Source organism: Streptomyces sp. NPDC001502 (assembly GCF_042894785.1).
Lineage (GTDB): Bacteria > Actinomycetota > Actinomycetes > Streptomycetales > Streptomycetaceae > Streptomyces > Streptomyces kutzneri.
Map to the genome: position 1 here is coordinate 56523 of NZ_JBIAVW010000004.1, position 113615 is coordinate 170137.

At 72.5% G+C, this 113615-nt stretch carries 108 protein-coding genes and 2 tRNA genes (2 of these 110 cut by a window edge); 74 read left to right on the forward strand and 36 right to left on the reverse strand.

Annotation, left to right across the window (positions count from 1 at the left end; translation table 11 throughout):
• The 13 genes from ACFY0D_RS07475 to ACFY0D_RS07535 all read left to right on the forward strand — a co-directional run.
• On the forward strand, positions 1–1152 hold the 3' portion of the coding sequence (locus ACFY0D_RS07475; RefSeq protein WP_390797465.1) for an ABC transporter substrate-binding protein. 477 nt of this gene lie to the left of the window's left edge; 1152 of the gene's 1629 nt are visible here — the last part of the coding sequence; the start codon falls outside the window, past its left edge; the stop codon is at positions 1150–1152.
• Between the two features lie 31 nt (positions 1153–1183).
• Positions 1184–2107 (forward strand): ABC transporter permease, encoded by a 924-nt coding sequence (locus ACFY0D_RS07480; protein ID WP_390797466.1) that lies wholly within the window; start codon positions 1184–1186, stop codon positions 2105–2107.
• Positions 2100–3122 (forward strand): ABC transporter permease, encoded by a 1023-nt coding sequence (locus tag ACFY0D_RS07485; protein WP_390797467.1) that lies wholly within the window; start codon positions 2100–2102, stop codon positions 3120–3122. Before ACFY0D_RS07480 ends, ACFY0D_RS07485 begins: the two co-directional genes overlap by 8 nt.
• Before the next feature lie 12 nt (positions 3123–3134).
• Positions 3135–4118 (forward strand): ABC transporter ATP-binding protein, encoded by a 984-nt coding sequence (locus tag ACFY0D_RS07490; RefSeq protein WP_390797468.1) that lies wholly within the window; start codon positions 3135–3137, stop codon positions 4116–4118.
• Positions 4111–5181 carry an ABC transporter ATP-binding protein gene (locus tag ACFY0D_RS07495; RefSeq protein WP_390797469.1) on the forward strand — a complete coding sequence of 357 codons (1071 nt, stop codon included), beginning with the start codon at positions 4111–4113 and terminating at the stop codon, positions 5179–5181. The genes ACFY0D_RS07490 and ACFY0D_RS07495 overlap by 8 nt, the downstream gene beginning before the upstream one ends.
• 351 nt (positions 5182–5532) lie before the next feature.
• Positions 5533–5727: a hypothetical protein gene (locus ACFY0D_RS07500; protein ID WP_030012369.1), complete on the forward strand. Its 195-nt coding sequence runs from the start codon at positions 5533–5535 to the stop codon at positions 5725–5727.
• A gap of 24 nt (positions 5728–5751) precedes the next feature.
• Complete coding sequence (gene mshB, locus ACFY0D_RS07505) at positions 5752–6648, forward strand: N-acetyl-1-D-myo-inositol-2-amino-2-deoxy-alpha-D-glucopyranoside deacetylase (RefSeq protein WP_390797470.1); 897 nt, start codon at positions 5752–5754, stop codon at positions 6646–6648.
• Positions 6645–7028, forward strand: a complete 384-nt coding sequence (locus ACFY0D_RS07510; RefSeq protein WP_301366869.1) for a DUF6113 family protein — start codon at positions 6645–6647, stop codon at positions 7026–7028. Before mshB ends, ACFY0D_RS07510 begins: the two co-directional genes overlap by 4 nt.
• 343 nt (positions 7029–7371) lie before the next feature.
• Entirely contained in the window at positions 7372–9240 is a 1869-nt protein-coding gene (locus ACFY0D_RS07515; RefSeq protein ID WP_390797471.1) for a hypothetical protein, read from the forward strand.
• A gap of 159 nt (positions 9241–9399) precedes the next feature.
• The gene (locus tag ACFY0D_RS07520; RefSeq protein ID WP_390797472.1) at positions 9400–10344 is read left to right on the forward strand and encodes an ABC transporter ATP-binding protein; all 945 of its coding nucleotides are present in this window, start codon (positions 9400–9402) and stop codon (positions 10342–10344) included.
• Entirely contained in the window at positions 10341–11081 is a 741-nt protein-coding gene (locus ACFY0D_RS07525) for an ABC transporter permease (RefSeq protein WP_382595658.1), read from the forward strand. The genes ACFY0D_RS07520 and ACFY0D_RS07525 overlap by 4 nt, the downstream gene beginning before the upstream one ends.
• A gap of 88 nt (positions 11082–11169) precedes the next feature.
• Entirely contained in the window at positions 11170–12255 is a 1086-nt protein-coding gene (locus tag ACFY0D_RS07530) for a sensor histidine kinase (RefSeq protein WP_390797754.1), read from the forward strand.
• Positions 12252–12869, forward strand: a complete 618-nt coding sequence (locus tag ACFY0D_RS07535; protein ID WP_390797473.1) for a DNA-binding response regulator — start codon at positions 12252–12254, stop codon at positions 12867–12869. Before ACFY0D_RS07530 ends, ACFY0D_RS07535 begins: the two co-directional genes overlap by 4 nt.
• A gap of 444 nt (positions 12870–13313) precedes the next feature.
• On the opposite strand, the gene ACFY0D_RS07540 is transcribed toward ACFY0D_RS07535, so the two are convergent.
• Both ACFY0D_RS07540 and ACFY0D_RS07545 read right to left on the reverse strand, forming a co-directional pair.
• On the reverse strand, positions 13314–14108 hold the full coding sequence (locus ACFY0D_RS07540) for a tetratricopeptide repeat protein (protein ID WP_390170339.1): 795 nt from the start codon (positions 14106–14108) through the stop codon (positions 13314–13316).
• A complete protein-coding gene (locus ACFY0D_RS07545) occupies positions 14105–15091 on the reverse strand; it encodes a GNAT family N-acetyltransferase (RefSeq protein WP_390797474.1) in 987 nt (328 codons plus the stop codon). The genes ACFY0D_RS07540 and ACFY0D_RS07545 overlap by 4 nt, the downstream gene beginning before the upstream one ends.
• Positions 15092–15208: 117 nt before the next feature.
• Between ACFY0D_RS07545 and fdxA the strand changes: the two genes are divergently transcribed.
• Both fdxA and dapC read left to right on the forward strand, forming a co-directional pair.
• On the forward strand, positions 15209–15538 hold the full coding sequence (gene fdxA, locus ACFY0D_RS07550) for a ferredoxin (RefSeq protein WP_030011906.1): 330 nt from the start codon (positions 15209–15211) through the stop codon (positions 15536–15538).
• 108 nt (positions 15539–15646) lie between these two features.
• Positions 15647–16741: a succinyldiaminopimelate transaminase gene (dapC, locus tag ACFY0D_RS07555; protein ID WP_390797475.1), complete on the forward strand. Its 1095-nt coding sequence runs from the start codon at positions 15647–15649 to the stop codon at positions 16739–16741.
• Between the two features lie 77 nt (positions 16742–16818).
• Here dapC and ACFY0D_RS07560 read toward each other — a convergent pair whose 3' ends face one another.
• Positions 16819–17172 (reverse strand): ATP-binding protein, encoded by a 354-nt coding sequence (locus tag ACFY0D_RS07560; protein ID WP_390797476.1) that lies wholly within the window; start codon positions 17170–17172, stop codon positions 16819–16821.
• A 253-nt stretch (positions 17173–17425) separates the two neighbouring features.
• The gene (locus tag ACFY0D_RS07565) at positions 17426–18403 is read right to left on the reverse strand and encodes a hypothetical protein (RefSeq protein ID WP_390797477.1); all 978 of its coding nucleotides are present in this window, start codon (positions 18401–18403) and stop codon (positions 17426–17428) included.
• A gap of 87 nt (positions 18404–18490) precedes the next feature.
• On the opposite strand from ACFY0D_RS07565, the gene dapE reads away from it, so the two are divergent.
• Positions 18491–19570 carry a succinyl-diaminopimelate desuccinylase gene (gene dapE / locus ACFY0D_RS07570; RefSeq protein WP_390797478.1) on the forward strand — a complete coding sequence of 360 codons (1080 nt, stop codon included), beginning with the start codon at positions 18491–18493 and terminating at the stop codon, positions 19568–19570.
• A 64-nt stretch (positions 19571–19634) separates the two neighbouring features.
• Entirely contained in the window at positions 19635–20402 is a 768-nt protein-coding gene (locus tag ACFY0D_RS07575) for a TIGR00730 family Rossman fold protein (protein WP_030012114.1), read from the forward strand.
• A gap of 222 nt (positions 20403–20624) precedes the next feature.
• Here ACFY0D_RS07575 and folP read toward each other — a convergent pair whose 3' ends face one another.
• Positions 20625–21485: a dihydropteroate synthase gene (gene folP, locus ACFY0D_RS07580; RefSeq protein WP_390797479.1), complete on the reverse strand. Its 861-nt coding sequence runs from the start codon at positions 21483–21485 to the stop codon at positions 20625–20627.
• A 76-nt stretch (positions 21486–21561) separates the two neighbouring features.
• Here folP and ACFY0D_RS07585 point away from each other — a divergent pair, with 76 nt between their 5' ends.
• Together ACFY0D_RS07585 and ACFY0D_RS07590 are read left to right on the forward strand one after the other, a co-directional pair.
• Positions 21562–21915 carry a DivIVA domain-containing protein gene (locus ACFY0D_RS07585; RefSeq protein WP_109781240.1) on the forward strand — a complete coding sequence of 118 codons (354 nt, stop codon included), beginning with the start codon at positions 21562–21564 and terminating at the stop codon, positions 21913–21915.
• On the forward strand, positions 21912–22490 hold the full coding sequence (locus tag ACFY0D_RS07590) for a DNA-3-methyladenine glycosylase I (RefSeq protein WP_390797480.1): 579 nt from the start codon (positions 21912–21914) through the stop codon (positions 22488–22490). The genes ACFY0D_RS07585 and ACFY0D_RS07590 overlap by 4 nt, the downstream gene beginning before the upstream one ends.
• Positions 22491–22515: 25 nt before the next feature.
• Here the strand turns inward: ACFY0D_RS07590 and ACFY0D_RS07595 are convergent, their stop codons facing one another.
• Entirely contained in the window at positions 22516–23319 is an 804-nt protein-coding gene (locus tag ACFY0D_RS07595) for an enoyl-CoA hydratase/isomerase family protein (RefSeq protein ID WP_390797481.1), read from the reverse strand.
• Positions 23320–23652: 333 nt separating this feature from the next.
• On the opposite strand from ACFY0D_RS07595, the gene ACFY0D_RS07600 reads away from it, so the two are divergent.
• On the forward strand, positions 23653–23820 hold the full coding sequence (locus ACFY0D_RS07600) for a DUF3117 domain-containing protein (protein WP_003966491.1): 168 nt from the start codon (positions 23653–23655) through the stop codon (positions 23818–23820).
• A 131-nt stretch (positions 23821–23951) separates the two neighbouring features.
• A complete protein-coding gene (locus ACFY0D_RS07605; RefSeq protein ID WP_390797482.1) occupies positions 23952–24569 on the forward strand; it encodes a hypothetical protein in 618 nt (205 codons plus the stop codon).
• 50 nt (positions 24570–24619) lie between these two features.
• On the opposite strand, the gene ACFY0D_RS07610 is transcribed toward ACFY0D_RS07605, so the two are convergent.
• A complete protein-coding gene (locus ACFY0D_RS07610) occupies positions 24620–25282 on the reverse strand; it encodes an O-methyltransferase (RefSeq protein ID WP_030385883.1) in 663 nt (220 codons plus the stop codon).
• Between the two features lie 178 nt (positions 25283–25460).
• On the opposite strand from ACFY0D_RS07610, the gene sigE reads away from it, so the two are divergent.
• The 5 genes from sigE (at position 25461) to ACFY0D_RS07635 (ending at position 29835) form a co-directional block, all read left to right on the forward strand.
• Complete coding sequence (gene sigE, locus ACFY0D_RS07615) at positions 25461–26240, forward strand: RNA polymerase sigma factor SigE (RefSeq protein ID WP_390797483.1); 780 nt, start codon at positions 25461–25463, stop codon at positions 26238–26240.
• Positions 26237–26929, forward strand: coding sequence for a zf-HC2 domain-containing protein (locus ACFY0D_RS07620; RefSeq protein ID WP_390797484.1), 693 nt, complete (start codon positions 26237–26239; stop codon positions 26927–26929). Before sigE ends, ACFY0D_RS07620 begins: the two co-directional genes overlap by 4 nt.
• 54 nt (positions 26930–26983) lie before the next feature.
• Positions 26984–28399, forward strand: coding sequence for a trypsin-like peptidase domain-containing protein (locus tag ACFY0D_RS07625; RefSeq protein ID WP_390797485.1), 1416 nt, complete (start codon positions 26984–26986; stop codon positions 28397–28399).
• Positions 28400–28517: 118 nt separating this feature from the next.
• Positions 28518–28964, forward strand: coding sequence for a sec-independent translocase (locus tag ACFY0D_RS07630; RefSeq protein ID WP_390797486.1), 447 nt, complete (start codon positions 28518–28520; stop codon positions 28962–28964).
• A 139-nt stretch (positions 28965–29103) separates the two neighbouring features.
• Positions 29104–29835 (forward strand): hypothetical protein, encoded by a 732-nt coding sequence (locus tag ACFY0D_RS07635; RefSeq protein WP_390797487.1) that lies wholly within the window; start codon positions 29104–29106, stop codon positions 29833–29835.
• A gap of 84 nt (positions 29836–29919) precedes the next feature.
• Here ACFY0D_RS07635 and ACFY0D_RS07640 read toward each other — a convergent pair whose 3' ends face one another.
• The 3 genes from ACFY0D_RS07640 to ACFY0D_RS07650 form a co-directional block, all read right to left on the reverse strand.
• Complete coding sequence (locus ACFY0D_RS07640) at positions 29920–31035, reverse strand: P-loop NTPase (protein ID WP_314244527.1); 1116 nt, start codon at positions 31033–31035, stop codon at positions 29920–29922.
• Between the two features lie 87 nt (positions 31036–31122).
• The gene (locus ACFY0D_RS07645; RefSeq protein WP_390797755.1) at positions 31123–31698 is read right to left on the reverse strand and encodes a DUF1003 domain-containing protein; all 576 of its coding nucleotides are present in this window, start codon (positions 31696–31698) and stop codon (positions 31123–31125) included.
• A gap of 106 nt (positions 31699–31804) precedes the next feature.
• Positions 31805–33076, reverse strand: coding sequence for a magnesium transporter (locus ACFY0D_RS07650; RefSeq protein ID WP_052873873.1), 1272 nt, complete (start codon positions 33074–33076; stop codon positions 31805–31807).
• A 187-nt stretch (positions 33077–33263) separates the two neighbouring features.
• On the opposite strand from ACFY0D_RS07650, the gene ACFY0D_RS07655 reads away from it, so the two are divergent.
• Entirely contained in the window at positions 33264–34055 is a 792-nt protein-coding gene (locus ACFY0D_RS07655; RefSeq protein WP_390797488.1) for a hypothetical protein, read from the forward strand.
• Between the two features lie 75 nt (positions 34056–34130).
• On the opposite strand, the gene ACFY0D_RS07660 is transcribed toward ACFY0D_RS07655, so the two are convergent.
• Positions 34131–34646 (reverse strand): hypothetical protein, encoded by a 516-nt coding sequence (locus tag ACFY0D_RS07660; RefSeq protein WP_390797489.1) that lies wholly within the window; start codon positions 34644–34646, stop codon positions 34131–34133.
• A 91-nt stretch (positions 34647–34737) separates the two neighbouring features.
• Positions 34738–35853 carry a magnesium and cobalt transport protein CorA gene (locus ACFY0D_RS07665; protein WP_390797490.1) on the reverse strand — a complete coding sequence of 372 codons (1116 nt, stop codon included), beginning with the start codon at positions 35851–35853 and terminating at the stop codon, positions 34738–34740.
• A gap of 394 nt (positions 35854–36247) precedes the next feature.
• On the opposite strand from ACFY0D_RS07665, the gene ACFY0D_RS07670 reads away from it, so the two are divergent.
• The 4 genes from ACFY0D_RS07670 (at position 36248) to ACFY0D_RS07685 (ending at position 39214) form a co-directional block, all read left to right on the forward strand.
• Positions 36248–36832: a suppressor of fused domain protein gene (locus ACFY0D_RS07670; RefSeq protein ID WP_030711795.1), complete on the forward strand. Its 585-nt coding sequence runs from the start codon at positions 36248–36250 to the stop codon at positions 36830–36832.
• Positions 36833–36943: 111 nt separating this feature from the next.
• Positions 36944–37588 (forward strand): DUF6758 family protein, encoded by a 645-nt coding sequence (locus ACFY0D_RS07675; RefSeq protein WP_351155595.1) that lies wholly within the window; start codon positions 36944–36946, stop codon positions 37586–37588.
• An 81-nt stretch (positions 37589–37669) separates the two neighbouring features.
• Positions 37670–38533 (forward strand): PHP domain-containing protein, encoded by an 864-nt coding sequence (locus ACFY0D_RS07680; RefSeq protein ID WP_390797491.1) that lies wholly within the window; start codon positions 37670–37672, stop codon positions 38531–38533.
• Positions 38534–38608: 75 nt separating this feature from the next.
• Entirely contained in the window at positions 38609–39214 is a 606-nt protein-coding gene (locus ACFY0D_RS07685; RefSeq protein WP_351155592.1) for a MarC family protein, read from the forward strand.
• 93 nt (positions 39215–39307) lie between these two features.
• Here ACFY0D_RS07685 and ACFY0D_RS07690 read toward each other — a convergent pair whose 3' ends face one another.
• The 3 genes from ACFY0D_RS07690 to ACFY0D_RS07700 all read right to left on the reverse strand — a co-directional run bounded on the left by ACFY0D_RS07690 (position 39308) and on the right by ACFY0D_RS07700 (position 42493).
• Complete coding sequence (locus tag ACFY0D_RS07690; RefSeq protein ID WP_167745535.1) at positions 39308–39460, reverse strand: hypothetical protein; 153 nt, start codon at positions 39458–39460, stop codon at positions 39308–39310.
• 97 nt (positions 39461–39557) lie between these two features.
• Positions 39558–40415, reverse strand: a complete 858-nt coding sequence (locus ACFY0D_RS07695; protein WP_390797492.1) for an alpha/beta fold hydrolase — start codon at positions 40413–40415, stop codon at positions 39558–39560.
• Between the two features lie 107 nt (positions 40416–40522).
• Positions 40523–42493: a DEAD/DEAH box helicase gene (locus tag ACFY0D_RS07700; protein WP_390797493.1), complete on the reverse strand. Its 1971-nt coding sequence runs from the start codon at positions 42491–42493 to the stop codon at positions 40523–40525.
• A 471-nt stretch (positions 42494–42964) separates the two neighbouring features.
• On the opposite strand from ACFY0D_RS07700, the gene ACFY0D_RS07705 reads away from it, so the two are divergent.
• Positions 42965–43723 (forward strand): ferritin-like fold-containing protein, encoded by a 759-nt coding sequence (locus tag ACFY0D_RS07705; RefSeq protein WP_390797494.1) that lies wholly within the window; start codon positions 42965–42967, stop codon positions 43721–43723.
• Between the two features lie 142 nt (positions 43724–43865).
• Here the strand turns inward: ACFY0D_RS07705 and ACFY0D_RS07710 are convergent, their stop codons facing one another.
• From ACFY0D_RS07710 to ACFY0D_RS07725, 4 genes are all read right to left on the reverse strand, one after another.
• The gene (locus tag ACFY0D_RS07710) at positions 43866–44168 is read right to left on the reverse strand and encodes a hypothetical protein (protein WP_314243722.1); all 303 of its coding nucleotides are present in this window, start codon (positions 44166–44168) and stop codon (positions 43866–43868) included.
• A gap of 109 nt (positions 44169–44277) precedes the next feature.
• Positions 44278–44505 carry a DUF3107 domain-containing protein gene (locus ACFY0D_RS07715; protein ID WP_030011334.1) on the reverse strand — a complete coding sequence of 76 codons (228 nt, stop codon included), beginning with the start codon at positions 44503–44505 and terminating at the stop codon, positions 44278–44280.
• Between the two features lie 144 nt (positions 44506–44649).
• Positions 44650–45288 (reverse strand): TetR/AcrR family transcriptional regulator, encoded by a 639-nt coding sequence (locus ACFY0D_RS07720; protein ID WP_390797495.1) that lies wholly within the window; start codon positions 45286–45288, stop codon positions 44650–44652.
• Between the two features lie 172 nt (positions 45289–45460).
• Complete coding sequence (locus ACFY0D_RS07725) at positions 45461–45676, reverse strand: hypothetical protein (protein ID WP_390797496.1); 216 nt, start codon at positions 45674–45676, stop codon at positions 45461–45463.
• Positions 45677–45809: 133 nt separating this feature from the next.
• Here ACFY0D_RS07725 and ACFY0D_RS07730 point away from each other — a divergent pair, with 133 nt between their 5' ends.
• The 12 genes from ACFY0D_RS07730 (at position 45810) to moeZ (ending at position 60108) form a co-directional block, all read left to right on the forward strand.
• Positions 45810–46805, forward strand: coding sequence for an alpha/beta fold hydrolase (locus ACFY0D_RS07730; RefSeq protein WP_390797497.1), 996 nt, complete (start codon positions 45810–45812; stop codon positions 46803–46805).
• 5 nt (positions 46806–46810) lie between these two features.
• Positions 46811–48199, forward strand: a complete 1389-nt coding sequence (locus ACFY0D_RS07735; protein ID WP_390797498.1) for a DUF3152 domain-containing protein — start codon at positions 46811–46813, stop codon at positions 48197–48199.
• A gap of 82 nt (positions 48200–48281) precedes the next feature.
• Positions 48282–48377 carry an Ms4533A family Cys-rich leader peptide gene (locus tag ACFY0D_RS07740; RefSeq protein WP_314243733.1) on the forward strand — a complete coding sequence of 32 codons (96 nt, stop codon included), beginning with the start codon at positions 48282–48284 and terminating at the stop codon, positions 48375–48377.
• Positions 48378–48549: 172 nt separating this feature from the next.
• Entirely contained in the window at positions 48550–50298 is a 1749-nt protein-coding gene (locus tag ACFY0D_RS07745; protein ID WP_390797499.1) for an ABC transporter substrate-binding protein, read from the forward strand.
• Positions 50295–51275, forward strand: a complete 981-nt coding sequence (locus ACFY0D_RS07750; RefSeq protein WP_390797500.1) for an ABC transporter permease — start codon at positions 50295–50297, stop codon at positions 51273–51275. Before ACFY0D_RS07745 ends, ACFY0D_RS07750 begins: the two co-directional genes overlap by 4 nt.
• Positions 51276–51289: 14 nt before the next feature.
• Positions 51290–52282: an ABC transporter permease gene (locus tag ACFY0D_RS07755; protein ID WP_390797501.1), complete on the forward strand. Its 993-nt coding sequence runs from the start codon at positions 51290–51292 to the stop codon at positions 52280–52282.
• Positions 52279–53982, forward strand: a complete 1704-nt coding sequence (locus ACFY0D_RS07760; protein WP_390797502.1) for a dipeptide ABC transporter ATP-binding protein — start codon at positions 52279–52281, stop codon at positions 53980–53982. The genes ACFY0D_RS07755 and ACFY0D_RS07760 overlap by 4 nt, the downstream gene beginning before the upstream one ends.
• 230 nt (positions 53983–54212) lie before the next feature.
• Positions 54213–55832, forward strand: coding sequence for a GT4 family glycosyltransferase PelF (pelF, locus tag ACFY0D_RS07765; RefSeq protein ID WP_390797503.1), 1620 nt, complete (start codon positions 54213–54215; stop codon positions 55830–55832).
• Positions 55833–55993: 161 nt separating this feature from the next.
• The gene (locus tag ACFY0D_RS07770; protein WP_390797504.1) at positions 55994–56956 is read left to right on the forward strand and encodes a hypothetical protein; all 963 of its coding nucleotides are present in this window, start codon (positions 55994–55996) and stop codon (positions 56954–56956) included.
• 135 nt (positions 56957–57091) lie between these two features.
• Positions 57092–58102 carry an NAD-dependent epimerase/dehydratase gene (locus tag ACFY0D_RS07775; RefSeq protein WP_390797505.1) on the forward strand — a complete coding sequence of 337 codons (1011 nt, stop codon included), beginning with the start codon at positions 57092–57094 and terminating at the stop codon, positions 58100–58102.
• Positions 58090–58845: a spherulation-specific family 4 protein gene (locus ACFY0D_RS07780; protein ID WP_390797506.1), complete on the forward strand. Its 756-nt coding sequence runs from the start codon at positions 58090–58092 to the stop codon at positions 58843–58845. The genes ACFY0D_RS07775 and ACFY0D_RS07780 overlap by 13 nt, the downstream gene beginning before the upstream one ends.
• Positions 58846–58929: 84 nt before the next feature.
• Positions 58930–60108 carry an adenylyltransferase/sulfurtransferase MoeZ gene (moeZ, locus tag ACFY0D_RS07785; RefSeq protein WP_301366610.1) on the forward strand — a complete coding sequence of 393 codons (1179 nt, stop codon included), beginning with the start codon at positions 58930–58932 and terminating at the stop codon, positions 60106–60108.
• A gap of 109 nt (positions 60109–60217) precedes the next feature.
• Here moeZ and ACFY0D_RS07790 read toward each other — a convergent pair whose 3' ends face one another.
• From ACFY0D_RS07790 to ACFY0D_RS07800, 3 genes are all read right to left on the reverse strand, one after another.
• Entirely contained in the window at positions 60218–61810 is a 1593-nt protein-coding gene (locus ACFY0D_RS07790) for an alpha/beta hydrolase (RefSeq protein WP_390797507.1), read from the reverse strand.
• A gap of 73 nt (positions 61811–61883) precedes the next feature.
• Positions 61884–63143, reverse strand: coding sequence for an SUKH-4 family immunity protein (locus ACFY0D_RS07795; RefSeq protein WP_390797508.1), 1260 nt, complete (start codon positions 63141–63143; stop codon positions 61884–61886).
• Positions 63144–63326: 183 nt separating this feature from the next.
• Complete coding sequence (locus ACFY0D_RS07800) at positions 63327–66200, reverse strand: YbhN family protein (RefSeq protein WP_390797509.1); 2874 nt, start codon at positions 66198–66200, stop codon at positions 63327–63329.
• A gap of 167 nt (positions 66201–66367) precedes the next feature.
• Between ACFY0D_RS07800 and ACFY0D_RS07805 the strand changes: the two genes are divergently transcribed.
• The 5 genes from ACFY0D_RS07805 (at position 66368) to nudC (ending at position 77257) form a co-directional block, all read left to right on the forward strand.
• Positions 66368–66718 (forward strand): MGMT family protein, encoded by a 351-nt coding sequence (locus ACFY0D_RS07805; RefSeq protein ID WP_351153763.1) that lies wholly within the window; start codon positions 66368–66370, stop codon positions 66716–66718.
• Positions 66719–66892: 174 nt separating this feature from the next.
• Positions 66893–70666 carry a UvrD-helicase domain-containing protein gene (locus tag ACFY0D_RS07810; protein ID WP_390797756.1) on the forward strand — a complete coding sequence of 1258 codons (3774 nt, stop codon included), beginning with the start codon at positions 66893–66895 and terminating at the stop codon, positions 70664–70666.
• A gap of 71 nt (positions 70667–70737) precedes the next feature.
• Positions 70738–74829 carry a UvrD-helicase domain-containing protein gene (locus ACFY0D_RS07815; protein ID WP_390797510.1) on the forward strand — a complete coding sequence of 1364 codons (4092 nt, stop codon included), beginning with the start codon at positions 70738–70740 and terminating at the stop codon, positions 74827–74829.
• A 10-nt stretch (positions 74830–74839) separates the two neighbouring features.
• A complete protein-coding gene (locus ACFY0D_RS07820) occupies positions 74840–76246 on the forward strand; it encodes a dipeptidase (protein WP_390797511.1) in 1407 nt (468 codons plus the stop codon).
• A 54-nt stretch (positions 76247–76300) separates the two neighbouring features.
• Positions 76301–77257, forward strand: coding sequence for an NAD(+) diphosphatase (nudC, locus tag ACFY0D_RS07825; RefSeq protein WP_390797512.1), 957 nt, complete (start codon positions 76301–76303; stop codon positions 77255–77257).
• Between the two features lie 133 nt (positions 77258–77390).
• Here the strand turns inward: nudC and ACFY0D_RS07830 are convergent, their stop codons facing one another.
• Positions 77391–77651, reverse strand: a complete 261-nt coding sequence (locus ACFY0D_RS07830) for a mycoredoxin (RefSeq protein WP_079406045.1) — start codon at positions 77649–77651, stop codon at positions 77391–77393.
• A 110-nt stretch (positions 77652–77761) separates the two neighbouring features.
• Here ACFY0D_RS07830 and ACFY0D_RS07835 point away from each other — a divergent pair, with 110 nt between their 5' ends.
• From ACFY0D_RS07835 to ACFY0D_RS07855, 5 genes are all read left to right on the forward strand, one after another.
• On the forward strand, positions 77762–79996 hold the full coding sequence (locus ACFY0D_RS07835) for an ATP-dependent DNA helicase UvrD2 (protein ID WP_390797757.1): 2235 nt from the start codon (positions 77762–77764) through the stop codon (positions 79994–79996).
• A gap of 179 nt (positions 79997–80175) precedes the next feature.
• Positions 80176–80487 (forward strand): hypothetical protein, encoded by a 312-nt coding sequence (locus tag ACFY0D_RS07840; protein WP_301374495.1) that lies wholly within the window; start codon positions 80176–80178, stop codon positions 80485–80487.
• Positions 80488–80667: 180 nt separating this feature from the next.
• A complete protein-coding gene (locus ACFY0D_RS07845; protein ID WP_202199827.1) occupies positions 80668–81039 on the forward strand; it encodes a WhiB family transcriptional regulator in 372 nt (123 codons plus the stop codon).
• Positions 81036–81365 (forward strand): hypothetical protein, encoded by a 330-nt coding sequence (locus ACFY0D_RS07850; RefSeq protein ID WP_390797513.1) that lies wholly within the window; start codon positions 81036–81038, stop codon positions 81363–81365. Before ACFY0D_RS07845 ends, ACFY0D_RS07850 begins: the two co-directional genes overlap by 4 nt.
• Positions 81366–81464: 99 nt before the next feature.
• On the forward strand, positions 81465–81671 hold the full coding sequence (locus ACFY0D_RS07855) for a hypothetical protein (RefSeq protein ID WP_390797514.1): 207 nt from the start codon (positions 81465–81467) through the stop codon (positions 81669–81671).
• A gap of 13 nt (positions 81672–81684) precedes the next feature.
• On the opposite strand, the gene ACFY0D_RS07860 is transcribed toward ACFY0D_RS07855, so the two are convergent.
• Positions 81685–83013: an ABC1 kinase family protein gene (locus tag ACFY0D_RS07860; protein WP_390797515.1), complete on the reverse strand. Its 1329-nt coding sequence runs from the start codon at positions 83011–83013 to the stop codon at positions 81685–81687.
• Between the two features lie 71 nt (positions 83014–83084).
• Positions 83085–84218, reverse strand: a complete 1134-nt coding sequence (locus tag ACFY0D_RS07865; RefSeq protein ID WP_390797516.1) for a ThiF family adenylyltransferase — start codon at positions 84216–84218, stop codon at positions 83085–83087.
• Positions 84219–84343: 125 nt separating this feature from the next.
• On the opposite strand from ACFY0D_RS07865, the gene ACFY0D_RS07870 reads away from it, so the two are divergent.
• The 4 genes from ACFY0D_RS07870 (at position 84344) to ACFY0D_RS07885 (ending at position 88274) form a co-directional block, all read left to right on the forward strand.
• The gene (locus ACFY0D_RS07870) at positions 84344–84982 is read left to right on the forward strand and encodes a M48 family metallopeptidase (protein WP_390797517.1); all 639 of its coding nucleotides are present in this window, start codon (positions 84344–84346) and stop codon (positions 84980–84982) included.
• A 162-nt stretch (positions 84983–85144) separates the two neighbouring features.
• A complete protein-coding gene (locus tag ACFY0D_RS07875) occupies positions 85145–86800 on the forward strand; it encodes a TerD family protein (RefSeq protein WP_390797518.1) in 1656 nt (551 codons plus the stop codon).
• Between the two features lie 20 nt (positions 86801–86820).
• On the forward strand, positions 86821–87501 hold the full coding sequence (locus ACFY0D_RS07880; protein WP_030011152.1) for an AIM24 family protein: 681 nt from the start codon (positions 86821–86823) through the stop codon (positions 87499–87501).
• 17 nt (positions 87502–87518) lie between these two features.
• Complete coding sequence (locus ACFY0D_RS07885) at positions 87519–88274, forward strand: AIM24 family protein (protein ID WP_390797519.1); 756 nt, start codon at positions 87519–87521, stop codon at positions 88272–88274.
• Between the two features lie 76 nt (positions 88275–88350).
• On the opposite strand, the gene ACFY0D_RS07890 is transcribed toward ACFY0D_RS07885, so the two are convergent.
• The gene (locus tag ACFY0D_RS07890; RefSeq protein WP_390797520.1) at positions 88351–88881 is read right to left on the reverse strand and encodes an NUDIX hydrolase; all 531 of its coding nucleotides are present in this window, start codon (positions 88879–88881) and stop codon (positions 88351–88353) included.
• On the reverse strand, positions 88878–90284 hold the full coding sequence (locus tag ACFY0D_RS07895; protein ID WP_390797521.1) for a zinc-dependent metalloprotease: 1407 nt from the start codon (positions 90282–90284) through the stop codon (positions 88878–88880). Before ACFY0D_RS07895 ends, ACFY0D_RS07890 begins: the two co-directional genes overlap by 4 nt.
• Before the next feature lie 222 nt (positions 90285–90506).
• On the opposite strand from ACFY0D_RS07895, the gene ACFY0D_RS07900 reads away from it, so the two are divergent.
• The 4 genes from ACFY0D_RS07900 to ACFY0D_RS07915 all read left to right on the forward strand — a co-directional run bounded on the left by ACFY0D_RS07900 (position 90507) and on the right by ACFY0D_RS07915 (position 93985).
• Positions 90507–91643 carry an SDR family oxidoreductase gene (locus tag ACFY0D_RS07900; RefSeq protein WP_390797522.1) on the forward strand — a complete coding sequence of 379 codons (1137 nt, stop codon included), beginning with the start codon at positions 90507–90509 and terminating at the stop codon, positions 91641–91643.
• A 199-nt stretch (positions 91644–91842) separates the two neighbouring features.
• Complete coding sequence (locus ACFY0D_RS07905) at positions 91843–92304, forward strand: molybdenum cofactor biosynthesis protein MoaE (RefSeq protein ID WP_030010759.1); 462 nt, start codon at positions 91843–91845, stop codon at positions 92302–92304.
• Between the two features lie 234 nt (positions 92305–92538).
• Complete coding sequence (locus ACFY0D_RS07910; protein WP_390797523.1) at positions 92539–92754, forward strand: hypothetical protein; 216 nt, start codon at positions 92539–92541, stop codon at positions 92752–92754.
• Between the two features lie 145 nt (positions 92755–92899).
• Positions 92900–93985, forward strand: coding sequence for a PDZ domain-containing protein (locus tag ACFY0D_RS07915; protein WP_390797524.1), 1086 nt, complete (start codon positions 92900–92902; stop codon positions 93983–93985).
• Positions 93986–94021: 36 nt separating this feature from the next.
• On the opposite strand, the gene ACFY0D_RS07920 is transcribed toward ACFY0D_RS07915, so the two are convergent.
• Positions 94022–94591 carry a PPA1309 family protein gene (locus tag ACFY0D_RS07920; RefSeq protein WP_390797525.1) on the reverse strand — a complete coding sequence of 190 codons (570 nt, stop codon included), beginning with the start codon at positions 94589–94591 and terminating at the stop codon, positions 94022–94024.
• Between the two features lie 130 nt (positions 94592–94721).
• Between ACFY0D_RS07920 and ACFY0D_RS07925 the strand changes: the two genes are divergently transcribed.
• From ACFY0D_RS07925 to ACFY0D_RS07935, 3 genes are all read left to right on the forward strand, one after another.
• The gene (locus ACFY0D_RS07925; RefSeq protein ID WP_390797758.1) at positions 94722–97601 is read left to right on the forward strand and encodes a UPF0182 family protein; all 2880 of its coding nucleotides are present in this window, start codon (positions 94722–94724) and stop codon (positions 97599–97601) included.
• Between the two features lie 49 nt (positions 97602–97650).
• Positions 97651–97724 (forward strand) — tRNA-Met (locus tag ACFY0D_RS07930).
• 192 nt (positions 97725–97916) lie between these two features.
• Positions 97917–99773, forward strand: a complete 1857-nt coding sequence (locus ACFY0D_RS07935; protein ID WP_390797526.1) for a tetratricopeptide repeat protein — start codon at positions 97917–97919, stop codon at positions 99771–99773.
• 77 nt (positions 99774–99850) lie between these two features.
• Here the strand turns inward: ACFY0D_RS07935 and ACFY0D_RS07940 are convergent, their stop codons facing one another.
• Positions 99851–100927 (reverse strand): FAD-dependent oxidoreductase, encoded by a 1077-nt coding sequence (locus ACFY0D_RS07940; protein ID WP_390797527.1) that lies wholly within the window; start codon positions 100925–100927, stop codon positions 99851–99853.
• Positions 100928–101016: 89 nt separating this feature from the next.
• Here ACFY0D_RS07940 and ACFY0D_RS07945 point away from each other — a divergent pair, with 89 nt between their 5' ends.
• Complete coding sequence (locus tag ACFY0D_RS07945; protein ID WP_390797528.1) at positions 101017–101655, forward strand: TetR/AcrR family transcriptional regulator; 639 nt, start codon at positions 101017–101019, stop codon at positions 101653–101655.
• A 47-nt stretch (positions 101656–101702) separates the two neighbouring features.
• Positions 101703–101776: transfer RNA gene (locus ACFY0D_RS07950), tRNA-Met, on the forward strand.
• Positions 101777–101906: 130 nt separating this feature from the next.
• Here the strand turns inward: ACFY0D_RS07950 and ACFY0D_RS07955 are convergent.
• Positions 101907–102323, reverse strand: coding sequence for a Fur family transcriptional regulator (locus ACFY0D_RS07955; RefSeq protein WP_266380203.1), 417 nt, complete (start codon positions 102321–102323; stop codon positions 101907–101909).
• A gap of 130 nt (positions 102324–102453) precedes the next feature.
• Here ACFY0D_RS07955 and ACFY0D_RS07960 point away from each other — a divergent pair, with 130 nt between their 5' ends.
• On the forward strand, positions 102454–103923 hold the full coding sequence (locus tag ACFY0D_RS07960) for a catalase (RefSeq protein WP_390797529.1): 1470 nt from the start codon (positions 102454–102456) through the stop codon (positions 103921–103923).
• Between the two features lie 69 nt (positions 103924–103992).
• Here the strand turns inward: ACFY0D_RS07960 and ACFY0D_RS07965 are convergent, their stop codons facing one another.
• Both ACFY0D_RS07965 and hisN read right to left on the reverse strand, forming a co-directional pair.
• On the reverse strand, positions 103993–104385 hold the full coding sequence (locus tag ACFY0D_RS07965) for a cyclic nucleotide-binding/CBS domain-containing protein (protein WP_030385946.1): 393 nt from the start codon (positions 104383–104385) through the stop codon (positions 103993–103995).
• Positions 104386–104555: 170 nt separating this feature from the next.
• Positions 104556–105359, reverse strand: coding sequence for a histidinol-phosphatase (gene hisN / locus ACFY0D_RS07970; protein WP_390797530.1), 804 nt, complete (start codon positions 105357–105359; stop codon positions 104556–104558).
• A 125-nt stretch (positions 105360–105484) separates the two neighbouring features.
• Between hisN and ACFY0D_RS07975 the strand changes: the two genes are divergently transcribed.
• A complete protein-coding gene (locus ACFY0D_RS07975) occupies positions 105485–106027 on the forward strand; it encodes a TetR/AcrR family transcriptional regulator (RefSeq protein WP_390797531.1) in 543 nt (180 codons plus the stop codon).
• Here the strand turns inward: ACFY0D_RS07975 and ACFY0D_RS07980 are convergent.
• From ACFY0D_RS07980 to ACFY0D_RS07995, 4 genes are all read right to left on the reverse strand, one after another.
• Positions 105993–106316, reverse strand: coding sequence for a multidrug efflux SMR transporter (locus ACFY0D_RS07980; RefSeq protein ID WP_150517955.1), 324 nt, complete (start codon positions 106314–106316; stop codon positions 105993–105995). The two genes, ACFY0D_RS07975 and ACFY0D_RS07980, sit on opposite strands and share 35 nt — an antisense overlap.
• 103 nt (positions 106317–106419) lie before the next feature.
• The gene (rsgA, locus tag ACFY0D_RS07985; protein ID WP_390797532.1) at positions 106420–107430 is read right to left on the reverse strand and encodes a ribosome small subunit-dependent GTPase A; all 1011 of its coding nucleotides are present in this window, start codon (positions 107428–107430) and stop codon (positions 106420–106422) included.
• 8 nt (positions 107431–107438) lie between these two features.
• Positions 107439–108821, reverse strand: a complete 1383-nt coding sequence (aroA, locus tag ACFY0D_RS07990) for a 3-phosphoshikimate 1-carboxyvinyltransferase (protein WP_390797533.1) — start codon at positions 108819–108821, stop codon at positions 107439–107441.
• A gap of 64 nt (positions 108822–108885) precedes the next feature.
• Positions 108886–109599 (reverse strand): M50 family metallopeptidase, encoded by a 714-nt coding sequence (locus ACFY0D_RS07995; RefSeq protein ID WP_390797534.1) that lies wholly within the window; start codon positions 109597–109599, stop codon positions 108886–108888.
• A gap of 79 nt (positions 109600–109678) precedes the next feature.
• On the opposite strand from ACFY0D_RS07995, the gene ACFY0D_RS08000 reads away from it, so the two are divergent.
• From ACFY0D_RS08000 to ACFY0D_RS08020, 5 genes are all read left to right on the forward strand, one after another.
• Positions 109679–110497, forward strand: a complete 819-nt coding sequence (locus ACFY0D_RS08000) for an SOS response-associated peptidase (protein ID WP_390797535.1) — start codon at positions 109679–109681, stop codon at positions 110495–110497.
• A gap of 19 nt (positions 110498–110516) precedes the next feature.
• Positions 110517–111167 (forward strand): alpha/beta family hydrolase, encoded by a 651-nt coding sequence (locus ACFY0D_RS08005; protein WP_390797536.1) that lies wholly within the window; start codon positions 110517–110519, stop codon positions 111165–111167.
• 288 nt (positions 111168–111455) lie between these two features.
• On the forward strand, positions 111456–112100 hold the full coding sequence (locus ACFY0D_RS08010) for a sigma-70 family RNA polymerase sigma factor (protein WP_030012983.1): 645 nt from the start codon (positions 111456–111458) through the stop codon (positions 112098–112100).
• Complete coding sequence (gene rsrA, locus ACFY0D_RS08015) at positions 112097–112402, forward strand: mycothiol system anti-sigma-R factor (RefSeq protein ID WP_030012982.1); 306 nt, start codon at positions 112097–112099, stop codon at positions 112400–112402. The genes ACFY0D_RS08010 and rsrA overlap by 4 nt, the downstream gene beginning before the upstream one ends.
• Before the next feature lie 200 nt (positions 112403–112602).
• On the forward strand, positions 112603–113615 hold the 5' portion of the coding sequence (locus tag ACFY0D_RS08020; protein ID WP_390797537.1) for an HD-GYP domain-containing protein. It continues 496 nt past the right edge of the window; the window shows 1013 of its 1509 coding nt (coding positions 1–1013); its start codon is at positions 112603–112605; the stop codon falls past the right edge of the window.

A 113615-nucleotide genomic window follows, 5' to 3' on the forward strand; every position in this document is an offset into this window, starting at 1 on the left:
GGACTGGTCGTCAAGGACGACAAGACCTTCACGGTCGCCCTGAAGAACAAGTTCTCCACCTGGCCCGAGACCCTCGGCTACCAGGCCTTCTCCCCCCTGCCCAAGGCCTTCTTCACCGACCACGCCGGCTGGCTGAACAAGCCCGTCGGCAACGGCCCGTACACGGTGGACTCGTACACCAAGGGCACCGGCATGAAGCTGCGCAAGTGGGACACCTACCCCGGTCCGGACAAGGCGCAGAACGGAGGTGTGGACCTGAAGGTCTACACCGACAACAACACCGCCTACACCGACCTGATCTCCGGCAACCTCGACCTCGTCGACGACATCCCGGCGCAGCAGCTGAAGAACGTCAAGAACGACCTGGGCGACCGGTACATCAACCAGCCGGCCCTCATCATCCAGACCCTCACCTTCCCGCTGTACGACCCGCAGTGGAGCAAGGAGGGGATGGAGAACGTCCGCCGCGGGATCTCGATGGCGATCAACCGCGACGAGATCACCAAGCAGATCTTCCGCGAGACCCGCACCCCGGCCAAGGACTGGACCTCCCCGGCCCTCGGCGAGGCGGGCGGCTTCTCCTCCACGGTCTGCGGCGACGCCTGCGTCTACGACCCGGCGGCGGCCAAGAAGCTCATCACGGACGCCGGCGGGCTCCCCGGCGGCAAGGTCACGCTGACCTCCAACGTGGACACCGGCTCGCACCGCGACTGGATGGACGCCGTCTGCAACAGCATCAACAACGCGCTGGGCGAGGGCCCGGTCTGCACGGTCAACCCGATCGGCACCTTCGCGGACTTCCGCAACCAGCAGAGCAGCTTCAAGCTGACCGGCCCCTTCCGCTCCGGCTGGCAGGCCGACTACCCCCTGATCCAGAACTTCCTCCAGCCCCTCTACTACACCGGGGCCTCCTCCAACTACGGGAAGTTCAGCAACGCGGACTTCGACAAGCTCGTCGACGAGGCCAACCAGGAGAGCGACCAGGCCAAGGCCGTCGCGAAGTTCCAGGACTCCGAGAAGATCCTCGCCGCGCAGATGCCGGCCATCCCACTCTGGTACCAGAACGGCAGCGCGGGCTACGCCGAGCGGCTCTCGGACGTGGCGCTCAACCAGTTCAGCGTCCCCGTGTACGACCAGATCAAGGTCAGCTGACCCGCGTTTCGGATCGATCCTGGAGCAGTCCATGGGACGTTATGTGATCCGGCGGCTGCTCCAGATGATCCCGGTGTTCATCGGCAGCACGTTCCTGATCTTCTTCATGGTGTACGCGCTCGGTGACCCGGTCGCGGCCCTCTTCGGCGACAAGGCGCCCGACCCCGCCACCGCCGCGCGCATCCGCAAGGACCTCTACCTCGACCGCCCCCTGTGGGAGCAGTACCTCCACTACATGGGCCAGATCTTCAAAGGCGACTTCGGCACGGCCTTCAACGGCCAGCCGGTCACCGAGCTGATGGCCAGCGCCTTTCCCGTCACCCTGCGCCTGACCATCGTCGCGATCTTCTTCGAGATCGTCATCGGCATCACCCTCGGCGTGGTCAGCGGCCTGCGCCGCGGCAAGTCCGTCGACACCACCGTGCTGGTGCTCACCCTCGTCGTCATCTCCGTACCGACGTTCGTGACGGGCTATCTGCTCCAGTACCTCTTCGGCGTCAAATGGGGCTGGGTGCGGCCGACCGTCTCCCCGGACGCCCCCTTCAACGAGCTGATCCTGCCCGGCATCGTGCTCGCGCTGGTCTCCCTCGCCTACGTCACCCGGCTCTCGCGCACCTCCATCGCCGAGAACGTCAAGGCCGACTACGTGCGCACCGCCGTCGCCAAGGGCCTGCCGCGCCGCCGGGTCGTCACCCGCCACCTGCTGCGCAACTCGCTCATCCCCGTCGTCACCTTCATCGGCACCGACATCGGCGCCCTGATGGGCGGCGCCATCGTCACCGAGCGGATCTTCAACATCCACGGCGTCGGCTACCAGCTCTACCAGGGCATCCTGCGAAACAACTCGCCCACGGTCGTCGGCTTCGTGACCATCCTCGTCATCGTCTTCCTGCTGGCGAACCTGCTCGTCGACCTGCTCTACGCGGTCCTGGACCCGAGGATCCGTTATGCCTGACCCCGAGCGTCCCGAAGGGCCCGGCGGCTACGATCCCGTCGGTCCCCGTCCGCACGAGGCGGTCTCCCCGACCGGCCAGGGGGGACCCATGGATCTGGCCCTGGAGGAGGCCGAGAGCGTCGAGGGCATCGAGAAGGACGGCCCGCCGGGCGGGACCGGCCCCGGTGAGAAGCCCCGCTCCCTGTGGTCCGACGCCTGGCATCAGCTGCGCCGCAACCCCGTCTTCATCATCTCCTCGCTGATGATCCTCTTCCTCGTGATCATCTCGATCTGGCCGCAGCTCATCGCGAGCGGCGACCCGCTGCAGTGCGACCTGTCCAAGTCGCAGCAGGGCTCCTCCCCAGGCCATCCCTTCGGCTACGACACCCAGGGCTGCGACGTGTACACCCGTACCGTCTACGGGGCCCGCGCCTCCATCACCGTGGGCGTCTGCGCCACCTTCGGCGCCGCCCTGCTCGGCTCGCTGCTCGGCGGGCTCGCCGGGTTCTTCGGCGGCTGGGGCGACGCGCTGCTCTCCCGGGTCGCCGACATCTTCTTCGGCATCCCCGTCGTCCTCGGCGGCCTGGTGTTCCTGTCCGTGGTCACCAGCACCACCGTCTGGCCGGTGGTCGGCTTCATCGTGCTCCTCGGCTGGCCGCAGATCGCCCGCATCGGCCGCGGCTCCGTCATCACCGCCAAACAGAACGACTACGTCCAGGCGGCCCGGGCCCTCGGCGCCGGCAACGGCCGGATGATGCTCCGGCACGTGGCGCCCAACGCCATCGCCCCGGTCATCGTGGTCGCCACCATCGCGCTCGGCACCTACATCGCCCTGGAGGCCACCCTGTCCTTCCTCGGCGTCGGCCTGCGCCCGCCCACCGTCTCCTGGGGCATCGACATCTCCAACGCGGCCTCGCAGATCCGCAACGCCCCGCACATGCTGCTCTGGCCGGCCGGCGCGCTGAGCCTGACCGTGCTCGCCTTCATCATGCTCGGCGACGCGGTGCGCGACGCCCTCGACCCCAAGCTGCGCTGAGGAGCCCCGCACATGCTGCTCGAAGTCCGCGACCTGCACGTGGAATTCAAGACGCGCGACGGAGTCGCCAAGGCCGTCAACGGCGTCAACTACTCGGTGGCCGAGGGCGAGACGCTCGCCGTGCTCGGCGAGTCGGGCTCCGGCAAGTCGGTCACCGCCCAGGCCGTGATGGGCATCCTCGACGTGCCGCCGGGCCGGATCGCGGGCGGCGAGATCCTCTTCAAGGGCAAGGACCTCCTCAAGATGAAGGAGGAGGAGCGGCGCAAGATCCGCGGCGCCGAGATGGCGATGATCTTCCAGGACGCGCTCTCCTCCCTCAACCCGGTCCTGAGCGTGGGCGCGCAGCTCGCCGAGATGTACGAGGTGCACCGCGGGATGTCCCGCAAGGACGCCAAGGGCAAGGCCGTCGAGCTGATGGACCGGGTCAGGATCCCGGCGGCGAAGGAGCGGGTGGGGGACTACCCGCACCAGTTCTCGGGCGGCATGCGCCAGCGCATCATGATCGCGATGGCGCTGGCCCTGGAGCCCTCGCTGATCATCGCGGACGAGCCGACGACCGCCCTGGACGTCACCGTCCAGGCCCAGGTGATGGATCTGCTCGCCGAGCTCCAGCGTGAGCTGAACATGGGCCTCATCCTGATCACCCACGACCTGGGCGTGGTCGCGGACGTGGCCGACAAGATCGCGGTCATGTACGCGGGCCGGATCGTCGAGGCGGCTCCGGTCCACGAGATCTACAAGGCGCCCGCGCACCCGTACACGCGCGGCCTGCTGGACTCCATCCCGCGCCTGGACCAGAAGGGCCAGGAGCTGTACGCCATCAAGGGCCTGCCGCCGAACCTGGTGGCCATCCCGCCCGGCTGCGCCTTCAACCCGCGCTGCCCGATGGCGCAGGCGGTGTGCCGCACCGACGTCCCGCCGCTGTACCGGGTGACCGAGTCCCCGGTGGAGCGCACCAGCGCCTGCCACTTCTGGAAGGAGTGCCTCCATGGCTGAGTCCCTGCTGGAAGTGAAGGACCTGGTCAAGTACTACCCGCTGACCCGGGGCATCGTCTTCCGCAAGCAGGTCGGCGCGGTCAAGGCGGTCGACGGGGTCTCCTTCGGCCTGCGCGCCGGTGAGACGCTCGGCATCGTCGGCGAGTCCGGCTGCGGGAAGTCCACCGTGGCCAAGATGCTGGTCAATCTGGAGCGGCCGACGGCGGGCTCGATCTCGTACAAGGGCGAGGACATCACCAAGCTGTCGGGGCGCGCGCTGAAGGCCGTGCGCCGCAACATCCAGATGGTCTTCCAGGACCCGTACACGTCGCTGAACCCGCGCATGACGGTCGGCGACATCATCGGGGAGCCTTTCGAGATCCACCCCGAGGTGGCTCCCAAGGGCTCGCGCCGGCAGAAGGTGCAGGAGCTGCTCGATGTCGTCGGTCTGAACCCGGAGTACATCAACCGGTACCCGCACCAATTCTCCGGCGGCCAGCGCCAGCGCATCGGCATCGCCCGGGGCCTGGCCCTGCAGCCCGAGATCATCGTCGCCGACGAGCCCGTCTCGGCGCTGGACGTCTCCGTCCAGGCCCAGGTGATCAACCTGCTGGACCGGCTGCAGAGCGACTTCGACCTGTCCTACGTCTTCATCGCGCACGACCTCTCGATCGTCCGGCACATCTCCGACCGGGTCGGCGTCATGTACCTGGGCCGGATCGTCGAGATCGGCACCGACAGCCAGATCTACGACCATCCGACCCACCCGTACACCCAGGCGCTGCTCTCGGCCGTCCCGGTCCCGGACCCGGAGGCCCGCGCCCACCGCGAGCGGATCATCCTCAGCGGTGACGTCCCGTCCCCGGCCAACCCGCCCTCGGGCTGCCCCTTCCGCACCCGCTGCTGGAAGGCCGAGCCCCGCTGCACGGCGGAGGTCCCGCTGCTCGCGGTCCCGCAGGTCTTCCCCTCCGGCCCGGCGGCCCACCCGTCGGCCTGCCACTTCGCGGCGGAGAAGCAGGTGGTCCCGCCGTCGGACCAGCCGCCGCCGTCCCCGCCGCCGGCGGATCCGCTGACGAAGGAGTAGCCGCCGACCGATCATTTCCGGCCACCGCTGCGCGCCGGGTGGGGAAACGGCAAACGCCCCGGCAACTCCGTTTACGTGGGGGCAACTTGACCGTTTCTGCCCCGAGATCTGGGGCATGCAACCTGGATGTCGTGCGGCCGTGCGGGTGCCGACAGCCGGCCGGGGAGGCGTACAGCCTCGCCGGCCGGCCTCCCCGTGACCCCACTCATGCGCGGCATGCGCCCCTCGTGCTGCCGGATTTCGATCGATGCGCTGGTACGGATAGTTATGATCCGTAGCGCACGGTGGGTATGACTCCTGCCGAGCACGAATACGCGTACCGATGTCCGCTCGACGTGGAGGTGAAACGCCGTGGCACTCTCGATCTCCGCCGTGGTGCTGCTGGCGATCATCGTCTTCCTGCTGGTCCGAAGGGCGGGCCTGAAGGCGGGACATGCGGTGGTCTGCGTACTGCTCGGCTTCTACCTGGCGAGTTCCACCATCGCCCCGACCCTCAGCCAGCTCACCTCGAACGTGGCGAGCATGATCAGTGGCCTCAAGTTCTAGGCCTCGCCTCGTAGGCTAGGCCCCATGAACGGTCTTCCCGCCCGTCGTCTGCTCCTCGTGCACGCGCACCCCGACGACGAGTCGATCAACAACGGCGTCACCATGGCCAAGTACGCGGCCGAGGGCGCCCACGTCGCGTTGGTGACCTGCACCCTGGGCGAGGAGGGCGAGGTCATCCCGCCCGGGCTCGCCCACCTGGCGGCCGACCGCGACGACACCCTCGGCGCCCACCGCGTCGGCGAGCTCGCCTCGGCCATGGCGGAACTGGGCGTCCACGACCACCGGTTCCTCGGCGGCCCCGGCCGCTTCCGGGACTCCGGGATGATGGGCGCCCCGCAGAACCACCGGCCGGGGGCCTTCTGGTCCGCCGACGTGGACGAGGCCGCCGCCTACCTCGTGGAGATCATCCGGGAGCTGCGGCCGCAGGTGCTCGTCACCTACGACCCGGACGGCGGATACGGGCACCCGGACCACATCCAGGCCCACCGGGTCGCCATGCGCGCCGCCGAACTGGCCGCGGAGACCGCGTACCGGCGCGACCTCGGCGCGCCCCACACGGTCGGGAAGATCTACTGGAACCGCGTCCCGCGCTCGGTGGTCGAGGAGGGCTTCGCCCGGCTGCGCGCCGCCGGGGGTGAGATGCCCTTCCCCGCGGTGGGCTCGCCCGGGGACGTGCCGGGGGTCGTCGCCGATGAGCGGATCACCACCGAGATCGACGCCAAGGACACCTTCGTGGCGGCGAAGGCGGCCGCCATGCGGGCCCACGCCACCCAGATCGCCGTGGACGGGTCCTTCTTCGCCCTCTCCAACGACCTGGCGCAGCCGCTGTTCACCCGCGAGTACTACGAACTGGTCGAGGGCCGGCCGGGCGCCCCGGCGGGCGAGCGCGAACACGACCTCTTCGCGGGGGTGGAGGCATGAGCGGCACGGCCACGGCCGGGCGGATCGCCGGCTGTCTGGGCATGCTGGTCGCGGGTGCGCTGACCGGCGCGGCCGGCTGGCTGGTGGTCGGCCTCTGGTTCCCCGGCGGTCTGCTGCTCGCGCTGCTGGCCGTCTTCGGGCTGTTCCTCGGCGGCCGGATCGCCCTCGGGACCGGCTTCGGCGTGGGCGGCGCCGCAGTCGGCTGGTTCCTCTCGTACGTGATGCTCAGCGTTCCGCGCCCCGAGGGGGACTTCCTCCTCGGTTCGTCCGGAATCGGTGTGTACGTCTACCTTTTGGGTGGAACCGTTCTCGCTGTGATGTGTGCCACGATGCGCGGTCCGCTGGATCGGCCGGTTTCCGTCTCCCGGCCTGCCAAGTGACGTGGTGTCGGACCTCGTAGGGAGGTTCGCCGAGAGGTGCGCGCGGGGGCCCGCCGGGCGCTTCAGGGGGGTTTGACGGGCGCTATCAGGAACGCCTGATTCCCGCCAGTCAGTTGCCTGCGGGCGGCGGCCAGTATGGTGGACGGGCCGCCGAGCTGCCCGCGCACGGTATGACGGGCGGCGGAGCCAACCGGGAGAACCTGCCTTGAGTCGTGAAACCGACAGTTCGTCCTCCGGGCCCAAGGGGCACGGTGGAGCCGCTTACCCCTCGGGTACACCGCCGTACGGAACCGGCCAGTACCCGTCCACGGACGCTGCGGCGACCGCTCCGGAGGAGAACGCTGTGACCTCGAAGCCGTCCACGCCCGATTCCGACGGGCCCAAGACCGAGACCACCCTGACGACCCGGATCCGGATCAACATCCCCGGTTCGCGGCCGATCCCGCCGGTGGTCGTGCGCAAGGCGATGGGCACCAACTCCGGCTCGGCCGGTACCGCCGAGCGGAGCGGGCCGGAGCAGGCGCCCGAGCAGGCCGCCCCGCCGCTCGCGCAGCGGCGCGGGCCGCAGCCGACCCGCATCGAGGCCGCCCCGGAGCCGGATGGCGCCCCGACGCCGGCGCCCGCCCCGGCCGCCGAACCCGAGGAGGCGGCCAGCAACTGGTTCGCCCCGCGCAAGCCGGCCCCCCAGGCCCCGGCCCCCGCCGCGGACCGGATGCCGCCGGCCGCGGCCGCCCCGCCGCTCGCGCAGCGGCCGCTGCCCACCCGGACGCCGTCCCCGACGCCGACTCCGACGCCCACGCCGCCGCCGGCCGGGCCCGGCGCGGGCTACCCCCCGCCGCAGCGCACCCAGGCCCCGCAGGTGCCCGGACCGGACGCCGCCTTCGCGCCGCCGCGCACCCCGCCGCCGCCCGTTTCGGACTACAGCCAGGGCTACGCCCAGGCCTCCCCGCCCGCGCCCACGGCCCCGATGCCCGGCGGCCCGGGTGTCGGGACGACCCAGGGCTTCCCCGCCTACGGGGGCGACCAGGGCGACGGCGGCCCGGTCACCGAGGCGTTCCCGGCCTACGGCGGCGGCCCCGCCGGACCCACCGGCGGCCCCGGCTTCGGCACCGGCCCCGCCGGCGGCCCGGCCGGCGCGGCCGCCTTCGACGAGGCTCCGCAGTGGCCCGGCCCCGACCTGGACGGCCCGCTGCCGACCCCGGTACCGGTCCCCACGCCGGCCGCCCCCCGCCCCGCGGCCGCGCAGCCCAAGGCCACCGGCAAGCCCGCCAAGAAGGGCCGCTCCAAGCTGGTCCTGCTCGGCGGCGGTCTCATCGCCCTCCTCGGCGTGGCCTACGGCGCCGGGCTGCTCCTGAACCACTCCGACGTCCCCAAGGGCACCACCGTCCTCGGCGTCGACATCAGCGGCAGCCGCGACGAGGCCGTCTCCAAGCTCCAGACGGCCTTCGGCACCCGCGCCGCCGCCCCGATCCAGCTGAGCGTCGGCGGCAAGCCGGTCGAGCTGAAGCCCGAGAAGGCCGGCCTGACCCTGGACGCCCAGACCACCGTCCGCAACGCGGCCGGCAGCGACTACAACCCGATCACGGTCATCGGCTCGCTCCTCGGCAACCAGCGGGTCGCCGACCCCGTGATGCCGACCGACGAGGAGAAGCTCCAGGTCGCGCTGCAGGAGCTCGCGGGCACCTCCGGTACGGCCACCGAGGGCACGATCAAGTTCGACACCGGCAAGGCCGTCGCCGTCCCCGGCACCCCCGGCACCACCCTCGACGTCGACGCCTCCGTCCAGCTGGTCGCCAAGACCTTCAAGGACCAGGTCGCCACCGGCAAGGCGGCCGTGGCCGAACTGCCGACCACCACCAAGGCGCCGGCCATCGGCCAGGCCGAACTGGACCGGGCCATGAAGGAGTTCGCCGAGCCCGCCATGTCCGCGAACGCCACGGTCAAGGTGGGCACCAAGTCCATCGCCTTCGGCGCCCGGTCCCTGCCCAAGATCCTGAGCATGCAGCCCGTCGACGGCCGCCTGATCGAGAAGTTCGACCTGGAGGCGCTCAAGGCGACCTACGGGAACACCTTCGACGGGATCCTGATCACCCGCGGCACCGGCGAGAAGACGGCCGTCACCCCGCAGGACATCGCCGGCGCCCTCGGCAAGGCGCTCCGCGGCAAGACCACCGCCGAGCGCACCGCGGTCGTCGACACCAACCCGAACTAGGACGGCCCGGCCCGTCCTGCCCTTCGGGACCGGCCGACCGGTGCCCCCGCCCGCACCCCGGGCGGGGGCACCGTCATGTCCGCCGCATGACATCTGTCATCCGGCACACACGACGCCCGACACTGCCGCGCGGGACCCCGTACGGGCGAATCTCTATCCATGACGACGACCACCGCGACACGCACCGCGAAGCCCGCCACCGACAGCGTGGTCAGCTTCGAGAACGTGACCAAGAGCTACGGCACGGTCCGGGCGGTCGACGGCCTCTCCCTCACGCTCCACCCGGGCGAGACCGTCGCGCTCCTCGGCCCCAACGGCGCCGGCAAGTCCTCCACCCTCGACCTCCTCCTCGGCCTGCGCCCCGCCGACTCCGGCTCCGTCCGGATCTTCGGCACCACCCCGCGCGAGGCCGTCGCCGCCGGCCGGGTCGGCGCGATGCTGCAGAGCGGCGGCCTGATGGAGGAGGTGACCGTACGGGAGATCGTCGCCCTCGGCTGCGCCCTGCACCCGAGGCCGCACCCGGTCGGCCAGGTGCTCTCCCGGGCCGGCATCGACAAGATCGCCGACCGCCGGGTCGACAAGCTCTCCGGCGGCCAGGAGCAGCGCGTGCGCTTCGCGCTCGCCACGGCCGGCGACAACGACCTGATCGTGCTCGACGAGCCGACCACCGGCATGGACGTCACCGCCCGCCAGTCCTTCTGGGCCACCATGCGGGAACAGGCCGACCAGGGCCGCACGGTCCTCTTCGCCACCCACTACCTGGAAGAGGCCGACGCGATCGCCGACCGCGTCCTGGTGCTCGGCAAGGGCCGGCTGCTCGCCGACGGCACCGCCGCCGAGATCAAGGCCAAGGCCGGAGCCCGGAAGATCTCCTTCGACCTGAGCGACCCCGCCGACGGCGCGATCGGGCGACTGCGCGCGCTGCCCTTCCTGACTGCCTTCGAGCACCACGGCGACACCGTCCGCATCCAGTCCCGCGACGCCGACGCCACCGTCCACGCCGTGTACGCGCTCGGGCTGTACCCCCGCAATCTGGAGGTCGCGGGCCTCGGCCTGGAACAGGCCTTCATCGCCCTCACCGAGGCCGAGGAGGCCACCCCGTGAACGCCCTCGTCAAACTGGAGATCGTCCGCGCCCTGCGGAACAAGAAGTACCTCTTCTTCACGATCATGTACCCGGCCGCGCTGTTCCTGATGCTCGGCGGAACCCTCGACGGCACCACCAAGGTCATGGGCACCGAACTGACCATGCCCGCCTTCTACATGGTCGCCATGGCCTCCTTCGGCGCCCTGACCGCCGTCCTGATGGGCAACAGCGAACGCATCGCCAAGGAACGGGAGAAGGGCTGGGTCCGCCAGCTCCGCCTCACCGCCCTCCCCGGCCGCGGCTACGTCCTCGCGAAGACGGCGGGCGCCGGAGTGCTCTCGCTCCCCGCCATCCTGGTCGTCTTCGCGGTGGCGGCCGCAGTGAAGGGCGTACGGTTCGACGCCTGGCAGTGGCTCGCCCTCACCGGCTCGATCTGGGCCGGCAGCCTGGTCTTCGCGGCCCTCGGCGTCGCCCTCGGCTACCTGGCGAGCGGGGACAACGTCCGCCCCATCACGATGCTCGTCTACTTCGCCCTGTCGATCCTCGGCGGCCTGTGGATGCCCACCGCGAACTTCCCGCAGTGGCTCCAGAACATCTGCGAGTGGCTCCCCACCCACGCCTACGCGGGCCTGGGCCAGGCCATCGAGCTCGGCGGCGCGCCCCGGGCCGGGGACGTCGCGCTCCTCGCGGTGTACTTCGTACTGTTCACCGGTGCGGCCGCCTGGCTGTACCGCAAGGACTCACTGAAGGCATGAACCCGTGGCGCTGACGAAGGAACGCGAGGACCGGGACCACCTCGAAATCGCCGAACAGCCGGAGAACCGTCACCAGAAGACGGTGCGGATGCTCTGGATCAGCATCTGGCTCTTCTACCTGAGCGCCCCCGTCGCCGACCTGGCCGGCGGCGGGCACAGCCCCGGAGCCAGGGTGCTCGGCGGCCTGGGCCTCGCGGTCTTCGTCGCCTGGTACCTGGTGCTGGTCTTCCGCACCGCCCGCCCGATGCCGGTCCGCACGGTGCTGTTCTCGCTGGCGGTGCTCTCCGCCGAGGCCATGGTCCTGTCGCTGGCGCTGGGCCGGGAATGGCTCGTGCTCTTCGTCTACGTGGCCATCTCCTCCGGCGCCGCGCTGCCGGCCCGGTACGCCCGCTGGACCGTGCTGGGCACCACCGCCCTGCTGGCGGTCATGGCGAACGCGGTCCCGGACGGCACCGCCTACCTGGCGGGCCTGCTGATCCCGGCCCTCATGGGCGGCTTCGCGATGGTCGGGGTCCGGGCGATGATCCGCACCACGATGGAGCTGCGCGAGGCCCGGGCCACGGTGGCCCAGCTCGCGGCCAACGAGGAACGGCTGCGGATGGCCCGGGACCTGCACGACCTGCTGGGGCACTCGCTGTCGCTGATCACGCTGAAGAGCGAGCTGGCGGGCCGGATGCTGCCCGGGCAGCCGGAGGCGGCCGCCCAGCAGGTCGCCGACATCGAGCAGGTCAGCCGGCAGGCGCTGGTCGACGTACGCGAAGCGGTGAGCGGCTACCGGCGGCCCACCCTCCCCGGCGAACTCGCGGGCGCGCGTACGGCCCTGGCCGCGGCGGGCGTACTGGCCGAGCTCCCGGCGCCCCCGGCCGACGACCTCCCCGAGGCGGCGGAATCGGCCCTGGCCTGGTCCCTGCGCGAAGCCGTGACGAACGTGGTGCGGCACAGCGGCGCGAAGCGCTGCCGGGTCACGCTGGAGACCAGCCAGACCCTCGACGGGCCGGTACTGGAACTGACCGTCACGGACGACGGCGCGAGCGTCGGCCAGAGCAGCCCCGGCAACGGTCTGACCGGCCTGACGGAACGTCTGGAGGCCCTCGGCGGCACCCTGTCGGCGGGCCCCGCCGGCCGGACCGGCTTCGCCCTCACCGCCCGAGTCCCCCTAGGATCGAGATCATGACCTCACGTCCCATCCGCATCCTCCTGGCGGAGGACCAGTCGATGGTCCGCGAGGCCCTCGCCGCGCTGCTCGGCCTGGAACCCGACATCGAGGTACGGGTCCAGGTGGCCCGCGGCGACGAGGTGCTGGCGGCGGCCCGCGCGCACGACGTGAACGTGGCCCTGCTGGACATCGAGATGCCGGGCATGACGGGCATCGAGGCGGCGGCCGCCCTGCACGCCGAACTCCCCGCCCTGCGGATCGTCATCCTGACCACCTTCGGCCGCCCCGGCTATCTCCGCGGCGCGATGGAGGCGGGCGCCTCCGCCTTCCTGGTCAAGGACGCCCCGGCCGCGCAGCTGGCGGCCGCCGTACGCAAAGTCCTCCAGGGGGAGCGCGTCATCGACCCCACCCTGGCCGCGGCCGCCCTCGCGGAGGGCGCGAACCCGCTGACGGACCGCGAACGGGAGGTCCTGCGGGAGGCGGAGAGCGGCGCGACCAACGCGGAACTCGCGGCGCGGCTCCACCTGTCCCAGGGCACGGTCCGCAATTACCTCTCGACGGCGATCCAGAAACTGGCGGCCCGCAACCGCGCCGAAGCCGTCCGCACGGCCCGCGAAAAAGGCTGGCTCTAGCCACTCCAGCCCGGCCGGGCCATCCCCGCCTCGCCGGCCGCCCCCGCCTCATCGGGGCCATTCCCGCCTCGCCGGCCGCCCCCGCCTCGTCGGGGCCACTTCCAGCCTCGGCGGCCGCCCCCAGCCTCGGGGCCGCATTCCAGCTTCGCCGGGCCCCCAACCAGCCTCGGCCCGGCCGAATTCAGCCTCGCCGGCGTTTGAGGCGCGGGGTCTGGGGCGGAGCCCCAGGAAACCCGGCTCCGCCGGGCACCGGGCTCCGCCCGGACCCTCCCCCGGCTACCGCTGGGAGGTGCCCCCGGCTCAAACGCCGGCGGGGCTCGGATGTGGCCCAGGCGGGCCTGAAAGTGTCAGCGAGGCCGGATTGGCCCCGGCGAGGCCGGGTTGGGCCGGCGGGGCCGGAGTGGGCCCGGCGGTCGAGGGGCGGGGTGCGGGGCGGAGCCCCGGTCAGTTCAGGAGGGCGCGGGCCGAGACGGCTTCCGCGTGGATGCGGGCCGCCGCGTCGGCGTCCACCGCGGAGACCACCCCGGCGTACGCGTCGAGCTCGGCCGCCCCCTCCTGGAAGGAGCCCCGCTCCACCAGCAGCCGCGCCCGCTCGTACCGCAGCGCCGCCGGATGCGACGGCAGCAGCAGCGACAGTTCCACCGCCCACAGGGCCACCCCCGACTGCTCCGGGCGGGCCGCGGCCCAGGCCCGGATGTTCGCCAGGATCCGCTGCACGATGTCCAGCGTCCGGGCCGGCTCGCGCGGCCCCGACGCCAGCTCCGCCGGCCCGGTGCCCAGGGAGGCGCCGCCCGCGAACGGGTCCACCACCACGCCCTCCTCCGGGTCGCCGAAGCCCACCACGAAGTGTCCCGGCAGTCCCAGCCCGTACACCGGCGCCCCGGCCCGCCGGGCGACCTCCAGCCACACCACCGACAGCAGGATCGGCAGCCCGCGCCTGCGCCTCAGTACCTCGTGCAGCAGCGAGGACGACAGCCGGTCGTAGTCCGCCGGCGTGCCGTGGAACCCGAGGCGCCCGCCCAGTAGTTCCGTCACCGCGGACGCCCACGCCCGCCCGCCGCGCAGCCCGTACGGCAGCATCCCGGCCAGCCGGTCCAGCTCGATCTGCGCCCGGTCCATGGCGCGTTCGTCCAGCTCCGGGTCGCCCTCGGTGGCCAGCAGCAGGCACAGCAGCGCCAGGTCGGGCCGCTCCGCCCGGGCCTCGGCCGCGAACTGCTCCCGCCAGGCCGCCGCGCTCACGAAACCGCCCGGTAGTGGTGGTACGTGTGGTGCGTGGCGAAGCCCAGCCCGTCGTACAGCGCCAGTGCCCCCGGATTGTCCGTCTCGACCTGCAGCCACGCCGCCGACGCGCCCTCCTCCAGCGCCCGCCGGGCCAGCGCCGCCATCACCGCCGTCGCCAGGCCCTCCCGCCGGTGCGCGGGATCCACGGTCACCGCCGCGAAGCCGGCCCACCGCCCGTCCACCACGCAGCGCCCGATGGCCCGGCCCCCCGGCAGCGCCGCGAACCACACCGACGGCCCTTCCACCAGCATCCGCCGGGCCAGGTCCGGGTCGCCGACCTTCCCGTAGCGCCCGAGCCACTCCTCGTCCGGGACCCGGGTCAGGCGTACGGCCCCGGCCGCGGGCGCGTCCACGTCGCCCACCGGCGCCAGCGCCCCGATCCGTACCTCCGCCGACACCTCGTTCACCCAGCCGCGCCGCTCCAGCTCCGCGCCGAGCATCTCCTGGGTGCCGGCGGCCCCCGTCGCGACCTGCACATAGGTCGGAAGCGACCGCTCCGCGTACCAGGAGGTCACTCGCGCGAGTGCTTCGTCCAGCGGTATCCCCGGATCGCCGAGCGGAAGCACGGAATTGGCCCGCCGGGTGAATCCGGCGGCCGCCCGCAGCGTCCAGTCGCCCAGCCGCTCGCTCTCCAGCGGCTGCCAGGCCCGCGCGGCGACCCGCGAGAGCTCCTCGAAGGAGGCCGCGGGACCCCGGCGCCGGGCCGGTGCCGGAGGCACGATCTTGCCCGCCACCAGCGAGGATTCCGAGATGCGGACGGATTGCCCGTCCTTCTTTGTGATCAGCAGCACACCCTGGTCCCAGGATGTGAGAACCCCGACCGTGTCCGTGAACTCGGGTGATCCGCTCACTACGGCCTCCACCCGTCGTACAGAGACTCGTTTACCCACGTCAGCCGGGGTAATACGGACCTCCAGCAGTCCACCGGCAGTGATTTCCACAGCTCTGTCCGCCCCTCCTGTTCGGATCGTGCCCGGGAACGGAGATACTAGGTGCGGGCATCGACGACGCCGCGCTCCCGCGCGATATGGAAAGCCCTACCGAGGAGGAACGAGAGCGTGACCTACGTCATCGCGGAGCCTTGTGTCGACGTCAAGGACAAGGCATGCATCGAAGAGTGCCCCGTCGACTGCATCTACGAGGGCCAGCGGTCCTTGTACATCCACCCGGACGAGTGCGTCGACTGTGGTGCGTGTGAGCCGGTCTGCCCGGTCGAGGCCATCTTCTACGAGGACGACACTCCGGAGGAGTGGAAGGACTACTACAAGGCGAACGTCGAGTTCTTCGACGAGCTCGGTTCGCCCGGTGGTGCCTCGAAGCTGGGCCTGATCGAGCGCGACCACCCCTTCGTCGCGGCGCTGCCCGCCGGTATCAACGGCGAGCACTGACCTTTCAGGCAGACGCGCCCCTCGGTCCCGTACGGCCTTCCCGCCGCACGGGACCGACGTGTTTCCGGCACCCGTACACACCAGCACTCAGAGAGAGCAGAGACCACCGTGGCCGCAGTATCCGACCGTCTTCCCGCCTTCCCCTGGGACAAGCTGGAGCCGTACAAGGCCACGGCGGCGGCCCACGCGGACGGCATCGTCGACCTGTCGGTCGGCACGCCCGTGGACCCGGTCCCGCAGCTGATCCGGCGCGCCCTGATCGAGGCCGCCGACTCCCCGGGCTACCCGACCGTGTGGGGCACCGTCGCCCTGCGCGACGCGATCACGGGCTGGGTGCGCGGCCGCCTCGGCGCGAGCGCCGCCGGACACCGCAACGTCCTGCCGGTCGTCGGCTCCAAGGAGCTGGTGGCCTGGCTGCCGACCCAGCTGGGCCTGGGCGCCGGGGACAAGGTCGCCTACCCCCGGCTCGCCTACCCCACGTACGAGGTCGGCGCGCGGCTGTGCGGCGCCGAGGCCGTCGTCTACGACGACCCCACCGAGCTCGACCCGGCCGGTGTGAAGCTGCTGTGGCTCAACTCCCCGTCCAACCCGACCGGCAAGGTCCTCGCCAAGGAGGACCTCGTCCGGATCGTGGCCTGGGCGCGCGAGCACGGGATCCTGCTCTTCAGCGACGAGTGCTACCTGGAGCTGGGCTGGGAGGCCGAGCCCGTCTCCGTCCTCCACGACGACGTCTGCGGCGGCTCGTACGAGGGCATCGTGGCCGTCCACTCCCTCTCCAAGCGCTCCAACCTGGCCGGCTACCGGGCGGCCTTCGTCGCCGGTGACGCGGACGTGCTCGGCGAGCTGCTGGAGATCCGCAAGCACGGCGGCATGATGACCCCCGCCCCGGTGCAGGCGGCCACCGTCGCGGCCCTCGGCGACGACGCCCACGTCGAGGAGCAGCGCGAGCGCTACGCGGCCCGCCGCGCGGCGCTGCGTACGGCCCTGGAGGCGCACGGCTTCCGGGTCGAGCACAGCGAGGCGAGCCTGTACCTGTGGGTGACCCGCGACGAGCCCTGCTGGGACACCGTCGCCCACCTCGCGGGCCTGGGCATCCTGGTCGCGCCGGGCGACTTCTACGGCGAGGCGGGCGCGCGGTTCGTGCGCGTCGCCTTCACCGCCACCGACGAGCGGGTCGAGGCGGCGGTCAAGCGCCTCGGCTGACCGCCGGGTTCCACGACGAAAACGCCCGAGGGGGCCGGGAGTTCGCACTCCCGGCCCCCTCGGCGGTTCCTGCGGCGTCAGCCGCCCAGCGGCAGGCCACCAGGCAGGCCTCCCGGCAGGACACCGGACGTCGGCAGCGAGGACACCGGCAGCTCCTGCGTCGTGGGGAGCCCGCCGAGCAGGCCCTGCGCGGTGCCGGCCACGTCGGAGGCGGGAGCCGGCAGGGTCTTGGTGGCGCTGCCGGCGGTGTCGACGGCGCCCGTGGCCGCGTCCGCCGTCGCGGCGGTGTCGGGGGCGCCGAGCTGGCCCAGCGGCGGCACGGACTCCAGGCCGGCGGCGCTGGCCGCTCCGGCCGCACCGACCACGGGCGCTGCCCCGGCTGCGATCAGCAGCGCGGCACGGGCGATCCGACGGGTCAGGGGGAGAGACATGTTGCTCCTAAGCGGTAGCGGCTGAGTACGCCGTGCTAACCGCTCCCGGGGCGGGTGGAGTTGCGGTGCCGGTGGGTAAAGGATCGGTAACGCATCGTTTAATCGGCTTCCGCGAAAAGCGCATCGGATGCTTGCCGACCAGGGCTTCCGTCCATTTCGGGGATCCATGGCCCGCTACACGGATCCCCCCGCAGGAGTGATCACTCGCACGTGAGCCCGGGCGCCCCCGCCGTGTGCCCCGCCGCGGAGCGGATCAGCGGGCCATGAAGATCCGTACCACGCCCGGGCCCGCGTAGTGGAGGTCCTTGGCGCCGTCCTTGGTCCCCGCGCCGCCCTTGTCCTGCCACCGTCCCCGGTCCTTGCCCGCGATCCAGCCGTGCCGGTCGTAGGACACCCGGGAGATGCCCATCGCCTTCGCATTGGCCACCGCCCAGTGGGCCATGGCCCGGCTGCGGCGGACCGCGGCCTCGTCGCCGGCCTTCTTCTCCGTCAGGGTGACCTCGGCCTCCGGGGCCGTCCGGCCCCCGCCGGCGTTCCGGCCGGCCTGGCCGCCCTGCGGGGACATGGTGTGCATCCCGTCCTTGCCGAAGATCCGGACCAGGTCGGCCCGTACCTTCTCCGGGTCGCCCGGCCCGGTGGGCGCGGGCCCGCCGCAGTTCAGGGTGCCGCCGCCGGCGAAGGCCGCCGTCAGCACGGTCGCGTCGGGCTCGTGCTTCGCGTACGCCTGCGGGAACCCGCTGCGCTGCACCTTCTGCGCGGCCACCGTCAGCGGCAGCCGTGAGTACCCCGGCACGTCGACGAGGTGGTCGTAGAAGATCCCGGCCGAGTAGACCGGGTCCCTGATCTCCTCCGGAGTGCCCCAGCCCATCGACGGCCGCTGCTGGAAGAGGCCCAGCGAGTCCCGGTCGCCGTGATCGAGGTTGCGCAGCGCGGACTCCTGCATGGCGGTCGCCAGCGCGATGGTCACCGCGCGGTCGGGAAGACCCTTGGCGACGCCGACGGCGGCTATCGTCGCCGCGTTCGCCGCCTGCTCGGGCGACATTTCGTACGTTTCAGAGGTTTCGTCCTCCCCGACCGGATCCGCGCTGGCCACGCAGAACGGGGCACCGCCGCCACCGTTCGAATCGTGCTGCACGGCGAAGTACCCGATCACCGCGAGGAGAACGAGCAGGCCGACGACCGCCCGGAGCAGCCGGCGGCGACGAGGACGGGGATCACGGGTCTCGGGCACGCGGCCCACCGTACTTGAGGCATATGACGCGTCCACCGGCCGGACGTACGAGGCTTCGTCGCATCCCGGGGCGTTAGGGTCAGTTCCATGTCCGAATCCGAGCTGGACCTCACCCTGGACGCCGCCGAGCTGACCGCCCGGCTCGTCGACATTCCGTCCGTGAGCGGCGACGAAAAGGTCCTCGCCGACCTCGTGGAACACGCGTTGCGCGGCCTGGCGCACCTCACCGTGGACCGCTTCGGCAACAACGTCGTCGCCCGCACGGCCCTGGGCCGCGCCGAGCGCGTCGTACTGGCCGGCCACCTCGACACCGTGCCGATCGCCGACAACGTCCCCTCCCGCCTCGACGAGAACGACGTGCTGTGGGGCTGCGGCACCACCGACATGAAGTCCGGTGTCGCCGTGCAGCTGCGCATCGCCGCGACCGTGCCCGAACCGAACCGGGACCTCACCTTCGTCTTCTACGACCAGGAGGAGGTCGCCGCCGACCTCAACGGCCTCGGCAAGGTCGCAGGCGCCCACCCCGACTGGCTGACCGGCGACTTCGCGGTCCTGCTGGAACCCTCGGACGCCGAGGTCGAGGGCGGCTGCCAGGGCACCCTGCGCGTCCTGCTCCGCACCGCCGGCGAGCGCGCCCACTCCGCCCGCAGCTGGATGGGCTCCAACGCCATCCACTCGGCGAGCCCGATCCTCGCCCGCCTCGCGGCCTACGAGCCCCGCAAGCCGGTCATCGACGGCCTGGAGTACCACGAGGGGCTCAACGCGGTCCGCATCGAGGGCGGCGTCGCCAACAACGTCATCCCCGACGCGTGCACGGTGACCGTCAACTTCCGCTACGCCCCGGACCGCACCGAGGCCGAGGCGCTGGCCCACGTACGGGAGGTGTTCGCGGACTGCGACATCGCCGAGTTCGTGGTCGACGACTCCTCGCCCGGCGCCCTCCCCGGCCTCTCCCACCCGGCCGCCAAGGCCTTCATGGAGGCGGTCGGCGGCCGCGCCATGCCCAAGTTCGGCTGGACGGACGTCTCCCGCTTCAGCGCCCTCGGAGTCCCGGCGGTCAACTACGGCCCGGGCGACGCCCTGCTGGCGCACAAGGTCGACGAACGCGTCGAGACGAAGGCGATCCTGCACTGCGAGGAACGACTCCGCGCCTGGCTGACCTCCTGAATTCCGCTTCTCGTCACCTTTGTGCGCCTACCCTGATCCAACGATCAGCAGGAGGGAGCACAGCATGGGCAACCACGGCAGTCCCGAGGGTTCCGCTCGTCGTCGGCCCGAGGAGCAGCAGCTCGGGCCGGTGCTGAGGAGGCGGAGCCAGGTGCAGGCGGGCAGTACGACGGACCAGCGGCTGCTGGATTCGGCGGGGCCCTCCGAGTGGGTGCACACCGATCCCTGGCGGGTCCTGCGCATCCAGTCGGAGTTCATCGAGGGCTTCGGCACGCTCGCCGAGCTGCCGCCCGCGATCAGTGTGTTCGGATCGGCCCGGACGCCGGAGGGCTCGCCCGAGTACGACGCGGGCGTGCGGATCGGCAGCGCGCTGGTCGACGCCGGCTTCGCGGTGATCACCGGCGGTGGTCCGGGTGCGATGGAGGCGGCCAACAAGGGCGCCCGCGAGGCGAACGGCGTCTCGGTCGGCCTCGGCATCGAGCTGCCCTTCGAGCAGGGGCTCAACCAGCACGTCGATCTCGGCCTGAACTTCCGGTACTTCTTCGTCCGCAAGACGATGTTCGTGAAGTACAGCCAGGGCTTCGTCGTCCTGCCGGGCGGCCTGGGCACGCTGGACGAGCTGTTCGAAGCGCTGACCCTGGTCCAGACCCAGAAGATCACCCGCTTCCCGATCGTGCTGTTCGGCACGGAGTACTGGAGCGGCCTGATCGACTGGCTGCGGGGCACCGTGATCGCCCAGGGCAAGGCCTCGGAGAAGGACCTCTACCTGTTCCACGTCACCGACGACGTGGACGAGGCGATCGCGCTGGTGACGAAGGAAGTCGGCAAGTAGGCGAAGGGCCCGGGCCGGATCCGGCCCGGGCCCTGAACGCCTCAGGCTGCGCCGGCCTCCGGCCGTCGGGGTCTCAGGCGAGGCCGCGGCGGGCGACCGCGGGAGGGCGGTGGCCCTGGATCGAGCGCACCATGCTCCTTTTCGACGCCGTTCTCGCGCGGCTCGGCGCCGGGGCGCCTCTCCGGCTTCGGGCGGCTGCGCCGGCCTCCGGCCGTCGGGGTCTCAGGCGAGGCCGCGGCGGGCGACCGCGGGAGGGCGGTGGCCCTGGATCGAGCGCACCATGTCCAGGATCTGGCGGGTCTCCGCGACCTCGTGGACACGGTAGACCTGCGCGCCCAGCCAGGCCGAGACGGCCGTCGTGGCCAAGGTGCCCAGCAGGCGTTCCTTGACCGGCATGTCGAGCGTCTCGCCGACGAAGTCCTTGTTGGACAGGGAGACCAGGACCGGCCAGCCCGTCGCCGTCATCTCGTCCAGCCGGCGCGTGGCCTCCAGCGAGTGCCGGGTGTTCTTCCCGAAGTCGTGTCCGGGGTCGATCATGATCGCGTCCCGGCGGACGCCCAGCGCCGCCGCCCGCTCCGCCAGCCCGACCGTCACGCGCAGCACGTCCTCCATGACGTCCCCGTACGCGATCCGGTGCGGCCGGGTGCGCGGTTCCACCCCGCCCGCGTGGGTGCAGACCAGGCCCACGCCGTACCGCGCGGCGACCTCGGCGAGCTTGGGGTCGACCCCGCCCCAGGCGTCGTTGAGGACATCGGCCCCGGCCTCGCACACCGCCTCGCCGACCTCGTGCCGCCAGGTGTCCACGCTGATCACCACGTCCGGGTGCCGCCGCCGGACCTCGGCCACGAAGCCGACCGTGCGCCGTGCCTCCTCGGCCGCGTCCACGTGCTCGCCCGGGCCCGCCTTGACCCCGCCGATGTCGATGATCGCGGCGCCCTCGGCGATCGCGTGCTCGACCCGGTCCAGCGCCGGCTCGTCGCGGAACGTCGCGCCCTGGTCGTAGAAGGAGTCCGGCGTCCGGTTCACGATGGCCATGATCACCGGCTCGTGGGTGTCGAACTCGCGCCTGCCCAGTCGCAGCATCCTGCTCTTTCCTCCTTCGGCGGCCCTTGCGCCTCGCCTGCGACCTTAACCTGGTGGCCGGAGTCTCTCAGGGGAGTTGATCGTGTTCTTCTTCTTGATGATCGCGCTGGTCGTGGTCGTGGCAGCGGTCACCCTGGCGGTGATCGGCGGCGGCTCGGAGGCCGTCCTGCCGGAAGCGGAGCCGGACCGGGTCGCGGACGGACTGCCGGAGACCCGGCCCGTCGTACGGGCCGACATCGACGCGCTGCGGCTGCCGGTCGCCCCGCGCGGGTACCGGATGGCCGAGGTGGACGACGTACTGGAGCGGCTCGCGGCCGAACTGGCCGAGCGGGACGCGCGGATCGCGCAGCTGACGGCCGCGGCGGCGCCCGCCGCCGCCCCGTCGGACGCGCCCGGGCACGTCGACCTCAGCAAGGGCGGTGAGCGGTGAGCGGTTCGGTGGCGGGTGCGGACGGGCTGCTGCGCTGTCCGTGGGGGCTGTCCACGCCGGACTACGTCGCCTACCACGACACCGAGTGGGGCCGTCCGGTGCACGGGGACGACGCCCTCTACGAGCGGCTGTGCCTGGAGGCGTTCCAGTCGGGGCTGTCCTGGATCACGATCCTGCGGCGCCGCGAGGGATTCCGTAAGGCCTTCGCGGACTTCTCGATCGCGGCGGTCGCGGAGTTCGACGACCGTGACGCGGAGCGGCTGCTGGCCGACGAGGGGATCATCCGCAACCGGGCCAAGATCGAGGCGACCCTGGCCAACGCGAAGGTCCTCGCCGGGTGGGAGCCGGGCGAGCTGGACACCCTGATCTGGTCCCACGCCCCCGGGGAACCGGGACCGGCCCCGCTGACGGTCACCGAGGTCCCGGCGGTCACGCCCGGGTCCACCGCCCTCGCCAAGGCCCTGAAGAAGGCCGGCATCCGCTTCGTCGGCCCCACGACGGCCTACGCCCTGATGCAGGCCTGCGGGCTGGTCAACGACCACCTGGCCGACTGCGTCTCCCGCGACCCGGCCTGAGCCCGGCCGGGTCGCGGCACGCGCGTCAGCGGCCGAGGTACTTCGGCGGCTGCTTCGCGAGGAAGGCCTGGACGGCGATGGAGTGGTCCTCGGAGGCCCCCGCACGGGTCTGGAGGGTGTCCTCGTGGGCCAGGGCCTCGGAGAGCGTGTGGGAGGCCCCGTAGGCCAGCGACTCCTTCAGCGCGGCGTACGCGACCGTCGGGCCCGCGGCCAGCGTGCGGGCCAGGGCCTCCGCCTCGGCGTGCAGGGAGTCCGCGGGCACGAGACGGTTGACGATGCCGAGCTCGAACGCCTCCTGGGCCTTGACCGAGCGCGGGAACAGCAGCAGGTCCGAGGCGCGGGAGGCGCCGATCAGGCGGGGGAGCGTCCACGAGACCCCGGAGTCGGCGGTCAGCGCCACCCCGGCGAACGAGGTGTTGAAGGAGGCGGTGTCGGCGACGACCCGGAAGTCCGCCGCCAGCGCGAAGCCGAAGCCCGCCCCGGCCGCGACGCCGTTCACGCCGGCCACCACGGGCTTCGGCATCTCGGTGAGCGCCCGCACGATGGGGTTGTAGTGGTCGGCCACCGTGGTCATCGTCAGCGAGGTGCCGCTCTCGCGGTCCGAGGCGAGGTTCCCGATGTGCTCCTTGAGGTCCTGGCCCACGCAGAAGGCCCGGTTCCCGGCCGCGGTGAGCAGCACGGCCCGTACGGCGGTGTCGGCGGCCGCCGCCTGGACCGCGTCGCGCAGGGCGACCTTGGCCTCGGTGTTCATCGCGTTCATCGCGTCCGGGCGGTTGATCGTGATGGTGGCGAGTCCGTCGGTCACTTCGTAGAGCACGCTGTCGGCCATGGCAGGGGGTCCCCCTTCGTCGCGGGCTTGGCTACCGGTCGGTACTGTCCGGTACAAAGGTCAGCATGGCGGACCGGACGTGGCGCGCACATGTGATGTGCGTCAAAGAAAGCCGGTGCCGCTTCCCGGGTGCGGCGGCGAAGTATCGCAGGCGGATCCCCGAAATGAGTGGTTTTGGTCGAGCGCGTTGCCCAAGCGTTCCCATGCGATGTTGGTCATCGGGTCCTGACATGCGGGATAATGGCTGGGAAGCAATGTGTTCGATGCCGGGTATTAGGCGCCTGAACGGGGCCGTCGGCTGACGATGAGCTGGTTTCAGGAAGGGGAACGAGCATGGCGGCCATGAAGCCGCGGACGGGCGACGGCCCGCTCGAGGTCACCAAGGAGGGGCGGGGCATCGTCATGCGCGTACCGCTCGAGGGCGGCGGTCGGCTTGTCGTCGAGCTGACCCCTGATGAGGCGGACGCCCTGGGTGACGCCCTGAAGAAGGTCGTCGGCTGACCCCACGGGGGACACCGACAGCACTTCCACCTTCTGATTTTCCGCATTCTCTGCGCTGCCCCGACCGCGAACCCGCGGCCGGGGCAGCGTTGTGTCGCCTTCCCTGGACCCGAGCCTTCCGGAGCCGCGCCGTGCCCTACACCCCGCCCGCGCCGCCCGCCTTCGCCGACTGCACGGCCCGGCAGAAGGCCGCCCGGATCCTCTCCGACGTGCTGGCACCGGCCCCTCTGGTGGTCGCGCTGCTGCTGCTCGTCGGATGGCGGAGCACCATGTCGTGGGCCGGGCTCGGCTGGGGCCTGTTCGCCGCCCTGTTCTGCGGGTTGGTCCCGATCGGGATCATCGCCCTCGGCGTCCGCCGGGGCGCGCTGACCGACCAGCACATCCGGGTACGGCGTCAGCGGGTCGTCCCGATGGCCCTGAGCCTGGTCTCCGTCGTCGCCGGGGTCACGCTCCTGCACGTCCTGGGCGCCCCCCGGGAGGTGTTCGCGCTCGTCGTCGCGATGCTGGTGGGCCTCGTGTCCTCGCTGCTGGTCACGGTGGTCTGGCAGATATCGATCCACATGTCGGTGGCCGGCGGCACCGTGATGATCCTGCTGCTCGTCCTCGGGCTCCCGGTGCTCCCCGCGGTGCTGATCGCCGCCGCCGCGGGCTGGTCCCGGCTGGTGCTGAAGGCGCACACCCCGGCCCAGCTCCTCGCCGGCACCGCGCTGGGCGGTACGGCGGCCCTCACCTTCGCGCTCCTGAACTGATCCGAAGGCGGCGGACGCCCCCTACGCGGCCCGCCGGCGACCCCGGGGGCTCAGCGGCGCACGGCGCACAGCAGCCCGTCGCCCACCGGGAGCAGCGCGGCCTCCAGCGCGGGGCTCTCGCGGACGCTGCGCAGCAGCTCGCGGACGCGCAGCACCTCCACCGGCTGGGCCGCGGAGTCGACCGTGCGGCCGTCGGAGAAGACCCCCTCGAAGCACACCAGTCCGCCGGGGCGCAGCAGCCGCAACGATTCGGCGAGGTAGTCGAGGGATTCGGAGGGGTCCCCGTCGCAGAAGACGAGGTCGTATCCGCCGTCGGCGAGTCGCGGGAGCACGTCGAGGGCGCGGCCGGGGATGAAGCGGGCGCGGTTGCCCGCGAAGCCCGCGGCGCGGAAGGCCTGGCGGGCGAAAGCCTGCCGGTCGGCTTCGGGATCCACCGTGGTCAGCACCCCGTCGGGGCGCATTCCGTGCAGCAGGTGGATGCCGGAGACGCCGGTTCCGGTGCCGATCTCGGCGACCGCCTTGGCGTCCGCGGTGGCGGCCAGCAGGCGCAGCGCGGCCCCGGTGCCGGGGGAGACGGACCTCAGGCCCGCTTCCCTGGACCGGTCGCGGGCCCACCGCAGAGCGTCGTCCTCGGCGACAAACGCGTCGGCGAACGCCCAGCTCGTCTGCCGGTTGCCGGTAATGACCCTCTCCTGTCCCCATAGTTGGCGCAACGGTGACTGTATCCGTTGACGTCGGGAACCCGCAGATGGGACCGGGCGTTGTGAAGGGTGGAGGCGGGATAAGAAGGGACGGTGCCGGGCAGATCGACGGCCAGGACCGCTCCAGGGCTTAAGTCTCGCGTAAAGATACTGCAAAAACGCTTATCCGGAGCTGACAGAGGGGGTGGCTATGGTAGGGACTCCACTGGACACCACCAGAGCCGACAGGGGAGGTGCGGCTGCGCCTGTGGATCGTGGGGGCGTACTGAGACGCCTCTTCTGGTCGGCGGGTGAGCCGAAATCCGTGACCTACATTGCTGACCGCTTCCACACCGCCGACGCCGCAACCACCGCGACCTTTGCCGCCGATGCGGGCTCCCAGGCGTGGACCCCTCCTTCCTGGGAGGAGATCGTCAGCACGCACAGCGCGCGGGTCTACCGCCTTGCCTACCGTCTGACGGGTAACCAGCACGACGCCGAGGACCTGACGCAGGAAGTCTTCGTCCGCGTCTTCCGTTCGCTGTCCACGTACACCCCCGGCACCTTCGAGGGCTGGCTGCACCGCATCACGACGAACCTGTTCCTGGACATGGTGCGCCGCAAGCAGCGGATCCGCTTCGACGCGCTCGGCGACGACGCCGCCGACCGGCTGCCGAGCCGTGAGCCGTCCCCGCAGCAGGTCCTGCACGACACCCACTTCGACGCGGATGTGCAGCAGGCGCTGGACACCCTCGCCCCCGAGTTCCGCGCGGCCGTGGTGCTGTGTGACATCGAGGGCCTGTCGTACGAGGAGATCGCCGCGACGCTCGGCGTGAAACTCGGCACCGTGCGCAGCCGTATCCACCGGGGCCGTTCGCACCTGCGCAAGGCGCTCAGGCACCGGTCCCCCGAGGCCCGTGCCGAGCAGCGCGCGCTGGCGGGAGTGGCGATGGGCGCCCCCGGCGCCGGGGGAGAGGGCGGAGCCGAGTGAGCGACGTCAGTCCGTCACCCGCCGAACAGCACCTGGGCGACCGGCTTGCCGCCCTGGTGGACGGCGAGCTGAAACACGACGCCCGCGATCGGGTCCTGGCCCATCTGGCGACCTGCGCCAGGTGCAAGGCCGAGGCCGATGCCCAGCGGCGTCTGAAGACCATGTTCGTGGAGAGCGCGCCGCCGCCGCTGTCCGCGGGGCTGCTGGCGCGGTTGCAGGGGCTGCCGGGCGGCGGCCTCGACGATCCTGCCGGTCCTGCCGGTCCTGCCGGTCCTGCCCGTCCCGGCTTTCCCGCCGACCCGGCCCGTGCTGCGGGGGCCGACCCCTTCGACGCGTTCGCATACGGGCTGCCCGTCGCCGCCCGGCCGCGGCCGCAGGAGGGCTTCCGCATCCACGAGGTGGGCCGTCCGCGCCGCAGGTTCGCCTTCGTCGCCGCCGGGGCCGTCTCGCTGGCCGCTCTCGCGCTCGGCGGCGCCCTGCCGCTGGAGGTGGACCCGAACCTGCGGGGTGATTCCCCTGCCCCGGCCTCCAGGCCCGGTCCTGCCCTGCCCGTGGCCGATCAGGGGGCCCGTGACCGGCTGCCCAGCCCCGAGGCCGTCCCGACCCTCCTGTCGGCCGTGGCGACCCCGCTGCCGCCGCTCCAGCCCTCCCCGCAGCACCCGGCGCGACCGGTCTCCCTGCTGCGCTGACGCGGGACCTGGTTGAATCTGCGGCACATGCGCATAGGTACGCGGGGAGCGCCCATGGCCGACAGGCAGCAGACCGACCCGGCTCCGCAGTGGTGGAGCCGGCCCGAGGGGACGACCGAGGAGGGCCGCCGCGAAGCGGTTCCCGCGCCGCGGCCCGGAACCGGGGGCGAGGACCACGTGCGGGACGCGGCCCCGGCCCCCGACGTGTCCGCCCCGGACGCGCCGAGCTCGGACGTGTCTGCCCCGGACGCGCCGTTCCCGGCCTCGGACGCGCCGGCGCAGGCCCCGGACGAGCCGGCCGCGGTCCCCGCGGTGCGGTACGACCCCTGGGGCGCCGAGCCGTTGCAGGTCGTGGACCGCGGCCGGACGCCGCGCGGGATCCGGCTGTGGCAGGTGGTGGCCATCAGCCTCGGAACGGCCCTGCTCGCCGGCGGGACCGGCGGCTATCTCGGCGTGCTCGCCGAGCGGCAGAGCGGCACCCGGCTGGAGCTCCCCCAGGCGGCCGGCGCCACCGACCGGGGCCGGGCCCCCGAGAGCGTGGCCGGGATCGCGGCCACCGCACTGCCCGGCGTGGTGACCCTGCACGTGCGGGGCACGAAGGGCAGCGGTACGGGTACGGGCTTCGTGCTCGACCAGCAGGGACACATCCTGACCAACAACCACGTGGTGGCCGACTCCCAGGAGATAACGGTCACCTTCAGCACCGGCGAGAGCGTCACCGCCGAGCTGGTCGGCCGCGACTCCGGCTACGACCTGGCCGTGGTCAAGGTCAGCGGGGTGCGCGGACTCCGGCCGCTGAGCCTGGGGAACTCCGACAACGTGGAGGTCGGCGACCCGGTGGTGGCCATCGGCGCCCCCTTCGACCTGTCGAACACCGTCACCGCCGGCATCGTCAGCGCCACCGGCCGGCCCGTCACCGCGGGCGGCGACAAGGGCGACGGCAGCGACATCAGCTACGTCGACGCGCTGCAGACCGACGCCCCCATCAACCCGGGGAACTCCGGCGGCCCGCTCCTCGACGCGAAGGCCCATGTGGTCGGCATCAACAGCGCGATCCGCGGGGCCGACAAGGAGGATCCCACCCGGCAGGGCGGCTCCATCGGGCTCGGCTTCGCCATCCCCGTCAACCAGGGCAAGCGCGTCGCCGAGGAGATCATCCGCACCGGCCGCGCCACGCACCCGGTCATCGGGGTCACCCTCGACATGGACTACTCGGGCGACGGGGCCCGGGTCGGCGACAAGGGCGAGGACGGCAAGCCGTCCGTCGTCGCCGACGGACCGGGCGCGCGCGCCGGGATCCGGGCCGGGGACGTGATCACCAAGGTGGACGGCCAGCGGGTCCGCGGCGGCGACGAGCTGATCATCAAGATCCGCGCCCACCGCCCGGGCGACCCGCTGACCCTCACCGTGCTCCGCGACGGCCGCGAAAGCACACTGAAGGTGGTCCTCGGATCGGCGAACGGCTCATGAGCGCGGGATGACAGCCGGGTGAAACCGGCGCGGAGGCGGTACGCAGGTATGGGCCCGTGGACAACGCCGGGTACCGTGTGTCGGGGCCCGAAGTGATACAGAGCCGAGGAGCGGCAAGGTGTTCAACGACATAGGCGCACTCGAACTTGTCACGATCGTGGTGCTCGGCATCCTCGTCTTCGGACCGGACAAGCTGCCCAAGGTCATTCAGGACGTCACGGGCTTCATCCGGAAGATCCGGGCGTTCTCGGACAGCGCGAAGAACGACATCCGCTCCGAACTCGGCCCCGAATTCAAGGATTTCGAGTTCGAGGACCTGAACCCGAAGACCTTCATCCGCAAGCAGCTGACCGAGAACGAGGACCTCAAGGAGATCCGCACCAGCTTCGATCTCCGCAAGGAGCTCAGCGACGTCTCCGATGCCGTGAAGAGCTCGGAGGCCGGCGCCGCCCCGGCCGCCCCGGCCGCGGCCGCCACGCCCGCCGTGACCGGCCCGGACCTGCTGAAGAAGCCCGCCGCCGCCGCCCCGGACGAGCGCTCGCGCTTCGACGCCGACGCCACCTGACGCGCGGCCTGCCCGGCGATCCGCGGTCGGATGGCTATCCTCCATCTGTCCGGATCGCAGGACGCCCGAGGGAGGGGGTCCCCCCAGCACAGCGAGGGGGAGGGCCGTTCCGGACCCCACGGAACGAGAGGCCGCCCAGATGGAGACGACGAGCAGCAGCCGGGTAGGAGCGCAGACCGCGGAGGCCCCCGCCCCCGCAGGCGCACCCGCCCAGGAGCCGGATACCGGCCCACACAGCGATACGCAGCCACAGGAAGCCCCTGCGCCCGTACCGGCGGCCCGCCGGACGGCCGAGGGGTTCCTGGCGGCCGACTTCCCCTGGTACGGGCTGGACGGGGCCTTCACCGGCCCCCGCTGGCTCATGCAGGTCGCCGTGGCCGCCGACGGCACGGTGGAGCACGGCTCCACCGGCCACGGCGACGAGCCCTCCGCCCGGGGCGAGATCGCCACCGGTGAGAAGGAGCGCTTCGCGGTGGTCATCACCGTGGCCAGCAACCCGCTGCGCCGCAGCGGCGACGGCACCGGCGTCCTGGAGGCCACCTCGGTCGCCTCGGCGGCCTGGCTGGCCGGCTCCGGACTGCTGGCGTACAGCTGGCCCGGACAGATGGACCACTCGCTGCGCGACGACTGGCTGGACCAGCAGACCGAGGCCGCGTGGGAGCTGGCGGACGACCTGGCCGGTGAGGACTGGTCCACGCTGTCGCTGCCGGTGGACGGGGAGCCTACGCCGTTCCACTACCGCGAGTCGGAGTTCGGGTGGGTGCTGGCCGGCTCCACCGGGAGCGGGGTCCACCTGGGCGCGTACGGCCGCGGGATGAGCGCGTACGGCCTCGGCTTCTCCGCGATCGCGGACCTCGGCACGTACCAGTAGCGCGTCACGGGTCACCGGTCACGGGGACCGGTACGGGGAAGGGCGCCGCTCGGCGAGCGGCGCCCTTCCCCGTGGTACGGACGGTCAGAACTTGTTGCGCGGGGTGATGCCCAGCGACATGCCCGACAGGCCGCGCGCCCGGCCGCCCAGCTTGCCCGCGATCGAGCGCAGGGCCGCGCCGGCCGGGGAGTCAGGGTCGGACAGGACGACGGGCTTGCCCTCGTCGCCGCCCTCGCGCAGCCGGACGTCGATCGGGATCGAGCCCAGCACCGGCACCGTCGCGCCGACCGTCTTGGTCAGGCCGTCGGCGACCTTCTGGCCGCCGCCCGAGCCGAAGACGTCCACCATCTCGTCGCAGTGCGGGCACGGCAGGCCCGACATGTTCTCGACCACGCCGACGATCTTCTGGTGGGTCTGCACGGCGATGGAGCCGGCCCGCTCCGCGACCTCGGCCGCGGCCTGCTGCGGGGTGGTGACGACGAGGATCTCCGCGTTCGGCACCAGCTGGGCCACGGAGATCGCGATGTCACCCGTACCCGGCGGCAGGTCCAGCAGCAGCACGTCCAGGTCGCCCCAGAACACGTCGGCCAGGAACTGCTGGAGCGCGCGGTGCAGCATGGGACCGCGCCACACCACCGGGGCGTTGCCCGGGGTGAACATCCCGATGGAGATGACCTTCACGCCGTGCGCCGACGGCGGCATGATCATGTTCTCGACCTGGGTCGGACGGCCGTCCACACCCAGCATGCGTGGCACGCTGTGGCCGTAGATGTCCGCGTCGACCACGCCGACCTTCAGGCCGTCCGCCGCCATCGCCGCGGCCAGGTTCACCGTGACGGAGGACTTGCCGACACCGCCCTTGCCGGACGCGACCGCGTACACACGGGTCAGCGAGCCCGGCTTGGCGAAGGGCACCTCGCGCTCGGCGGTGCCGCCGCGCAGCGTGGCCGCCAGGTCCTTGCGCTGCTCGTCGCTCATCACGTCGAGGGAGACGGCGACGGAGGTGACGCCCGCGACCTTCTCGACGGCTTCGGTGACGTTCTTCGTGATGGTCTCGCGCATGGGACAGCCGGACACCGTGAGGTAGACCGTGACGGCGACCTCGCCGCCCTCACCGATCTCCACCGATTTGACCATGCCGAGCTCGGTGATCGGCCGGTGGATCTCGGGGTCGTTCACCGTCGCCAGCGCGTCCAGGATCGCGTCCTGCTCAGGCACGGCGGCGGAGCTTGTGTCGGTAGCCATGCCCCGATGGTACGGCTCGGTAGCAGGCCGCAGGTAAGCCCGTCAGCGGTCGCCTTCATCACGTTCGGCGGGGAATAGACGCCGCTCGTCCATCTCCTTGATCAGGTCCTGGAACTCGGACCTGATCCAGTCGCGGGTGGCGACCTCGCCCAGGCCCATCCGCAGGGCGGCGATTTCCCGGGTCAGGTACTCGGTGTCGGCGATGGACCGCTCGTTCTGCTTGCGGTCCTGCTCGTGGGTGACCCGGTCGCGGTCGTCCTGCCGGTTCTGCGCGAGCAGGATCAGCGGAGCCGCGTAGGAGGCCTGCAGCGACAGCATCAGCGTCAGGAAGATGAAGGGGTACTTGTCGAACCGCAGGTCGTCCGGCGCGAAGATGTTCCACAGCACCCAGACGATGATGACCAGGGTCATCCAGACGATGAACCGGCCGGTGCCCAGGAAGCGCGCCACCCGCTCCGACAGCCGTCCGAAGGCCTCCGGGTCGTACTCGGGCAGCAGCGACCGGCGCGGCGCACGCGGCAGGTCCAGGCGCACCCGCGAGCGCGTCAGCGCGCTCGACCCGGTGCCCGACGACCGTCCCGAGCGCTCGCCGGATCGTTCCGCCGCGTCCGCCGCCAGCCCGTGCTCACGCGCCTGTACCCGTGCCTGCTCGCGCCGCTCCCGGATCTGCTCCCGGCGGCGCTCGCGCGCCTGCTCGCCCCGCCCCCGGTCGAAGCGTCCTCGCTCAGCGGCCACCCACGGCCTCCTCGGAATGGAAGTCCGTCTCCCGCCAGTCGTCCGGCAGCAGGTGGTCCAGCACGTCGTCCACGGTCACCGCGCCCAGCAGCGAGCCGCTCTCGTCGACCACCGGCACCGCCACCATGTTGTAGGCGGCGAGGTGCGTGGTCACCGCGGGCAGCGAGGCGTTCGGGCGCAGCGGCGGCAGGTCCGTGTCCACGATCGAGCTGACCAGCGTGAACGGAGGGTCCCGCAGCAACCGCTGGAAGTGCACCGTGCCCAGGTACTTGCCCGTCGGCGTCTCGTCCGGCGGCCGGCACACGTACACCTGCGCCGCCAGCGCCGGCGACAGGTCCGCCTGCCGTACGCGGGCCAGCGCGTCCGCGACCGTCGCGTCCGGCCGCAGCACGATCGGCTCGGTGGTCATCAGACCGCCCGCGGTGTTCTCCTCGTAGGACAGCAGGCGGCGCACATCGGCCGCGTCGTCCGGCTGCATCAGCGTCAGCAGCCGCTCCTTGTCGTCCTCCGGCAGCTCGGAGAGCAGGTCGGCCGCGTCGTCCGGGTCCATCGCCTCCAGGACGTCGGCGGCGCGCTCCTCCTTCAGCTTGCCGAGGATCTCCACCTGCTCGTCCTCGGGCAGCTCCTCCAGCACGTCCGCGAGCCGGTCGTCGTCGAGGGCGTTGGCCACCTCGGCGCGCCGCTTGGGCGTCAGGTGGTGCAGCACGTTCGCCACGTCGGCCGGGCGCATCTGCTCGAAGGTGGCGACGAGGTTCTCGGCGCCCTGCCCGTGCTCCTCCAGCGAGAAGCCCGTCACCGCCGACCACTCCACCGTCAGGGCCTCGCCGCGCCGGCGCAGCGCACCCGACTTGCCCTTCCGTACGAAGATCCGGTCGATCTCCCAGTCCCGGCGGGCCGGCAGCTGCTGGATGGCCACGTCCAGGACCGTGACCTCTTCGCCGCTCGCGACCAGCGTCACCCGCCGGTCCAGCAGCTCGCCCAGGACCAGGCGCTCGGTCGGGCGCTGCTCGAACCGCCGCATGTTGACCACACCGGTGGTGATGACCTGCCCGGACTCCACACCGGTGACCCGGGTCATCGGCAGGAAGATCCGCCGCCGGCTGACGACCTCGACCACCAAACCCAGCAGCCGTGGCGGGCGGCCGCCGACCCGGAGCATCGCGACGAGGTCGCGGACCCGGCCGACCTGGTCGCCGTTGGGATCGAAGACGGGCACACCCGACAGATGCGAGACGAAGATCCGCGGGGCGCCTGCAACCATCCGAGCGCCTCCTAGTGCGTCGATCAAGAGTCGTGCCGCCCCTCAGGCTAGCCCGTGCCGCCCGAAAGCGTCCTGGTGGGGCGGTCCGCCCGGGGGCGGGCGAACACCGGGGCGCGGTCGCGGGGCGCGAGGTACGGGCGGGTACGCTGCCTGCTGCTCGCAGACGACCGACGAGAGGCACCCGCCCGTGACCGCCTACTTCCCTGCCGCGCGGCTGCGCCGGGCCGCCTTCATCGGCGTGCTGTGCGCGGGCCTCGCCGTCACCGGTACGGGCTGCGGGGAGGACCCCGACGAGGGCACGAACGGGGTCGGCAAGCTGTCCGCCGACAAGATCGAGGCGAAGGCGAAGGCGGCCGCGACGGAGTCCGACTCGGTGCACCTGTCCGGCACGCTGGTGAGCGGCGGCAAGTCCTTCACCCTCGACATGCGGCTGAAGGCGGAGGGGGGCTCCGGCGAGGTGAAGTCCAACGAGGACACCTTCCAGCTGCTGCGCGTGGGGGAGCAGCTGTACCTGAAGGCGAGCGCGGCGTTCTGGGGCCAGTCCGACTCGGCCGGCAAGCTCGGCGACAAGTTCGTGAAGGTGCCCGAGGGCGACCCCTCGTACAAGCAGTTCCGCGGCTTCACCGACATGGACGTGCTGCTGGACGGGCTGCTCGGACTGGACGGCAAGCTCACCAAGGGCTCGTACACCAAGGTCGGGCACACCCGCGCCGTCCAGGTCGCGGCGGACGCGGGCAAGGGCGGCAAGCTCTCGGTATCGCTGGAGGGGACCCCGTACCCGCTGCTCATGGAGCGCGCCGGCGGCGCCGGCCGGGTCGAACTCGCGGAGTGGGGCAAGCCGTTCCAGCTGGACCCGCCCGCGCAGGACCAGACGGTCGACTACGGCACCCAGCTGCCGACGACGAAGGACCAGAGCGGCGGGACCGCCCCGGCCCCCTCCAAGAGCTCCGGCCAGGGCGCGAACCCCACCAAGCCGTAACGTTCCGCGGGTCGGGCGGGTCGGCGGCGCCGCAGGCGGATCCGGTCGTGCCGGGGCCGTGCGCGTGCCGGGACGTCAGCCCCGGGCGGCCTTCCTGCGCTTCAGCAGGAGCTTCGGCAGGGCCGCGGGGACCGGCCTGCGGGTCGTCGCCGGGGAGCCCAGCGGGGCCGCGGCCAGCGAGCTGTCCGGCAGTTCGGCCCGCACCGATTCCGGCTCCAGCCGCAGCAGCCGGCACTCCCGCGCCCACCGCTCGGTCATGTCCTCCGAGTCGGGCGCGTTCAGCCGCTTGCCCTTGAGCTCGGCGACCGCCGCCGCCCATTCCTCGCCGCGGGGCGGGAGTTCCCGTACCGTCGCCGTCCAGGCCACCAGCCGGCCGCCCTTGTCCTTGCTCCGCACGGTCACCTCGGCACTCGCGCCGTCCGCCAGCCCCGGGAACGGCTGCTCGCCGGGCCCGTCGCCCAGCACATGGGCCGCGCCGTCCACCCAGGCGTGCCACAGGGCGCGGTCGGCCCCGTCGCCGCGCACCCAGATCAGGCCGGACTTCTTGGTGGCCTCCTCGACGAGGGCCAGGTCGAGTGTGCTGAGAGTCATGCCGACAGGGTAGGGGGTCGCTCCCCGCGCGCGAGCGGGCGTCCCGGCCCGCAAGACCCGGCCCGCAAGACCCGGCGCGGGCGGGCCCGCCTCAGAGCCAGCCGTTGCGGCGCAGCGCGCGGTGGATGGTGAAGCAGGAGGCGGCGATCGCGGCCATCACCATCGGATAGCCGTAGCGCCAGTGGAGCTCCGGCATGTGGTCGAAGTTCATCCCGTACACGCCGCAGATCATCGTCGGCACGGCGATGATCGCCGCCCAGGAGGTGATCTTGCGCATGTCCTCGTTCTGGGCGACCGTCGCCTGCGCGAGATTGGCCTGGAGGATCGAGTTCAGCAGCTCGTCGAAGCCCACCACCTGCTCGTGCACCCGCGCCAGGTGGTCGGCGACATCGCGGAAGTACTTCTGGATGTCCGGGTCCACCAGCCGCATCGGCCGTTCGCTCAGCAGCTCCATCGGACGCAGCAGCGGCGAGACCGCCCGCTTGAACTCCAGCACCTCGCGCTTGAGCTGGTAGATGCGGCCCGCGTCGGCGCCGCGCGCACTGCCCTTGGCGGGGGCCGCGAAGACCTCGCTCTCCACCTCGTCGATGTCGTCCTGCACCGCCGCCGCGACCGCGATGTAGCCGTCGACCACGTGGTCGGCGATGGAGTGCAGGACCGACGAGGGACCCTTGGCGAGCAGGTCCGGGTCGTCCTGGAGGCGGTGGCGCAGCCCCTTGAGGGACCCCTGCCCGCCGTGCCGGACGGTGATGACGAAGTCGGGGCCGGTGAAGCACATCACCTCACCGGTCTCCACCACCTCGCTGGTGGCGGTCAGTTCGGCGTGGTCGACGTAGTGGATCGTCTTGAAGACGGTGAAGAGGGTGTCGTCGTAGCGCTCCAGCTTCGGCCGCTGGTGCGCGTGCACCGCGTCCTCCACGGCCAGCGGGTGCAGCCCGAAGGTCGCGGCGATCCCCGCGAACTCGGCCTCCGTCGGCTCGTGCAGGCCGATCCAGGCGAAACCGCCGTCCTCGCGGACCCGGCGGATCGCCTCACGGGGCGTCAGGCACGCCGGGCCCAGCACCCGCCGCCCGTCGCGGTACACGGCGCAGTCGACCACCGCGCTGCTCGCCGACGGGTCGCGGGTGGTGTCGTAGCCGGGCTGTACGGGGGTGGCCCTGCGCAGGGCCGGGCGAACGGCGGCACGCAGGTAGGGCAGCATCGACATGGCAGGCTCCTTCTCGCGCACGGCTGCGGACCGTACGGGTGGGAGACCCTCCACCGCAGGCGGGCGGGCAGGCCCGGGCAGGGGGAGGGAACAGGACGGGAGGACAACGTTCTGCCGTCGCTCTTCTACTGATCAGCGCATCAGACGGATCGAGCAGATCAAAGGGGGCGGGATGCGCCCGTCACAGAAGTGGAAGAGCGATTGGTACTGCACGATCGACTTCGGTCCACCGCAGCCCCACCTCCTCCGGCCGGTCCCCCGTGAGGGACGTCCTGTTGCCGGGGCACTGAAACACCGCTTCTGCGTGCGGCCCCGAACAGCTGTCAACACTATCAGCCGACGGATGGTCAAGACCCGCCCTTTACCCGCCTGATACGAGTTCTATGCTCGCTTCATGGCAGAAATTCTGGCCCTCGTGGAGGCCCGGCTGCGCACGGCGTTCGGTGAACCCGACGCACGCGCCGCCGTCACCTTCCTGGGCACCGACCGCATCGAGGTACTCCGTTTCGCCGAGGGCGACCTCGTGCGGTACGCGACCCTCGGGATGTCCGCGCACCCGATGACCGATCCGACCGCCGTGGTCGCCGACCCCGTACGGGGCCCGCGCGCCGAGCTCGTGCTGACCGTACGGGCAGGACTGGCGGCCACCGACAAACTCCTGCGGCCGCTCGCGGTGCTGGCCGCGTCCCCCCAGGTCGAGGGGCTGATCGTGGCCCCGGGGGCCTCGCTGGACGTGGGTGAACCGCTTTGGGACGGGGCCCCCTTCAGCTCGGTCCTCGTGGCGGAACCGGGCGGTCTCGTCGAGGACCTGGAGCTCGACGAGCCCATGGACCCGGTGCACTTCCTGCCCCTGCTGCCGATGACGGCGAACGAGGCCGCCTGGAAGCGCGTGCACGGAGCGGCCGCCCTCCAGGAACGCTGGCTCGCGCGCGGAACGGACCTGCGGGACCCTTTGCGTAGCGCTGTTGCACTGGACTAGGGCGTCTCTTTCGGATCTTGCCGGCCCGGCAAGATCCGAAAGAGAGGCCTGGGGCCCGGACGGGTGAGCGTGCCTTGACTGGGGGCCGGGCGGGGAGGAGCGTGGCTTCTTATGAGGGGTGAACCAAGTTGCCCGAAGTGCGGCGGCCGGGTCAGGGCGCCCGGACTCTTCTCCGACTCCTGGCAGTGCGCGGTGCACGGCGCTGTCCACCCCCTGCAACCCGTCATCCCGCCGAGCGTCGAAGGCCTGAGCGTGGTGGCGCACCGGGCGCGGGTGCCGGTGTGGATGCCGTGGCCGCTGCCGGTGGGGTGGCTGTTCACGGGGGTCGCGTCCGCCGGTGACGACCGCAGCGGTGGCCGGGCGACGGCGGTGGCCTGTTCCGGCCCCGGCCCGCTGGGCGGGATCGGCGAGCTGCTGCTGATCGCGGAGGAACTGGGTGTGGGCCTCGGCGCGCGGTACGCGGGCATCGACGGTGTCGACCCCGGCTCGTCCATCAACGTATCGGCGCCGCCCCATGCCAAGGTGGTCGCGGCGGGCCGCCCGACACCGTTGTGGCACGTGGGCGGCGGCCCCGACGACCGGGCCGTCTTCGCCGGCGAGGCGCGCGGCCTGTGGCTCTGGGCGATCGTCTGGCCGGAGCAGTCCGGCCTGCTGATGTACGACGAGCTCGTCCTCACCGACCTGCGCGACGCGGGAGCCGAGGTCGAGCTCCTTCCGTGCGGGGCCCTGAGCCCGCGCATCCTGGGCCCCGCCTGAGGTGCCCGCGGGGGCCTGAGGGGGTCCGCGGCCCGGTTATCCTGGAGTGTCCCCCGTACGTACGACCCATGGAGCCAGGCTGTGCGCATCGACCTGCACGCCCACTCCACGGCCTCCGACGGTACGGACACCCCCGCCGAGCTGATGCGCAATGCCGCCGGCGCCGGGCTGGACGTGGTCGCGCTGACCGACCACGACACCGTGCGCGGATACGGCGAGGCCCTCGCGGCCCTGCCCGCCGGACTGACGCTGGTGACCGGGGCCGAACTGTCCTGCCGGCTCGACAGTGTCGGCGTGCACATGCTCGCGTACCTCTTCGACCCCGAGGAGCCCGAGCTGGCCCGCGAGCGGGAGCTCGTCCGTGACGACCGCACCCCGCGCGCCCGGACCATGATCGGCAAGCTCCAGGACCTCGGCGTCGGCGTCACCTGGGAGCAGGTGGCCCGGATCGCCGGTGACGGATCGGTCGGGCGGCCGCACATCGCCACCGCCCTCGTCGAGCTGGGCGTCGTACCCACCGTCTCGGACGCGTTCACGCCCGACTGGCTCGCCGACGGCGGCCGCGCATACGCCGAGAAGCACGAGCTCGACCCGTTCGAGGCCGTGCGCCTGGTCAAGGCGGCCGGCGGGGTCACCGTCCTCGCGCACCCCGCCGCCGTCAAGCGCGGCCGGTGCGTCTCCGAGTCCGCGATAGCCGAACTGGCGAGCGCGGGCCTGGACGGCATCGAGGTGGACCACATGGACCACGACGCCGACACCCGCACGCGGATGCGCGGCCTGGCGGCCGACCTCGGCCTGCTGACCACCGGGTCCAGCGACTACCACGGCAGCCGCAAGACCTGCCGTCTCGGGGAGTTCACGACCGACCCCGAGATCTACGGCGAGATCACGCGCCGCGCGACGGGGGCCTTCCCGGTGCCGGGCGCCGGCGGACGCGAGCGCTGACCGGCCGGATCCGGCCCGCTCCACCCGTCCCACACTTCTTCTTCGCGACACCCCTCTCTTCTGCAAGGCATCACTGTGTTTGATTTCGCCGTCTTCGGATCCCTTTTTCTCACCCTTTTTGTGATTATGGACCCCCCGGGGATCACGCCGATCTTCCTCGCCCTGACCTCCGGCCGCCCCGTCAAGGTGCAGCGCCGCATGGCCTGGCAGGCCGTCTGCGTGGCCTTCGGTGTCATCGCGGTCTTCGGTATCTGCGGCCAGCAGATCCTGGACTACCTGCACGTCTCCGTCCCGGCGCTGATGATCGCCGGTGGTCTTCTGCTCCTGCTCATCGCGCTGGACCTGCTCACCGGCAAGAACGACGAGCCGAAGCAGACCAAGGACGTGAACGTGGCCCTGGTCCCGCTGGGCATGCCGCTGCTGGCCGGGCCCGGCGCGATCGTGTCCGTGATCCTGGCCGTCCAGAAGGCCGACGGCGCCGCCGGGCAGGTCTCGGTCTGGGCCGCGATCGTGGCCATGCACGTCGTGCTGTGGATCACCATGCGCTACTCCCTGGTGATCATCCGGGTCATCAAGGACGGCGGCGTCGTCCTCGTCACCCGGCTCGCCGGCATGATGCTCTCGGCGATCGCCGTCCAGCAGATCATCAACGGCGTGCTCCAGGTGATCGACGGAGCCTGAGGCCCCGCCTCCTGGCCGCCGCGCGCGGCCGCTCATGCGAACGCCCCCGCACCGGAACCGGTGCGGGGGCGCGAACGTATTTCGTGCGATGCGTCAGCAGGACGCACTCTCGGCCGGTCGGATCAGGATGCGCTGGCCGACGGCTGCGGCCTGCTGCACGATCCGGTTGACGGAGGCCGCGTCCACGACGGTGCTGTCCACGGCGGACCCGTCGACGTCGTCCAGGCGCAGAATCTCGAAGCGCATGGGGCTTCTCCCTTCGTCAGTGTTTCTCCTTGCACTGGTTCAACGAAGTGTAGGCCGCAATCATTCCCTACGCTAAGGAAATTTTTTCACTGGCTAACTACACGCCGGTGCAGGAGTCCCAGAACGCGGCCAGCTCGCGCGCCGTCGTGGCCGGGTCCTCGGCGTTCGGGGAGTGATCCGTCCCCGGCACGATCACCCGCCGTGCGCCCAGGCGCCGGGCCGTCTCGTCCAGCAGCGGCACCGGCCAGGCCTGGTCCACGGCCCCGGACAGGACCAGCTTCGGCAGGTCGACGCGGCTCAGCTCCGCCACCCGGTCCGGCTCGCAGATCAGCGTCCGGCCGGTGACGATCAGCTGCTCGGGGACGGTGGCCAGCCACCGCTCGCGCAGGAAGTGCGCGAGCTCCGGGGAGTCGGCGGCCGCGTCCTCGGGATCGTGGGCCCGCATCGCCGCCCAGATCCCGGGCATGTCGTCGCCCATCGCCTCCAGCGCGGCGACCAGCAGCTTCGTCCGGGCCTGCTGGTCCTCGGAGATCGCGCCCGGCCCGCTGCTCATCAGGGTGAGGGAGGCGAAGAGCGCGGGGTCGCGCAGCACGGCGGCGCGGGAGATCAGCCCGCCGAGCGAATGGCCGACCAGGTGCACGCGGTCCTCGCCCAGCGCGCGGACCTGCGCGAGGACGTCCCGCGCCAGCTCCTCCAGGGCGTACGGGGCCTCCTCGCGCGGGCCCGGGGTCTCGTGCTGGCCGCGGCCGTCCACGGCGACGACCCGGTACCCGGCGGCCGCCAGCGGCTCCAGCAGGCCGACGAAGTCCTCCTTGCTGCCCGTGAAGCCCGGGACCAGCAGGGCGGTGCCGCGTACGGGCTCACCGGCCTCGTGCACGGCGAAGGAGCCGCGCTCGGTGGTGAGGAGGTACGCGCGGGCGGCGGAGGGCAGCGTGAGACGCGGAGGCTTGCTCATGGCCCGAGGTTACCGGCCCGTACGGTGCCCGGCACGGCCCGGGCAGGCCGATGGCCCCGGCCCCCTCGGAAGGGGATCGGGGCCATCGGCGGGGTGCTGCGCAAGGCTTACGCCTCCGGCGCGGCCACGGCCTTGCGGGTGCGGGTGCGCTTCGGCTTGACCGGGGCCTCCTCGGCCACGGCGGCGGCCTCGGCGGCGACCGGGGCGGCCTCCGCGACCTTGCGGGTACGGGTGCGCTTCGGCTTGACCGGAGCCTCCTCCGCCACCGCGACGGCCTCGGCGGCGACCGGAGCGGCCTCCGCGACCTTGCGGGTACGGGTCCGCTTCGGCTTGACCGGGGCCTCCTCGGCGGGAGCCTCGGCGACCGGGGTCACTGCGGCGACCGGGGTCACCGCGGCGGCCGGGGCGGCCTTGCGGGTGGTGCGCCGGGCCCGGACGGGCTCGACCAGCGGCGCCATCTGGAAGTCCGGCTCCGGCTCGGCCGCGACGACCTTGCGGGTACGGACGCGCTTCGGCCTGGCCGGAGCCTCCTCGGCGACCGGGGTCACCAGGGCGGCCGGAGCGGCGGCGACCGGAGCCTCGACGGCCGGAGCCTCGACGGCCGGAGCCTCGACGACCGGCGCGGCCACGGGGGCCTGGACCGGTACCGCGGCCACACGGGTGCGGCGGCGGCGCGGACGGCGCGGCTCGTCGGCGGCCGGGGCCGCGGGGGCCTCGGGAGCCTGGGCCGGGGTCACCGCGGCGGTGGCCTCGGCGCCCTCGGCGAGCTCCGTCCCGCCCCGGGTACGGCGGCGCTGGCGCGGCGTACGGGTACGGGCCGGACGCTCCTCGGTCACCACGGCGGCGGCCGCCGGACCGGAGCGGCCGCCACGGCCACCGCGGCCGCCGGTCTCGCCCAGGTCCTCCAGGTTCTCGGCCTTCAGGCCGGCCCGCGTGCGCTCGGCGCGCGGCAGGATGCCCTTGGTGCCGGCCGGGATGTTCAGCTGCTCGAACAGGTGCGGGGACGTGGAGTACGTCTCGACCGGCTCGTGGAAGTCCAGCTCCAGCGCCTTGTTGATCAGCTGCCAGCGCGGGATGTCGTCCCAGTCGACCAGGGTGACGGCGATGCCCTTGTTGCCCGCGCGGCCGGTGCGGCCCACACGGTGCAGGAAGGTCTTCTCGTCCTCCGGCGTCTGGTAGTTGATGACGTGGGTCACACCCTCGACATCGATGCCGCGCGCGGCGACGTCGGTGCACACCAGCACGTCGACCTTGCCGTTGCGGAACGCGCGCAGCGCCTGCTCGCGCGCACCCTGGCCCAGGTCGCCGTGGACGGCGCCGGACGCGAAGCCGCGCTTCTCCAGCTGCTCGGCGATGTCGGCCGCCGTGCGCTTGGTACGGCAGAAGATCATGGCCAGGCCGCGGCCCTCGGCCTGCAGGATGCGGGAGACGAGCTCCGGCTTGTCCATGTTGTGCGCACGGAAGACGTGCTGCGTGATGTTGGCGACGGTCGCGCCCTCGCCGTCCTCGGAGACGGCGCGGATGTGGGTCGGCTGCGTCATGTAGCGGCGGGCCAGGCCGATGACCGCGCCCGGCATGGTCGCCGAGAACAGCATCGTCTGACGCTTCGCGGGCAGGTACGCCATGATCTTCTCGACGTCGGGCAGGAAGCCCAGGTCGAGCATCTCGTCGGCCTCGTCCAGGACGAGGGCCTTGACGCGTGAGAGGTCGAGCTTCTTCTGCCCGGCCAGGTCGAGCAGGCGGCCCGGGGTGCCGACGATCACGTCGACGCCCTTCTTGAGCGCCTCGACCTGGGGCTCGTACGCGCGACCGCCGTATATGGCGAGGACGCGGACGTTGCGGACCTTGCCCGCGGTCAGGAGGTCGTTGGTGACCTGGGTGCACAGCTCGCGGGTCGGAACCACCACGAGGGCCTGCGGGGCGTCGGTCAGCTGCGCGGGGGTGGCGCGGCCGGCCTCGACGTCCGCGGGGACGACGACCCGCTCCAGCAGGGGAAGGCCGAAACCGAGCGTCTTGCCGGTTCCGGTCTTGGCCTGGCCGATGACGTCCGTGCCGGAAAGGGCGACGGGGAGGGTCATCTCCTGGATCGGGAAGGGGGACACGATGCCGACGGCCTCAAGGGCCTCGGCCGTCTCGGGGAAAATCCCGAGGTCTCGGAACGTAGTCAGGGTGCTGCCTCTTCTGTGAGACGCGGCGCGAGGCGGCGAGGGGGGTCGTACCGTGCCGTGCTTGCAGTACTGCTACGTACGAAGCTGCGCGGGACCACTAGCCTTCGCTCAGGCGCATCTGCCGCTGAGGGGGCCCCTCGTGGCTGGCGGTACGCATGAACGTACGCGCCGCACCGAGGGCGGTCGGTTGGAGCCGATCGGGCCACCGACCGGGCATCCTCATTCGGATGGCCCGCCGAGTATTCGGCAGGCGCATTACCACTGTACCCCGGAATCGCGCAGGTGTGTCGGGTGAATTCACCGGGTAGGCGCGTTTAGCTGGACAGGGAAGCAACCGCCGTGGTGACTTGAAGGGCCATTCGGCGGGCTATTGTGCGGAGCATGCCGACCGTAGAAAACGCCTCGCCCGCCGACGACAGCGCCCCCACCGAAGCCGTGGGCATCGCCTCCCAGGACTGGGCCGCCGCCTCTGCCTCGCCGCAGTACCGGGCCGCCGTCGTGGACCTGCTCGGCGCGCTCGCCTACGGAGAGCTCGCGGCCTTCGAGCGCCTGGCGGAGGACGCGAAGCTCGCGCCCACCCTGGACGACAAGGCCGAGCTCGCCGCGATGGCCTCCGCCGAGTTCCACCACTTCGAGCGGCTGCGGGACCGGCTCGCGGCGATCGAGGTCGAGCCGACCGCCGCCATGGAGCCCTTCGCGAAGGGCGTCGACGACTTCCACCGTCAGACCGCGCCGTCGGACTGGCTGGAGGGCCTGGTCAAGGCCTACGTCGGCGACTCCATCGCCAGTGACTTCTACCGTGAGGTCGCCTCCCACCTGGACACCGACACCCGTGCCCTCGTGCTCGGCGTGCTCGACGACACCGGCCACGGCAACTTCGCCGTCGAGAAGGTCCGCGCGGCGATCGAGGCGGACCCGCGCTGCGGCGGCCGGCTCGCGCTGTGGGCCCGCCGGCTGATGGGCGAGGCCCTCTCGCAGGCCCAGCGCGTGGTCGCGGAGCGCGACGCGCTCTCGACCATGCTGGTCGGCGGCGTCGACGGAATGGCGGCCGGCTTCGACCTGGCGGCCGTCGGCGAGATGTTCACCCGCATCACCAAGGCGCACACCAAGCGGATGGCGGCCCTCGGCCTCGCCGCCTGACCGCACGGCGGCCGCACGGCAGCCGCGAGGCGGCAGCCAGGCTCCCTACCGCTCCACGTACGTCGGCCCCGGCGCGCACACCGCGCGCCGGGGCCGACGTACGTGGTTCAGTGGTTCAGAGGTCAGGACTCAGGGGTCGGGGTCAGCCCCGCGACGGGAGCGAAAACGGAGTCCTGTGGGACGGCCTGCGGGGCCCTGAGGCCGGACGGAGCAGCAGGGACAGGACCACGGCCGACACCAGCACCGCACCGATGAGCGTCGCGGTCAGCGTGTTGTGCCCGGGCCCCAGCGCGAAGTGCGTGAGATACGCCCCGAACAGCGCCCCGAGCACCCCGCTGACCAGGACCACTGTGCGGGAAGGCAACCGGCGCGTGAGCACCCGGGCGGCTGTCGCGGACAAGGCGAGGCCCAGGAGTGCGGAGCCGAGCACTTCCATCAGCAGCATGAGGTCTCTCCCATACGTCAGGGCAAACCGGGTCACTGCGGTCCTACCCGAAGCGGAAGAAACAGAAACGGCCCGGTGGGATCAACCACCGGGCCGTTTCCAACAGTTCTCAGAGCGCGCCGAAACCGACCTTGCGCACGCTCGGCTCACCCAGGTCGACATACGACAGGCGGTCGGACGGCACCAGGACCTTGCGGCCCTTGTTGTCGGTGAGGCTCAGCAGCGGCGCGGTGCCGGACAGAGCGGCGGTGACGATGCTCTCCAGCTCCTCGGCGCTCAGGTCGCTCTCCAGCACGATCTCCCGGGGTGCGTGCTGCACGCCGATCTTGACCTCCACGGCTTTGTCCCTCCGACGATCCGGTTCGCGCGATCAGCCGCGCCGTACGCGGTCCACATTAGCCCGGTGAGGGGACGCGGACCGCGCAGAGCGGACACGCTCGCAGCGAACAGCGGCCGGCAAGAGCCCGCGCAGGCCCGTCCCTCAGGACTCCGTGCCGTGCAGCGGGAAGCCGGCGATACCGCGCCAGGCGAGCGAGGTGAGCAGGCCGACCGCCGTGTCGCGGGCGACCGGGCTCTCGCTGGAGAGCCAGTAGCGGGCCACGACCTGCGAGACCCCGCCCAGGCCCACGGCCAGCAGCATCGACTCGTCCTTCGACAGGCCGGTGTCCTCGGCGATGACGTCGGAGATGGCCTCGGCGCACTGCATCGAGACGCGGTCGACGCGCTCGCGCACCGCCGGCTCGTTCGTCAGGTCGGACTCGAAGACCAGCCGGAAGGCGCCGCCCTCCTCCTCCACGTACGCGAAGTAGGCGTCCATCGTGGCCGCCACGCGCAGCTTGTTGTCCGTCGTCGACGCGAGTGCGGTACGCACGGCCAGCAGCAGGGCCTCGCAGTGCTGGTCCAGCAGGGCCAGGTACAGGTCGAGCTTGCCGGGGAAGTGCTGGTACAGCACCGGCTTGCTCACGCCGGCCCGCTCGGCGATGTCGTCCATGGCCGCCGCGTGATACCCCTGCGCGACGAAAACCTCCTGGGCCGCGCCCAGCAGCTGGTTGCGCCGGGCTCGGCGCGGCAGTCGCGTGCCCCGCGGACGCGCTGCCTCGGTCTGCTCGATGGCTGTCACGCCGCCTCCCACTTTCTCTAAGAACACAGTGCGCTCTGCGCCGCGCCGCCATCGTACTTTTCGGTAACCGAATCTGGAGGGTTCAAGCCGAGTTTTCTCGCGGTACGGACGGCCCGGAGGCGCTGGTCAGCGGTTTGATCAGCGGTTTGGTCGGTGCTCGGTCGGCTGCGGGTCAGCGGTAGTCGTCCTCGTCCAGCGGCACCACCCGCGCCTGCTCGACGGCATCGCCGTCCGTGACCCCGTCCCCCGAGCGCTCGGTGATCGGGTCGTCCTCGTCCGGCCGGAGATCGGCCAGCTGCTCCGCCACATCCGCCTCGGGCGCCTCAGGATCGAGGGATTCCGGAAACTGCTCCCGGAAGGTGTCCGGCTCCGCAGGGTCGACAGTCATGCCGCTCCCCTCGCTTCCTTGTGCTCACTTACGAGCCTAGGAGGATCGCGGATGCACCGCTATACGGATCCGGCCCGTGTCTGTGACGGCGAACACAAGAAGAGGAACGTGATCGTCTCGTAACATTGCCCGCATGTCTTCGACCGAGCTGCCGGGCGTATGGTCCACCGCCGAGCTGTCCTCCCAGACGGGAGCCGCTCGGGTGGCCGAAGGGGAGCAGCTGCGCACCGCCGTGCTGCCCGGCCTGGAACTGGCCGTCCGGGTCCGCCCGCCCCTGCGCACCGGGCTGCCACCCGCCCTGTTCGTGCACGGACTCGGCGGTTCCTCGCAGAACTGGTCGGAGCTGATGGCGCAGCTGGCCGACACCGTCGACGGCGAGGCCCTCGACCTGCCGGGCTTCGGCTGGTCCCCACCACCCGCCGACCGGGACTACTCCGTCACCGCCTTCGCCCGCGCCGTCATCCGGCACCTCGACGCCGCCGGGCGCGGCCCGGTCCACCTGGTCGGGAACTCCCTCGGCGGAGCCGTCTCCACCCGCGTCGCGGCCGTCCGGCCCGACCTGGTGCGCACCCTGACCCTGGTCTCGCCCGCCCTGCCCGAACTGCGGGTGCAGAAGTCGGCCGTGCCGACCGCGCTGCTCGCCGTGCCCGGGGTCGCCGCGCTCTTCAACCGGCTGACGCAGGGGCTCACCGCCGAGCAGCGCACCCGCGGGGTGACGGAGCTCTGTTACGGAGACCCCTCCCGGGTGACACCCGAGGGATTCCGCAACGCCGTGGAGGAAATGGAGCGGCGGATGGCCCTGCCGTACTTCTGGGAGGCGATGACGCGCTCCTCGCGCGGCATCGTCGACGCCTACACCCTCGGCGGCCAGCACGGACTGTGGCGGCAGGCGCAGCGGGTTCTCGCGCCCTCGCTGCTGGTCTACGGTGGCCGGGACCAACTGGTCTCGTACCGTATGGCGCACAGGGCGGCCGCGGCCTTCCGCGGTTCGCGGCTGCTGTGCATGCCCGAGGCAGGACACGTGGCGATGATGGAGTACCCCGAGGCGGTGGCCGCCGCGTTCCGGGAGCTGCTGAGCGACACCGGAACGGGCGAGGGTGACCGATATACCGAAGACGGCAGAGGCTGAGGACCGTGGGACGACATAGCCGCAAGGGCCCTGCCCCGGCTCCGGCTCCGGCCGCCGCTCCGGCACCCGTCCGGCCGCAGCCGGAGCCCCTGCCGTACGAGGAACCGCCCGCCGCGTCCTGGCCCGAACCGACCGTCACCCACCAGGGATACGTGTCCCAGGACCGGTCCTTCGACGACGCGCGGACCGGGAGCCACCCCCAGCAGTACGAGTCCGGCGGCGCCTGGGGGGCCCGCCCCGACTCCGTGTACGGGGACTGGCACGGGGTGCGGCGGCCGTACCACGACGCCGCCACCGCGCCGGCGCCCGCCGCCCTGCTGGACTGCGACACCCCGGCCTTCGGCACGCCCGCGGTCGGCTTCCCGCAGGTCACCCTGGTGCCGCCGGCCGCTTTCGACTTCGGTCCCGACGCCGGTCCCGCCCCCGACCCCGTCACCTCCACCGGCTCGCACCGCCTGGTGCCCGGGCCGCGCAAACCGGTCGACCCGGTCGGTCCCGCCGGTCCCGTGGATCCGGCCGATCCGGTGGATTGCGCCCCGGAGCCGCCCGGTTCCGGCAGCGGCCTGAAGGTCCGTACGTACACCGGCTTGGCCGCCGTGGCCGTCACCACCGTCCTCGCCGTCGTCGTCGCCGGCCAGGTCACCTCCGACGGGGACGGCGCCAAGACGGGCGCGGCGGCCGCCTCTGACGGCAGCCGGACCGACGCGGCGGCCTCCCGCTCGGACGGCCGCGCGACGCCTCCGGCGGCGGCCGCGCCCGCGGCGCCGTCCGCCGCCGCGCCCGCGCCGGAGCTGACCTACGAACAGAAGATGGCCCAGCAGCTGCCGATCGACCCGAAACTCGCCGGACCCGGGACCTTCGACACCGTGCCCGGGGTGGCCAAGGCCCCCGGCAAGGGCAAGCTCGTGCGCTACCGGGTCGACGTCGAGCAGGGCCTCGGCATGGACCCGCAGCTCTTCGCCGAGGCCGTCCACCGCACCCTCAACGACGACCGCAGCTGGGCCCACAAGGGCGAGAAGACCTTCGAGCGGGTACCGGGCGGCGAGGCGGACTTCGTGATCACCCTGGCCAGTCCCGGGACCACCGGGGTCTGGTGCGACAAGTCCGACCTGGACATCACCGTCGACAACGTCTCCTGCGACTCCGCGCGCACCGAGCGGGTGATGATCAACGCGTTCCGCTGGGCGCAGGGCTCCGCGACGTACGGACCGGACCAGATGTTCATCTACCGGCAGATGCTCATCAACCACGAGGTCGGACACCGGCTCGGACACGACCACGTGAACTGCCGCACACCCGGTGCGCTCGCGCCGATCATGCAGCAGCAGACCAAGTCCCTCAACATCAACGGCATCGAGTGCAAGCCCAACCCCTGGGTGTTCCCCGGAGGTTGACCGCTGGGCCGGATCCCCGCCCGGCGGCCGGGCGGGGGATCCGCGTTGACAATCCGTCCGATCATCGGCAATCGTTCTCCGCATGTCGCACCACCACACCATGACCGCGAGCGCCGCCATAGAGCTGGCGCTGCTTGGTGTGACCGCGCACAGCGTGGCCGACATCTTCTGTCGCTGACGCCGACCCGCAAGCGCCGCGACCCTTTTCGAGTTCCTTCGCCGCGCCCGGGTGCACGTACGCCCGCAGGCGCGGCTTCCTCATGCTCCGGCACCCCGTCGGTACCGCTGTCGACCGCTGCCCCTCGCGTGGCCCTTCCTCCCTTCCTTCACGCCGAGAGGTCTTCACACCCATGTCTTCCGCCGGACCCGACCGTCATCTCATAGCGCGCCGTGTGGCCGCCGTCACCGTCAGCCTCGTCCTGGCCGGGGGCGCCGTGGCCTGCGGCCCCAAGGACGGTGCGGACAAGGCCGGTTCGGGCGACAAGCCGGGCGCCGCGGGCGCGCCGCAGAACGGCGGCACCCTGACCGTCCTCAACTCCGAGCCGCAGAGCGACTTCGACCCGGCCCGGCTCTACACCTCGGGCGGCGGAAACGTTCCCTCGCTGGTCTTCCGCACGCTGACCACCCGCAACCGCGAGGACGGCGCCGCCGGCGCCAAGGTCGTGCCCGACCTGGCCACCGACACCGGAAAGCCCAACGCCGACGCCACCGAGTGGACGTACACGCTCAAGGACGGGCTGAAGTACGAGGACGGCACCCCGATCACCACCGCCGACATCAAGTACGGCATCGAGCGGTCCTTCGCCGCCGAGCTGTCGGGCGGCGCCCCCTACCTGCGGGACTGGCTGGTCGGCGGGGAGACGTACGAGGGCCCGTACAAGGACGGCGGCAAGGGCCTCGACTCGATCGTCGTGCCCGACCCGAAGACGATCGTCTTCAAACTCCGCAAGCCCGAGGGCGAGTTCCCCTTCGTCGCCACGCAGACGCAGTTCGCACCCGTCCCCAAGGCCAAGGACACCGGGGTCAAGTACGAGGAGCACCCCGTCTCCTCCGGCCCGTACAAGGTCGTCAAGAACGACAACGACGGCGAGCACCTCACCCTGGAGCGCAACGAGCACTGGGACGAGAAGACCGACGAGGAGCGCAAGGCCTACCCGGACAAGATCGACGTCCGCTCCGGTCTCGACGCCGCCGTCATCAACCAGCGCCTGACCACCAGCTCCGGCCCCGACGCCGCCGCCGTCACCACCGACACCAACCTCGGCCCGGCGGAGCTCGCCCAGATCGGCGACAACGAAGAGCTGGCCGCACGCGTCGGCACCGGCCACTTCGGCTACATCAACTACCTGGCCTTCAACCCGAAGGTGGCCCCCTTCGACAACCCGAAGGTGCGCCAGGCCATCTCCCACGCGATCAACCGCACCAGCGTGATCAACGCCGCCGGCGGATCCGCGCTGGCCGAACCGGCCACCACCTTCCTGCCCGAGCGCGAGGCCTTCGGCTTCACCCCGTACGACCACTTCCCGGCGGGCAAGACCGGCGACCCGGCCAAGGCCAAGCAGCTGCTGGCGGAGGCCGGCTTCCCCGACGGAATCACCGTCACCCTGACCCACTCCACCGCGCAGAACCGCCAGACCAGCCCCGAGGTCGCCACCGCCGTGCAGCAGGCCCTCGCCGCCGCCGGGATCACCGTCAAGCTGGAAGGCCTGGAGAACAACGCCTTCAACGAGAAGCGCTGGGACGCCAAGAACACCCCCGGCTTCTTCCTCTCCCGCTGGGGCGCCGACTGGCCCTCCGGCGCCCCCTTCCTCGCGCCGATCTTCGACGGCCGGCAGATCGTGACCAACGGCTCCAACTACAACCACGCCCAGCTGAACGACCCGGCCGTGAACGCCGAGATCGACGAGATCGCCAAGCTGACCGACCTCGCGGCCGCCGGCAAGCGCTGGGGCGCACTCGACAAGAAGATCGGTGAGCAGGCCCTGGACGTGCCGCTCTTCCACCCGGTCTACAAGCGGCTCGTCGGCAAGGACATCAAGAACGTCGTGATCAGCGACTGGACCGGCGTCCTCGACATCTCGCAGGTCTCCGTCAAGTGAGCGTCGCCCTGAAGCAGCCGGCGCCGCAGCAGCCGCTGCCCGCGCCCGGGGCCCTCGCCCCGGGCGCGGGCACCGCGCGCCAGGTCTGGCGGCGCCTGCGCCGCCGGCCCGCGGCCCTCGCGGCCGCCGGAGTCATCGCCCTGCTCGTCCTCCTCGCCCTCGCCGCACCGCTGGTCGCCCAGCTCACCGGCCAGGACCCGAACGCGTACCACGACGACCTCGTGGACTCCGCGCGCGGCGGGGTACCGCTCGGCTCCTTCGGCGGGATCTCCGCCGACCACTGGCTCGGCGTCGAGCCGGGCACCGGCCGCGACCTGCTCACCCGGCTGCTGTACGGGGCGCGGATCTCCCTGCTCGTCGCCCTCGGCGCCGTCGTCGTGCAAACGCTCGTCGGGGTCGGCGTCGGACTCGCCGCCGCGCTCGGCGGCCGGTTCGCGGGCCAGCTCATCGGCCGGTTCACCGACGTGATGATCGCGCTGCCGATGCTGGTGATCGGTATCGCCCTCACCGCCGTCGTCCCGCCCGACTTCCCCCGGCCGCTGCTGCTGATCCTCATCATCGGACTGCTCGACTGGGGCGGCACCGCCCGCATGGTGCGCGCCCAGGCCCTCGCCCTGCGCGGACTCGACTTCGTCGACGCCGCCCGCCTCTCGGGCAGGGGCACGTTCGGCATCGCCCGCCGCGAACTGCTGCCCTCGCTGGCCGCGCCCGTCATCACCTTCGCCGCGATCAAGGTGCCCACCGCCATCGTGGCCGAGGCCTCGCTGTCCTTCCTCGGCGTCGGCGTGAAGCCGCCCACGCCCTCCTGGGGGCAGATGCTCTCCAGTGCGCAGACCTGGTTCCGCGCCGACCCGGCCTACGTCCTGCTCCCCGCCGGGCTGCTCTTCGTCACCGTGCTCGCCTCCACCGTGCTGGGCGACGCCGTCCGCACGGCCCTCGACCCGCGCGAAGGCTCCCGCCTGCGGGTCGGCACCTGAAAGGAGCGCACGGCGTGACCCTCTTCGTGCTCAAACGGACCGGCGGCGCACTGCTCGTGCTGCTCACCCTGTCCGTCGTCGTCTACGCCCTCTTCTACCTCGCCCCCGGCGACCCGGCCCGCCTCGCCTGCGGAGAACGCTGCAACCCGGCGCAGATCGCCCAGGTCCGCGAACAGCTCGGGCTGAACGAATCCGCCCTCACCCAGTACCTGCACTTCCTCCAGGGGCTGCTGGCCGGCCGGGACTACTCCGGCGGCGCCGGGCTGGTCCTGCACTGCGACGCACCCTGCCTGGGATTCTCGTACCAGAACGACCGGCAGGTCACCGGGCTGATCCTGGACCGGCTGCCCGCCACCCTGTCGCTGGCGCTGGGCGCGCTGGTGATCTGGCTGGTGGTCGGCGTCGGCACCGGACTGCTGTCCGCGCTGCGCCGCGGCGGCATCACCGAGCGGGCCCTGACCGTCCTGACCCTCGCCGGGACCGGCACCCCCGTCTTCATCCTGGGGCTGCTGCTGCTCATGACCGTCTGCGCCTACCTCCAGTGGCTGCCGTTCCCGACGTACGTGCCGCTGACCGAGGACCCCGAGCAGTGGGCCTGGAACCTGCTCCTGCCATGGGTGACCCTCGGCTTCTTCGAGAGCGCCAAGTACGCCCGCCTCACGCGCAGTTCGACCCTGGAGACACTCGCCGAGGATCACATCCGGACCTTCCGCGCCTACGGGGTGGGGGAGCGGGCCGTGGTCACGCGGCACGCGGTGCGCGGCGCCGTGGCCCCCGTGATCGCGCTCAGCGCCGTCGACTTCGGCACGATGATCGGCGGCGCGGTGCTCACGGAGTCGCTGTTCGGCATCCCCGGCCTCGGCAAGACCCTCATCGACGGCGTACGGGTCGTGGACCTGCCCGTCGTCGTCGGCGTCGTCCTCACGATCGGCACGGCCGTGGTCCTCGCGGGCGCGATCGCCGACCTGCTGTACGCCGCCGCGGACCGAAGGGTGACCCTCGCATGACGCACTCGCTGGTGGAGGTCAAAGACCTCGTCGTCGACTTCCCGGTCGGCGGGGCGGGGGAGTACGTACGCGCCGTGGACGGGATCTCCTTCACCCTGGAGGCGGGCCACGCCCTCGGCGTCGTGGGCGAGTCCGGCAGCGGCAAGTCCACCGTGGCCGCGGCGCTGCTGGGACTGCACCGCGGTACGGGCGCCCGGCTGGGCGGCACCGTCCGGGTCGGCGGCACGGACGTGGCCGCGGCACCGGCGGCCGAACTGCGCCGGCTGCGCGGCGGGACCGCCGCCATGGTCTTCCAGGACCCGCTGAGCTCCCTGGACCCGTACTACGCCATCGGCGACCAGATCGCCGAGGTCCACCGGATCCACGCGGACGTCTCCCGGCGGGCCGCCCGGGCCCGCGCCGTGGAGGTGCTCGACCGGGTGGGCATCCCGGACGCGGCACGGCGCTCCCGCGCGCGGCCGCACGAGTTCAGCGGCGGCATGCGGCAACGGGCCCTCATCGCCATGGCGTTGGCGTGCGAGCCGCAGCTGCTGATCGCCGACGAGCCGACCACCGCACTGGACGTCACCGTGCAGGCCCAGATCCTCGACCTGCTGCACGGGCTGCGCGAGGAGCGCGGGCTCGGGCTGCTGCTGGTCACCCACGACGTGGGGGTGGCGGCGGAGAGCGTGGACGAGGTGCTGGTCATGCGGGGTGGCTCCGCCGTCGAGCGGGGTCCGGTGGCTTCCGTACTGGCCGCACCGGCGGAGCCGTACACCAAGGCCTTGCTGGCTGCCGTACCGAGGCTGGACGGGCCGCGCCCCGTGCGGGGGGCCGCGGGTGAGCAGGCGCGGCGCCGCTCCCGGGGCTCCGCGCCTCAAACGCCGGCGGGGCTGGATTCGTCCCCGCCCGGGCTGGAATCGGCGGACGTGCCTCCCGTCGTGGAGGCCTTCTCACTGCGGCGGGAGTTCGGGCGGGGACGGCGCAAGGTCGCCGCCGTCGCCGGGGTGTCCCTCGCCGTGCACGCCGGGGAGACCCTGGGGATCGTCGGCGAGAGCGGCTCCGGCAAGAGCACGCTCGGGCGGATGCTCGTCGGACTGCTGGAGCCCGGCTCCGGGCAGGTGCGCCGGGACGGCGCCGAAGTCACCGGCATCGCGAGCGGTGTGCAGATGGTCTTCCAGGACCCGGTGTCCTCCCTCAACCCGCGCCGTTCCGTCGGCGAGTCCATCGCCGATCCGCTGCGCGCGGCCGGGGAGCGGGACGGGGCGGCCGTCCGGGCCCGGGTGGAGGAGCTGCTGCTGCGCGTCGGGCTGGAGGCCGAGCACTACGACCGCTACCCGCACGAGTTCAGCGGCGGCCAGCGCCAGCGGGTGGGCATCGCGCGGGCGCTCGCTCCCCGGCCCCGGCTGATCGTCTGCGACGAACCGGTCTCCGCCCTCGACGTGACCACCCAGGCCCAGGTGACCGCCCTGCTGGCGGAGCTCCAGCGGGAGCTGGGCATCGCGTTGGTCTTCATCGCGCACGACCTGGCGGTGGTCCGGCAGGTCAGCGACCGGGTGGCCGTCATGCGGGCCGGGGAGATCGTCGAGGAGGGTCCGGTGGACGAGGTGTACGACCGCCCGGCCCATCCCTACACCCGGCAGCTGCTGGCCGCCGTACCGGCGCTGGATCCCGCGCTGGCGGCCGGTCGCCGCAGGACGCGGCAGGAGGTCTTCGCGTAGCCGGGTGCCGTCATGCGGGCCGGGGAGCTGTCCGGCCCGGGCCGGTTCCGAGGCTGTACTTCTAGCGTGCTCGAACGCGAACCGTACGGGAAAGTTACGACTCTTCACCCCTTCCGGTGGCGCGACGGACAACCGTCCGTCGCGCCTTCGGCATATCCGCTTGAGTTCTCCCGCGGCGGGTCGCCTGACCGAACGGCGACCGCCTGAACGGGAGATCGGGGGTGCCACTCGTGCGGATCGGACTGCTCACGGAAGGTGGTTATCCGTATGCGACGGGAGAGGCGAGGCTGTGGTGCGACCGGCTCGTGCGCGGGCTCCCGCAGCACGAGTTCGAGATCTACGCACTGAGCCGCAGCGCCGAGCAGGAACGCGCCCGGGTGCCACTGCCCGAGCACGTCACCCGGGTCCGGACGGCCCCCCTGTGGGCCCCCGCCGACGACGGGCGGACCTACTCCCGGCGGGAGCGCCGACGGTTCGTGGACTGCTTCAAGCAGCTGGTCCACGGGATCTGCGCCGGTGAGGCGGAGCCCTTCGCGGCCGGGCTGTACGGGCTCGCCGGACTCGCCCGCGAACAGGGCGGGATGTACGCGGCCCTGCGCTCCGAGTCCGCGGTGCGGGCCCTGGAGTCCGCCTGCCGCGCGCCGGGCGCCGCCCGCACCGTACAGACCGCGCAGGTGGCCGACCTGCTGCAGTTCGTGGACGAACTAGAGGTCATGCTGCGGCCGTTGTCCCTGGACTGGTACGGGGAGAACGCCCAGGCCGGGGGCAGTCTCGGCGAGGCCGACATCTGCCACGCGGCCGCGGGCGGCGTGGCCGCGCTCCCCGGACTCCTGGCCAAACGCTTCTTCGGGGTCCCGCTGCTGGTCACCGAGTACGGGGTCCAGCTCCGGGCCCACTACCTGTCCCAGCTCGACACCCGCGGCGAACCGGAGACCCGCCCCGCCGTACGGGCCCTCCTCGCGGCCTTCCAACTGCGGCTGGCCACCGAGATCTACGCCCGGGCCGACTTCCTGACCCCCGGGAACGCGCACGCCCGCCGCTGGCAGGAGCGGTGCGGGGCCACCCGGGAACGGCTGCGGACCGTCTATCCCGGGATGGAGGCGGACCGATTCGCCACCGTCGGCGAGGCCCCGGACCGCGGGGACCCCGACACCCTGGTGTGGGTCGGCCGGATAGAGCCCGCCAAGGACCTCATCGCCCTGCTGCACGCCTTCGCCGAGGTCCGCCGGGCCGCGCCCGGCACCCGGCTGCGGATCTTCGCCACGGCCATGGCCCCCGGCTACCTCGCCGACTGCCGTTCCCTGGCCGCCCAGCTCTTCCCCGACGAGGCCGCCGACTCGGTCACGGTCGGGGAGAACCCGGTCACCTTCGAGGAGATCGGCGGACCCGACGCCCCCACCACGGCCGAGGCGTACGGCGCCGGGCGCGTCGTCGTCCTGTCCTCCGTGATCGAGGGCTTCCCGGTCACGCTCGCCGAGGCGATGCTCTGCGGGCGCGCCACCGTCTCCACCGACGTGGGCGCGGTCTGCGAGGTCATCGGGGGCACCGGGCTCGTCGTCCCGCCGCGCAATCCCCGGGCGCTCGCCGAGGCCTGCCTGTCCCTGCTGCAGGACCCCGAGCGGGCGCAGCGGCTCGGCGCCGCCGCCCGGGCGCGAGCCCTGGAACTCTTCACCGTCGAGCAGAACGTGGCCGCCTTCCAGGAGATCTACCTGCGGCTGCTGGCCAAGGGCTCCGCGCGGCCGGACGGCGAGATCCCCTTCGCCCGGCCCCCGGAGGCGCGGGTGCCGGGCCACTGGACCAGCCCGACCTGGGCTCCTGCCCCGGAGTCGTCCTCGGAGGCCGCCGTATGACCACCGTCGACCCCCGAGTCACGGCCCCGCCCAATTCAGCCTCACCGGCGGCCATTCCGGCCCCGCCGCCCCATTCAGCCTCGCCCGGGGCCATTCAAGCCCCGCCGGCGTTTGAGGCGCGGGGTCCGGGGCGGAGCCCCGGCAGCGGCGCCGCAGATGTGATGCCGCCCTCCGGCGCACGGTCCGGCGCGGCGCCGTTGCCGGGGGCGCTGCCCCCGGACCCCCGCGCCACAAACGCCGGCGAGGCTGGAATCGAACCGGCGGCGCGGCCGGGTCGGCGGCGGGTCGGCGGGGATCCCGTCAAGGCGCTGCTGCACCGGCACCGGGCGCTGTGCGAACGCGCCGTGGACCCGCTGGAGATCGCCGCCGGGCTGGAAGCCCACGGCATCACCGACCGCACCGCCGCGCGGTTCCGGCACCGGGACGTCTTCTCGCTCGCCGAGGAGCTGTACGCGCGCAGCCCCCACGAGGAGGTCACCGCCGCCGCGCCCGCCCTGGTCCCGGCCGGCCCCGCCGCCTTCCGCGGCTTCGGCTACGCGCTGCTGCCCGGCGCCCTCGCCTGCGCCGCGGCCGCCGCCGGGCAGGCCTGGGCCGGGGCCGCCGCCGTGGCCGCAGTCGCCGCCGCCCTGGTGTGGCCCGGGCGGGCCGCCGTGGGCCGGTTCCCCTACGTCGCGCACGTGCTGGCCGCGGCGGTCGCCGGCTGGGCCGTGTACCGGCACGGCACCGCCCTCGCCGTCGGCCTCGCGCTGGCCGTCGTCCCCGGGCACCTGGCCGCCGTCGCCTTCGCCGCCGGGGCGCGGGCCCGGCTCGACGGGAGCCGCGTCCTGGAGGACTTCGCCGACCGGGCGCGTCCGCTGCTGCTGGCGGCCGTCGCCCTGTTCACCGGGGCCGCCGCCGCGGCCGCCGTGCTCGCCGGAACGCCGCTCCCGGTGGCCGTGCCCCTCGCGCTGCTGCTCTTCCTGACCCGGCTCCTGCTGCGGCACGGAGCCCACCGCGCACCCGTCGGCGCGGCCCTCGCCCTCGCCCTGGTCCCCGTCCCGGCGGCGGCCCTCGCCGCCGCGGCCGGACTCCTCGTACACGCCGTGCTCGCCCTGGCCCGCGCCTCCGCGCATGCGCGGCCCTGACGTCCCCGGGACGTCCCCAGACCTTCGGAGCCGACGCCGAGGCGCTTTACCCGTACCCCGCCCCACCCATCCGTCCATCCGCCCGCAAGGAGAAAAAGACATGACCGGCCAGCCAACCAACCAAGGGGTCACGCGATGAGGGTGCTGCTGATCGGAGCCAACGGATACCTCGGCCGCTACGTCGCCGACCGGCTGCTCGCCGACCCCGCCGTCCAGCTCACCGCGCTCGGCCGCGGCGACGATGCCGACGTCCGCTTCGACCTCGCCACCGGCAGCCCCGGCGCGCTCACCCGCTTCCTCGACGCCGTCCACCCGGGCGTCGTCATCAACTGCGCCGGAGCCACCCGGGGCGGGGCCCGGGAACTCACCCGGCACAACACCGTCGCCGTCGCGACGATCTGCGAGTCGCTGCGCCGCAGCGGCTGCGGGGCACGCCTGGTGCAGCTCGGCTGCGCCGCCGAGTACGGGCCCAGTCAGCCCGGATCGTCCACGGCCGAGGACGCCGTGCCGAGACCGGGTGGGCCGTACGGGGTGAGCAAACTGGCCGCCACCGAGCTGGTCCTGGGCTCCGGGCTGGACGCCGTCGTGCTGCGGATCTTCTCGCCCGTCGGCCCCGGCACCCCCGCCGGATCCCCGCTCGGCCGGCTCGCCGAGGCCATGCGCCGCGCGATGCAGGCGGGCGACGGCGAGCTGAAGCTCAGCGGCCTCGGCGTGCAGCGCGACTTCGTCGACGTACGGGACGTGGCGCGGGCCGTGCACGCCGCCTCGCTCTCCGCCGCCCAGGGCGTGGTCAACATCGGCACCGGACGTGCGGTCCGGCTGCGCGACGCGGCCGCGGTCCTGGCCCGGGTCGCCGGGTACGGGGGCGCGCTGCACGAGCTGGACGTCCCGCACGGCGGACCCCAGCAGACGCACGGGCACCCCGGCCGCCCGGCCGGACTGGCCACCATCGGCTCCCCGCGCTCCGAGGCCACCGCCGAACAGATGGCCGCCGCGGCCCCCCAGCCGTACCCCTACCCGGACGGCTGCGGAGCCTGGCAGCAGGCGGATGTCCGTACCGCCCGGGACCGGCTCGGCTGGCGGCCCCGGATCGGCCTGGAGGAATCCCTCGCGGACATCTGGATGGAGGCGGCGTGCCGCATCTGACGACGCCGCCCGGGGCCATGACCGCCGCCGCGACCGAGGCCGGCCGCCTCGGCCTCGGCATCCCCGGCTACGCGCACCCGCTCCTCGCCCCCGTCGAGTGGGCCGAGCTCACCCGCCCCGGCACCCCGCTGCACTGGGCCGTGCTCAACATCGCGGACGGCCCGGGCGGGCGGCCCGATCCGCACTGCACGGAAGCGGCCGCGAAGCTGCGCCGCGCGGGCGGCATGATCCTCGGCCATCTCGCGATGCGGGACGGATCGCGGTCCTTCGGGGAGCTGGTCTCCGACGCCCACCGCTTCCGCGACTGGTACGGGGTCGGCGGTTTCTACCTGGCCGGTGCCCCGGCCGGCAAGGCGGAACTGGCCTCGGTGAGCCGGGTCGTGGACTCCCTGCGGGGCCTCGGCGAGGACCTGCGGATCGTGCTCGGGCACGGCACGCACCCGTACGAGGGCTATGCGGAGGCCGCCGACCAGCTGGTCACCTTCTCCGGGGCCTGGTCCGACTACCGCTGGTCGCAGGTGGCCGAGTGGACCGCGGACCATCCGGCGGAGCGGTTCTGCCACCTCGTCCACGGGGTGCCGCGCGCGCATCTGGAGGAGGCGATGCGGATCGCCCGCTGGCAGGGGGCGGGCACGATCTGGTTCACCGACCGGCTGGGGACGCACGGCAGCGACCCGTGGGCCTCAATGCCCGCGTACTGGGACGAAATCGTCTCAAGGATCGGGACAGGTGTCTTGGAATGAAGACGGGCGTGGCAGTGTTACTGGGAGAACAACCATCAGTCTGCTCCCTGCACCTGCGGGGATGCTCCCATCTTCGGAGTGCCCGTGTCGCTGCCACCGCTGGTCGAGCCAGCAGCTGAGCTCACCGTTGACGAGGTCCGTCGGTATTCGCGGCACCTGATCATCCCGGATGTCGGGATGGACGGCCAGAAGCGCCTGAAGAACGCCAAGGTGCTGGCCGTGGGTGCCGGCGGTCTCGGTTCGCCCGCCCTCATGTACCTCGCCGCGGCCGGTGTCGGCACGCTGGGCATCGTGGAGTTCGACGAGGTCGACGAGTCGAACCTGCAGCGCCAGATCATCCACAGTCAGGCGGACATCGGCCGTTCCAAGGCCGAGTCGGCCCGCGACAGCGTGCTGGGCATCAACCCGTACGTGAACGTGGTCCTTCACGAAGAGCGGCTCGAAGCCGAGAACGTGATGGAGATCTTCAGCCAGTACGACCTCATCGTCGACGGCACGGACAACTTCGCCACGCGCTACCTGGTGAACGACGCCTGCGTGCTGCTGAACAAGCCGTACGTGTGGGGCTCGATCTACCGCTTCGACGGCCAGGCCTCGGTCTTCTGGTCCGAGCACGGCCCGTGCTACCGCTGCCTCTACCCGGAGCCCCCGCCGCCGGGCATGGTCCCGAGCTGCGCCGAGGGCGGCGTGCTGGGCGTGCTCTGCGCGTCCATCGGGTCGATCCAGGTCACCGAGGCCATCAAGGTCCTCACGGGTGTCGGCGAGCCGCTGGTCGGCCGCCTGATGATCTACGACGCCCTGGAGATGCAGTACCGCCAGGTCAAGGTCCGCAAGGACCCCGACTGCGCGGTCTGCGGTCCGAACGCGACCGTCACCGAGCTCATCGACTACGAGGCCTTCTGCGGCGTCGTGTCGGAGGAGGCCCAGGAGGCGGCCGCCGGTTCGACGATCACTCCGAAGCAGCTCAAGGAGTGGATCGACACCGACGAGCCCATCGAGATCATCGACGTCCGCGAGAAGAACGAGTACGAGATCGTCTCGATCCCCGGCGCGAAGCTGATCCCCAAGGGCGAGTTCCTGATGGGCACCGCCCTCCAGGACCTGCCGCAGGACAAGCGCATCGTCCTGCACTGCAAGACGGGTGTCCGCAGTGCGGAAGTCCTCGCGGTCCTGAAGTCCGCCGGTTTCGCGGACGCGGTGCACGTCGGCGGCGGCGTGATCGGCTGGGTCCACCAGATCGAGCCCGAGAAGCCGGTCTACTAGGCCGGTCTACTGGGCCGGTCCACCGGGCCGGTCCACCAGCAGTCGCCCGAAGGGGCCGTACCTCGTGTTCGGGGTACGGCCCCTTCGGCGTCTCGTCCTGCGGACCGGATCAGGCGGCCGACGACTCCGGCGCCTCGGGCGGCGGCGTCGGGTCCGGGGCCGCGGTGCAGACGGTGCCCGTGGCCGGCGCCTTCCCGTCCAGCAGATAGGTGTCGACCGCCTTCTGCACGCACGGGTCGCCGCTGTTGTACGCGCCGTGCCCCTCGCCCTTGTAGGTGAGTTCCACGCCCACGCCCGGGCCGAGCCGCTCCACCATGTTGCGGGCGCCCTCGTACGGGGTGGCCGGGTCGCCGGTGTTGCCGATCACCAGGATCGGGTCGGAGCCGGGCGCCGAGACGTCGGGGGTCTCCCAGGTGCCGGGGACCGGCCAGCCGGTGCACGACATCATGGCCCAGCCGAGGAGGTCCCCGAAGACCGGCGAGGCGGCGCGGAACTCCGCGAGCTTGGCCTTCGTCTGCTCCAGGGTGTAGCGCTCCTTGTCGTCCACACAGTTGATGGCGGTGTTGGCGGCGCCGATGTTGCTGTAACGCCCTTGCTGGTCACGGCCGTTGAGCGCATCGGACAGGGCCATCAGCAGTTGTCCCTGGCCGCCCTCCGCCTCGTCGAGGCCCTGTTCCAGCAGCGGCCACAGCTCCTTCGAGTACAGGGCCTGCGCGATGCCGTTGGTCGCCTGGGTCTCGGTGAGCATCCGGCCCCCGATGCCCGGGATGGGCTTGGCGGCCAGCGCCTTCTGCAGCTTGATGATGTTGGCCTCGATCTCCTTGGGCGTGCTGCCCTGGAGCCGGCACTCGTCACCGCGGTCCACGCAGTCCTGCGCGAAGTTGCCGAGGGCGAGCTGGAAGCCCTTGGCCTGGCCCAGGGCGCTCCCCTCGGCGGTCTTGGTCGGGTCGACGACGGCGTCGAAGACGGCCCGGCCGACGTTCTTGGGGAAGAGGTGGGCGTAGACCCCGCCGAGCTCGGTGCCGTAGGAGATGCCGAAGTAGTTCAGCTTCTCGTCGCCGAGGGCCTGGCGGATGCGGTCCAGGTCGCGGGCGGCGTTCTCCGTGCCGACGTGGGGGAGCAGCTCGGCGGCGTTCTTCTTGCAGGCCTCCTGGTACTTCCGGATGTTCTCGATGAAGGCCTTCTCCTCCTCCGGGGTCTCGGGGGAGGAGTCCTCGGCGAAGTACTGGTCCAGCTGCTTGTCGTTCTGGCACAGGACCGGGTCGCTGCCGCCCACTCCGCGCGGGTCGAAGCTCACCAGGTCGTACCGGGCGCGCAGGGCCTCGTACTCCTTCGCGGAGCCCGGCAGCGTGCTGATCCCGGAGCCGCCCGGGCCGCCGAAGTTGAAGACCAGTGAGCCCAGCCGGTTCTTCTGGTCCCGCGCCTTGGCCCGGATCAGGGCGATCGGGATCGTCTTGCCCTCGGGCTTCGCGTAGTCGAGCGGGACGTCGAGGGTGGCGCACTGCCAGTCCTTGGGCGGGGCCTGACCACCGCCCTGCGCGGCCGTCGGGGCCTCGCAGTCGCCCCATTTCAGGGGCTTGACCTCCGGGGAGCCGTCGGCCGTCGTCTTCTTCCCGTCGCCGTCCCCGGAACAGGCGGCCGTGGCGAGCAGCCCGGCGGCGAGCGTGGCGGCGGCGGTGACCCGCCAGGCGTGTGTCGGCATGCCCCCATCCTGTGCGCCCCGTCCCGACCCCGCCCGTGCGCTGACCCGAACGGGGGGCGTGCCCGCCCGCAGGTCAGTAGCCGTACACGCTCAGCTCCGTGATCGCGGCGAACAGGTGCCCCCAGGTCTCGGCGGCGGGCGAGCCGTCGGCCAGCGCCCCGGGATCGAGGGCTTGCATCGCTTCGAGGAAGGCCCCGACGCCGTCCTCGGCCGGGTACGCGGACCAGCAGGCGCCCATGTACCGGCGCACGCCGTCGAGGAACCCGACGAAGGCCGCCACGTCCCGGGCCAGCGGGATGACGGTCTCCTGGTACATGTGGACCGCTCCGGTGACGCGGTGGACGCCGACCAGGCCCGGGGCCGTGTACCCGAAGTCGAAGGTCCCGAGGTGCAGGAGGTCCTCGTCGCCCGCCTCCGGGGCCCGCGCGGTCAGCGGCCGCAGCAACTCCGGGGCGACCTCGAACGAGCTGACGCCCGCGGCCCAGTGGCGCGGCAGCCCGACCCCGCTCAGGAACTCCCGGGTCGCCGGGTGCTCCAGCGCGTCCGGGAGCTCCTCGCCGGGGACGCGGGTGACCCAGGCGTCGCCGAAGGTCCGGGCGAGTCCGGCCGCGGTGAGCGGACCGGAGCCGCGCGTGCCCGGGCGGAACCACGGGATGTCCTCGGCGGAGTCCCAGGAGGAGGCGTCGGCGCCGCCCCGGGGCCAGTCGGCGAGCGCCGCGGTGTTCTCCTCCACCACCACGACCCCGCGCGCCTCCGCGTACAGGTAGCGGCCGCCGCCGAGCAGGACCGGCTCCTCCCAGGTGCCGGGGCAGTTCAGCACCCGGCCCTCCTTGTCCGGGTCGAACAGCCACGGGCCGTCCGGCTCCTCCTCGTCCCGCTCGACGGCCCCGCCGTCGGCCGGTGCGGGCAGCCGGCGTCCCGTGTCCAGGTCGAACCAGGCGTCCTCGCACCACAGGGCCCACACCTTCACGGCCGCGCCCCCGTCGAGGTCGTACACCTCGGCGGTGTGGTCCCCGCTGAGGTTCGGCTCCGCCACGTAGGCGCCGACGGGCCGCCACCAGGCCCACACCGTCCGCCAGGGCAGCCCCGGTTCGGCTTCGGCGACGCGGGCGGCGTAGTCGTGGTGCCCGAGCACGGTCGCGGCGAAGTGCAGCCAGGAGGCGAACTCCGCCCGCCCCACGTCGGCCCGCCCGAAGACGGCCTCGGCCTGCGTGAACACCTCCCGCCCGATGCCCCCTTCACCGGCGGACCCGCCCCGCAGGGCCGCCCGGTCCGCGCGCAGCACCGCGGCCGGATCGTCGAACGGGCAACGGCTGTCCAGGTCTTCACTCATGGACGCATGCTGCCACCCGCCTCGGACATCGCCCCCGCCGGCCGGAACCTCCAGCCACGCCGGCGTTCGAGGCGCGGGCGCGAAGCGCCGTAGCGGGTACGGGAGCGCCCCGGTGCCGGTGCCGGTGCCGGTGCCGCGGCCGCGGCCGCGGGCCGGAGCCGAATCCGCCGACCGGGCCGGAGGCTAGATGGCTTCCTTGCGGGTCAGGAAGTTGAACGAGATCCACCCCGGCAGCACCGGCAGCCAGAAGGTCATCAGGCGGAACAGCAGCACCGCCGAGATCGCGACCTCCTTCTCCAGACCCGCCGCGATCAGCCCGAGGGTCAGCGTGGTCTCCACCGCGCCCATACCGCCCGGCGTCGGCGCCGCCGAACCCAGCGCGTTGCCCGCCAGGAACACCACCGCGATGCTCGCGTAGCTGATGGCCTCGCCGCCCCCGAACGCGCGGATCGACGCGTCCAGGCACATCACGAAGCAGCCCGTCAGCAGCAGCATCCCGCCGATGCCGGTCACCAGCTTCTTCGGCCGCTGGAGCACGTCCAGCATGCGCGGCACCACGCCCGCGAACAGCGCCCGGACCCGTGTCACCACGAACTTCCGCATGAACGGGACGGCCGTCACCACCAGCACCAGGACGGCCACCGTCAGCAGACCCGCGATGACCGCCCGCGACGGGGTCATCTCCGGGGTCTTCTCGGTCCCGGTCAGATAGCCGAAGGACAGCAGCAGCACGATGTGGCTGGCCAGCCCGAACAGCTGGGAGGCGCCCACGCTCGCGACCGCCAGCCCCGGCCGGACCCCGGCCCGCTGCAGGAACCGCGTGTTCAGCGCGACACCGCCGACGGCCGCCGGGGCCACCAGCTTCACGAACGACCCGGCCACCTGCGCGACCACCGTCCGCAGGAACGACACCCGCTCGGGCACGAAGCCCAGCAGGCTCATCGCCGCCGCGAAGTACGTCAGCGCCGAGAAGGCCAGCGCCGCCCCGACCCAGCCCCACTGCGCCTCGGCGATGATGGTCGCGAAGTCCACATGGGCGAGCTGCGTGAGCAGGAAGTACGCACCGAACGCGCCCGCGATGAACGAGACCAGCGTGCGCGGCCGGATCCGCTCCAGCCGGGCCGGCTCCACCGGCGCCTGCGGCCGGATCAGCAGCACCTGGTGGCGGATCTGGGTCAGCAGATCCTCCTCGCGGGCCCCGTCCAGCGCATCCTCCAGGGCCTTCTTCTCGGCCTTGCGGTCGGCGGCGGCCGAGGCGGAGACCGGGGTCGCGGAGGCCGCGGACTCCGCCTCGCGCGCCGCCTTCGCCGCCCGCGAGGACTCCAGTACGGCCTCCCGCTGCCGCTCCGCCCGCTCCCGGGCCAGCTTGCGCAGCGTCGCCCGGGTGGAACGGCTCAGCGCGATCGGCTGGAGCAGCGGCAGACAGTCCGCCACCGCGTCCGGGCCGAGCACCGACACGGCCGAGGTCACCGCGCGCTCGGCGCCGACCCGCAGGCCGAGCGTGGTCAGCAGCTGGGCGATGTCCATCCGGAGCACCAGGTCGCCGGCGGCGATCTCGCCGCCGCGCAGGTCGGTCAGGATGACGTTGCCGGAACGATCCACCACAAGGGCGTCGCCGGTGAGCCGGCGGTGTGCGATCCGCCGCGACTGGAGGGCCCGTACCTGCTTCCACGTGTGGTGGATCAGCTCGTCGGTGATCTCCTCGTCGGCGAGCGCGTCGAGGGCCCGGACGTCCAGGTGCTCGTACACGAGCATCACCGCGTCCGGACCGAGCTCGGAGGTGGCGATCAGCTTCGGCGCGTTCGCCCCGGCCGCGATGGCCGCGTACGCGAGGAGCGCCTCCTGCTCCAGCGCCTGGCGCAGCGACTGCAGGCTGCGCCCGGTGGTGATGCCCCGCAGGGTGAGCCGGCGCCATACCCGGTAGAAGAAGCCGTGGGCCTGCTGCTCGCGGTCGACGATCGTGACGTCGAGCGGCGGCCCGTCCTCCAGGGTCACGTGGTAGCGGCGGCCCCGGTCGTTGGCCTCGGAGGGCTCGGAGCCCTCGGGCATCTCCGCGCGCATCGCGCTGACCGGCTGGAAGCCGACCCGGCGCAGTCCGGCGAGGAGGTGCTGCCCGGTGGGGCGCACGTTGGGCGAGCCGACGGCGTACAGGGTGCCGTAGGCGACGCTCCAGCCGATCAGCACGGTGAGGATGATCGAGAAGGGGGTGGTGTAGCCGTTGACCAGCATGGCGAAGGCGTTGAGCAGCAGGACCATCCACAGGGCGACCCGCCAGTGGGGTCTGCGGGTCATCCCGACCGCGGTCATGTACGCGATGACGGGCGCGAGGTAGCCGTGGACCGGGTCGGTCAGCGTCCCGCCGGCCGCGGGGCGGGTGAGGGCGTCCTGGATGGTCTCGGGGGCGGCCTGCGAGACCCACAGATCGGTGGCGAGGGTGACGCCGTGCGCGAGGACGGCCGCGAGCACGCCGTCGGCGATGCGCAGCCCGTCGCGTTTGATCAGCCGCTCGATGGCGAAGGCGACGGGCAGCAGCAGCACCGCGATGCTGGACACCAGCGCGGCGACCTTGATCAGCAGGGCGGGCGCCTGGCCGGTGCCCTTGCTGATGTCCTCCTCCAGACCCACGGTGGTGCCGTGGGCGAAGGCGGCGATGCCGAGGAGGACGGCGATGCCGAGGATGCCGACGAGCAGGCGTACGAGGTCGGACGGCCGGTGCACGCGGGCGGCGAGCAGCGGTTCGTCGACCTCGACCCGGTCGGCGTCCGTGGCGGCGTGACCGTGCGGGCCCGCGGTGGCCGCGGTGGCCTTGGCCCGGGCCCTGGCGGCCTTGGCATCGGCTGCCTCGGCCTTGGCTTCGCCGGCCTTGGTCACGTCGGCCTTGGCCTCGTCGGTTTTGGCCTTGGCGGCATCGGCTGCCTCGGCCTTGCCTGCGCGGTCGGTCCGGCCGCCGGGGCGCGGGGGCTCCGGACGGGGCTCGGGGACGGGTTCGGGGCGGGCGGCGCGGCCGTCGTCAGGGCGTGCGCCGTCGTCGGTCGCCGCGCCGTCCGGAGGGCTCACACCCTGCTCCTTCGTCGTCACATCCGTCTCTTCTTGATCACGTATCACCAGTCACCGCCCGGAAGATGGTGGCACGGACCGACGGGCCAGCGGGGCATCAGGGTGCGCGCCGGTGCGGAAGCGAGACCTCCGCCGGAGCGCGGCCGACGTACTGCACCATGTGCTGAATGAGTGAGGAGCTGCCCGCGTACGCGGAGCGCGTACTGGAGGTGGCCGAGCGTATTCCGCCCGGCCGGGTGATGACATACGGGGACGTCGCCGAGTGGCTCGGCGAGGGAGGACCGCGCCAAGTCGGGCGTGTCATGGCCCTGTACGGGGGAGCCGTGCCCTGGTGGCGCGTGGTGCGGGCGGACGGCCTGCCGCTGCCCGGCCACGAGGTGCGCGCCCTGGAGCACTACCGGACCGAGGCCACTCCGCTGCGCCTGACGGCGGGCGGCGAGCCGCGGCTGGACATGCGCCGGGCGCGCTGGGACGGGTCCCCCGGACAGGACGGCACACGCGACGAGGCTCACACCTGACAGCTTCGGCCATGCGCGGCCCGGACGGGCGATCGGGCGACGGCCCGAACGCCCGTCCGGGGTACCCGGGGGGACTGCGCGGCGTCGGCCGGTTGCCGTAGCGTTGCCTCTTCGGCTTCTCCGCGAGCCGTCACGGCAACACCCGCAGACCCACCAGGACCGGCACCCCACGTGATCACCTCTTCCTCCGAAAGCCACCGCGCCGAACGGCGGCGTACGCGGACCCCCGACGCGTACCGCCTCGTGCGCACCGGGCCGGAACGGGTGGATCCCCCTGTGCTGGACGCAGCGCAGCGGTCGGTGGTTGACCACACCGGCGGACCACTGCTGGTCCTCGCCGGACCGGGCACCGGGAAGACGACCACGCTGGTCGAAGCCGTCACCGCCCGGGTGGAAGCGGGCACCGACCCCGCCCGGATCCTCATCCTCACCTTCAGCCGCAAGGCGGCGGTGGAGCTGCGCGACCGGGCCGCCCTGCGCCTCGGCGGCGCGCGCGCTCCACAGGCCACCACCTTCCACTCCTTCTGCTACGGACTCGTCCGCGCCCACCAGGACACCGACCTCTTCGCCGACCCGCTGCGGCTGCTGTCCGGCCCCGAGCAGGACGTGATGGTCCGCACCCTCCTGGAGGGCCAGCGCCGGATCCGCTCCATCCGCTGGCCGGACGACCTGCGGGCCGCGCTGACCACGCGCGGGTTCGCCGACGAGGTCCGGGCGGTGCTCGCCCGCGCCCGCGAACTGGGCCTCGGGCCGCAGGCCCTCTCCTCCTTCGCCGACCGCATCGGCCGCCCGGACTGGAAGGCGGCGGCGGCCTTCCTCTCCGAGTACCTCGACGTCCTCGACATGCAGGGCACGCTGGACTACGCGGAACTCCTGCACCGGGCGGTGCTCCTCGCGGAACGCACGCCGTCCCTCGCCACCGCCTACGACGCGATCTTCGTCGACGAGTACCAGGACACGGACGCCTCGCAGCTGCGGCTGCTGCGCGCCCTGACCGGCCCGGGCGGCACGCTGGTCGCCTTCGGCGATCCCGACCAGTCGATCTACGCCTTCCGCGGCGCCGACATCAACAACGTCCTGGACTTCGACTCGGCCTTCCCCGGCGCGCGGGTCAAGGCCCTCACCGTCGGCCGCCGCTCGGGGGCGGCCCTGCTGGCGGCCACCCGGCTGCTCACCGCCCGGATGCCGGTCCCGCGACTGCCGGCCGAGGCGGTCCGCGCCCACCGGAATCTCGCGCCGGTGCGGGAGGGCGGGCGGGTGGAGGTCTTCACGTACCCGACGGCGGGTGCCGAGCTGGACAACATCGCCGACATCCTGCGGCGGGCCCACCTGGAGGACGGGGTGCCCTGGCAGGACATGGCCGTCCTGGTCCGCGCGGGCGGCCGCACCCTCCCGGCGATGCGCCGCGCCCTGATCTCGGCGGGAGTCCCGGTCGAGACGGACGGCGCGGACACCCCCCTGCGCCACGAACCGGCGGTCTCCCCCCTCCTGACGGCCCTCCGCGTCTCGGCCACCTCCGCCACCGCCGACCCGGTCCCGGCCGTCCCGGCCGATTCCACCGAAGCGGACCCGCCGCTGCCGCCTGCCGCCGATACGGCGCACTCCGACGTCCCGACGCCGGCCGACGTCCCCAAGGGCACGTCCCCGGCCGCCGAGTCCGGTCCGCAGGACCAGGCCGACGCAGTCGCCCCCGGGCCGCACGCCCGCTCCGTCGGCGTCCCGGCGTCGGCCGGCGCCGTGGGCGAGCCGGGTGCGGGGCCGAGCCCCGAGGCACCGACCGGCTCCGCCGGAACGCCACCGGCCGCCGAGTCCGGTCCGCAGGACCAGGCCGACGCAGTCGCCCCCGGAGCGGCCCCCGGGCCGCACGCCGGTTCCGTCGGCGTCCCGGCGTCGGCCGGCGCCGTGGGCGAGCCGGGTGCGGGGCCGAGCCCCGAGGCACCCACCGGCTCCGCCGACGCAGGCGAGCCGGGCTCCGCTGACCGCGCCGGAGGCGAACGGTCCCCCGCCGGAGGCGAGCCCGACGCCGCCGAAGCGGGGCCGGGGCCGGGCCCCGAGGACTTCGCCGACCCACCCGGAGGCGTCACCGTAGAGGCCGCCCTCACCCTGCTCGCCTCCCCCCTCGGCGGGATGGACGCCGCCGACCTGCGGCGCCTCGGCCGCGCCCTGCGTGACGAGGAGCGCGCCGCAGGCGTCAAGGTGCCCGCGCCCTCCGACGTACTGCTCGCCCGCGCCCTCGCCGAGCCCGAGCGGCTCACCGCGCACGACCCCGCCTACGCCCGCGGCGCGCAACGCCTCGGCCTGCTCCTGCGCAAGGCCCGCGAACTGCTCCAGGGCGGCGGCACCGCCGAGGAGGCCCTCTGGGTCCTCTGGGACGGCACCCCCTGGCCGCAGCGGCTGGAGCGCAGCGCCCGCCGCGGCGGCGCGGCCGGCCGCAACGCCGACCGCGACCTCGACGCGGTCTGCGCCCTCTTCGACACCGCCGCCCGCGCCGAGGAGCGCACCGGCGGCCGCGGCGCGCTCAACTTCCTCGAACAACTGGAGGCGGAGGACATCGCCGCCGACACGTTGACGGCCCGCGCCACCCGCTCCGACGCCGTCCGCCTGATGACCGCCCACCGCTCCAAGGGCCTGGAGTGGTCCCTCGTCGTCGTCGCCGGCGTCCAGGAGGGCCTGTGGCCCGACCTCCGCCGCCGCGGCTCCCTCCTGGAGGCCGACCGCATCGGCCGCGACGGCCTCGCCGAGCCCCTCACCCCCGGCGCCCTGCTCGCCGAGGAACGCCGGCTCTTCTACGTCGCCGCCACCCGCGCCCGCGACCGCCTCGTCGTCACCGCCGTCAAGGCCCCCGCCGACGACGGTGACCAGCCCTCCCGCTTCCTCACCGAGCTCGGCGTCCCCCCGCGCGACGTCACCGGCCGCCCCCGCCGCCCCCTCGCCGTCGCCGCGCTCGTCGCCGAGCTGCGCGCCACCACCGTCGACCCCGACGCCTCGCCCGCCCTGCGCGACGCGGCCGCCCGCCGCCTCGCCCGCCTCGCCGCGCTCACCGACGACGAGGACCGCCCCCTGGTCCCCGCCGCCCACCCGCAGCGCTGGTGGGGCCTGTACGAGCCCACCCGCAGCAGCGTCCCCCTCCGCGACCGGGACCGGCCCGTCGCCCTGTCCGGCAGCGCCCTGGAGCAGCTCGCCAACACCTGCTCCCTCCAGTGGTTCCTCGGCCGCGAGGTCAAGGCCGACACCCCCTCCACCGCCGCGCAGGGCTTCGGCAACGTCGTCCACGTCCTCGCCGACGAGGTCGCCTCCGGCCGTACCCCCGCCGACCTGGCCGTCCTCATGGAACGCCTCGACTCGGTGTGGGACGCCCTCGCCTTCGACGCCCCCTGGAAGTCCCGCCAGGAGAAGGACAACGCCCGCGCCGCACTGGAGCGCTTCCTGCGCTGGCACACCACCGACCGCGGCGGCCGCGAGGCCGTGGCCACGGAGCACGAGTTCGACGTCACACTCGAAGCCGGCGAGGTCGCCGTCCGCATCCGGGGCTCCATGGACCGGGTCGAATCGGACCCGCAGGGGCGTGCGTACGTGGTCGACTTCAAGACCGGCAAGTCCGCGCCCACCAAGGACGAGGTGGCCCGCCACCCCCAGCTCGCCGTCTACCAGCTCGCCGTGCGCGAGGGAGCCGTCGACGAGGTCTTCGACGGCCTGCGCCCCGAGCCCGGCGGCGCCGAGCTCGTCCAGCTCCGCCAGGGCGCCGCGATCCGCGAGGGCGGCGACGCGGTGCCCAAGGTGCAGGCCCAGCAGCCGCTCGACGGGGAGTGGGTCGGCGACCTGCTGGCCACCGCCGCGGGCCGGGTCCTGGACGAGCGGTTCGCGCCCGCCGCGGGCCGCCACTGCGACCACTGCTCCTTCCGCAGCTCGTGCAGCGCCCGCCCGGAGGGCCGCCAGACCGTCGAGTGAACCCGGCAGCCGGAGCGCTGGGGGGTGTCTTGCCGGTCAGGGCTGTCGGTGGGGGCGGCTAGCCTTTTTACGTGCCCGCGCGTCCGCCCGCCCTCTCCGACCCCGAGCAGCTCAAGGAGCTCCTCGGGATCCCTTTCACGCCCGAGCAGATGGCCTGTGTCACCGCCCCTCCCGCCCCGCAGGTCGTCGTCGCGGGCGCCGGCTCCGGCAAGACCACCGTCATGGCCGCCCGCGTCGTCTGGCTCGTCGGTACGGGTGCGGTCGCGCCCGAGCAGGTGCTCGGCCTGACCTTCACCAACAAGGCCGCCGGTGAACTGTCCGAGCGCGTACGCAAGGCCCTCGCGCGGGCCGGCATCACCGACCCGGACCCCTCCCCGGCCGACGCGGACGCGGCCGGCGGCGAGCCCCGCATCTCCACCTACCACGCCTTCGCCGGACAGCTCCTGAAGGACCACGGCCTGCGCATCGGGCTGGAGCCCAGCTCCCGGCTGCTCGCCGACGCCACCCGCTTCCAGCTCGCCGCGAAGGTGCTGCGCGAGGCCCCCGGCCCGTACCCCTCGCTCACCAAATCGGTCCCCGCCCTCGTCGGTGACCTCCTCGCGCTCGACGGGGAACTCTCCGAGCACCTGGTCGAGCCCGAGCGGCTGCGCCTGTACGACACCGACCTGCTGGACGCGCTCGCCGGCACCAAGCTCACCAACGAGGACCTCCGCAAGGTCCCGGAGGCCGTGCGCGGCCGCCTCGAACTGCTGGAACTGGTCGTCCGCTACCGCGCCGCCAAACGCTCCCGCGACCTCTTCGACTTCAGCGACCAGATAGCCCTCTCCGCGCAGCTCGCCACCACCCGGCCCGAGGTGGGGGCGCTGCTGCGCGAGGAGTTCCGGGTGGTCCTGCTCGACGAGTACCAGGACACCTCCGTCGCGCAGCGGCTGCTGCTGTCCGGACTCTTCGGCGCGGGCTCCGGCCACGCCGTGACCGCCGTCGGCGACCCCTGCCAGGCCATCTACGGCTGGCGCGGCGCCTCCGTCGCCAACCTCGACGACTTCCCGGAGCACTTCCCGCACGCCGACGGAAGCCCGGCCACCCGGCTCTCCCTCAGCGAGAACCGGCGCAGCGGCGGCCGCCTGCTGGACCTGGCCAACGGACTCGCCGCCCCGCTGCGCGCCATGCACGAGGGCGTCGAGGCACTGCGCCCGGCGCCGGGGGCGGAGGCCGCCGGGCAGGTCCGCTGCGCCCTGCTGGAGACCCACGCGCAGGAGCTCGACTGGCTCGCCGACTCCGTCGCCCACCTGGTCCACACCGGGACGGAGCCGCGCGAGATCGCCGTACTGTGCCGCTCCGCCGGGGATTTCGCACAGATCCAGGCCGTGCTGGTGGACCGGGACGTTCCGGTGGAGGTCGTCGGCCTCTCCGGGCTGCTGCACCTGCCCGAGGTCGCCGACCTCGTCGCCGTCTGCGAGGTCCTCCAGGACCCCGGCGCCAACGCCTCCCTGGTCCGGCTCCTGATCGGCCCGCGCTGGCGGATCGGCGCGCGCGACCTGGCCCTGCTGGGCCGCCGGGCGCGGCAGCTGGTGAGCCGGGCACCCGCCGGGGCGGACCCGGACGAACGGCTCGCGGCGGCCGTGGAGGGCGTGGACCCGGCCGAGATCGTGTCGCTGGCCGACGCCCTGGAGACCTTCCTCGACGGCGCCGGACAGGCCCCGGACGACCTCCCCTTCTCGGCGGAGGCCCGGATCCGCTTCGCGCACCTCGCCCAGGAACTGCGCGACCTGCGGCGCTCCCTCGCCGACCCGCTGATGGACGTCCTGCACCGGGTGCTGACCGCCACCGGCCTGGAGGTGGAGCTGTCGGCCTCCCCGCACGCGCTGGCGGCCCGCCGCCGCGAGACCCTGTCGAACTTCATGGACGTGGCGGCCGGTTTCGCCGCCCTGGACGGCGAGGCCACGCTGCTGGCCTTCCTGGCCTTCCTGCGCACGGCCGCCCAGTACGAGAAGGGCCTGGACCACGCGCTGCCCGGCGGCGAGAACACGGTCAAGGTGCTCACCGCCCACAAGTCCAAGGGTCTGGAGTGGGACGTGGTCGTGGTCCCGGACCTGTGCGCCGGCGGCTTCCCGAAGGAGAAGCCGCCGGAGGCCTGGACCTCGTACGCGAAGGTGCTCCCGTACGCGCTGCGCGGCGACGCCCCCACCCTGCCCGGGGACCCCGCCTGGACCTCGGCGGGCCTGAAGGCCTTCAAGACCGCGCTCAAGGACCACAAGTCGGTGGAGGAGCTCCGCCTCGGCTACGTGACCTTCACCCGGCCGCGGTCCCTGCTGCTGGCCTCCGGCCACTGGTGGGGCCCCAGCCAGAAGAAGCGCCGCGGCCCGTCGCCGTTCCTCGAAGCCCTGTACGAGCACTGCGCGGCCGGTTTCGGCGAGATCGAGGCCTGGGCGGACGAGCCCGACCCCACCGCCGAGAACCCGGCGCTGTCCGGCGAATCCACCCCGGACCACTCCTGGCCCCTCCCGCTCGACCCGTACTCCCTCACCCTGCGCCGCGCGGCGGCCGCCCTGGTGGAGTCCTACCTCGCGGCCCCGCCCCCGGAGGAGGACGAGTACCTCTGGCCCCCGGACTGCGAAGAGCCGTGGCCGGCCGAAGACCCCTGGGAACCGGACCCCGCCGACGACGCCTGGCCCCCCGAGGCCCCGTCCGGCGGCGCCGGTGCGCCTTCGGCGACGACGCGGCCCGGAGCCTCGGGCCGAGCCGACGGCCCCGGTACGGCTCCGGCCGGCACGAGGACCGGAACCGCGGCCCGGTCCGGCGAAGCCTGGCCGCCCCAGGGCCCCGCACAGCCCACCGCCGACGCGGCGCGTGCGACGCCGACCGCGTCCGACGCACCCGACGGCGTCGGCCCGGACCTCGACGACCCCTGGGCGGGCGAGGCCTGGGCACCCCCGGGACCCCGGCGCCCCGCCGCCCCGGCCGACACCGCCGGGCCGGACTTCGACGACCCCTGGGCGGGCGAGGCCTGGGCCAAGGCCCTGCCCGGGGCCGGCGCGGCCACGCCCGCCCGCCACGGGGCCCGGGGCAGCGCCCCGGTTTCGGGAAGGGGCGGGGCGGGGGACGAACCCACCCCGGCCACCCCCGCCGCGGGAGCGGGCGTACCCGCCGGGGAGCAGCCCCTCCCCGAGGGCGACGACCCGTGGGCCGACGAAGCCGGCACCGCTGCGAGCGCAACCGGGCCGACCCCCCGTGCGGGGGCCGGCGTACCCGCCCCCGGGCGGTTCGTTCCCGAGGGCGACGCCCCGTGGGCCGGCGGGGACACCCCCGCCCGGGGGCCGTCCGTACCGGAGGAGGACGACCTGTGGGCCGGGGAGGCCACCACCGGCGCCGGCGGCGCCGTGCCGCATCCGCGTCCCGTGACGGCCGACCCCGCCGGGAGGCACGGCGGCGACCTGGTTCCCGAAGAGGCCCGCGCCGTCGCCTCCTGGGACCGCGATCTCGACGCCCTGGAGGGCGAGCTGCGCCGTGCCCGCGCAGCCGTCCGTGACGTCGAGCTGCCGTCCGCCCTGTCCGCCAGCCAGCTGCTCCGGCTCGCCGCCGACGAGCAGGGCTTCGTACGCGACCTCGCCCGCCCCATGCCGCGGCCCCCGCAGCCCGCGGCCCGCCAGGGCACCCGGTTCCACGCCTGGGTCGAGTCCCGGTTCGACGAGCTGCCGCTGCCGTTCCTCGACGTCCTCGACCCCGTCACCGACCTCCCCGGCGCCGGCTCCGACCAGGAGATCGCCGACGAGGCCGACCTCGACTCCCTCAAGGCCGCCTTCGAACGCAGCCCGTACGCGGACCGGCCCCCCCACCGCATGGAGGCCCCGGTCCAGCTCACCCTCGCCGGCCGGGTCGTGCGCGGCCGGATCGACGCCGTCTACCGCAACCCGGACGGCTCGTACGAGATCGTCGACTGGAAGACCGGCCGCACCACCGAGGCCGACCCCCTTCAGCTCGCCGTCTACCGCGTGGCCTGGGCCGAGGCCACGAACACCCCGCTCGACCGGGTCTCCGCCGCCTTCCTGCACGTCCGCAGCGGCCGCGTGATCCGCCCCCGCAACCTCCCGGACCGGGCCCGCCTTGAGCGGATCCTCCAAGGCGAATCGGACCCGGACGGCGACCATCAGGCGGACAGCTAGGCTCGGGGGCATGAGCGACACCCCGCCGGACAGCGTCGTCCGCACGTACATCGACACCCACCGCGCCGCCTTCCTCGACGACCTCGCCGAGTGGCTCCGCATTCCCTCCGTCTCGGCCCAGCCCGAGCACGCGGGCGACGTACGCCGCAGCGCCGAATGGCTCGCGGCCAAGCTCAAGGAGACCGGCTTCCCGGTCGCCGAGGTGTGGGAGACCCCCGGCGCGCCCGCCGTCTTCGCGCACTGGCCGAGCGAGGACCCGCACGCCCCGACCGTCCTCGTGTACGGGCACCACGACGTGCAGCCCGCCGCCCTCGCCGACGGCTGGCACACCGACCCGTTCGAGCCGGTGGTTCGCGACGGCCGCATGTACGGGCGCGGCGCCGCCGACGACAAGGGGCAGGTCTTCTTCCACACCCTCGGGGTACGGGCGCACCTGGCGGCCACCGGCGCCGCCGCTCCCGCCGTGCACCTCAAGCTCCTCATCGAGGGCGAGGAGGAGTCCGGCTCCCCGAACTTCCGCGCCCTCGTCGAGGCCCGCGCCGCCGAGCTCGCCGCCGACGTCGTGATCGTCTCCGACACCGGCATGTGGTCCGAGACCACCCCCACCGTCTGCACCGGCATGCGCGGCGTCGCCGACTGCGAGATCGACTTCCACGGCCCGGACCAGGACATCCACTCCGGCGCCTTCGGCGGGGCCGTGCCCAATCCGGCCACCGTCGCCGCCCGCCTGGTCGCGGCCCTGCACGACGCCGACGGGCGGGTCACGATCCCCGGCTTCTACGACAACATCGCCGAGCTGACGGACGCGGAGCGCGCGCTCATCGCCGAGCTGCCCTTCGACGAGTCCGAGTGGCTGCGTACGGCCAAGTCCCACGCGGCCGCGGGAGAGGCCGGGTACTCCACCCTGGAGCGCGTCTGGGCCCGCCCCACGGCCGAGGTCAACGGCATCGGCGGCGGCTACCAGGGCCCCGGCGGCAAGACCATCGTGCCCGCCTCCGCCCACCTGAAGCTGTCGTTCCGCCTGGTCTCCGGGCAGGACCCGTACGAGGTCGAGGCGGCCGTCAGGGACTGGGTCGCGGCCGGCATCCCGGACGGGATCCGCCACTCCATCACCTTCGGCGCACCGACCCGCCCGTGCCTGACCCCGCTGGACCACCCGGCCCTGCAGTCGGTCGTCCGGGCCATGGGCCGGGCCTTCGGCGAGAAGATCCGCTTCACGCGGGAGGGCGGCTCCGGCCCCGCGGCGGACCTCCAGGACGTCCTGGACGCGCCCGTCCTCTTCCTCGGCATCTCGGTACCGTCCGACGGCTGGCACTCACCGAACGAGAAGGTCGAGCTGGACCTCCTGCTCAAGGGCGTCGAGACGACCGCGTACCTCTGGGGAGACCTGGCCGCCCACCACCGAACCACCGCCTGACACCCGACGCACACACCTGCCGTACCGAGCCTGCCTGTCCCACCACCGGGGGAGTTGGAAGTACCTGTGAGCACCCATACCGAGCGCCCTCTCACCGAGCGCCCTCTTTCGCTCGCCGCGCCCAGCGGGATCGACCGCGCCGCGCACCACCGTCTCGACGAGGCGTGGCTGGCCGCGGCCTGGAGCCACCCGACGACGCGCGTCTTCGTCGTCTCCGGCGGCCAGGTCCTGATCGACGACACCCCCGACGGCGGTTCCGGCATCGTGATGACCCCGGCCTTCGAGGCCCCGGTCACCGAGACCCACCGCTACTTCCTGGGCACCGACGAGGACGGCGTACGGTACTTCGCGCTGCAGAAGGACGCACTGCCCGGCCGCATGGACCAGTCGGCCCGCCCGGCCGGCCTGCGCGAGGCCGGACTGCTGCTGTCCCCGCGCGACGCCGGGCTGATGGTCCACGCGGTGGCGCTGGAGAACTGGCAGCGGATGCACCGCTTCTGCTCGCGCTGCGGCGAGCGCACGGTGGTCGCGGCCGCCGGGCACATCCGCCGCTGCCCGGGCTGCGGCGCCGAGCACTACCCGCGCACCGACCCGGCCGTGATCATGCTGGTCACGGACGAGCACGACCGTGCGCTGCTGGGCCGCCAGGTGCACTGGCCGGAGGGCCGCTTCTCCACGCTGGCGGGGTTCGTGGAGCCGGGCGAGTCCATAGAGCAGTCCGTCATCCGCGAGGTGTGGGAGGAGGCGGGCATCCGGGTCGGCGAGGTCGAGTACGTGGCCAGCCAGCCGTGGCCCTTCCCGTACAGCCTGATGCTGGGCTTCACGGCCCGCGCCACCACCTCGGAGATCACGGTGGACGGCGAGGAGATCGAGGAGGCCCGCTGGTTCTCCCGCGAGGAACTGCGCGCGGCGTTCGCGTCGGGCGAGGTGCTGCCCCCGTCGGGCATCTCCATCGCCGCCCGGCTGGTCGAGCTCTGGTACGGCGAGCCGCTGCCGAAGGCGGCCGCGTAACCTTCGTCACTTCCCCGCCTCGTGACAGGCCTCGTGACAGGCCTCATGACAGTGGAGGGCCCCCGCCTCGGCGGGGGCCCTCCACTGTGCTCCGGTCGCGTGTGCTCCGGTCGCGCCCGGTCCTCGCGGCCGGTCAGACGGCGAGGGCCTGCTTGACCTGGGCCAGGCTCGGATTCGTCATGACGGACTCACTGCCCGCGGCGGACGTCACGAGCACGGTGGGAACCGTCTGGTTGCCGCCGTTGGCCTTCTCCACGAACGCGGCGGACTCCGGGTCGAGCTCGATGTTGATCTCGTTGTACGCGATGCCTTCCCGGTCCAGCTGGGTCTTCAGCCGACGGCAGTAGCCGCACCAGGTCGTGCTGTACATCGTGACGGTGCCCGTGTCCTGCATGCTGCGCTCTCCTTCGTGAGGGCTCGGTGGTCCGAGTACTCGAACGTACGGGACCCGGCGGCCATTCCCGTACGGTCGCCCCCGCGCACCCGGTGTGACTGATACGACTGATACGTGCTGCCTGTGGACAATTTTCCCGCCCGACTCACGAGACCTGGCAGCATGGCGGGGTGACAGCAGCAACGCACTCCTCATCGTTCCCGGGTGGCCCCGCCTCCGCCGACTCGGCCGACGCGGTGCTCCTGGGCCTCGACCCGGAGCAGCGCGAGGTCGCGACGACCCTGCGCGGACCGGTGTGCGTGCTGGCGGGTGCGGGTACCGGCAAGACCCGCGCGATCACCCACCGCATCGCCTACGGCGTCCGGTCCGGGCAGCTCATGCCGGCCAGTGTGCTCGCCGTCACGTTCACCAACCGCGCCGCGGGCGAGATGCGCGGACGCCTGCGCACCCTGGGCGCGGGCGGGGTCCAGGCCCGCACCTTCCACTCCGCCGCCCTGCGCCAGCTCCAGTACTTCTGGCCCAAGGCGGTCGGCGGCGAGGTGCCCCGGCTGCTGGAGCGCAAGATCCAGTTCGTCGCCGAGGCGGGCGCCCGCTGCCGCATCCGGCTCGACCGCAACGAGCTGCGCGACGTCACGGGCGAGATCGAATGGGCGAAGGTCACCCAGACCGTGCCCGCCGACTACCCGGTGGCCGCCCTCAAGTCGGGCCGCGAGGCCCCCCGGGACCTGGCCGAGATCGCCCAGATCTACGGGACGTACGAACAGCTCAAGCGCGACCGCGGCATGATCGACTTCGAGGACGTGCTGCTCCTGACCGTCGGCATCCTCCAGGACCGCCACGACATCGCCGAGCAGATCCGCAGCCAGTACCAGCACTTCGTCGTCGACGAGTACCAGGACGTCAGCCCGCTCCAGCAGCGGCTGCTGGACCTGTGGCTCGGCGAGCGCGACAGCCTCTGCGTCGTCGGCGACGCCAGCCAGACCATCTACTCCTTCACCGGAGCCACCCCCGACCACCTGCTGAACTTCCGCACCCGCTACCCGCAGGCCACGGTGGTCAAGCTGGTCCGCGACTACCGCTCCACCCCCCAGGTGGTCCATCTGGCCAACGGGCTCCTGAACCAGGCCAAGGGCCGGGCCGCCGAGCACCGGCTGGAGCTGATCTCGCAGCGCGAGACCGGTCCCGACCCCGTCCACACCGAGTACGCGGACGAGCCCGCCGAGGCCGAGGGCGTCGCCCACCGGATCCGGGACCTGATCGCCGCAGGTGTCCCCGCGGGCGAGATCGCCGTGCTCTACCGCATCAACGCCCAGTCCGAGGTCTACGAGCAGGCCCTCGCCGATGCCGGGGTCCCCTACCAGCTGCGCGGAGCCGAGCGGTTCTTCGAGCGCCAGGAGGTCCAGAGGGCGATCCTCGCGCTGCGCGGAGCCGCCCGCTCCGGCGGCAACGACCCGCTGCTCGACGACGTCGTGGAACTGGGCTCCCAGGTCCGCGCGGTCCTCAGCTCCACCGGCTGGAGCACCGAGCCGCCCGCCGGCTCCGGCGCCGTGCGCGACCAGTGGGAATCGCTGGCCGCGCTGGTCCGGCTCGCCGAGGACTTCGCCCGCGCCCGGCCCGGGGCCACCCTGGCGGACCTCACGGTCGAGCTGGACGAGCGCAAGGCCGCCCAGCACGCCCCGACCGTCCAGGGCGTCACCCTGGCCTCGCTGCACGCGGCGAAGGGCCTGGAGTGGGACGCCGTGTTCCTCGTCGGTCTCACCGACGGCATGATGCCGATCACCTATGCGAAGACCGACGAGCAGGTCGAGGAGGAACGGCGGCTGCTCTACGTCGGCGTCACCCGGGCACGGATCCACCTGAGCCTGTCCTGGGCGGTCTCCCGCGCCCCCGGCGGCCGGGCCTCCAGGCGCCCCAGCCGCTTCCTGAACGGCCTGCGGCCGGGCTCGGCGGCCCGGGGCGCCGGAGCGGGCGCCGGGGCCGAGCGAGGGGTGCGCAAGCGCCCGCGCCGCGGTCCCGCGCTGTGCCGGGTCTGCGGCAAGACCCTGACCGAGGCCGGCGAGCTGAAGCTGATGCGCTGTGAGGACTGCCCGTCCGACATGGACGAAGGCCTCTACGAGCGGCTGCGGGAGTGGCGCGCGGCCCAGTCGAAGGAGCAAGGCCTGCCCGCCTACTGCGTCTTCACGGACAAGACGCTGATGGCCATCGCGGAGGCCGCGCCGTCCGAGGAGGGGGAGCTCTCGATGATCTCCGGAGTGGGCGGCCGTAAGCTTGACCGGTACGGAGCCGAGGTCCTGGCCATCTGCGCAGGTCAGGAGGTTGGGGCCGGGCATCCTGACGACGCGTAGAAACTCGTCGGAAAAATAGTTTGCACATGCCCAGCGAAGACCCATAGGTTCTTAGCAACGGAAACGGTGGCTTCTCCGAAGCCCAGGATCCGTGCTGTACTTATCCGAATACGTATGGGACAGGCCCCCGGGCCGAGTCCCCGAGACGCCGAGAGGAGGCGAGACCAGTGACCAGCTTCATGACCTTCACCAAAATGACCGATCGCTCGGTCGACGCTTCCTGCCTGCTCGGTTCCGTCTCCACCCTGGGTACCGGTGTGTCCGCGATTTCCGCCGACCGCCCCGCCCTGCTGGCGATCCTTCCGGTCAGTGAGCGCAATGAGCGACCGACCAAGGCATCGGTGGCAGTACTGGCAGCAGAAGCGCAGACGCATGGCGCCTATGGATTCGCTGCCGCAGCCGGTGCCGGATCCCAGAAGAAGCAGACGAAGCAGCAGCACCACCTGATGTGGGCCTTCCGCGGGCTCGAACCCTGGAGTGATCCAGCCTGATCGCATGATCAGGCCGGCGCCTTCAGGGCCGCGGAACCCCACCCGGGATCCGCGGCCCTTCTGTTTTGTCCCGAACAGGGACGACGCAGCGAAGGGGCCTCGGGACTGGCAGCCAGGTACCAGCCGAACCCGGCCGACCGGCCGGAACGACTAGCCGAACAAGACGAGGAAGAAACCACCGTGCAACTCGAAGCGCACGCCCCGTCCGTACCGCAGACCCAACTGATCTCCCCGCCCGCAGTCCCGGAGGACCACACCTTGACCCCGCTCACCGCGCTGACCGCGCTCGACGACGCCATCGAGAACCTCGGCGTGCCCGTCCCCTGCCGTACCTTCGACCCCGAGGTCTTCTTCGCCGAGTCCCCGGCCGACGTCGAGTACGCCAAGTCCCTCTGCCGCACCTGCCCGCTGGTCGAGGCCTGCCTCGCCGGAGCGATCGAGCGCCGCGAGCCCTGGGGTGTCTGGGGTGGCGAGCTCTTCGTCCAGGGTGTCGTCGTCGCCCGCAAGCGTCCCCGTGGCCGTCCGCGCAAGAACCCGGTTGTCGCGGCATGACCGCCATCGGAACCATCGACCGCCCCCTGACGCACGACCCCTTGAAGCAGGCCCTCATGACCTCCTACACCACGAGCGAGCAGCCCCACGGCGCCGCCCACGCAGACTTCATCACCACCGGCGCGATCACCTCGCGTCAGAACAGGACCCGCGAAATGCAACTCATCCCAGAAGCCCTGGCTCGTGCCCATATGGACGAGCTCATGCGCGAGGTGGACGCCGAGCGCCACGCCGTGCGCCTGGTCACCGCCCGCCGCATGCAGCGGCGTGCCGAGCGCGTCTCCATGCGCGCCCGGCGTGCGCTGGCCATGGCCGTCATGCAGTAAGAGCTGACAGCAGCATCCCCGGGGGGACCGGTCCGCACGGACCGGTCCCCCCGGTGCGTTGCGCGGGCCGGTCCGCCCCGACGGGGATATCGTCTGGAGGTGGACCAGCCGACTCCCCACCCCGGCCCGTCGGGATCCGAGGCCCAGCCCGTCGTGTGCGCGGGCTGTGGCGCCAAGGCCCCGGGCGAGATCCCACCCACCTGGACCTGCTCGGTGGAGAACGGGACCAGACAGTACTTCTGCGTCGACTGTGCGCGCGCCAACCTCCGGTCGATCGAGGGCAGGCTCGACTCGTCCTGGTGGTGACGCGCCTACGCGGTCACTCGGCGGGGGCGAACCCCGGCAGCCAGGTGTCCAGTTCGTCCCGCAGCCGCACCGTCGCGCCCAGCTGGCACAGCACCCCGATGGTGCTCAGCGTCACGCGGTGGATCAGCAGGTAGGACGGCGGCAGGTTGATCTGCCGGCCCAACTGGTGCGCGGGGGAGCGGGGATCGGCGATCCGCGCCGCCTGGCCGCGCAGCCACGGCCGGGTGAAGGTGAACTCCTCGGCCTCGGCCGGCTCGATGATCGGCTTCAGGTAGTCCAGCACCGCGTCGGGATCGAGCTCGACGGACTCCCTCACGAACCCCTCGGCGCGCAGGTGCCCGTAGACCCCCTCGGCATCACCGTCCAGCGTCATCCGCAGCGACCTGCCGATGGGCTTGGGCCAGCCCCCGGGCAGCCGGTCGACCGTGCCGAAGTCCAGGACGCCCAGCCGCGTCCGGCCGTCCGCCCCCGGTATCAGCCGGAAGTTGCCCGGATGCGGGTCCGCGTGCAGCAGGCCGGTGCGCGCCGGACCGGCGAACAGGAACCCGGCCAGCAGCTGTCCGGCGCGATCCCGCTCCTCCTGGGTCCCGTCGGCTATCACCTCCGACAGCGGGGTCCCTTCCATCCACTCGGTCACCAGCACCTGGTCGCCCTGGTGCACGACGTCCGGCACCACCACGTCGGGGTCGTCCACGAAGGCGTCCGCGTGCGTCCGCTGGGCCTCGGCCTCCAGCTCGTAGTCGAGCTCCTCCGCGACCCGGTCGCGCAACTCCTTGATCAGCGGCTTGATCTCCATGCCGGGGATCAGCGGCCCCAGCAGGCCCGCGAACCGGCCCAGCTGCTTCAGGTCCGACAGCAGCGCCTCACCGGCCCCCGGGTACTGGACCTTGACGGCCACCTGCCGGCCGTCGTGCCACACCGCCCGGTGCACCTGCCCGATGGAGGCCGCCGCGGCCGGCTTGTCCTCGAACTCCTCGAACAGGTCCCGCCAGTCGGCGCCGAGACGGTCTGTCAGCACCTGGTGCACCGTCGCCGCGGGCAGCGGCGGGGCCGCCTCCTGAAGCTTGGTCAGCGCGGCCCGGTAGGGCCCCGCGACCTCCTCGGGCAGGGCCGACTCGAAGACCGACAGGGCCTGCCCGAACTTCATGGCACCGCCCTTCAGCTCCCCGAGGGTGCGGAACACCTGCTCGGCGGTGCGCTGCTGGAGCTCGCGCGCCACGATCTCCGCGGACTTGCCCCCGATCCGCTTGCCCAGCCCCCACGTGGCCCGGCCCGCTATGCCGAGCGGCAGCGCGGCCAGCTTGACGGTACGGGTGACCGCCTTCCGGGGAAGATCAGACATAGCCCCTCCAAGTCCCAGACAGCTGCGCCGCGAACGGCGGATTCAGGAAGGGCTCCGCCGACCCGACAGCCTCAGCGCATCCTGTCATGGCCCTCCCGGCCGCACCCCGCCCGATCCTCCTGCGGTGACCCGCCCGCCCCGCAGGGGCAGTCGGGATGCGGGTGGACCGGCGTGGATTCCCAGTGCAGGGCGGGGAGGGCCGCTTCCCAGCGGGAGGCCGTGGACGCGGGCAACTGTCCGTCGAGGAAGGCCAGCGCATGGGCCGCGGCCAGCCCGGCCACCGCCGTGGACAGCCCCAGGTCGCAGGCGGCACCCGTGCGGCGGCGGTGGGCCGAACGCCACTGCACGAGCATCCTCGGCCAGGCCGCGTCCCGGTCCACGCGGTCGCGCTCCATGCACCCCGCGCAGGCCGTCGACCCCGGCAGCACCAGCGGCCCCACCAGGCCCGTCCCCTCCAACACCCCCGCGTACAGATGCGGGATGCCCGCGGCGATCCAGTCGGCCGCGGTGTCCGGATCCGGGGCCCAGGCGTGCAGCCCGTCCCGGGGCGCGACCACCACCAGGGCCAGCCCCGGCTCCGCCCCCTCGTCCTCCCCGGCCCGCGGGGTGCGCCCCGGGGCCGCCCCGCGCACCAGCCTGCCCGCGGACTCGGCCCGCGGCCGGCCCACGCTTCCGGGGTCCAGCCCGCCCGGTGCCACGTCCGCCGGCTCCACCCGCCCCCCGTCGAGCACCTCCACCCGGCCCACGCCGGCTCCCGCCAGGACCGCGGCGATCACGGCCCCCACCCGGCCGCTCCCGCGCACCCGGACCCGTATCGCCCGGCGGGCGGCGATCCCCCGCAAGTCCCCGCCCGGCTCCCGGTGGACCAGGGACAGCGAACCGAGGTCGGGCCCCAGCCGCTCCACGGCCTCCGGATGCCCCCGCAGGGCCTGCGCCCGCGGACCGCCCGCCGTGACGTCGTCGAGCAGGCCGGCCCCCGCCAGCGTCCTGACCACCTCGTCGGCCCGGCCGTCCGGCAGCCCCATCCCCGAGGCCTCGGCCCGCAACAGCTCCATTCCCCGCGTGCCGTCGATCCGGTCGATCAGCGTGCCCGTCGCCGTGTCCACGGGGCCGAGCACCACCGCATGGGCGGGCGTCACCCCGAACTGAACCGTCTGCAGATCCCGCCACGCCCGCGCCAGCGCCGGCTTCACCTTCGGATACATGTCCCGTCCCCCTCGATATCCCGTGCGCATGCGCACCACCCGTTTCCCGCTCTTCCGCAACAGTGCCCGCCCACCGGAATCCGTGCAGGAATTTGTCCACAGGTGCGAGGTATTAGGCATATGAGATGAAGGGAAATGGGGTTCCGGAAATCGGCCCCGAATCCCTCGTGTTCGAACCGCGGACGGGCGGGACTTCCGCCACCACGACCGGGTACCGTCGTGGCGTGTCCGCCGACCCACCGCAGCGCGCCGTCGAAGTCCGCCGGAGCGCGCGCCGCCGCAGGACCGTATCCGCCTATCGCGAGGGTGACCGTACGGTCGTGCTCATCCCTGCCCGGATGTCCGAGGCGGAGGAGCAGCGCTGGGTGGGGGTCATGCTCGACAAGCTGGCCGCCCAGGAGAGCAAGCGCACCTTCGGGGACGCGGAGCTCACCGAGCGGGCCGCGCAGCTGTCCGAGCAGTACTTCGACGGCCGCGCCCGCCCCAACACGGTCCGCTGGGTCACCAACCAGAACACCCGCTGGGGCTCCTGCACCCCCGCCGAAGGCAGCATCCGGCTCTCGCACCGGCTCCAGGGGATGCCCGAGTACGTCGTCGACTACGTGCTCCTGCACGAGCTGGCCCACCTCCTCGTACCCGGCCACGGCCCCCGCTTCTGGGAGCTGCTGGAGGCCTACCCGCGCACCGAGCGGGCCCGCGGTTACCTGGAGGGCGTGGTCGCCGCCGAGCGGCTGCCGAAGGTCCCCGCCGCCCGCGAGGAATGAGCCCGCAGGTCCGCCCGCCGGCCCGTCCGCCGGTCCGCCCGCCGCCCCTCGTGCCGCACGCAGTGTTTTGTACCGGGTCGGTACCGGCTTGGCCGGATGTCGGCAATTGCCGTTAGCCTGAGCGCCACGCATTCACAGTCGGGATGGGGGACGGTCGTACGTATGGCCAGGGAATTCCAACGCGGCCACAAGGCCAAGATCAGTGATCTCACGGCGGGCACCGATCTGTACGTAGGCGTCCAGATCGCCGGATCCGGACTCGCCTTCGACATCAGCTGTTTCGGCCTCGACGCCAACGAGCAGCTGTCGGACGACCGTTACTTCGTCTTCTTCAATCAGCCGAAGTCTCCGGAAGAGTCCATTCAGCAACTCGGTGCGCAGTCGGGCGACACCGAGTCCTTCCGGGTGACGCTGGACCGCATTCCGGCGTCCATCCACAAACTGTCCTTCACCGCCACCATCGACGGTGCCGGACAGATGTCGCAGATCGGCCCCGGCTACATCCGGATCGTGGCCGGCGGCGAAGAGGTCGTCCGGTACGCGTTCACCGGCGCGGAGTTCACCACCGAGCGGGCCGTGATGCTCGGCGACTTCTACCTGAAGGACGTGTGGCGCTTCGCCGCCGTCGGCCAGGGCTTCGACGGCGGGCTCGACGCGCTGCTGCGGAACTTCGGCGGCGAGGTCGCCGAGGAGGCGCAGCCGGCGCAGCAGGCCCCGGCCGCGGCCTCGCCCGGGTTCGCCCCGCCGCCGCAGGCGGCCGCCCCGGCCCCGGCCTTCGGCGCCCCGGCCCCCGCTCCGCACGCCCCGCAGGCCCCGGCGCCCGCGCCGTCCTTCGGCGCGCCCGTGCCCGCGCCCGGCGCCGTCCCGCAGCCGCAGTACCAGCAGCCCGCGGCCCCGGCCCCGGCCCCGGTGCACGCCGCGCCCACCATGGCCGCGCCGCTCGCCCCGCCGGCCCCAGCCCCGTACGGCCAGCCGCCGCAGCCGCCGCAGCCGTCCTACGGACAGGTGCCGCCGCCCGCGCCGGCCCCCGCGCCCTACGGGCAGCCGCCGCAGCAGCCCTCCTACGGACAGGTCCCCGGCCAGGCCCCTGGCCAGGCCCCCGGCCAGTTCCCGGGCCAGCAGCCCGGCTACGCCCCGCAGGGCGTACCCGCCGCCGGCGCCGGCCTCGCCGCCGCGCTCCAGCCGTACAAGGAAGCCCCCACCGGCACCCGCTGGACCCCGCAGAACCAGCAGCTCATGCGCGTCGACCTCGCGATGGGCGGCCAGGCCGTCCTCGCCCGCCAGGGCAGCATGGTCCTGTACCAGGGCAAGGTCGACTTCAGCTACAAGGGCGCGGGCTTCGCCGGCCGCATCGTCGGCAACGCCACCGGCCAGGAGATGCAGCTCATGCGCTGCACCGGCCGCGGCCAGGTCTTCCTCGCGGAGAACGGCGCCCACCTGCACGCCATCGAGCTCCAGGGCGACGGGATCTGCGTCTCCGCCGAGGCCGTCCTCGCCTTCGACGAGTCGCTCCAGCACGAGGTCCGCCGCATCGAGGGCCACGGCATCCCCGGCGGCGCCCTGTTCACCATGCAGTTCCAGGGCACCGGCACCGTCATCGTCAAGACGCACGGCGTCCCGGTGGTCCTGCCCGTCACCCCGACCACCTTCGCGGACAGCAACGCCATCGTCGCGTGGTCCTCCGCCTCGCAGGTGATCATCTCCAGCCAGGTCCGGCTGCGGCGCAACGCCTACCCCGGCCACAGCGGGGAGACCGTGAACCTCCAGTTCCGCGGCGCTCCCGGCAACTTCATCGTCGTCCAGCCGTACGAGGTCTGAGGGAGCCCGACATGAACGCAATGAACCAGCAACTCGCGGGCTTCGCCCCCACCCCCGTCACGGCCCGCATGGAGAACCACGGCCGGGCCATGCTCAAGGTCGCCATGCAGAGCGGCCAGGACCTCTTCGCCCGCACCGGCTCGATGGTCGCCTACGAGGGCTTCGTCCAGTACGAGCCCAACCCGCCGGCCGTCCGCCAGATGGCCTCGCAGTGGATCACCGGCGAAGGCGCGCCGCTGATGAAGTGCACCGGCGACGGCCTGCTCTACCTGGCCGACTACGGCGCCGACGTGGTCGTCATCAACCTCAACAACGACTCGCTCTCGGTCAACGGCACCAACCTGCTCGCCTTCGACGCGCACCTCCAGTGGGGCGTCGAGCGGGTCAAGGGTCTCGCCAAGTTCGCCGGCCAGGGCCTGTTCAACGTGCAGATCGCGGGCACCGGGTGGGTCGCCCTGACCTCCCGGGGCACCCCGATCGTGGTCGACTGCGGCCGCGGCGAGGACGAGACGTACGTCGACCCCGACGCGCTCGTCGCCTGGTCGCCGAATCTCAAGGTCAAGGGAAAGCGCAGCTTCAAGGCCTCGTCGATGATCGGCCGGGGCAGCGGGGAGGCCTACCAGATGGCCTTCTCAGGCCAGGGCATCGTCGTCGTACAGCCCAGCGAGGACAGCACCGACCGGCTCCGGGCCCGGGGCTGAGGGGGAGCGGACACATCATGCAGAGCGCACTTTTCGCCCACGCCGAGGCGCAGTCCCAGGAGCGGTACGCCATCCAGAACCCGCAGCTGCTGCGGGTCTCGCTGACGGGCTCCGACGACGTACTCGCCCGTAAGGGCGCGATGGTCGCCTACCAGGGACTCATCGACTTCGACGGCGAGTACCAGACCACCAGCCAGCGGAGCGCCCGACGCCGCACCGGCGAGGGCCTGGACCTCATGCGCTGCTCCGGGCAGGGCACGGTCTACCTGGCCAACCTGGCCCAGTACGTGCACGTCGTGGACGTGGACCAGGACGGCCTCACGGTCGACAGCAGCTACGTGCTGGCCCTGGACTCCACCCTGCACACCGAGGTCATCGCGGTGGACAGCCAGTACGGGATCTCCGGCTCGGGCAAGTACCAGCTCAACATCTCCGGCCGCGGCAAGGTCGCGCTGATGACCTCCGGCCAGCCGCTGATGATGCAGGTCACGCCCGACAAGTACGTCAATGCCGACGCGGACGCGATCGTGGCCTGGTCCACCTCGCTGCGGGTCCAGATGCAGGCCCAGACGCACTCCACCGGGGTGTGGCGGCGCCGTGGCAACACCGGCGAGGGCTGGGAGCTGAGCTTCCTCGGCACCGGCTTCGCGCTGGTGCAGCCCAGCGAGGTGCTGCCGCCGCAGAACGCCCAGCTCGGCCAGGGCGCCGCCGCGCAGTTCGGCATGGGCCAGCACGGGTCCCACGCGCAGAACCAGAACAACGCCTGGAACTGACGCTTCCCGGCACGGCGAAGGGGCGGACCCACCAGGGACCGCCCCTTCGCCGTGTCCGCGCGCGGCGCCGGTCTGCTCAGCCGCCGAGCCGGGCCAAGGTCGCCTCCAGCAGCCGTACGACGGACGCGTCGGCCACCGCCGCCACCTCCTCGTACGGGAACCAGCGCAGGTCCAGGGACTCCTCGCTGATCTCCGCCACCGCGCCGGCCGGAGCCAGCGCCGCGTACTGCACATCCAGGTGCCAGTTGCACGGCGCCGGGATCGGATGCCGGTCCAGGCGCACCGGCCCGCCGTCGAGCAGGGTCAGCCCCGACGCGATGCCCGACTCCTCACAGGCCTCGCGCAGCGCCACGTCGGCCAGGGTCGCGTCACCGGGCTCGCAGTGGCCGCCCATCTGGAGCCACATGCCGAGCTTCTTGTGCAGGGTCAGCAGGACGTGCCCCCGCACCGGGTCGATCACCAGCGCGCTGCCCGTGACGTGCCCGGCCCCGCAGGGCTTGTAGACCCCGTCCGGGTGGGCCGCCAGGTGCTCCAGGTAGAGATCGCGCAGCTCCGGCTGGTCCTCGTACGCCTTCAGGACGAGGACCGCGTCTTCGTGCAGGCTCACTTCTTCTCGTCGCCGTCCTGCTCGCGCTTCTCGGCGGCCTCGCCGAGCATCTTGTCGATCTCGGAGAAGTCCAGCTGCTCGCGGTGCACGAACCCGTCCGGGTCGTCCAGGTCGGAAGCCGTCGGCAGCATGTCCGGGTGCTCCCACAGGCCGTCACGGCCGTCGACGCCCCGGGCGTCGGTGAGAGAGGCCCACAGCCGAGAGGCGTCCCGCAGCCGGCGCGGGCGCAGCTCCAGGCCGATGAGCGTCGCGAAGGTCTGCTCGGCGGGACCGCCCGAGGCGCGCCGCCGCCGCATGGTCTCGCGCATCGCGTCCGCCGAGGTCAGCCGGGGCTTGGCGGCCTCGTGCACCACCGCGTCGACCCAGCCCTCGACCAGCGCGAGCGCCGTCTCCAGGCGGGCCAGGGCGGCCTTCTGCTCGGGGGTGTCCTGCGGCTGGAACATGCCGCCCTGGAGCGCCTCCTGCAGCTGCTCCGGGTTCGACGGGTCGAGCTGGCCGACCACGTCCTCCAGCTTCGAGGTGTCGACCTTGATGCCGCGGGCGTAGCCCTCGACCGCACCGAACAGGTGCGAGCGCAGCCACGGCACGTGCGCGAAGAGCCGGGCGTGGGCCGCCTCGCGCAGAGCGAGGTAGAGCCGCACCTCGTCCGAGGGCACGCCCAGGTCCTTGCCGAAGCTCTCGATGTTCAGCGGCAGCAGCGCGGCCTTCCCGGCCGGCCCCAGCGGCAGGCCGATGTCCGTCGAGCCGACGACCTCGCCCGCGAGGGTGCCGACGGCCTGGCCGATCTGCTGGCCGAACATGGCGCCGCCCATGGAGCGCATCATGCCGAGCAGCGGGCCCGCCATGGCCTGCATCTCCTCGGGCAGCACGCCGCCCATGGCCGCGCCGACGCGCTCCGCGACCGGGTCCACGAGCTCCTTCCACACCGGGAGGGTCGCCTCGACCCACTCGGCGCGGCTCCAGGCCACGGCCGTGGTGGCGCCCGAGGGCAGCGAGGTCACACCGTCCAGCCAGTGGTCGGCGAGGCGCACGGCCTCCTCGACGGCGGACTTCTCGGCGACGCCGACGCTCGTGTCCTTCACGTCGTCCGCGGTGCCCCGCGCGACGGTCTGGCGGGCGATGTCCTTGGCCATGTCCCAGTTCACGGGACCGCCCTCGTAGCTGAGCATCTGGCCGAGCTGCTGGAAGGCGGCACCGAGGTCGTTCGGGTTCATCGAACCGAACATCGCGGCGAACGGGTTGTCCGCTCCGGGAGCGCCCGCACCGCCCGGCAGACCCATGCCGGGGAACCCGAAGGGATTCGCCGGGCCGCCCTGGCCGCCCTGGTTGCCCTTCTTCTTGCCATCGTCGCCGTTCTCCGGCTCCTCCGGCGGAAGGCCGAATCCGAATGGGGTGTCGCTCACGGGTTTCCTCGGCTCGTAGGGCCGCCGGCGGGAGCCGACGGGCAATGGTCCGACAACACCACCCAGCGTAGACACCGCGGCCGCATCCGGGCTCGGTGCTCCGCCGACTCCTGGGCTGCGGCAGGATGGACATCACCTGGTGGGTACGCGTCACGACGCGTCCCTACTGAAGACAACCGCTGGAGACGCCCGGTGAGTTCCCCAGATCCGCAGTTTCGCGCGATGCACGACGACGAAAACAGCTCCGAGCACGGTGACAGCGCCCCCGGCGTTCGCCAGCCGCGAAACACGGAGGGAATCCGCCGGCGCAGCCCGGTGATCGCCGTGACCGGCGCCGCCTCGGGCGTCGGCGCGGCCCTGGTGAGCCGCCTGGCCGCCTCCGACGAGGTCAAGCAGGTCGTCGCCATCGACGAGCGACGGGGGGACTGCGCCGCCGCGCAGTGGCACATCCTCGACGTACGGGACCCCGCGATCGCCGAGAAGCTGCGCGGCGCGGACGTCGTGGTCCACCTCGCCCTCGACCTCGACCTGGAGACGGACCCGGCGGCCCGCACGGCGTACAACGTGCGCGGCACCCAGACCGTCCTGACGGCGGCCGCCGCGGCCGGCGTGCACCGGGTCGTGCTCTGCACCTCGGCGATGGTCTACGGGGCCCTGCCCGACAACGACATCCCGCTGTCCGAGGACTCCGAGCTGCGGGCCACCGCCGAGGCGACCGGCGTCGGCGACCTGCTGGAGATCGAGCGCCTCGGCCGCCGGGCCCCCCGCGCCCACCCCGGACTGAACGTCACCGTGATCCGCCCGGCCGTCCTGGTCGGCGGCACCGACACCGCCCTCACCCGGTACTTCGAGTCCCCGCGGCTGCTCGTGGTGGCGGGATCCCGCCCCACCTGGCAGTTCTGCCACGTGGACGACCTGGTCAGCGCCCTGGAGTACGCGGCGCTGGAGAAGGTCGAGGGCGAGCTGGCCGTGGGCTGCGAGGGGTGGCTGGAGCAGGAGGAGGTCGAGGAGCTGAGCGGCATCCGCCGCATGGAGCTCCCCTCCGCGGTCGCCCTGGGAGCGGCGGCCCGGCTGCACCGGATCGGCCTGACCCCGTCCCCGGCCGGGGACCTCGCCTACACGATGCATCCGTGGGTGGTCAGCGTCAGCGGGCTGCACGCGGCGGGCTGGCGGCCGCGCTGGACCAACGAGGAGGTGCTCGCCGAGCTCCTCCAGGAGGTCTCGGGCCGGCACACGGTCGCGGGCCGCCGGCTGGGCCGCAGGGACGCCGCCACGGCCGCCGGTGCGGCCGGCGCGACGGTGGCCCTGCTGGGCGCGGCCGCCGCGGTCCGCCTGGCGCGCAAGCGGCGCGGGATCTGACCCTGCGGGCCGGGCCGCCTGCCCGGTGCGGCGCCGTTGCCGGGGCCACCGCCCCCGGACCCCCGGACCCCCGCGCCTCAAACGGCGGCGAGGCCGGTTCGTGCCGGTGCCCGGATTGGTAGGAGGCTCCCAAGGCGGCGTTCGCGCCCCGGGCGAATCTGCTATTTCGCCGGGTCGGCGGCTAAGGCACGATGAGGGCATGGCACCGCACTTCGACCACCCCGGTGAGCAGGCCGCCTCGGACCCGATCCGGCTGCTCCAGATCCGCGAGACCGCCCTGTCGATCGACGAGGTCTTCCAGGCCGTCGGCGACGACGCGTCGGGCGGTACGACGCTCTTCGTCGGCACGGTGCGCAACCACGACAGCGGGGCGGACGTCGACTCGCTCGGCTACTCCTGCCATCCGACGGCCGAGGCCGAGATGCGCCGCGTGGCCGAGCGCGTCGTGGCCAAGTTCCCGGTCCGCGCCCTGGCGGCCGTGCACCGCGTCGGTGACCTGGCCGTGGGCGACCTGGCCGTCGTCGTCGCCGTGTCCTGCCCGCACCGCGGCGAGGCCTTCGAGGCCGCCCGGATGCTGATCGACGACCTCAAGCACGAGGTCCCGATCTGGAAGCACCAGACGTTCAGCGACGGTACCGAGGAGTGGGTCGGCGCCTGCTGAGGCCCGGGCCGCGCAGGCCGCCGGACGGAGTCCAGCTCAAGGAGGGCGACGTTCGGCGACGGCACGGAGGCGGGGGTCGGCGCTGCTGAACCCCCGGTCACGGAGCGCCACCCGGAAGGCGGTAGCCTCGCACCCGATCGGCCGCGCAACACGCCCTCGATTTGCGTAACCCCCCCACGGGCACGAGCGTTGAAGCCACCAACGAAACGTACTTCGGGGTAGGGAGGCACGCCCATGGCGTCTTTGGCGTGGTTGCTGATTCCGCTGTCCGCCGCGATCGGAGCGGCGATATGGGGCAGCTGGGCGGCACGCGACCGCACACAGGGTGACATATCCGAGCTCGCGGGTTACGCGCGATTCCGGGAAGCCATGGCCAATGCCGATCAGGCCAGGGTGAAGGCCGACGCCCATTCCTCCCCGTCCGCCCCCGCCGCCTCCGACGCCGTCTGAGAAGCCCACCGCCCCTCGACGCTCCGCGACCGTCCCGCTCCGGTCCGCCGCCGTCGGTGAGATTCCGCTGAGAGTTTCGCGTCCGGACCCCGTACGGACCGGCCCCGAGGGCCGCCCGCCAGGGCCGTCCCGTACTGTCGGATCCATGCCACGCCGCACCGCGACGATGCTCGCTTCCACCCTGGTGCTGTTCGCGCTGCTCTGCGCAGGGGTGTTCATCAAGGTCCCGTACTCCGAGATGAGCCCCGGCCCGACCGTGAACACGCTCGGGGACTCGCACGGCGCGCCCGTCCTCAACATCGCGGGGCGCAAGACGTACCCGACCAGCGGTCACCTCAACATGACCACGGTCCGCGTCACCGGTGCGGACTACGACATGAGCCTGGTGGAAGCGGTCTACGGGTGGCTGGCCGGCGACAACATCGTCGTCCCGCACGAGAACCTCTACCCGGACGGGAAGACGGAGGCGGAGTCCACCCAGGAGAACGCCGAGGAGTTCAGCCAGTCGCAGCAGAGCGCCAAGGTGGCGGCCCTGAAGCAGCTCGGCATCCCGGTCACCGCCCGGGTGATCGTCTCCACCGTGGTCAAGGACAGCCCCTCCGAGGGCCGGCTTCACGCCGGGGACGTGATCAAGGCCGTGGACGGCACCGCCGTCACGGCTCCCGAGGACGTGGCCAAGCTCGTCACCAAGCACAAGCCGGGTGAGCCGGTGGAGTTCACGATCGTGCCCGCCAAGGAGGCCGCCGAGGCGGCGAAGGCCGGCAACAACGACCCCGCCACCTCGAAGCTGACGATCACCGCGGGCAAGGCGGAGGGCGACGGTCACGCCATCGTCGGCATCCGGGCGGGCACCGACCACGCCTTCCCGTTCACGATCGACATCAAGCTCGCCGACGTGGGCGGCCCGAGCGCCGGGCTGATGTTCGCCCTCGGCATCGTCGACAAGCTCACCCCGGAGGACCTGACCGGCGGGAAGTTCGTCGCGGGCACCGGCACCATCGACGACGCGGGCAAGGTCGGCCCCATCGGCGGCATCCAGATGAAGACCATCGGTGCCCGCAAGGCCGGTGCCGAGTACTTCCTGACGCCCGCCGAGAACTGCGCCTCCGCGGCCTCCCACGTCCCCGACGGGCTGACCCTGGTCAAGGTGTCCACCATCGACGACGCCACGAAGGCACTGGAGAAGATCAGCAAGGGGGACACGGCCGGGCTGCCGCAGTGCACGGGCTAGCCCAGACCGCTCCTGCGTCCCCCTGACGGACAGGACCTACGAGAAGGTCGCCGCCAGGGCCTCCGCCAGGCCGGGCACCAGGCCCGCACCGGTGAGGACCTCCGTCGAGGAGTCCTTCTCGCGCAGCCGTACGGCCGACTCGCGCGATCCGTCGCGCAGCACGGCCACGGTGAGGCGCACCTCCTGCCGCTCCGGGTGCCCGGCGACCCACTTCGACAGCTGCTTGTCGTTCAGGCCCTCCGGTACGGAGGCCTCCGCGGACGGCGGCAGCATCAGGCGCTCCACCGTCAGCGCGCAGCCGACGACGGCGTCGGGCCAGGCGATGGTGCCGAGGAACTTGTCGAGCGGCGTCCCCTTCGGGACCTCGTCCTGCTCGATGGGGGTGAGGGAGGACTTGCCGGCGTCGTCCTGGTCGAGACCGAGCTGGCCCGCCAGCCGCGGCTCCTGCTTCTTGAGCCGGGCGGTGTCGACGAGGGCGAAGAGCCGCGCGGGCCTGTCCCAGCCGAGGCCGGCCGCGTACTCGTCGATCTCAAGGCAGGCGCGCGTCAGCGGACTGGCCGCCATGGGGGTGCCGGGGGAAGGCGAAAGGTTGGACATGGGCAACATCCTGCCTCCTTTCCATCGATTACCGGGAACTGACCAAAGCCTCAGTAAGTTGCATGAGTGGGCTCTACGATCGGGGGCCCGTTCATTACCAGACTCAGCGACTTTCGAGGTGCGCACCTTGGCTTTCCAGATGCCGGACCGCGGCGGAGGCCCTTCCGGGCCACGGATGAGAGTCGGCCGCCCCTCCCGGCGGGCCCGAACTCTCCTGATGACCTTGGGCGTGCTGGCCGTCCTGGCCATGCTCTTCATCATGTTCGCGGGCTTCTGGACTGACTGGCTCTGGTTCCGCTCCGTGAAGTACTCCACCGTCTTCACCACCACCCTGTGGACCAAGATCGGCCTCTTCGCCGTCTTCGGTCTGCTGATGGCCGGTGCCGTCGGTTTCAACATCTGGCTGGCTCACCGGCTGCGGCCGCCGCTCAGCGCGATGTCGATGGAACAGCAGAGCCTCGACCGCTACCGGATGAGCATCGCCCCGTACAAGAAGTGGCTGCTCCTGGGCATCGCGGTGCTCGTCGGCCTGATCGCGGGCGCCTCGGCGGCCGGCCAGTGGAAGACCTGGCTCATGTACGTGAACGGGGTGCCCTTCGGTTCGAAGGACCCGCAGTTCCACATGGACGTGTCCTTCTACACCTTCGACCTGCCCTGGTACCGCTTCCTGCTCGGCTTCGGCTTCGCCGCGGTCGTGCTGTCGGTGATCGCCGCGGCCGTCGTGCACTACCTGTACGGCGGACTGCGCGTGACCAGCCCGGGCGCGCGGGCCACCGCCGCCGCCACCGGCCACCTGTCGGTGCTGCTCGGCCTGTTCGTCACGCTCAAGGCGGTCGCCTACTGGCTCGACCGGTACGGGCTCGCCGTGAAGTCCAGCGACTTCAAGGCCGCCGACAACTGGACGGGCCTGCGCTACGTCGACGCGAACGCCTACCTGCCGGCGAAGACGATCCTCGTCGCCATCGCCGCGATCTGCGCCGTGCTGTTCTTCGCGACGCTGTGGCGCCGCACCTGGCAGCTGCCGGTCATCGGCTTCGGCCTGATGGTGCTCTCGGCGATCCTGATCGGCGGGCTCTACCCGGCGATCGTGCAGAAGTTCCAGGTCCAGCCGAACGAGCAGGCCAAGGAATCCCCGTACGTCCAGAAGAACATCAAGGCCACGCGCGACGCCTACGGCATCGCCGGCTCGGAGGTCACGGACTACCCGGGCGTCCCGCAGACGGAGGACCGGGGCAAGCTGCGGCCGCAGGCCGACACCACGGCCAGCATCCGCATCCTCGACCCGAACATCGTCTCGCCGGCCTTCCAGCAGCTCCAGCAGGTCAAGGGCTACTACGCCTTCCCGTCCACGCTCGCCGTGGACCGGTACAGCGGCCAGGACACGGTCATCGGGCTGCGCGAGCTGAACATCGGCGGCATCCCGAAGAACAACTGGATCAACGACCACTTCAAGTACACGCACGGTTACGGCGTGGTCGCGGCCAAGGGCACCACCGTGAAGGAGGGCGCTCCCGACTTCACCCAGTCCGACCTGCCCTCCAAGGGTGTGTTCGGCACGGACTTCGAGCAGCGCATCTACTACGGCGAGCAGACGAAGCAGTACTCGATCGTCGGCGGTCCGCAGAAGGAGCTCGACTACTCGGACGACAAGGGCGAGAAGGAGACGAGCTACAAGGGCGACTCCGGCGTCAATCTCGACAACCCGGTCAACCGCGCCGCGTACGCGCTCACGTTCAACGAGCCGCAGATCCTCTACTCGGGCGCCATCGGCGACGGCTCGCGGATCCTGTACAACCGCACGCCCAAGCAGCGCGTCGAGGCCGTCGCCCCGTGGCTGACCATCGACGGTGCGCCCTACCCGGCCGTGATCGACGGCCGGATCAAGTGGATCGTCGACGCGTACACGACCACCAACGGGTACCCGTACGCCTCGCGCACCACGCTGGGCCAGAGCACCGCGGACTCGCTGACCAACAGCCAGCGCGCGGTGGTCGCCCAGGAGAACCAGGTCAACTACATCCGCAACTCGGTGAAGGCCACCGTCGACGCGTACGACGGCTCGGTCGACCTGTACCAGTGGGACACCGAGGACCCGGTCCTGAAGACCTGGATGAAGGCGTTCCCGGGCACGGTGAAGCCCAAGGCCGACATCGCCAAGCCGCTCATGGAGCACCTGCGGTACCCGCAGGACCTCTTCAAGGTCCAGCGCGAACTGCTGACCCGGTACCACGTCACCGACCCGCAGACCTTCCTCAGCGGCAGTGAGGCGTGGGCGGTCCCGGACGACCCGACGACCAAGGCCGGTACGGCCGTTCCGCCGTACTACCTGTCGATGAAGATGCCGGGCCAGAAGGAGAAGGACCAGGTCTTCTCGCTCACCACGACGTTCACGCCGAACGAGCGGCCCAACCTGAGTGCCTTCATGGCGGTCAACGCCGATCCGGGCACTCCGGACTACGGCAAGATCCGCATTCTGAAGATGCCGACCAGCAAGCCGCCGGACGGCCCCGGTCAGGTGCAGAGCAAGTTCCAGTCGGAACCGAAGATCGCCGAGTCCATCCGCCTGCTGCGCGGTGGCGACTCGGAGATCGAGTACGGCAACCTGCTCGCGGTGCCGCTCGACGGCGGGATGCTCTACGTCGAGCCGGTCTACGTCCGCAGCTCCGGTCTGAAGTACCCGCTGCTGCGCAAGGTGCTCGTGACCTACGGCAACCAGACGGCCTTCGAGGACACTCTGGAGAAGGCGCTGAACGTGGTCTTCGGGGCCGAGGCGCCGACCGTTCCGGTGCCGCCGGAGCAGCCGCCTGGCGAGGGCACCGTCACACCGCCGACCATCCAGGACCCGACGGTCAAGGCGGCGCTCGCCGACGCGCAGAAGGCCATCGAGGATGCCGAGAAGGCCCGGCAGGCCGGTGACTGGGCGGCCTTCGGCAAGGCCCAGGACGAGATCAAGGCCGCTCTGAAGCGGGCGATCGAGGCCGAGGCGAAGCTGACGGCGCCCACCCCGGCCGGCCAGTGATCAATGGGTAATGGTTCCACCCCGCGTCGTGATACTGTGGTTTCACCGACGCGGGGTGGAGCAGCTCGGTAGCTCGCTGGGCTCATAACCCAGAGGTCGCAGGTTCAAATCCTGTCCCCGCTACTGAAGATGAAGGCCCGGATCCATGGGATCCGGGCCTTCGTCATGTCCGGGACGGACACGCGGTAGCCGGGGAGGGTGACTTGTGGGTGGAGCGTGTTTGACTTACCTCACTGTGGGCATGTCGACAAAACGCTGTAGTGACCTCACTGGCTGCGACATACCAGGTGTACGCGGGTAGCAGGTGATGCGACGATGGGATTTATGGGGGACAGGTCAACTCTGCTGGAGACAGGGCGGTTTGTGAGGGCGGAGTCCGGAACGGACACAGAGGCCGAGGGGGCGGCTCCGGTCGCCGACGCGCAGACCGCACTGACCGATGCGGATTTCGCGCAGGAGATGTTCGCCGAGACCGACGCGGCGAGCGACGCCGAGCTGGAAGCACGGCACCGGGTGGCCGCCGACAAGGGCGACCCCGGAGCCATGAGCGTGCTCGGCGCGCTGCTGCTGCGCCGCGGCGACCTCGACGGCGCCGAACCGTACCTGCGGGGAGCCACCGGCGCGGGGGACCGCGCCGCCGCGAACAACCTCGGCGTGCTCCTCCACCAGCGGGGCTACCCCGAGGACGCGGCAGGCTGGTGGCGGGTCGCCGCCGTCGCCGGATCCGCCCCCGCCGCGCACGCCCTCGGCCGCTACTTCCGTGAGCGCGGGGACGAGCCCGCCGCGGAGTACTGGATGCGGCAGGCGGCCGAGTCCGGCCACGCGCTGGGCGCGTACGGGCTGGCCGACCTGCTGGAGCACCGCGGGGACAAGGGCGTCGAGCGGTGGTTCCGCGCCGCCGCCGAACAGGGGCACCGCGAAGCCGCGTACCGGCTGGCGAGGCACCTGCGCAAGGGCGACCCCACCGAGGCCGAGCAGTGGTACCGGCAGGCGGCCGCGCGCGGGCACCGGCGGGCCGCCCTGCACCTGGGCGCCCTGCTGGAGGCGCGCGGCGAGCTCAAGGAGGCCGGGCGCTGGTACCTGACCTCCGCCAAGCAGGGAGAGGCCCGGGCGGCGTGCGCGCTCGGCTTCCTGCTGCGCGACGCCGGCGACGAGGAGAGCGCCGCCGTGTGGTGGCACCGGGCGGCGCAGGACGGCGACGGCAACGCCGCCAACGCGCTGGGCGCGCTGCACGCCGCACGCGGCGAGACCCAGACCGCGGAGCGCTGGTACCGGACCGCCATGGACGCGGGCGACCAAAACGGGGCGTACAACCTTGCTCTGCTGTGCGTCGCACAGGACCGGACCGCGCAGGCCGAGCAGTGGTACCGGCGGGCCGCCTACGCCGGGCACCGCGAGGCGGCCAACGCGCTGGCGATCATGCTGCTCCAGGTCGGGGACGCGGCGGGCGCCGAGCCCTGGTTCTCGAAGGCGGCCGAGGCGGGCAGCGTCGACGCCGCGTTCAACCTCGGGATCCTGTTCGCCAGCCGCGACGAGGACCGGACGGCGCTCAAGTGGTACGAGCGGGCCGCGTCGGCCGGTCACACCGACGCGGCGCTGCAGGTCGGCATCGCGCTGGTCCGGGACGGCGAGGACAGGGCGGCCGAGCGGCACCTGCGCTGCGCGGCGGGCGGCGGCAGCGCGGAAGCGGCGTTCCGCCTGGCCGCGCTGCTGGAGTCGCTGGCCCCGCCGCCGGAGCCGGTGGCCCTGGGCGAGCCCGTGGGCGGCGCCCCGCGCACCGAGAGCGAGGAGTGGTACGAGCGGGCCGCCGAGCTGGGGCACCGCCGGGCCCAGGTGCGGGTCGGCATGCTGGCCGCCGCCCGCGGCGACCTGGCCGTCGCCGCGCGCTGGTACCGGGAGGCGGCCGAGGCGGGCTCCCGCAACGGCGCCTTCAACCTCGGGCTGCTGCTGGCCCGCGAGGGGAGCGAGCCGGAGGCAGCCCTGTGGTGGACCCGCGCGGCGGTGGCGGGCCACGGCCGCGCCGCCCTGCGCCTCGGCCTGCTCGCGGCCCGCCACGGGGACCTCGCGGAGGGCCAGAAGTGGTGCGTGCGCGCCATGGAACTGGGCCCGGCCGAGGTCTCGGAACGCGCGGCCCGGCTCCGCGAGGCGCTGGCCGAGGAACTCTCGGCCTGAGCCCCGGCAAGACACCCCGGGCGGTGTCCTGCCGGCCAGGCCGGGCTCGCGGTGCGGCCCGATCGGCAAGAGCACCCCTAGCGGTAGAGCCAGGAGGTGGAGCGGGCGTAGACGTGCCGGAAGGCGAGCGGCATCAGGAGGTCGTTGACCCGGCGCTGCACCGTGCCCGGGGTCTTCGAGTCGCGGTTCGTCGCCGCGGTCCGGGTCATCCGGGCTACCCGGGGGCGGCGCAGCCGCGTGTACTCGGCCAGGGCCGCCTCCACGCCCGGAACCGATGTCACGCACCGCGCCAGGGCCACCGCGTCCTCGATCGCCATCGACGCGCCCTGCCCGGCCCCGACCGGGTGGGCCGCGTCGCCGATCAGGACGGTGCGTCCGTCGTGCCAGACGGGCACGTCCGCCAGCCGGTGCATCGGCATCGGGCGGTCGACGCGGGTGGCCGCCCGGATCAGGGACAGCGGCAGCTCCTCCTTGCCGTACAGCTCCGCCAGCAGGGCCTGGGTGACCTCCGCCGGGTCCGGGGGCTCCGGGGCGGGCACCTGGGCCGACCACCAGACCGTGCCGTCCGCCGCCGGGACGCAGAGGAACGCCCCCCGGCGGCCGAAGACGAAGTGGTAGGTACCGGGTGTGAGGTGCACGCCTTCGGAGACCCCCGACACGCTGTAGAGCCCCGCGTACCGCACCTGCGGCGCCGCCGGGTCCAGCGTCGGGCGGGTGGCGGACCAGATGCCGTCGGCCGCCACCACCAGGTCCGCGTCCAGGTCCGCCGGGTCCACCCGCCGCCCCGTCTCGATCCGGGCCCCGGCCCGGACCGCCTCGGCGCGCAGCACCTCCACCAGCCGCCCGCGCAGCAGCGTCGTGCTGTGCAGGCTGTCCGAGGCGCGCCGGCCGCGCGGCACCTCCCCGAGGAGCTTGCCCGAGGCGGACCACATCCGCTGCAGGGCGACCGGGAACCCGGCGGCCTGCACCTCGGCGAGGCAGCCCAGCTGGTCCAGCCCCCGCAGCCCGTTGACGGCGAGGCTGAGGAACGAGCCCACCTGACCGGCCGGATCCTCGTACGCCTCGTGGACCGTGACCTCCGCGCCGGTCGCGCGGCGCAGAGCGATCGCGCTCGCCGCTCCGGCGACGCCGCCCCCGATGACTGACACACGCATGCCCGACTCCTTTCGCTGAATTCATATTCACTGAACTTCGATTCGGTGAAACTCGGTTCAGTATGATGAGGCCGAGAAGACGGCGTCAAGTGGGAACGGGGATCGCGGTGGGAGTGCGCAAGGAGCGGGCGGCCGGCACGGAGGCGGCGCTCAAGGAGGCGGCGCGGGCGCTCTTCCTGGAGCGCGGCTACGCGCAGACGAAGATCACCGACATCACCAAGGCCGCCGGCCGGTCCACCGGTTCCTTCTACGAGCACTTCGCGGGCAAGGACGAACTGCTGGACGCGCTGCTCGCGGACATGGGGGCCCAGGTGGACGCGGAGGTCGGCGTCCATGACCACTCCCGTGATCACTCCCACGATCACCCCCGCGAACACGACCTCGCCGACCGGGCGCAGCTGCGGACGCATGTAGCGGCCACCTGGGGCGTCTTCCGGGATCATCTGCCCGTCGTGGTCGCCCTCTTCCAGAAGTCCATGGCCGAACCTCCCGGCTCGGGGCAGGTCTGGGGGCGGCTCCTCGGGGACACCGCGCCGCTGCGCGAGCACCTCGCGTACATGCGCGAACAGGGCCATGAGCTGCCCGGGGACCCCGAACTGGTCGCCGCTGCGATGGGGGCGATGATCTCGATGCTGGGGTACGCCGCCATGACCGGCGGGGCCGGGCTCGACGGCGACGAGGTGGTGGAGACGCTGACCTCGCTCCTCCACCGGGGGCTGGCCGGTTAACCGATTTGCATCTGCCGTGGGCCTTCACGTAACGTTGGGTTTACCGACGCGGGGTGGAGCAGCTCGGTAGCTCGCTGGGCTCATAACCCAGAGGTCGCAGGTTCAAATCCTGTCCCCGCTACTGAAGACTCAGGGCCCGGATCCAATGGATCCGGGCCCTGAGTCGTTCCTGATCGATTTCCGCCTGCAAGAAGGTGAACGCGAAGGGCCCGGACCCCCTGAGGGGGCCGGGCCCTTTCGTGTGCGTGTGCTCAGGCGGCCGCGCAGTTCGGGCAGACGCCGCGGTACGTCACCTCGACCGCCGACACGACGAAGCCGAAGCGTTCCGTGTCCGGCAGGTCGGCCAGCGGGTTGCCCGCCGGGTGCACGTCGCGGATCGCGCCGCACTGCGCGCAGACCAGGTGCTGGTGGGGCCGGTGCGCGTTCGGGTCGTACCGCTTGGCGCGGCGGTCCGTGGAGACCTCCAGTACCTCGCCGAGGGTGACGAGTTCGCCCAGGGTGTTGTAGACGGTCGCACGGGAGATCTCGGGCAGCTTGGCCACCGCGAGCGCGTGCACCTCGTCGGCCGTCAGGTGCACGTGGTCACCGTCGAGCACCTCGGCCACGACACGCCGCTGCGCCGTCATGCGCCAGCCGCGTCCGCGAAGTCGATCCAGCAGGTCACTCATAGACATCAGCCTAACAGTGAGGGGATTCGGTGTAACTCCCGAACCAGTGCGGACTTGGATGCTTACTTGACTTAGACAAAGTCCATCGTAGGATCGGTTACGGCAAACACCAAGGACAGGACATGCAGGGATGACGCAGGAGGCGCACGTGACGCAGGGACCGCTCACCACGGAGGCCGGAGCGCCGGTCGCCGACAACCAGAACAGCGAGACCGCCGGCCTCGGCGGCCCCGTTCTGGTCCAGGACCAGCTGCTGCTGGAGAAGCTCGCGCACTTCAACCGCGAGCGGATCCCGGAGCGCGTGGTGCACGCCCGCGGCGCCGGCGCGTACGGCACCTTCACGCTGACCCGCGACGTCTCGCAGTGGACCCGGGCCAAGTTCCTGTCCGAGGTCGGCAAGGAGACCGAGACCTTCCTGCGCTTCTCCACCGTCGCCGGCAACCTCGGCAGCGCCGACGCGGTCCGCGACCCCCGCGGCTGGGCGCTGAAGTTCTACACCGAAGAGGGCAACTACGACCTCGTCGGCAACAACACCCCGGTGTTCTTCATCAAGGACGCCATCAAGTTCCCCGACTTCATCCACACCCAGAAGCGCGACCCGTACACGGGCTCGCAGGAGGCGGACAACGTCTGGGACTTCTGGGGTCTGTCGCCCGAGTCGACCCACCAGGTGACCTGGCTGTTCGGTGACCGCGGCATCCCGGCGTCCTACCGCCACATGAACGGCTACGGCTCGCACACGTTCCAGTGGAACAACGAGGCCGGCGAGGTCTTCTGGGTCAAGTACCACTTCAAGACCGACCAGGGCATCAAGAACCTCACCCAGGCCGAGGCCAACCAGCTCGCCGGCGAGGACCCCGACTCGCACCAGCGCGACCTGCGCGAGTCCATCGAGCGCGGCGACTTCCCGACCTGGACCGTGCAGGTCCAGATCATGCCCGCGGCCGAGGCCGCCCAGTACCGCTTCAACCCGTTCGACCTCACCAAGGTGTGGCCGCACGAGGACTACCCGCCGATCGAGATCGGCAAGCTGGAGCTCAACCGCAACCCGGAGAACGTCTTCGCCGAGGTCGAGCAGAGCATCTTCAGCCCGGCGCACTTCGTCCCCGGCATCGGTCCGTCCCCGGACAAGATGCTCCAGGGCCGCCTCTTCGGCTACGGCGACGCCCACCGCTACCGCGTCGGCATCAACGCCGACCACCTGCCGGTGAACCGCCCGCACGCCACCGAGGCGCGCACCAACTCCCGCGACGGCTACCTGTACGACGGCCGCCACAAGGGCGCGAAGAACTACGAGCCGAACAGCTTCGGCGGCCCGCACCAGACGGACCGCCCGCTGTGGCAGCCCATCGACGTGACCGGTGGCACGGGCAACCACGCCGCCGCCGTCCACAGCGAGGACAACGACTTCGTCCAGGCGGGCAACCTCTACCGCCTGTACTCGGAGGACGAGAAGTCCCGTCTGATCGAGAACCTGTCCGGCTTCATCGCCAAGGTCTCCCGCGACGACATCGTCGAGCGCGCGATCAACAACTTCCGTCAGGCGGACGGTGACTTCGGCAAGCGGCTCGAAGCCGCGGTCCAGGCCCTCCGCGGCTGACACGGAGCACTTGCCGTAGCAGGACGCCGGGCCGCAGCCCTCCTCGGAGGACTGCGGCCCGGCGTCGTTTCACGCGGGGACCGTGCGCCGCGCCGGGACCCAGCAGCGGATGACGTCGCGCACGGACACGATGCCGACGGGGCCGCCGTGCTCCAGCACGATCAGGTGCCGGAAGCCGCCGTGGGCCATCGCCTCGGCGGCTTCCTGCACCGTGGCTTCCGGGGTGCAGAACACGACGTTGTTGGTGGTGTGCGCGCCCACGGACTCCCGGTCCGGGTCGTGGCCCGCGCCGATCGAGTTGAGGATGTCGCGCTCGGTCAGGATGCCGATTCCGCTGTGGTCGGGGTCGAGGACGACGGCCGCGCCGACGCGTCGGCCGGACATCAGGCAGGCCGCCTGCCGGAGGGTGTGCGCGGGTCCGAGGGTGAGGATCACGGTGCTCATGGCGTCACGGACGAGCATGAAGAGAGCCACCTCCTGGGGTGAGTCCCCCCGCCTGGGTGGGTGCGCCCGAGGAACCGCCTCAAGAGAAACGGTTCACAAGCGCACAAGCGTGGGGAGTATCAGATTCCCACGGACCCGCGGGGCCGACAAGAAGGCGCGCAACGGAGCGCGGACAGCGCGCGGCGGGCTCAGCCGCGCGGGCGCAGCAGGTCCAGCATCTCCTCGTGGAGCAGTCCGTTCGAGGCCGCGGCGTTCCCGCCGTGCACCCCGTCCACGCCGTCCAGACTGGTGAAGCGGCCGCCCGCCTCCTGGACCACGACCGCGATGGCCGCCATGTCCCAGAGGTTGAGTTCGGGCTCGGCGCACAGGTCCAGCGAGCCCTCCGCGACCATCATGTACGGCCAGAAGTCCCCGTAGCCGCGGGTCCGCCAGCACGCCCGGGTCAGGTCCAGGAACCCTGCCAGCCGGCCCTGCTCCTCCCAGCCGCTCAGCGAGGAGTACGCGAACGAGGCGTCGCCCAGCCCGCCCACCTTGGACACGCCGATGGCGCCGGTCTCGCCGAGCGCTCCGCCCGCGTACGCGCCCCCGCCCCTGGTCGCCCACCAGCGGCGGCCCAGCGCCGGCGCGGACACCACGCCGACCACCGGGCGGAACTCGCCGTCGGTGTCCTCGGCCATCAGGGAGATCAGGGTCGCCCAGACGGGGACTCCGCGCACGTAGTTCTTCGTGCCGTCGATCGGGTCCACCACCCAGCGGCGCGGACCGCTGCCCTTGAGCCCGTACTCCTCGCCCAGGATGGCGTCGTCCGGCCGCGCGGCCGCGATACCGGCCCGGATGATCTCCTCGGCCGCCTTGTCCGCCTCGCTCACCGGGGTCATGTCCGGCTTCGTCTCGACCTGCAGGTCGAGGGCGCGGAAGCGCTCCATCGTGGCGGCGTCCGCCGCGTCGGCGAGTTCGAGGGCAAGGCGCAGGTCATCGTCATACTCGGGCATGTCCGAACAGTATCGAGACTCCCGGAGCCCGACCAACGCTGTCCACAGTGCGGCCCCGATGCGCCCTTGACAGGATCTGGCGGCCCGTCAACTCTGACCGGAGAGAGCCGAACGGGGAGGCGCGGATGCCGGCAGCCCGGGAGTCCTTGCTGGAGGCGGCGGGAGCGGCGCTCTCGGCGCGCCCCTGGCCGGACGTGCGGATGGTCGACGTGGCCGCGGCCGCCGGGGTGTCCCGGCAGACCCTCTACAACGAGTTCGGCGGCAAGGCGGGCCTGGGCCGCGAGCTGGTCCGCCGCGAGGCCGACCGCTACCTCGACGGGGTCGACCGGGCCCTGTCCGCCCCGGCCCAGGCCGCCGAGCGGCTCGCCGCCGTCGCGGAGTGGATTGTCCGGGCGGCCCGCGCCCAGCCCCTCGTACGGGCCCTGCTCACCGGCGCCTGGGACGCGGGCCTGCCCGCGGCGGGCGGCCGGGCGCCCGGGCCCGGCGAGCTGGCCCGGGCCGTCCGGGACCGGGCGGCCGCCGCGCTGACGCCGGGGGAGGGCCCGCAGCGCTGCGAACTCGCCGTCCGCCTCGCCCTCTCCTACGTGATCGCCCCGGGGGAGGAGCCGGGGCCGGGCGAGCTGCGCAGGCTGCTCAGTGCGCCGACCCGGACAGCTGGAGCCCGATGACGCCCAGGATGACCAGCGAGATCGAGACGAGTTTGAGGGTGGAGACCAGGTCGCCGAGGAAGATCATGCCGTAGATCGCCGTCCCGGCGGCGCCGATGCCCGTCCACACCGCGTACGCCGGCCCCACGTCCAGCTTCTTGAGCGCCAGGGTCAGCAGACCGAAGCTGCCGAGCGCGAAGCAGGCGAAGGCGACGGTCGGCCACAGGCGGGTGAATCCGTGGGAGAGCTTGAGGCAGACCGCGAAACCGGTCTCCAGGAGTCCCGCGACCACGACCAGCAGCCACGCCATGTCGAATGCCTCCCCGCGTCCGGTGACATCACGTCACTTGGTGCGATTATGCATTTATCCAGACAGGGCCCTCGACAAACGCGGCCGAACCACCGCCGGACGGTCAGTCGCCCTCGCGCCGCTCGCGCGTCTCCAGCAGCCGGCGCAGCGAATACAGCCGGGCCGGGTCCGCGTGGCCGTCCTCCACCCACTTGTCGAGCGCGCAGTCCGGCTCGTCGTGGCTGCACGCGCGCGGACACCCCTCCGTGCCCGGCACCAGCTCCGGGAAGGCCAGGATCACCCGGGACGGGTCCACGTGGTGCAGGCCGAAGGAGCGCACGCCCGGGGTGTCGATGACCCAGCCGTCACCGCCCGGCAGCGGCAGCGCGAGCGCCGAGGTGGTGGTGTGCCGGCCGCGGCCGGTCACCGCGTTGACCACTCCGGTGGCGCGCTGGCGGCCCTCGGCCACCAGCGAGTTCACCAGGGTGGTCTTGCCGACGCCCGAGTGGCCGACGAAGGCCGTGATCCGGCCGTTGAGGTGCTCGCGCACCCGGTCGGCCGCGTCGCCCGCCGCGAGCTCCTCGCGGTTGGTCACCACGTACTTCAGGCCGAAGGTCGAGTAGATCTCCAGGATCTTGTCCGCGGAGGTCAGGTCGGACTTGGTGAGCACCAGCAGGGGCTCCAGCCCGGCGTCGTACGCCGCCACCAGGCAGCGGTCGATCATCCGGGGCCGGGGCTCCGGGTCGGCCAGGGCCGTGACGATGGCCAGCTGGTCGGCGTTGGCGACGACCACCCGCTCGTACGGGTCGTCGTCGTCGGCGGTGCGCCGCAGGACGGACCTGCGCTCCTCGATCCGCACGATGCGGGCCAGGGTGTCCTTCTTGCCGGACAGGTCACCGACGATCCAGACCCGGTCGCCGACCACCGCGGCCTTGCGGCCCAGTTCGCGGGCCTTCATCGCGTGCACGGAACGGCCCTCGACCAGGCAGGTCAGCCGGCCGCGGTCCACGGTGAGGACGAAGCCCTCGGCCGCGTCCTCGTGCTTGGGCCGGATGCTGGTCCGCGGCCGGTTGCCCTTGGGGTTCGGGCGCTGGCGGATGTCGTCCTCGTCGGTGTGCTTGCCGTACCTGCGCATGACGGGCCCTACGCTCCCGCACCCGCTCCGGGTGCCCCGGAGTCACCGGCGTCCCCGGCGAGCATGTCGGTCCACATCTTCGGGAAGTCCGGCAGGGTCTTCGCGGTCGTCGCCACGTTCTCGATCTGTACGCCCTCCACCGCCAGGCCGATCACCGCGCCGGCGGTGGCCATCCGGTGGTCGTCGTACGTGTGGAACACGCCGCCGTGCATCCGGCGCGGCCGGATGCGCAGGCCGTCGGCGGTCTCGGTGACATCGCCGCCGAGCGCGTTGATCTCCTTGGTCAGCGCGGCCAGCCGGTCCGTCTCGTGCAGCCGCAGGTGCGCGACACCGCGCAGCACCGACTCGGAGTCGGCCAGCGCGGCCACGGCCGCGATGCCCGGGGTGAGCTCGCCGACCTCGCTCAGGTCCACGTCGATGCCGTGGATCTTGCCGGTGCCGGTGAAGACCAGGCCCGCGTCGGTCAGCTCGCAGGAGCCGCCCATCTCGGTGAAGATCCGGCGCAGCGCGTCGCCCGGCTGCGTGGTGCGGCGCGGCCAGTCCGGAACGGTGACCGTGCCGCCGGTGATCAGGGCCGCGGCCAGGAAGGGCTGCGCGTTGGAGAGGTCCGGCTCCACGACCATGTCGCGGCCCAGCAGCGCACCGGGCGCGACCCGCCAGACGTCTTTCTCGCCGCCGGCCTCGGGGGTGTCGACCTGGGCGCCCGCCGCGCGCAGCATCTCCACGGTCATCCGGATGTGCGGCATCGACGGCAGCTTCCCGCCCACGTGCCGGACCTCGACGCCCTGGTTGAAGCGCGGGGCGGAGAGCAGCAGCGCGGAGACGAACTGCGAGGAGTTGCTGGCGTCGATCTCGACCGCGCCGCCCTCCAGGGCCCCGCCGCCCAGGACGGTCATGGGCAGCGCGCCCCGGCCGTCGTCGTCGATGCGGGCGCCGAGGGTGCGCAGGGCGCTGATGACCTGGCCCAGCGGGCGCTCGTAGGAGCGCGGGTCGCCGTCGAAGCGGATGTCGCCGTCGGCGAGGGTGGCGACGGGCGGCAGGAAGCGCATGACCGTGCCCGCGTTGCCGACGTCCACGGTCGTCGGGCCGTGCAGGGCCGCCGGGATGATCCGCCAGGCCTCGCCGCCCACTGCGCCGTTGGTGGAATGGGCCGAGCTGGACGAGACGGTCTCCTCGATGCCGACGCCCATCGCGCGCAGCGCGTCGGACATCAGCTGGGAGTCGCGCGAGCGCAGCGGGCGGCGCACCCAGCCGGGCTCGGAGGCGAGCGCGGCGAGCACGAGGGCCCGGTTGGTGACCGATTTGGATCCCGGCACCGTGACGGTGGCGTGGACGGTCCCATCGGCGAGCGGAGCGGGCCAGAGGGCAGGGAGCGCGGGGGTCTCGGTCATGGCCCCCACTTTAGTGGCTTCCCCCGATGCCAGATCTTGATCCCGGCCCCGTCTCAGGGAGCGGTCACAGGGCGAGCAGCCAGCGGGCGCCGCCGATCAGCGAACACAGCGCGACGACGTGGAAGAAGAGCAGCCACACCACCGGGTGCAGGTGCGTGAGCCGGCCGAGCTGGTCGGCGTCGGAATCGGGTGCCCCGCCGCCCCGGCGCTTGGCTCCCAGCTCGAAGACCGGCCGGACCCCGCCGAGCAGCAGGAACCACACCACCAGGTACGCGAAACCGGCCTGCACCCCGGCCGGGGCCAGCCAGGACACCAGCAGGAAGGTTCCGCCGGTCAGGACCACCGTCAGGGCCCCGTACGCGTTGCGGATCATCACGAGCATCGCCAGCAGCAGGGCGGTGGCCGCCCACAGCAGCAGCGTGATCCGGTGCGCCGACAGCAGGGCCGCCCCGCCGAGACCGAGCAGCGAAGGCGCCGTGTAGCCGCCGGCCGCGGTCAGGATCATCCCCACCCCCGTCGGCTTGCCCCGGCTGACGGTGACCCCGCTGGTGTCGGAGTGCAGCCGTATCCCGCTCAGCCGGCGCCCGGTGAGCAGCGCCAGCAGTCCGTGCCCGCCCTCGTGCGCGATGGTGATGGCGTTGCGCGACAGCCGCCACAGCGGGCGGGGCCCCACGGCCGCCAGCGCGACCACGCCGGTCGCGATCACCAGCCACTGCTCCGGTGCGGTCTGTATGCCCGTGAGCCGGTCCCAGAGACCGGCGGTCGTGCTGCTGTCCATGAGGTGGCGGACTCCTTGCGGTGGTGTGCCGGGGGTACCTCCCAGCGGTAGCTGGGGGAGACATGGCAGTGTGACAGCCATGTGCGGACGGTATGCGGCGAGTCGTAGGCCCGAGGACCTCGTGGAGGCCTTCGGCATCGAGAGGTGGGACCCGGAGGAGGCCCTGGCCCCCGATTTCAACGTGGCGCCGACGAAAGAGGTCCACGTGGTTCTCGACCGTCCCCTCAAAGACGCCTCGCACCCGCGTCCGGTTCGCCAGCTGCGCGTCCTGAAATGGGGGCTGGTCCCCTCTTGGGCCCAGAACCCCGACGGCGCCGCCCGGATGATCAACGCCCGGTCCGAGACCCTGCACGAGAAGCCCTCCTTCCGCCGGCCCTTCGCGCAGCGCCGCTGCATCGTCCCCGCCGACGGCTACTACGAGTGGGTCACCGCCCACGACGAGCGGCAGCTGGAGGTGGAGGGCAAGAAGAAGCGGGCCCGCAAGCAGCCCTACTTCGTGCTCCCCTGCGACGGCTCCGTCTTCGCCATGGCCGGGATATACGAGTTCTGGCGCGACCGGACCCTGCCCGACGAGCACCCGCTCTCCTGGTGGGTCACCTGCTCGGTGATCACCACGGAGGCCGAGACCGGCCCCCTGGGCGTGGCCCCCGCCGAAGGACCGCGCTCGCTCGCCGACATCCACCCGCGGATGCCGCTGATGCTGACCCCGGACCGCTGGGACGCCTGGCTGGACCCGGCGAACACCGACACCGAGGGCGCGCTGCGGGAGCTGCTGGCCCCGCCGCCCGGCGGGCTGATGCGGGCCTACCCGGTGTCGACGGCGGTGAGCAGCGTGCGCAACAACGGCCCGGAGCTGCTGACGGAGCTGGCCGCGCCGGAGGAGGGCACCCTGTTCTGACCCGGGCAGGATGGGACGCATGACCACGCGTACCGAGAGTGTCGACACCCCGGCGGGCGAGGCCCGCATCACCTGGCACCCGGCGCCGGAGCCCAGGCTCGTGCTCGCCGTGAGCCACGGCGCCGGCGGCGGCATCGAAGCCCGGGACCTCCAGGCGCTGGCCGCCGCCCTGCCCGCCCGCGGGATCACGGTGGCCCTGGTCGAACAGCCCTGGCGGGTCGCCGGGAAGAAGGTCGCCGCCGCGCCCAAGGTGCTGGACGAGGGGTGGCGAGGGCTGTGGCCGGCGCTCGTGGAGCCCGGGCTGCCGGTGGTCGCGGGCGGGCGCAGCGCCGGGGCCCGGGTGGCCTGCCGGACCGCCGCCGGACTGGGGGCCGCCGGAGTGCTGGCGCTGGCCTTCCCGCTGCACCCGCCGGGCCGGCCGGAGAAGTCCCGCGCCGAGGAGCTCACCGGGGCCGGCCGGCCCGCCCTCGTGGTCCAGGGCGGCCGGGACCCCTTCGGGCGGCCCGAGGAGTTCCCGCCGCCGGGCGGGCAGGACCCGTACGAGCTCGTGGAGGTGGCGTACGCCGATCACGGCTTCGCGGTGCCGAAGAAGGCGGACACCACCCAGGAGGACGCGCTCTCGACGATCACCGAGGCGGTGGGGGAGTGGCTCGCGCGGCTCCCCGTGTGAGGCCCGCCGGCCGGGTCCCGGCGAAAGCCGGAAACCCGCCGCGCGCCCGGGAATGCGCCGCACGCCCCTTCTGTTGTCTCGGATGTCGGAACGTAGGAGAACTCGTCGGAGGAGAGGGAGCGCATGACCCAGGTCATCAGCCAGAACCGTCGGCAGGCCGCTGACCTGGACTGGACCGTGCTGCCCGCGCCCAAGCGCAGCTCGCTTCGGGCGGCGGAGGGCCGGGAAGGTCGACTATTCTCCGATTCGAGCGGATCCGCTTTCGGAGCCGCCACGCTGTCGGAGGAGGTGGGTCCTGTCGCTGGGACCGACGAAGGCCACGCGGAGGAGACGACCCTGGAGCGCAATGCGCGCTTCGAACGGGACGCCCTCGGCTACCTCGACCAGATGTACTCGGCCGCGCTGCGCATGACGCGCAATCCGGCCGACGCCGAGGACCTGGTCCAGGAGACGTACGCGAAGGCGTACGCGTCCTTCCACCAGTTCCGCGAGGGCACCAACCTGAAGGCGTGGCTCTACCGCATTCTGACGAACACGTTCATCAACTCCTACCGCAAGAAGCAGCGTGAGCCGCAGCGCAGCGCGGCGGAGGAGATCGAGGACTGGCAGCTGGCGCGCGCCGAGTCGCACATGTCGACCGGACTGCGTTCGGCCGAGTCGCAGGCGCTCGACCACCTGCCGGATTCGGACGTGAAGGAAGCCCTGCAGGCCATTCCGGAGGAGTTCCGCATCGCGGTCTACCTTGCCGACGTAGAGGGCTTTGCGTACAAGGAGATCGCGGACATCATGGGTACACCCATCGGTACGGTCATGTCGCGACTGCACCGTGGCCGCCGTCAACTCCGCGGAATGCTGGAGGACTATGCCCGTGAGCGCGGGCTGGTTCCCGCGGGCGCGGGAGAGTCGAACGACCGGAAAGGCTCGGACTCATGAGTTGCGGAGAGCCGCACGAGACAGAGTGCTCTGAGGTCCTGGACCACCTGTACGAGTTCCTTGACCAGGAGATGCCGGACAGTGACTGCACGAAGTTCGAGACGCATTTCGGCGAGTGCAACCCCTGCCTGGAGAAGTACGGCCTGGAACAGGCCGTGAAGAAGCTGGTGAAGCGCTGCTGCGGGTCGGACGACGTGCCGACCGACCTGCGGTCGAAGGTGATGGGCCGGATCGAACTGATCAGGTCCGGTCAGGCGGTGCCCGACCACGATGTCACCGCCGACAATCCCGCGCCCGGCTGACCGGCGCCGTTCACCGGTCCGACGATTGAACAGCCGCCCCCGGAAGAGCACTTCCTTCACCCGAATGTGCTAATCCGGGGGCGTCCGCATGGCCCAATGCGGAAATGTGGCCCGCCTCGCTCCGGGCCCCACCTATTCTCCCCATTCGGTGCTGGTTCGATTCAGCACCCGGTGTGCACGGCACAGGGGAGGAGAGCGCCATGCGGGCACTTCCGCCGGGCGCGCGCGGATACATCGTGTGCGCCGTCCTCGCGGCCGTCGCGTGCGTCACCCCCGCCCTCACGGATTCCGCTACGCCCTGGACGGCCGTGGCCCTGCTCACCGCGCTCTACCTCGGCTGCGAACTCGTCAAGGTCTGCCCGCCGCCGGGCAGCCGTGTGCCCGAGGGCATCGGCCCCTTCTTCCCCGTGGTGCTCGCCGCCGTCTTCCTGCTGCCGCCCGCCGCCGCCGCGCTCGTGGCGCTGCCCGGGGGACTCGCGGGCACCGTCGTCGAGCGGCCCGCCCGGGTGCGCCGCGTGTGGCACGGCGCGCAGCAGGCGATGGCGGCCTGGGTCGCGGGGCAGGCCTACGGGCTGCTCCGCGGCCCGGCCACCCTCGGCGGCGGCCCCTCCGCCGGCTCCGGGCCCCCCGCAGGGCCGGCCGACTTCCCCTACGTCCTGCTTCCCGCGACGGCCGCGGCCGTCGCCTTCTGCCTGGTGCTCACCGCCCTCGACGGCGGCATCCTGGCCACCGCCGAACGCCGCCCGGCCGCCACTGCCTGGCGCGGGCTCGCGACCTCCTCCCTCGCCCCGCACTGCGCCCACGGCCTCGCCGGCCTGATGATGGCCGTCATGTGGCGCAGCCCCTACGGGCCCCCGGCCGCGCTGCTCGTCCTGCTGCCGATGTACATCTCCTGCTGGGTCTTCGCCCAGTACCACCGCGAGCGCGCCGCACACCAGGCGACCATCCGCGCCCTCGTCCAGGCCGTCGACATCAAGGACCGCTACACGCGCGGCCACAGCGAACGGGTCGGCCAGGCCTCCGCGATGATCGCCCGGGAGCTGGGCATGACCGAGGACCGGCTGGAGACGGTCCGCATCGCCGGGATCCTGCACGACGTGGGCAAACTCGGCGTCCCCACCCGGCTGCTGCGCAAGGACGGGCCGCTCACCCCGCAGGAGCGCCGGATCATCGAGCTGCACCCCGAGTACGGGCACGAGATGGTGCGCGGCAT

Excerpts from the sequence above, each read along its gene's own strand:
- ACFY0D_RS07795 (WP_390797508.1), bottom strand. The coding sequence starts at position 63,143 with ATGAGTGAAGACCTGGACAGCCGTTGCCCGTTCGACGATCCGGCCGCG.
- ACFY0D_RS07885 (WP_390797519.1), top strand. The coding sequence starts at position 87,519 with ATGCAGAGCGCACTTTTCGCCCACGCCGAGGCGCAGTCCCAGGAGCGG.
- ACFY0D_RS07975 (WP_390797531.1), top strand. The coding sequence starts at position 105,485 with ATGCCGGCAGCCCGGGAGTCCTTGCTGGAGGCGGCGGGAGCGGCGCTC.
- ACFY0D_RS07915 (WP_390797524.1), top strand. The coding sequence starts at position 92,900 with ATGCCACGCCGCACCGCGACGATGCTCGCTTCCACCCTGGTGCTGTTC.
- ACFY0D_RS07775 (WP_390797505.1), top strand. The coding sequence starts at position 57,092 with ATGAGGGTGCTGCTGATCGGAGCCAACGGATACCTCGGCCGCTACGTC.
- dapE (WP_390797478.1), top strand. The coding sequence starts at position 18,491 with ATGTCCGAATCCGAGCTGGACCTCACCCTGGACGCCGCCGAGCTGACC.
- ACFY0D_RS07700 (WP_390797493.1), bottom strand. The coding sequence starts at position 42,493 with ATGACCCTCCCCGTCGCCCTTTCCGGCACGGACGTCATCGGCCAGGCC.
- sigE (WP_390797483.1), top strand. The coding sequence starts at position 25,461 with ATGGTAGGGACTCCACTGGACACCACCAGAGCCGACAGGGGAGGTGCG.
- ACFY0D_RS07625 (WP_390797485.1), top strand. The coding sequence starts at position 26,984 with ATGGCCGACAGGCAGCAGACCGACCCGGCTCCGCAGTGGTGGAGCCGG.
- ACFY0D_RS07860 (WP_390797515.1), bottom strand. The coding sequence starts at position 83,013 with ATGTCTGATCTTCCCCGGAAGGCGGTCACCCGTACCGTCAAGCTGGCC.
- ACFY0D_RS07840 (WP_301374495.1), top strand. The coding sequence starts at position 80,176 with ATGACCTTCACCAAAATGACCGATCGCTCGGTCGACGCTTCCTGCCTG.
- ACFY0D_RS07925 (WP_390797758.1), top strand. The coding sequence starts at position 94,722 with ATGCCGGACCGCGGCGGAGGCCCTTCCGGGCCACGGATGAGAGTCGGC.
- mshB (WP_390797470.1), top strand. The coding sequence starts at position 5,752 with ATGAACGGTCTTCCCGCCCGTCGTCTGCTCCTCGTGCACGCGCACCCC.
- ACFY0D_RS07905 (WP_030010759.1), top strand. The coding sequence starts at position 91,843 with ATGGCACCGCACTTCGACCACCCCGGTGAGCAGGCCGCCTCGGACCCG.
- ACFY0D_RS07665 (WP_390797490.1), bottom strand. The coding sequence starts at position 35,853 with ATGTCGATGCTGCCCTACCTGCGTGCCGCCGTTCGCCCGGCCCTGCGC.
- ACFY0D_RS07495 (WP_390797469.1), top strand. The coding sequence starts at position 4,111 with ATGGCTGAGTCCCTGCTGGAAGTGAAGGACCTGGTCAAGTACTACCCG.
- ACFY0D_RS07675 (WP_351155595.1), top strand. The coding sequence starts at position 36,944 with ATGAGGGGTGAACCAAGTTGCCCGAAGTGCGGCGGCCGGGTCAGGGCG.
- rsgA (WP_390797532.1), bottom strand. The coding sequence starts at position 107,430 with ATGCGCAGGTACGGCAAGCACACCGACGAGGACGACATCCGCCAGCGC.
- rsrA (WP_030012982.1), top strand. The coding sequence starts at position 112,097 with ATGAGTTGCGGAGAGCCGCACGAGACAGAGTGCTCTGAGGTCCTGGAC.
- ACFY0D_RS07770 (WP_390797504.1), top strand. The coding sequence starts at position 55,994 with ATGCCGCCCTCCGGCGCACGGTCCGGCGCGGCGCCGTTGCCGGGGGCG.
- ACFY0D_RS07920 (WP_390797525.1), bottom strand. The coding sequence starts at position 94,591 with ATGTTGCCCATGTCCAACCTTTCGCCTTCCCCCGGCACCCCCATGGCG.
- ACFY0D_RS07490 (WP_390797468.1), top strand. The coding sequence starts at position 3,135 with ATGCTGCTCGAAGTCCGCGACCTGCACGTGGAATTCAAGACGCGCGAC.
- ACFY0D_RS08005 (WP_390797536.1), top strand. The coding sequence starts at position 110,517 with ATGACCACGCGTACCGAGAGTGTCGACACCCCGGCGGGCGAGGCCCGC.
- ACFY0D_RS07600 (WP_003966491.1), top strand. The coding sequence starts at position 23,653 with ATGGCGGCCATGAAGCCGCGGACGGGCGACGGCCCGCTCGAGGTCACC.
- ACFY0D_RS07965 (WP_030385946.1), bottom strand. The coding sequence starts at position 104,385 with ATGCTCGTCCGTGACGCCATGAGCACCGTGATCCTCACCCTCGGACCC.
- ACFY0D_RS07980 (WP_150517955.1), bottom strand. The coding sequence starts at position 106,316 with ATGGCGTGGCTGCTGGTCGTGGTCGCGGGACTCCTGGAGACCGGTTTC.
- ACFY0D_RS07710 (WP_314243722.1), bottom strand. The coding sequence starts at position 44,168 with ATGCTGCTGATGGAAGTGCTCGGCTCCGCACTCCTGGGCCTCGCCTTG.
- ACFY0D_RS07595 (WP_390797481.1), bottom strand. The coding sequence starts at position 23,319 with ATGGCCGACAGCGTGCTCTACGAAGTGACCGACGGACTCGCCACCATC.
- ACFY0D_RS07875 (WP_390797518.1), top strand. The coding sequence starts at position 85,145 with ATGGCCAGGGAATTCCAACGCGGCCACAAGGCCAAGATCAGTGATCTC.
- folP (WP_390797479.1), bottom strand. The coding sequence starts at position 21,485 with ATGCTGCGACTGGGCAGGCGCGAGTTCGACACCCACGAGCCGGTGATC.
- ACFY0D_RS07510 (WP_301366869.1), top strand. The coding sequence starts at position 6,645 with ATGAGCGGCACGGCCACGGCCGGGCGGATCGCCGGCTGTCTGGGCATG.
- hisN (WP_390797530.1), bottom strand. The coding sequence starts at position 105,359 with ATGCCCGAGTATGACGATGACCTGCGCCTTGCCCTCGAACTCGCCGAC.
- ACFY0D_RS07520 (WP_390797472.1), top strand. The coding sequence starts at position 9,400 with ATGACGACGACCACCGCGACACGCACCGCGAAGCCCGCCACCGACAGC.
- ACFY0D_RS07995 (WP_390797534.1), bottom strand. The coding sequence starts at position 109,599 with ATGGACAGCAGCACGACCGCCGGTCTCTGGGACCGGCTCACGGGCATA.
- ACFY0D_RS07745 (WP_390797499.1), top strand. The coding sequence starts at position 48,550 with ATGTCTTCCGCCGGACCCGACCGTCATCTCATAGCGCGCCGTGTGGCC.
- ACFY0D_RS07730 (WP_390797497.1), top strand. The coding sequence starts at position 45,810 with ATGTCTTCGACCGAGCTGCCGGGCGTATGGTCCACCGCCGAGCTGTCC.
- ACFY0D_RS07935 (WP_390797526.1), top strand. The coding sequence starts at position 97,917 with ATGGGATTTATGGGGGACAGGTCAACTCTGCTGGAGACAGGGCGGTTT.
- ACFY0D_RS07790 (WP_390797507.1), bottom strand. The coding sequence starts at position 61,810 with ATGCCGACACACGCCTGGCGGGTCACCGCCGCCGCCACGCTCGCCGCC.
- ACFY0D_RS07960 (WP_390797529.1), top strand. The coding sequence starts at position 102,454 with ATGACGCAGGAGGCGCACGTGACGCAGGGACCGCTCACCACGGAGGCC.
- ACFY0D_RS07820 (WP_390797511.1), top strand. The coding sequence starts at position 74,840 with ATGAGCGACACCCCGCCGGACAGCGTCGTCCGCACGTACATCGACACC.
- ACFY0D_RS07955 (WP_266380203.1), bottom strand. The coding sequence starts at position 102,323 with ATGAGTGACCTGCTGGATCGACTTCGCGGACGCGGCTGGCGCATGACG.
- ACFY0D_RS07650 (WP_052873873.1), bottom strand. The coding sequence starts at position 33,076 with ATGGTTGCAGGCGCCCCGCGGATCTTCGTCTCGCATCTGTCGGGTGTG.
- ACFY0D_RS07880 (WP_030011152.1), top strand. The coding sequence starts at position 86,821 with ATGAACCAGCAACTCGCGGGCTTCGCCCCCACCCCCGTCACGGCCCGC.
- aroA (WP_390797533.1), bottom strand. The coding sequence starts at position 108,821 with ATGACCGAGACCCCCGCGCTCCCTGCCCTCTGGCCCGCTCCGCTCGCC.
- ACFY0D_RS07660 (WP_390797489.1), bottom strand. The coding sequence starts at position 34,646 with ATGACTCTCAGCACACTCGACCTGGCCCTCGTCGAGGAGGCCACCAAG.
- ACFY0D_RS08000 (WP_390797535.1), top strand. The coding sequence starts at position 109,679 with ATGTGCGGACGGTATGCGGCGAGTCGTAGGCCCGAGGACCTCGTGGAG.
- ACFY0D_RS07705 (WP_390797494.1), top strand. The coding sequence starts at position 42,965 with ATGCCGACCGTAGAAAACGCCTCGCCCGCCGACGACAGCGCCCCCACC.
- ACFY0D_RS07530 (WP_390797754.1), top strand. The coding sequence starts at position 11,170 with ATGCTCTGGATCAGCATCTGGCTCTTCTACCTGAGCGCCCCCGTCGCC.
- ACFY0D_RS07830 (WP_079406045.1), bottom strand. The coding sequence starts at position 77,651 with ATGCAGGACACGGGCACCGTCACGATGTACAGCACGACCTGGTGCGGC.
- ACFY0D_RS07805 (WP_351153763.1), top strand. The coding sequence starts at position 66,368 with ATGAGTGAGGAGCTGCCCGCGTACGCGGAGCGCGTACTGGAGGTGGCC.
- ACFY0D_RS07865 (WP_390797516.1), bottom strand. The coding sequence starts at position 84,218 with ATGTATCCGAAGGTGAAGCCGGCGCTGGCGCGGGCGTGGCGGGATCTG.
- ACFY0D_RS07485 (WP_390797467.1), top strand. The coding sequence starts at position 2,100 with ATGCCTGACCCCGAGCGTCCCGAAGGGCCCGGCGGCTACGATCCCGTC.
- ACFY0D_RS07910 (WP_390797523.1), top strand. The coding sequence starts at position 92,539 with ATGGCGTCTTTGGCGTGGTTGCTGATTCCGCTGTCCGCCGCGATCGGA.
- ACFY0D_RS07480 (WP_390797466.1), top strand. The coding sequence starts at position 1,184 with ATGGGACGTTATGTGATCCGGCGGCTGCTCCAGATGATCCCGGTGTTC.
- ACFY0D_RS07900 (WP_390797522.1), top strand. The coding sequence starts at position 90,507 with ATGCACGACGACGAAAACAGCTCCGAGCACGGTGACAGCGCCCCCGGC.
- ACFY0D_RS07560 (WP_390797476.1), bottom strand. The coding sequence starts at position 17,172 with ATGTCTCTCCCCCTGACCCGTCGGATCGCCCGTGCCGCGCTGCTGATC.
- ACFY0D_RS07725 (WP_390797496.1), bottom strand. The coding sequence starts at position 45,676 with ATGACTGTCGACCCTGCGGAGCCGGACACCTTCCGGGAGCAGTTTCCG.
- ACFY0D_RS07870 (WP_390797517.1), top strand. The coding sequence starts at position 84,344 with ATGAAGGGAAATGGGGTTCCGGAAATCGGCCCCGAATCCCTCGTGTTC.
- ACFY0D_RS07850 (WP_390797513.1), top strand. The coding sequence starts at position 81,036 with ATGACCGCCATCGGAACCATCGACCGCCCCCTGACGCACGACCCCTTG.
- ACFY0D_RS07690 (WP_167745535.1), bottom strand. The coding sequence starts at position 39,460 with ATGCGCTTCGAGATTCTGCGCCTGGACGACGTCGACGGGTCCGCCGTG.
- ACFY0D_RS07760 (WP_390797502.1), top strand. The coding sequence starts at position 52,279 with ATGACGCACTCGCTGGTGGAGGTCAAAGACCTCGTCGTCGACTTCCCG.
- ACFY0D_RS07535 (WP_390797473.1), top strand. The coding sequence starts at position 12,252 with ATGACCTCACGTCCCATCCGCATCCTCCTGGCGGAGGACCAGTCGATG.
- ACFY0D_RS07740 (WP_314243733.1), top strand. The coding sequence starts at position 48,282 with ATGTCGCACCACCACACCATGACCGCGAGCGCCGCCATAGAGCTGGCG.
- ACFY0D_RS07940 (WP_390797527.1), bottom strand. The coding sequence starts at position 100,927 with ATGCGTGTGTCAGTCATCGGGGGCGGCGTCGCCGGAGCGGCGAGCGCG.
- ACFY0D_RS07635 (WP_390797487.1), top strand. The coding sequence starts at position 29,104 with ATGGAGACGACGAGCAGCAGCCGGGTAGGAGCGCAGACCGCGGAGGCC.
- ACFY0D_RS07670 (WP_030711795.1), top strand. The coding sequence starts at position 36,248 with ATGGCAGAAATTCTGGCCCTCGTGGAGGCCCGGCTGCGCACGGCGTTC.
- ACFY0D_RS07695 (WP_390797492.1), bottom strand. The coding sequence starts at position 40,415 with ATGAGCAAGCCTCCGCGTCTCACGCTGCCCTCCGCCGCCCGCGCGTAC.
- ACFY0D_RS07575 (WP_030012114.1), top strand. The coding sequence starts at position 19,635 with ATGGGCAACCACGGCAGTCCCGAGGGTTCCGCTCGTCGTCGGCCCGAG.